The organism is Archaeoglobus fulgidus DSM 4304 (assembly GCF_000008665.1).
In the GTDB taxonomy this organism is placed as follows: domain Archaea; phylum Halobacteriota; class Archaeoglobi; order Archaeoglobales; family Archaeoglobaceae; genus Archaeoglobus; species Archaeoglobus fulgidus.
The window spans coordinates 1,376,065-1,486,403 of record NC_000917.1 but is presented as its reverse complement, the minus strand read 5'-3'; the positions used below and the strand labels follow the sequence as shown (position 1 = coordinate 1,486,403).

Annotated in this window: 131 protein-coding genes, 4 pseudogenes and 1 riboswitch (2 of these 136 only partly in view); of the genes and pseudogenes, 61 read left to right on the top strand and 74 right to left on the bottom strand. The window is 48.0% G+C overall.

Annotated features, from left to right (window positions below):
• The 3 genes from AF_RS08320 to AF_RS08310 all read left to right on the top strand — a co-directional run.
• A protein-coding gene (locus AF_RS08320; RefSeq protein WP_010879150.1) for a DUF5305 family protein crosses the window boundary here: on the top strand, positions 1-652 show its 3' portion. It extends 338 nt beyond the left edge of the window; 652 of the gene's 990 nt are visible here — the last part of the coding sequence; the start codon falls outside the window, past its left edge; it ends in the stop codon at positions 650-652.
• A gap of 151 nt (positions 653-803) precedes the next feature.
• A complete protein-coding gene (locus AF_RS08315; RefSeq protein WP_010879149.1) occupies positions 804-1,616 on the top strand; it encodes a S8 family peptidase in 813 nt (270 codons plus the stop codon).
• A complete protein-coding gene (locus tag AF_RS08310) occupies positions 1,583-4,315 on the top strand; it encodes a S8 family serine peptidase (protein WP_010879148.1) in 2,733 nt (910 codons plus the stop codon). Before AF_RS08315 ends, AF_RS08310 begins: the two co-directional genes overlap by 34 nt.
• Here AF_RS08310 and AF_RS08305 read toward each other — a convergent pair.
• Genes AF_RS08305 through AF_RS08265 form a run of 9 tightly spaced genes read right to left on the bottom strand, consistent with a single transcriptional unit; the run spans position 4,312 to position 12,664 of the window.
• Entirely contained in the window at positions 4,312-4,671 is a 360-nt protein-coding gene (locus AF_RS08305; RefSeq protein ID WP_048064435.1) for a molybdopterin dinucleotide binding domain-containing protein, read from the bottom strand. The genes AF_RS08310 and AF_RS08305 overlap by 4 nt on opposite strands.
• On the bottom strand, positions 4,671-5,864 hold the full coding sequence (locus AF_RS08300) for a formylmethanofuran dehydrogenase subunit B (RefSeq protein ID WP_231487475.1): 1,194 nt from the start codon (positions 5,862-5,864) through the stop codon (positions 4,671-4,673). Before AF_RS08300 ends, AF_RS08305 begins: the two co-directional genes overlap by 1 nt.
• Positions 5,865-5,866: 2 nt before the next feature.
• Complete coding sequence (locus tag AF_RS08295; protein WP_010879145.1) at positions 5,867-6,337, bottom strand: (Fe-S)-binding protein; 471 nt, start codon at positions 6,335-6,337, stop codon at positions 5,867-5,869.
• Positions 6,338-6,386: 49 nt separating this feature from the next.
• Entirely contained in the window at positions 6,387-7,298 is a 912-nt protein-coding gene (locus AF_RS08290) for a UbiA prenyltransferase family protein (protein WP_010879144.1), read from the bottom strand.
• A gap of 16 nt (positions 7,299-7,314) precedes the next feature.
• Positions 7,315-8,088: a carbon-nitrogen hydrolase family protein gene (locus AF_RS08285; RefSeq protein ID WP_048064434.1), complete on the bottom strand. Its 774-nt coding sequence runs from the start codon at positions 8,086-8,088 to the stop codon at positions 7,315-7,317.
• On the bottom strand, positions 8,088-8,873 hold the full coding sequence (locus AF_RS08280; RefSeq protein WP_010879142.1) for a pantoate kinase: 786 nt from the start codon (positions 8,871-8,873) through the stop codon (positions 8,088-8,090). The genes AF_RS08285 and AF_RS08280 overlap by 1 nt, the downstream gene beginning before the upstream one ends.
• The gene (coaBC, locus tag AF_RS08275; protein WP_010879141.1) at positions 8,870-10,084 is read right to left on the bottom strand and encodes a bifunctional phosphopantothenoylcysteine decarboxylase/phosphopantothenate--cysteine ligase CoaBC; all 1,215 of its coding nucleotides are present in this window, start codon (positions 10,082-10,084) and stop codon (positions 8,870-8,872) included. The genes AF_RS08280 and coaBC overlap by 4 nt, the downstream gene beginning before the upstream one ends.
• Entirely contained in the window at positions 10,032-11,348 is a 1,317-nt protein-coding gene (locus tag AF_RS08270; protein WP_010879140.1) for a 4Fe-4S binding protein, read from the bottom strand. The genes coaBC and AF_RS08270 overlap by 53 nt, the downstream gene beginning before the upstream one ends.
• 35 nt (positions 11,349-11,383) lie before the next feature.
• Positions 11,384-12,664, bottom strand: coding sequence for a UbiD family decarboxylase (locus AF_RS08265; protein WP_010879139.1), 1,281 nt, complete (start codon positions 12,662-12,664; stop codon positions 11,384-11,386).
• Between the two features lie 50 nt (positions 12,665-12,714).
• On the opposite strand from AF_RS08265, the gene hisS reads away from it, so the two are divergent.
• Positions 12,715-13,944: a histidine--tRNA ligase gene (gene hisS / locus AF_RS08260; protein WP_010879138.1), complete on the top strand. Its 1,230-nt coding sequence runs from the start codon at positions 12,715-12,717 to the stop codon at positions 13,942-13,944.
• Positions 13,945-13,975: 31 nt separating this feature from the next.
• A complete protein-coding gene (locus AF_RS08255; protein ID WP_010879137.1) occupies positions 13,976-14,740 on the top strand; it encodes an enoyl-CoA hydratase-related protein in 765 nt (254 codons plus the stop codon).
• Between the two features lie 34 nt (positions 14,741-14,774).
• On the opposite strand, the gene AF_RS08250 is transcribed toward AF_RS08255, so the two are convergent.
• Genes AF_RS08250 through AF_RS08235 form a run of 4 tightly spaced genes read right to left on the bottom strand, consistent with a single transcriptional unit; the run spans position 14,775 to position 18,817 of the window.
• On the bottom strand, positions 14,775-15,287 hold the full coding sequence (locus AF_RS08250; RefSeq protein ID WP_048064432.1) for a rubrerythrin family protein: 513 nt from the start codon (positions 15,285-15,287) through the stop codon (positions 14,775-14,777).
• Between the two features lie 31 nt (positions 15,288-15,318).
• Positions 15,319-16,290, bottom strand: coding sequence for a sensor histidine kinase (locus AF_RS08245; protein WP_010879135.1), 972 nt, complete (start codon positions 16,288-16,290; stop codon positions 15,319-15,321).
• 30 nt (positions 16,291-16,320) lie between these two features.
• On the bottom strand, positions 16,321-17,646 hold the full coding sequence (rbcL, locus tag AF_RS08240) for a type III ribulose-bisphosphate carboxylase (RefSeq protein ID WP_010879134.1): 1,326 nt from the start codon (positions 17,644-17,646) through the stop codon (positions 16,321-16,323).
• A 31-nt stretch (positions 17,647-17,677) separates the two neighbouring features.
• Positions 17,678-18,817 (bottom strand): geranylgeranyl reductase family protein, encoded by a 1,140-nt coding sequence (locus AF_RS08235; RefSeq protein WP_143274443.1) that lies wholly within the window; start codon positions 18,815-18,817, stop codon positions 17,678-17,680.
• 47 nt (positions 18,818-18,864) lie between these two features.
• Between AF_RS08235 and AF_RS08230 the strand changes: the two genes are divergently transcribed.
• The 3 genes from AF_RS08230 to AF_RS13525 are packed head-to-tail and all read left to right on the top strand — an operon-like array spanning position 18,865 to position 20,061.
• Positions 18,865-19,143 carry a hypothetical protein gene (locus AF_RS08230; RefSeq protein WP_010879132.1) on the top strand — a complete coding sequence of 93 codons (279 nt, stop codon included), beginning with the start codon at positions 18,865-18,867 and terminating at the stop codon, positions 19,141-19,143.
• On the top strand, positions 19,140-19,538 hold the full coding sequence (locus tag AF_RS13530) for a radical SAM protein (RefSeq protein WP_048064431.1): 399 nt from the start codon (positions 19,140-19,142) through the stop codon (positions 19,536-19,538). Before AF_RS08230 ends, AF_RS13530 begins: the two co-directional genes overlap by 4 nt.
• Before the next feature lie 4 nt (positions 19,539-19,542).
• The gene (locus AF_RS13525; RefSeq protein WP_244372751.1) at positions 19,543-20,061 is read left to right on the top strand and encodes a hypothetical protein; all 519 of its coding nucleotides are present in this window, start codon (positions 19,543-19,545) and stop codon (positions 20,059-20,061) included.
• Between the two features lie 13 nt (positions 20,062-20,074).
• Here the strand turns inward: AF_RS13525 and AF_RS08215 are convergent, their stop codons facing one another.
• Both AF_RS08215 and AF_RS08210 read right to left on the bottom strand, forming a co-directional pair.
• Complete coding sequence (locus AF_RS08215; protein ID WP_048064429.1) at positions 20,075-20,749, bottom strand: hypothetical protein; 675 nt, start codon at positions 20,747-20,749, stop codon at positions 20,075-20,077.
• Positions 20,750-20,762: 13 nt separating this feature from the next.
• Positions 20,763-21,695, bottom strand: coding sequence for a sulfite exporter TauE/SafE family protein (locus AF_RS08210; RefSeq protein WP_244372749.1), 933 nt, complete (start codon positions 21,693-21,695; stop codon positions 20,763-20,765).
• Between the two features lie 256 nt (positions 21,696-21,951).
• Between AF_RS08210 and AF_RS08205 the strand changes: the two genes are divergently transcribed.
• Both AF_RS08205 and AF_RS08200 read left to right on the top strand, forming a co-directional pair.
• A complete protein-coding gene (locus AF_RS08205) occupies positions 21,952-22,203 on the top strand; it encodes a hypothetical protein (protein WP_048064428.1) in 252 nt (83 codons plus the stop codon).
• Positions 22,204-22,234: 31 nt separating this feature from the next.
• Positions 22,235-22,480: pseudogene (locus tag AF_RS08200) on the top strand (pyruvoyl-dependent arginine decarboxylase); the annotation flags it as partial.
• On the opposite strand, the gene AF_RS08195 reads toward AF_RS08200, so the two are convergent.
• The 8 genes from AF_RS08195 to AF_RS08160 form a co-directional block, all read right to left on the bottom strand.
• Positions 22,443-23,186, bottom strand: a complete 744-nt coding sequence (locus AF_RS08195; protein ID WP_010879126.1) for a hypothetical protein — start codon at positions 23,184-23,186, stop codon at positions 22,443-22,445. The pseudogene AF_RS08200 and the gene AF_RS08195 sit on opposite strands and share 38 nt — an antisense overlap.
• Positions 23,187-23,232: 46 nt before the next feature.
• The gene (locus tag AF_RS08190; RefSeq protein ID WP_010879125.1) at positions 23,233-24,267 is read right to left on the bottom strand and encodes an IS5-like element ISA1218 family transposase; all 1,035 of its coding nucleotides are present in this window, start codon (positions 24,265-24,267) and stop codon (positions 23,233-23,235) included.
• Positions 24,268-24,444: 177 nt separating this feature from the next.
• Positions 24,445-24,660: a helix-turn-helix transcriptional regulator gene (locus AF_RS08185; RefSeq protein WP_010879124.1), complete on the bottom strand. Its 216-nt coding sequence runs from the start codon at positions 24,658-24,660 to the stop codon at positions 24,445-24,447.
• A gap of 13 nt (positions 24,661-24,673) precedes the next feature.
• On the bottom strand, positions 24,674-25,036 hold the full coding sequence (locus AF_RS08180; protein WP_010879123.1) for a DUF2178 domain-containing protein: 363 nt from the start codon (positions 25,034-25,036) through the stop codon (positions 24,674-24,676).
• Between the two features lie 347 nt (positions 25,037-25,383).
• A complete protein-coding gene (locus AF_RS08175; protein ID WP_010879122.1) occupies positions 25,384-27,129 on the bottom strand; it encodes an Ig-like domain-containing protein in 1,746 nt (581 codons plus the stop codon).
• 72 nt (positions 27,130-27,201) lie between these two features.
• Positions 27,202-27,462 carry a ubiquitin-like small modifier protein 1 gene (locus AF_RS08170; RefSeq protein ID WP_010879121.1) on the bottom strand — a complete coding sequence of 87 codons (261 nt, stop codon included), beginning with the start codon at positions 27,460-27,462 and terminating at the stop codon, positions 27,202-27,204.
• Positions 27,449-28,621, bottom strand: coding sequence for a pyridoxal phosphate-dependent aminotransferase (locus AF_RS08165; protein ID WP_010879120.1), 1,173 nt, complete (start codon positions 28,619-28,621; stop codon positions 27,449-27,451). Before AF_RS08165 ends, AF_RS08170 begins: the two co-directional genes overlap by 14 nt.
• On the bottom strand, positions 28,587-29,078 hold the full coding sequence (locus AF_RS08160) for an Lrp/AsnC family transcriptional regulator (protein ID WP_010879119.1): 492 nt from the start codon (positions 29,076-29,078) through the stop codon (positions 28,587-28,589). Before AF_RS08160 ends, AF_RS08165 begins: the two co-directional genes overlap by 35 nt.
• Positions 29,079-29,156: 78 nt before the next feature.
• On the opposite strand from AF_RS08160, the gene AF_RS12920 reads away from it, so the two are divergent.
• From AF_RS12920 to AF_RS08135, 5 genes and pseudogenes are all read left to right on the top strand, one after another.
• Positions 29,157-30,143: a YeiH family protein gene (locus AF_RS12920; protein ID WP_010879118.1), complete on the top strand. Its 987-nt coding sequence runs from the start codon at positions 29,157-29,159 to the stop codon at positions 30,141-30,143.
• A complete protein-coding gene (locus AF_RS08150) occupies positions 30,140-32,245 on the top strand; it encodes a PAS domain S-box protein (protein WP_048064427.1) in 2,106 nt (701 codons plus the stop codon). The genes AF_RS12920 and AF_RS08150 overlap by 4 nt, the downstream gene beginning before the upstream one ends.
• 106 nt (positions 32,246-32,351) lie before the next feature.
• Positions 32,352-33,859 (top strand): annotated as a pseudogene (locus AF_RS13900) (putative sulfate exporter family transporter).
• 10 nt (positions 33,860-33,869) lie between these two features.
• Positions 33,870-34,103 carry a hypothetical protein gene (locus tag AF_RS08140; protein WP_010879114.1) on the top strand — a complete coding sequence of 78 codons (234 nt, stop codon included), beginning with the start codon at positions 33,870-33,872 and terminating at the stop codon, positions 34,101-34,103.
• Between the two features lie 30 nt (positions 34,104-34,133).
• Entirely contained in the window at positions 34,134-34,376 is a 243-nt protein-coding gene (locus AF_RS08135; protein WP_010879113.1) for a DUF5395 domain-containing protein, read from the top strand.
• Here AF_RS08135 and AF_RS08130 read toward each other — a convergent pair.
• The gene (locus AF_RS08130) at positions 34,368-35,333 is read right to left on the bottom strand and encodes a radical SAM protein (RefSeq protein ID WP_010879112.1); all 966 of its coding nucleotides are present in this window, start codon (positions 35,331-35,333) and stop codon (positions 34,368-34,370) included. The two genes, AF_RS08135 and AF_RS08130, sit on opposite strands and share 9 nt — an antisense overlap.
• 50 nt (positions 35,334-35,383) lie before the next feature.
• On the opposite strand from AF_RS08130, the gene AF_RS08125 reads away from it, so the two are divergent.
• Entirely contained in the window at positions 35,384-35,770 is a 387-nt protein-coding gene (locus tag AF_RS08125) for a HEPN domain-containing protein (protein WP_010879111.1), read from the top strand.
• On the top strand, positions 35,767-36,108 hold the full coding sequence (locus tag AF_RS08120) for a nucleotidyltransferase domain-containing protein (protein ID WP_010879110.1): 342 nt from the start codon (positions 35,767-35,769) through the stop codon (positions 36,106-36,108). The genes AF_RS08125 and AF_RS08120 overlap by 4 nt, the downstream gene beginning before the upstream one ends.
• On the opposite strand, the gene AF_RS08115 is transcribed toward AF_RS08120, so the two are convergent.
• The 4 genes from AF_RS08115 to proS all read right to left on the bottom strand — a co-directional run bounded on the left by AF_RS08115 (position 36,105) and on the right by proS (position 41,483).
• A complete protein-coding gene (locus tag AF_RS08115) occupies positions 36,105-38,315 on the bottom strand; it encodes an amino acid transporter (RefSeq protein ID WP_010879109.1) in 2,211 nt (736 codons plus the stop codon). The genes AF_RS08120 and AF_RS08115 overlap by 4 nt on opposite strands.
• Before the next feature lie 63 nt (positions 38,316-38,378).
• Positions 38,379-39,401: a bis-aminopropyl spermidine synthase family protein gene (locus tag AF_RS08110; RefSeq protein ID WP_048064426.1), complete on the bottom strand. Its 1,023-nt coding sequence runs from the start codon at positions 39,399-39,401 to the stop codon at positions 38,379-38,381.
• 1 nt (position 39,402) lies between these two features.
• A complete protein-coding gene (gene speD / locus AF_RS08105; RefSeq protein WP_010879107.1) occupies positions 39,403-39,741 on the bottom strand; it encodes an adenosylmethionine decarboxylase in 339 nt (112 codons plus the stop codon).
• Between the two features lie 326 nt (positions 39,742-40,067).
• Positions 40,068-41,483: a proline--tRNA ligase gene (proS, locus tag AF_RS08100; RefSeq protein ID WP_048064425.1), complete on the bottom strand. Its 1,416-nt coding sequence runs from the start codon at positions 41,481-41,483 to the stop codon at positions 40,068-40,070.
• 371 nt (positions 41,484-41,854) lie between these two features.
• On the opposite strand from proS, the gene AF_RS08095 reads away from it, so the two are divergent.
• The 16 genes and pseudogenes from AF_RS08095 (at position 41,855) to AF_RS13885 (ending at position 52,627) form a co-directional block, all read left to right on the top strand.
• A complete protein-coding gene (locus tag AF_RS08095) occupies positions 41,855-42,892 on the top strand; it encodes an ABC transporter ATP-binding protein (RefSeq protein WP_010879105.1) in 1,038 nt (345 codons plus the stop codon).
• The gene (locus AF_RS08090) at positions 42,889-43,635 is read left to right on the top strand and encodes an ABC transporter permease (RefSeq protein ID WP_010879104.1); all 747 of its coding nucleotides are present in this window, start codon (positions 42,889-42,891) and stop codon (positions 43,633-43,635) included. The genes AF_RS08095 and AF_RS08090 overlap by 4 nt, the downstream gene beginning before the upstream one ends.
• Positions 43,632-44,360, top strand: coding sequence for an ABC transporter permease (locus AF_RS08085; RefSeq protein ID WP_010879103.1), 729 nt, complete (start codon positions 43,632-43,634; stop codon positions 44,358-44,360). The genes AF_RS08090 and AF_RS08085 overlap by 4 nt, the downstream gene beginning before the upstream one ends.
• A 31-nt stretch (positions 44,361-44,391) precedes the next feature.
• On the top strand, positions 44,392-44,934 hold the full coding sequence (locus AF_RS13740; RefSeq protein WP_048064424.1) for an ABC transporter substrate-binding protein: 543 nt from the start codon (positions 44,392-44,394) through the stop codon (positions 44,932-44,934).
• Positions 44,927-45,580 (top strand): extracellular solute-binding protein, encoded by a 654-nt coding sequence (locus AF_RS13735; RefSeq protein ID WP_048064423.1) that lies wholly within the window; start codon positions 44,927-44,929, stop codon positions 45,578-45,580. The genes AF_RS13740 and AF_RS13735 overlap by 8 nt, the downstream gene beginning before the upstream one ends.
• Before the next feature lie 81 nt (positions 45,581-45,661).
• A pseudogene (locus tag AF_RS13895) lies at positions 45,662-46,258 on the top strand (indole-3-glycerol-phosphate synthase); the annotation flags it as partial.
• A 78-nt stretch (positions 46,259-46,336) separates the two neighbouring features.
• Positions 46,337-47,299 carry an anthranilate phosphoribosyltransferase gene (gene trpD, locus AF_RS13890; protein WP_048064717.1) on the top strand — a complete coding sequence of 321 codons (963 nt, stop codon included), beginning with the start codon at positions 46,337-46,339 and terminating at the stop codon, positions 47,297-47,299.
• On the top strand, positions 47,278-48,513 hold the full coding sequence (locus tag AF_RS08065) for an anthranilate synthase component I (RefSeq protein WP_010879100.1): 1,236 nt from the start codon (positions 47,278-47,280) through the stop codon (positions 48,511-48,513). The genes trpD and AF_RS08065 overlap by 22 nt, the downstream gene beginning before the upstream one ends.
• The gene (locus AF_RS08060) at positions 48,510-49,046 is read left to right on the top strand and encodes an anthranilate synthase component II (protein ID WP_010879099.1); all 537 of its coding nucleotides are present in this window, start codon (positions 48,510-48,512) and stop codon (positions 49,044-49,046) included. Before AF_RS08065 ends, AF_RS08060 begins: the two co-directional genes overlap by 4 nt.
• On the top strand, positions 49,036-49,635 hold the full coding sequence (locus tag AF_RS08055; protein ID WP_010879098.1) for a phosphoribosylanthranilate isomerase: 600 nt from the start codon (positions 49,036-49,038) through the stop codon (positions 49,633-49,635). Before AF_RS08060 ends, AF_RS08055 begins: the two co-directional genes overlap by 11 nt.
• Positions 49,622-50,776 (top strand): tryptophan synthase subunit beta, encoded by a 1,155-nt coding sequence (gene trpB, locus AF_RS08050; RefSeq protein ID WP_048064422.1) that lies wholly within the window; start codon positions 49,622-49,624, stop codon positions 50,774-50,776. The genes AF_RS08055 and trpB overlap by 14 nt, the downstream gene beginning before the upstream one ends.
• Positions 50,773-51,519, top strand: coding sequence for a tryptophan synthase subunit alpha (gene trpA / locus AF_RS08045; protein ID WP_010879096.1), 747 nt, complete (start codon positions 50,773-50,775; stop codon positions 51,517-51,519). Before trpB ends, trpA begins: the two co-directional genes overlap by 4 nt.
• Positions 51,520-51,573: 54 nt before the next feature.
• Positions 51,574-51,885 carry a DUF4234 domain-containing protein gene (locus AF_RS08040; protein ID WP_010879095.1) on the top strand — a complete coding sequence of 104 codons (312 nt, stop codon included), beginning with the start codon at positions 51,574-51,576 and terminating at the stop codon, positions 51,883-51,885.
• An 80-nt stretch (positions 51,886-51,965) separates the two neighbouring features.
• Positions 51,966-52,142 (top strand): hypothetical protein, encoded by a 177-nt coding sequence (locus tag AF_RS13130; RefSeq protein ID WP_010879094.1) that lies wholly within the window; start codon positions 51,966-51,968, stop codon positions 52,140-52,142.
• A gap of 90 nt (positions 52,143-52,232) precedes the next feature.
• Positions 52,233-52,460 (top strand): hypothetical protein, encoded by a 228-nt coding sequence (locus tag AF_RS08035; RefSeq protein ID WP_143274441.1) that lies wholly within the window; start codon positions 52,233-52,235, stop codon positions 52,458-52,460.
• The gene (locus AF_RS13885; protein WP_143274440.1) at positions 52,457-52,627 is read left to right on the top strand and encodes a transcriptional regulator; all 171 of its coding nucleotides are present in this window, start codon (positions 52,457-52,459) and stop codon (positions 52,625-52,627) included. The genes AF_RS08035 and AF_RS13885 overlap by 4 nt, the downstream gene beginning before the upstream one ends.
• Before the next feature lie 50 nt (positions 52,628-52,677).
• Here the strand turns inward: AF_RS13885 and AF_RS08030 are convergent, their stop codons facing one another.
• The 5 genes from AF_RS08030 to AF_RS08015 are packed head-to-tail and all read right to left on the bottom strand — an operon-like array spanning position 52,678 to position 56,103.
• Positions 52,678-53,592: a TIGR00269 family protein gene (locus AF_RS08030; protein WP_010879092.1), complete on the bottom strand. Its 915-nt coding sequence runs from the start codon at positions 53,590-53,592 to the stop codon at positions 52,678-52,680.
• Positions 53,589-54,320 carry an Lrp/AsnC family transcriptional regulator gene (locus tag AF_RS08025; protein ID WP_244372745.1) on the bottom strand — a complete coding sequence of 244 codons (732 nt, stop codon included), beginning with the start codon at positions 54,318-54,320 and terminating at the stop codon, positions 53,589-53,591. Before AF_RS08025 ends, AF_RS08030 begins: the two co-directional genes overlap by 4 nt.
• Entirely contained in the window at positions 54,310-54,528 is a 219-nt protein-coding gene (locus AF_RS13500; protein ID WP_244372743.1) for an Lrp/AsnC family transcriptional regulator, read from the bottom strand. Before AF_RS13500 ends, AF_RS08025 begins: the two co-directional genes overlap by 11 nt.
• Complete coding sequence (locus AF_RS08020; protein WP_048064420.1) at positions 54,525-55,217, bottom strand: precorrin-2 dehydrogenase/sirohydrochlorin ferrochelatase family protein; 693 nt, start codon at positions 55,215-55,217, stop codon at positions 54,525-54,527. The genes AF_RS13500 and AF_RS08020 overlap by 4 nt, the downstream gene beginning before the upstream one ends.
• A gap of 25 nt (positions 55,218-55,242) precedes the next feature.
• Positions 55,243-56,103 carry a ribbon-helix-helix domain-containing protein gene (locus AF_RS08015; RefSeq protein WP_010879088.1) on the bottom strand — a complete coding sequence of 287 codons (861 nt, stop codon included), beginning with the start codon at positions 56,101-56,103 and terminating at the stop codon, positions 55,243-55,245.
• 715 nt (positions 56,104-56,818) lie between these two features.
• Here AF_RS08015 and AF_RS08010 point away from each other — a divergent pair.
• From AF_RS08010 to AF_RS07995, 4 genes are read left to right on the top strand one after another with little or no spacing between them, the layout of a single operon-like run.
• On the top strand, positions 56,819-57,994 hold the full coding sequence (locus AF_RS08010; protein ID WP_010879087.1) for an Nre family DNA repair protein: 1,176 nt from the start codon (positions 56,819-56,821) through the stop codon (positions 57,992-57,994).
• Complete coding sequence (locus AF_RS08005) at positions 57,979-58,746, top strand: SPL family radical SAM protein (RefSeq protein WP_010879086.1); 768 nt, start codon at positions 57,979-57,981, stop codon at positions 58,744-58,746. Before AF_RS08010 ends, AF_RS08005 begins: the two co-directional genes overlap by 16 nt.
• 51 nt (positions 58,747-58,797) lie before the next feature.
• Complete coding sequence (locus tag AF_RS08000; RefSeq protein WP_010879085.1) at positions 58,798-60,024, top strand: saccharopine dehydrogenase family protein; 1,227 nt, start codon at positions 58,798-58,800, stop codon at positions 60,022-60,024.
• A 4-nt stretch (positions 60,025-60,028) separates the two neighbouring features.
• Positions 60,029-61,342 (top strand): RuBisCO large subunit C-terminal-like domain-containing protein, encoded by a 1,314-nt coding sequence (locus tag AF_RS07995; RefSeq protein ID WP_010879084.1) that lies wholly within the window; start codon positions 60,029-60,031, stop codon positions 61,340-61,342.
• A 213-nt stretch (positions 61,343-61,555) separates the two neighbouring features.
• On the opposite strand, the gene AF_RS07990 is transcribed toward AF_RS07995, so the two are convergent.
• Positions 61,556-61,885, bottom strand: coding sequence for a nucleotidyltransferase domain-containing protein (locus tag AF_RS07990; RefSeq protein ID WP_010879083.1), 330 nt, complete (start codon positions 61,883-61,885; stop codon positions 61,556-61,558).
• Positions 61,882-62,220, bottom strand: coding sequence for a HEPN domain-containing protein (locus AF_RS07985; protein WP_010879082.1), 339 nt, complete (start codon positions 62,218-62,220; stop codon positions 61,882-61,884). Before AF_RS07985 ends, AF_RS07990 begins: the two co-directional genes overlap by 4 nt.
• 294 nt (positions 62,221-62,514) lie before the next feature.
• Between AF_RS07985 and AF_RS07980 the strand changes: the two genes are divergently transcribed.
• On the top strand, positions 62,515-62,937 hold the full coding sequence (locus tag AF_RS07980; protein WP_158296891.1) for a hypothetical protein: 423 nt from the start codon (positions 62,515-62,517) through the stop codon (positions 62,935-62,937).
• 70 nt (positions 62,938-63,007) lie between these two features.
• Positions 63,008-64,180 carry an SPL family radical SAM protein gene (locus AF_RS12425; RefSeq protein WP_010879080.1) on the top strand — a complete coding sequence of 391 codons (1,173 nt, stop codon included), beginning with the start codon at positions 63,008-63,010 and terminating at the stop codon, positions 64,178-64,180.
• 44 nt (positions 64,181-64,224) lie between these two features.
• Here the strand turns inward: AF_RS12425 and AF_RS07970 are convergent, their stop codons facing one another.
• Positions 64,225-64,419, bottom strand: coding sequence for a hypothetical protein (locus AF_RS07970; RefSeq protein WP_048064419.1), 195 nt, complete (start codon positions 64,417-64,419; stop codon positions 64,225-64,227).
• Positions 64,420-64,466: 47 nt separating this feature from the next.
• On the opposite strand from AF_RS07970, the gene AF_RS13730 reads away from it, so the two are divergent.
• The gene (locus AF_RS13730; protein ID WP_280097411.1) at positions 64,467-64,598 is read left to right on the top strand and encodes a hypothetical protein; all 132 of its coding nucleotides are present in this window, start codon (positions 64,467-64,469) and stop codon (positions 64,596-64,598) included.
• Positions 64,599-64,608: 10 nt separating this feature from the next.
• Here AF_RS13730 and AF_RS12720 read toward each other — a convergent pair.
• A pseudogene (locus tag AF_RS12720) lies at positions 64,609-65,022 on the bottom strand (transposase); the annotation flags it as partial.
• A 15-nt stretch (positions 65,023-65,037) separates the two neighbouring features.
• Positions 65,038-65,415 (bottom strand): cupin domain-containing protein, encoded by a 378-nt coding sequence (locus AF_RS07960; protein WP_048064418.1) that lies wholly within the window; start codon positions 65,413-65,415, stop codon positions 65,038-65,040.
• 43 nt (positions 65,416-65,458) lie between these two features.
• Between AF_RS07960 and scpB the strand changes: the two genes are divergently transcribed.
• Positions 65,459-65,959, top strand: coding sequence for an SMC-Scp complex subunit ScpB (scpB, locus tag AF_RS07955; RefSeq protein WP_010879077.1), 501 nt, complete (start codon positions 65,459-65,461; stop codon positions 65,957-65,959).
• Positions 65,960-66,249: 290 nt separating this feature from the next.
• Here scpB and AF_RS07950 read toward each other — a convergent pair whose 3' ends face one another.
• The 13 genes from AF_RS07950 to AF_RS07890 all read right to left on the bottom strand — a co-directional run bounded on the left by AF_RS07950 (position 66,250) and on the right by AF_RS07890 (position 76,662).
• The gene (locus AF_RS07950; protein ID WP_010879076.1) at positions 66,250-66,843 is read right to left on the bottom strand and encodes a hypothetical protein; all 594 of its coding nucleotides are present in this window, start codon (positions 66,841-66,843) and stop codon (positions 66,250-66,252) included.
• A gap of 159 nt (positions 66,844-67,002) precedes the next feature.
• The gene (locus tag AF_RS12910) at positions 67,003-67,236 is read right to left on the bottom strand and encodes a hypothetical protein (RefSeq protein WP_010879075.1); all 234 of its coding nucleotides are present in this window, start codon (positions 67,234-67,236) and stop codon (positions 67,003-67,005) included.
• 4 nt (positions 67,237-67,240) lie between these two features.
• Positions 67,241-67,438 carry a hypothetical protein gene (locus AF_RS07945; RefSeq protein ID WP_048064417.1) on the bottom strand — a complete coding sequence of 66 codons (198 nt, stop codon included), beginning with the start codon at positions 67,436-67,438 and terminating at the stop codon, positions 67,241-67,243.
• 662 nt (positions 67,439-68,100) lie between these two features.
• Complete coding sequence (locus AF_RS07940) at positions 68,101-68,724, bottom strand: hypothetical protein (protein WP_048064416.1); 624 nt, start codon at positions 68,722-68,724, stop codon at positions 68,101-68,103.
• A gap of 48 nt (positions 68,725-68,772) precedes the next feature.
• Positions 68,773-69,975, bottom strand: a complete 1,203-nt coding sequence (locus AF_RS07935; protein WP_010879071.1) for a hypothetical protein — start codon at positions 69,973-69,975, stop codon at positions 68,773-68,775.
• A gap of 77 nt (positions 69,976-70,052) precedes the next feature.
• On the bottom strand, positions 70,053-70,415 hold the full coding sequence (locus AF_RS07930) for a hypothetical protein (RefSeq protein WP_231487473.1): 363 nt from the start codon (positions 70,413-70,415) through the stop codon (positions 70,053-70,055).
• Between the two features lie 233 nt (positions 70,416-70,648).
• A complete protein-coding gene (locus tag AF_RS07925; protein ID WP_010879069.1) occupies positions 70,649-71,056 on the bottom strand; it encodes a hypothetical protein in 408 nt (135 codons plus the stop codon).
• Positions 71,057-71,276: 220 nt separating this feature from the next.
• Positions 71,277-72,299, bottom strand: coding sequence for a zinc dependent phospholipase C family protein (locus tag AF_RS07915; RefSeq protein WP_010879068.1), 1,023 nt, complete (start codon positions 72,297-72,299; stop codon positions 71,277-71,279).
• A gap of 195 nt (positions 72,300-72,494) precedes the next feature.
• Entirely contained in the window at positions 72,495-73,082 is a 588-nt protein-coding gene (locus AF_RS07910; RefSeq protein ID WP_148183473.1) for a halocin C8-like domain-containing protein, read from the bottom strand.
• Positions 73,083-73,114: 32 nt separating this feature from the next.
• Positions 73,115-73,774, bottom strand: a complete 660-nt coding sequence (locus AF_RS07905; protein WP_148183471.1) for a hypothetical protein — start codon at positions 73,772-73,774, stop codon at positions 73,115-73,117.
• Positions 73,775-73,887: 113 nt separating this feature from the next.
• Complete coding sequence (locus tag AF_RS07900; RefSeq protein ID WP_148183469.1) at positions 73,888-74,928, bottom strand: hypothetical protein; 1,041 nt, start codon at positions 74,926-74,928, stop codon at positions 73,888-73,890.
• Between the two features lie 77 nt (positions 74,929-75,005).
• Positions 75,006-75,893 (bottom strand): hypothetical protein, encoded by an 888-nt coding sequence (locus AF_RS07895; RefSeq protein ID WP_010879064.1) that lies wholly within the window; start codon positions 75,891-75,893, stop codon positions 75,006-75,008.
• A 4-nt stretch (positions 75,894-75,897) separates the two neighbouring features.
• Complete coding sequence (locus AF_RS07890) at positions 75,898-76,662, bottom strand: DUF6345 domain-containing protein (RefSeq protein ID WP_231487470.1); 765 nt, start codon at positions 76,660-76,662, stop codon at positions 75,898-75,900.
• Positions 76,663-76,796: 134 nt separating this feature from the next.
• Between AF_RS07890 and AF_RS07885 the strand changes: the two genes are divergently transcribed.
• The 3 genes from AF_RS07885 to AF_RS07875 are packed head-to-tail and all read left to right on the top strand — an operon-like array spanning position 76,797 to position 78,551.
• On the top strand, positions 76,797-77,018 hold the full coding sequence (locus AF_RS07885; protein WP_048064413.1) for a hypothetical protein: 222 nt from the start codon (positions 76,797-76,799) through the stop codon (positions 77,016-77,018).
• 29 nt (positions 77,019-77,047) lie between these two features.
• Complete coding sequence (locus AF_RS07880; protein ID WP_010879061.1) at positions 77,048-77,695, top strand: winged helix-turn-helix transcriptional regulator; 648 nt, start codon at positions 77,048-77,050, stop codon at positions 77,693-77,695.
• 22 nt (positions 77,696-77,717) lie between these two features.
• On the top strand, positions 77,718-78,551 hold the full coding sequence (locus AF_RS07875; protein WP_158296890.1) for an alpha/beta hydrolase: 834 nt from the start codon (positions 77,718-77,720) through the stop codon (positions 78,549-78,551).
• A gap of 31 nt (positions 78,552-78,582) precedes the next feature.
• Here AF_RS07875 and AF_RS07870 read toward each other — a convergent pair whose 3' ends face one another.
• The 9 genes from AF_RS07870 to AF_RS07830 all read right to left on the bottom strand — a co-directional run bounded on the left by AF_RS07870 (position 78,583) and on the right by AF_RS07830 (position 88,573).
• Complete coding sequence (locus AF_RS07870) at positions 78,583-78,996, bottom strand: hypothetical protein (protein ID WP_048064412.1); 414 nt, start codon at positions 78,994-78,996, stop codon at positions 78,583-78,585.
• Positions 78,997-79,006: 10 nt separating this feature from the next.
• Positions 79,007-79,864, bottom strand: a complete 858-nt coding sequence (locus AF_RS07865; RefSeq protein WP_010879058.1) for a sulfite exporter TauE/SafE family protein — start codon at positions 79,862-79,864, stop codon at positions 79,007-79,009.
• A 138-nt stretch (positions 79,865-80,002) separates the two neighbouring features.
• On the bottom strand, positions 80,003-80,407 hold the full coding sequence (locus AF_RS07860; RefSeq protein WP_010879057.1) for a hypothetical protein: 405 nt from the start codon (positions 80,405-80,407) through the stop codon (positions 80,003-80,005).
• A 222-nt stretch (positions 80,408-80,629) separates the two neighbouring features.
• Positions 80,630-81,304, bottom strand: a complete 675-nt coding sequence (locus AF_RS07855) for a segregation/condensation protein A (protein WP_010879056.1) — start codon at positions 81,302-81,304, stop codon at positions 80,630-80,632.
• A 32-nt stretch (positions 81,305-81,336) separates the two neighbouring features.
• A complete protein-coding gene (gene smc / locus AF_RS07850; RefSeq protein ID WP_010879055.1) occupies positions 81,337-84,807 on the bottom strand; it encodes a chromosome segregation protein SMC in 3,471 nt (1,156 codons plus the stop codon).
• A 1-nt stretch (position 84,808) separates the two neighbouring features.
• Entirely contained in the window at positions 84,809-85,312 is a 504-nt protein-coding gene (locus AF_RS07845) for a hypothetical protein (protein ID WP_010879054.1), read from the bottom strand.
• A gap of 332 nt (positions 85,313-85,644) precedes the next feature.
• Positions 85,645-86,448: an ATP-dependent sacrificial sulfur transferase LarE gene (gene larE, locus AF_RS07840; protein WP_048064410.1), complete on the bottom strand. Its 804-nt coding sequence runs from the start codon at positions 86,446-86,448 to the stop codon at positions 85,645-85,647.
• Positions 86,449-86,998: 550 nt separating this feature from the next.
• Positions 86,999-87,901, bottom strand: a complete 903-nt coding sequence (gene trxB, locus AF_RS07835) for a thioredoxin-disulfide reductase (RefSeq protein ID WP_010879051.1) — start codon at positions 87,899-87,901, stop codon at positions 86,999-87,001.
• A 21-nt stretch (positions 87,902-87,922) separates the two neighbouring features.
• Positions 87,923-88,573: an RNA 2'-phosphotransferase gene (locus AF_RS07830; RefSeq protein ID WP_010879050.1), complete on the bottom strand. Its 651-nt coding sequence runs from the start codon at positions 88,571-88,573 to the stop codon at positions 87,923-87,925.
• Between the two features lie 46 nt (positions 88,574-88,619).
• On the opposite strand from AF_RS07830, the gene AF_RS07825 reads away from it, so the two are divergent.
• Both AF_RS07825 and AF_RS07820 read left to right on the top strand, forming a co-directional pair.
• The gene (locus AF_RS07825) at positions 88,620-89,414 is read left to right on the top strand and encodes a carboxylate/amino acid/amine transporter (RefSeq protein ID WP_048064409.1); all 795 of its coding nucleotides are present in this window, start codon (positions 88,620-88,622) and stop codon (positions 89,412-89,414) included.
• A 65-nt stretch (positions 89,415-89,479) separates the two neighbouring features.
• Positions 89,480-90,358, top strand: coding sequence for a polyprenyl synthetase family protein (locus tag AF_RS07820; protein WP_010879048.1), 879 nt, complete (start codon positions 89,480-89,482; stop codon positions 90,356-90,358).
• Here AF_RS07820 and AF_RS07815 read toward each other — a convergent pair.
• The gene (locus AF_RS07815) at positions 90,348-90,989 is read right to left on the bottom strand and encodes a histidinol phosphate phosphatase domain-containing protein (RefSeq protein WP_010879047.1); all 642 of its coding nucleotides are present in this window, start codon (positions 90,987-90,989) and stop codon (positions 90,348-90,350) included. The two genes, AF_RS07820 and AF_RS07815, sit on opposite strands and share 11 nt — an antisense overlap.
• Before the next feature lie 37 nt (positions 90,990-91,026).
• Here AF_RS07815 and AF_RS07810 point away from each other — a divergent pair, with 37 nt between their 5' ends.
• Complete coding sequence (locus tag AF_RS07810; RefSeq protein ID WP_010879046.1) at positions 91,027-91,314, top strand: DUF211 domain-containing protein; 288 nt, start codon at positions 91,027-91,029, stop codon at positions 91,312-91,314.
• On the opposite strand, the gene AF_RS07805 is transcribed toward AF_RS07810, so the two are convergent.
• The 6 genes from AF_RS07805 to AF_RS07785 all read right to left on the bottom strand — a co-directional run bounded on the left by AF_RS07805 (position 91,311) and on the right by AF_RS07785 (position 94,920).
• Positions 91,311-91,874: a restriction endonuclease gene (locus AF_RS07805; protein WP_257640116.1), complete on the bottom strand. Its 564-nt coding sequence runs from the start codon at positions 91,872-91,874 to the stop codon at positions 91,311-91,313. The two genes, AF_RS07810 and AF_RS07805, sit on opposite strands and share 4 nt — an antisense overlap.
• A gap of 89 nt (positions 91,875-91,963) precedes the next feature.
• Positions 91,964-92,107 (bottom strand): ATP cone domain-containing protein, encoded by a 144-nt coding sequence (locus AF_RS12715; protein WP_010879044.1) that lies wholly within the window; start codon positions 92,105-92,107, stop codon positions 91,964-91,966.
• Positions 92,073-92,915, bottom strand: coding sequence for a mechanosensitive ion channel family protein (locus AF_RS07800; RefSeq protein ID WP_048064408.1), 843 nt, complete (start codon positions 92,913-92,915; stop codon positions 92,073-92,075). Before AF_RS07800 ends, AF_RS12715 begins: the two co-directional genes overlap by 35 nt.
• A complete protein-coding gene (locus AF_RS07795) occupies positions 92,912-93,619 on the bottom strand; it encodes a DUF432 domain-containing protein (RefSeq protein WP_010879042.1) in 708 nt (235 codons plus the stop codon). Before AF_RS07795 ends, AF_RS07800 begins: the two co-directional genes overlap by 4 nt.
• Positions 93,620-93,712: 93 nt before the next feature.
• Entirely contained in the window at positions 93,713-94,042 is a 330-nt protein-coding gene (locus AF_RS07790; protein WP_048064407.1) for a winged helix-turn-helix domain-containing protein, read from the bottom strand.
• Positions 94,043-94,104: 62 nt separating this feature from the next.
• Entirely contained in the window at positions 94,105-94,920 is an 816-nt protein-coding gene (locus tag AF_RS07785; RefSeq protein ID WP_010879040.1) for a prenyltransferase/squalene oxidase repeat-containing protein, read from the bottom strand.
• A 12-nt stretch (positions 94,921-94,932) separates the two neighbouring features.
• Positions 94,933-94,994: riboswitch (Fluoride riboswitch) on the bottom strand.
• A 61-nt stretch (positions 94,995-95,055) separates the two neighbouring features.
• Here AF_RS07785 and AF_RS07780 point away from each other — a divergent pair.
• From AF_RS07780 to AF_RS07745, 8 genes are all read left to right on the top strand, one after another.
• The gene (locus AF_RS07780) at positions 95,056-95,361 is read left to right on the top strand and encodes a PadR family transcriptional regulator (RefSeq protein WP_010879039.1); all 306 of its coding nucleotides are present in this window, start codon (positions 95,056-95,058) and stop codon (positions 95,359-95,361) included.
• Positions 95,362-96,480, top strand: a complete 1,119-nt coding sequence (locus tag AF_RS07775) for an MFS transporter (protein ID WP_010879038.1) — start codon at positions 95,362-95,364, stop codon at positions 96,478-96,480.
• Positions 96,481-96,626: 146 nt separating this feature from the next.
• Entirely contained in the window at positions 96,627-97,775 is a 1,149-nt protein-coding gene (gene sucC / locus AF_RS07770) for an ADP-forming succinate--CoA ligase subunit beta (protein WP_048064709.1), read from the top strand.
• Positions 97,776-97,780: 5 nt separating this feature from the next.
• Positions 97,781-98,647, top strand: a complete 867-nt coding sequence (gene sucD / locus AF_RS07765; protein ID WP_048064708.1) for a succinate--CoA ligase subunit alpha — start codon at positions 97,781-97,783, stop codon at positions 98,645-98,647.
• Between the two features lie 156 nt (positions 98,648-98,803).
• Positions 98,804-100,264 carry a TIGR00366 family protein gene (locus AF_RS07760; protein ID WP_010879035.1) on the top strand — a complete coding sequence of 487 codons (1,461 nt, stop codon included), beginning with the start codon at positions 98,804-98,806 and terminating at the stop codon, positions 100,262-100,264.
• Between the two features lie 33 nt (positions 100,265-100,297).
• Positions 100,298-101,053, top strand: a complete 756-nt coding sequence (locus AF_RS07755) for an alpha/beta fold hydrolase (protein ID WP_010879034.1) — start codon at positions 100,298-100,300, stop codon at positions 101,051-101,053.
• 120 nt (positions 101,054-101,173) lie between these two features.
• A complete protein-coding gene (locus tag AF_RS07750) occupies positions 101,174-101,422 on the top strand; it encodes a glutaredoxin family protein (RefSeq protein ID WP_010879033.1) in 249 nt (82 codons plus the stop codon).
• A 9-nt stretch (positions 101,423-101,431) separates the two neighbouring features.
• Positions 101,432-101,752 carry a ferredoxin-thioredoxin reductase catalytic domain-containing protein gene (locus tag AF_RS07745; protein ID WP_048064406.1) on the top strand — a complete coding sequence of 107 codons (321 nt, stop codon included), beginning with the start codon at positions 101,432-101,434 and terminating at the stop codon, positions 101,750-101,752.
• Between the two features lie 16 nt (positions 101,753-101,768).
• Here AF_RS07745 and AF_RS07740 read toward each other — a convergent pair whose 3' ends face one another.
• Positions 101,769-102,119 carry an SCP2 sterol-binding domain-containing protein gene (locus AF_RS07740; protein ID WP_010879031.1) on the bottom strand — a complete coding sequence of 117 codons (351 nt, stop codon included), beginning with the start codon at positions 102,117-102,119 and terminating at the stop codon, positions 101,769-101,771.
• A gap of 225 nt (positions 102,120-102,344) precedes the next feature.
• Here AF_RS07740 and AF_RS07735 point away from each other — a divergent pair, with 225 nt between their 5' ends.
• Entirely contained in the window at positions 102,345-103,181 is an 837-nt protein-coding gene (locus tag AF_RS07735) for a DMT family transporter (RefSeq protein ID WP_010879030.1), read from the top strand.
• Here AF_RS07735 and AF_RS07730 read toward each other — a convergent pair.
• The 4 genes from AF_RS07730 to AF_RS07715 are packed head-to-tail and all read right to left on the bottom strand — an operon-like array spanning position 103,138 to position 104,771.
• On the bottom strand, positions 103,138-103,455 hold the full coding sequence (locus AF_RS07730; RefSeq protein WP_010879029.1) for a PRC-barrel domain-containing protein: 318 nt from the start codon (positions 103,453-103,455) through the stop codon (positions 103,138-103,140). The two genes, AF_RS07735 and AF_RS07730, sit on opposite strands and share 44 nt — an antisense overlap.
• Positions 103,456-103,489: 34 nt before the next feature.
• Positions 103,490-104,077: a DUF655 domain-containing protein gene (locus tag AF_RS07725; protein ID WP_010879028.1), complete on the bottom strand. Its 588-nt coding sequence runs from the start codon at positions 104,075-104,077 to the stop codon at positions 103,490-103,492.
• Positions 104,078-104,125: 48 nt separating this feature from the next.
• A complete protein-coding gene (locus AF_RS07720) occupies positions 104,126-104,476 on the bottom strand; it encodes an RNA polymerase Rpb4 (RefSeq protein ID WP_048064405.1) in 351 nt (116 codons plus the stop codon).
• Between the two features lies 1 nt (position 104,477).
• On the bottom strand, positions 104,478-104,771 hold the full coding sequence (locus AF_RS07715; protein ID WP_010879026.1) for a 50S ribosomal protein L21e: 294 nt from the start codon (positions 104,769-104,771) through the stop codon (positions 104,478-104,480).
• A gap of 197 nt (positions 104,772-104,968) precedes the next feature.
• Between AF_RS07715 and AF_RS07710 the strand changes: the two genes are divergently transcribed.
• From AF_RS07710 to AF_RS07690, 5 genes are all read left to right on the top strand, one after another.
• Positions 104,969-105,379 (top strand): hypothetical protein, encoded by a 411-nt coding sequence (locus tag AF_RS07710; protein ID WP_010879025.1) that lies wholly within the window; start codon positions 104,969-104,971, stop codon positions 105,377-105,379.
• Positions 105,380-105,511: 132 nt separating this feature from the next.
• Positions 105,512-106,828, top strand: a complete 1,317-nt coding sequence (locus AF_RS07705) for a DUF22 domain-containing protein (RefSeq protein WP_010879024.1) — start codon at positions 105,512-105,514, stop codon at positions 106,826-106,828.
• Between the two features lie 8 nt (positions 106,829-106,836).
• Positions 106,837-107,274, top strand: a complete 438-nt coding sequence (locus AF_RS07700; RefSeq protein WP_010879023.1) for a universal stress protein — start codon at positions 106,837-106,839, stop codon at positions 107,272-107,274.
• A 1-nt stretch (position 107,275) separates the two neighbouring features.
• A complete protein-coding gene (locus AF_RS07695) occupies positions 107,276-108,133 on the top strand; it encodes a sulfite exporter TauE/SafE family protein (RefSeq protein WP_010879022.1) in 858 nt (285 codons plus the stop codon).
• Positions 108,130-108,381: a hypothetical protein gene (locus AF_RS07690; protein ID WP_010879021.1), complete on the top strand. Its 252-nt coding sequence runs from the start codon at positions 108,130-108,132 to the stop codon at positions 108,379-108,381. The genes AF_RS07695 and AF_RS07690 overlap by 4 nt, the downstream gene beginning before the upstream one ends.
• A gap of 4 nt (positions 108,382-108,385) precedes the next feature.
• On the opposite strand, the gene AF_RS07685 is transcribed toward AF_RS07690, so the two are convergent.
• Positions 108,386-108,697, bottom strand: coding sequence for an ASCH domain-containing protein (locus AF_RS07685; protein WP_010879020.1), 312 nt, complete (start codon positions 108,695-108,697; stop codon positions 108,386-108,388).
• Positions 108,684-110,339 carry the 3' portion of a tRNA(Met) cytidine acetyltransferase TmcA gene (locus AF_RS07680; RefSeq protein WP_010879019.1) on the bottom strand. The gene runs 642 nt beyond the window's last position, so 1,656 of the gene's 2,298 nt are visible here — the last part of the coding sequence; its start codon lies off the right edge, out of view — the gene reads right to left on this strand; the stop codon is at positions 108,684-108,686. The genes AF_RS07685 and AF_RS07680 overlap by 14 nt, the downstream gene beginning before the upstream one ends.

Genomic DNA, 110,339 nt, shown 5'->3' with positions numbered 1-110,339 from the left:
GGTTAGCGACGCTCCCGTCTGGGAGAAGGTATACTACGCTGCATCCAACACATCCAGAGGAGAAATCAAAACGAACTTCAAAATAAATGTCACAGACCTAAAGTCAAAAATTAACGAAGCTCAGAACTCCTTTGGTGTTTATCTTGGAAAAACAGGGGCCAGAATCGATGTCAGCGTGCATTACTACGGAAAGATTACGGGCAAAGACGTTGACGAAACATTAAGCTTTAAGATACCAATAGACGTGCAGAGCACCTACTACTCCTTCTCAACGCTTAACGAGACAAGAGATTTTGAAATGCCTTCCACCAGAGTCGTTGAAGTTCAAAAACCGCTGCATATGAAGGTAATTCCGGCAGCATTATGCACAGTTTCTATAATCTTCGCCGGCCTGTCGGTAGTTTACAGAACTAAATACAGCGATGTTTCCTCCCTTGAAAGGGAAATAGAAAGAGTTTCTTGGGAAAAGAAGCTGAAAGAAGTTTCCTTTGCCAGAATGCCTGAAACAAATCTGGAAATGGTTGAGGTGGAGAGGTTTGAGGACATTTCAAAGGCCGCTGAAGAGACGTTCGAGCATCTGTTCTATGACAGAGAGAAGGGTGTGTTTTTCTTCATACATGGCGGTGTGCTCTACTACTGCAGAGAAAAATGAGTAGCAATTTCGAAATTTTATCTTGAGTTTGGATAAATTTTTTTAATGTTGTTAATATTTTTTAACTAATTCTTAAATTTGTTATTCTAATTTTTTCGGTATTTACTATTTTGTGAGAAAAATTTATTTACGGAAGGTTTGACCGATTTTCATGATGAGTATAAGGACAATAATAATAATGAGCTTGGTGATAATAGTGAGTCTCCAAACGGCAGCAGGAGTTCCAGTGATTATAAAGGTTGCGGACGGATATCTGGATGACGTTGCTGCCACAATGCACGGAGCAAAGAAAATAGAGCTGTTCAGCGTCATTGCGGCTGATTTGAGTGAAGATGAAATCAAAAAGCTGTCGGAGAATCCCTATGTTGAAGGAGTCTATCCCGACGTCGACGTAAAGGCCGTTGACGAAATACAGATGCTATCCATGCCTGATCTCTTCTCCACCACAGCAACGTCTGTCAGTGAAGCAGACGTGTGGAACCTTGACTTCATAAACGTCTCGGGAGTATGGAAAATGGGCTACAAGGGTAGCGGGGTTAAGGTTGCCGTCATAGACACCGGCGTTGCGAGGCACCCGGATTTTGCTGATAGAATCGTAGCCTTTGCTGACTTCGTCAACGGGCAAACTGAGCCCTACGACGATAACGGACACGGAACTCACGTTGCAGGAACAATCGCTGGAGAGATAACAGGAGTCGCTCCGGAAGCGGAAATCATGGCAGCAAAGGTTCTCGACAGCAGGGGGAGCGGGAAGCTCTCAACCGTTCTCATGGGGATACAGTGGGCCTATGAAAATGGTGCGGACGTGATAAGCATGAGTCTTGGAGCATTGCCCGGATTGGGGGGAGCTACGGAAAAGTTCTCAACTCAGGAGAGAGCTACGAAATTAATCTTCCGGTTTATTCGAGCCTCGGAGAAGTTTACGATGACATGGACAACTTCGTGCCGAGTTACATTAAGCTGAGGGTTAATCCCGACACGGTGAACTACGTCTGGGCTGCGCCGCCTTACGGTGGAACAAGGACCCTTGAAATGGACGTTGACAGGCCCTTCACGCTTAAGTTCGACATTATAGGGTATGTGAGAGGGAGCTTTGTTGTTAAGCTTGAGGCGAACGGGGAAACCAAGGAGCTGCTCTCTCTGTCTTCTGCAACCTACAACAGCTGGAAGAGCATACAGTTAAGCTCCAGCACTGCGGGAAGGCTAATTTTTGAGTCGTACGGTGACAACTATGTCTGGATAGACAACATAGCAATACCCGAAATCGGCTTTTACGATGACGTTGAGACCGGCAACGCTGGCTGGACTGCAAATGGCTGGTTCATCGTAATGCACACGTTGTCCAAAGAAATTCCCGAAAGCTTCGAATTCCAGCTCATCTCACCGTCAGGGACTGCAGTAAAGCCTCAGTGCACCGTCACAAGTTCTTACTTCGACTGCCAGTATTCACCATCGACTGTCCTCGAAAAGGGCAACTGGACCATCAGGCTCACAAATTCGGGAGACAGAAAGGTTGAGGCAGACGTTACAGCCTACGTGGTTTACCCGTCCAACGGACACGACATACTGAGCGAGGCTGTGAACGACATTGTGAGAAGGGGAGTTGTGGCGGTAATCGCTGCAGGGAACTCGGGAGAGCTTGGGGAAAGGAGCATAGCCTCTCCCGGCTCGGCAGAGAACGCAATAACTGTTGGAGCTGTGGACAAAGCCGGCAAAGTTGCTTACTTCAGCAGCCGCGGGCCTGTTGGCTACAATCCAGAGTACATTAAGCCCGACGTCGTCGCTCCGGGTGTGGCGGTTGTTTCAACGTGGAAGGATGGGGGCTACGCTTCCCTTTCAGGCACGTCAATGGCAACACCGCATGTTTCGGGAATAGCTGCGCTACTGCTTCAGGCAAATACCGATTTTACGCCAGAAGACGTTAAGAGGGCAATTGAAGAATCAGCAACGGACATTGAGATTGCTGGGAAGGACGTTAAGTCGGGCAGCGGTATCGTTGACGCTTACAGGGCCTTTGCAGCAGCTATGAACATGCAGGTTTCAAAGAATCAGCCACCAGTGGTTCTCTTCGAAATTACTCCCGAAAAGCCGGTGGCAGGAGAGCCGGTATTCTTCAAATCCCTATCCTACGACCCGGATGGTAAAGTTGTCTGGGTTAAGTGGGAGTTCGGCGATGGAACTTCGTGGGTAGCTCCGGGAATCAACCACGTTTACGAGAAGAGTGGGGAGTATCAGGTCAAAATCACCGCATGCGACGACAAGGGGTTAAAGAACTCAACAACCACAATCCTGAGAGTTTATGAGCCTATGGTTACCGTTGAGGGCTACGTTCTCAACTCCCTCGGAAAGCCTGTTGATGCGGTTGTTGAAGCGGGCTCAGAAATGACAAAGACGGATGATGACGGTTATTTCACGTTGATGGTTGAAAAGGGTGCTGTTGTAACAGTTTCTGCCGAGGGCTATGCTGAGCACACCTTCATAGCGGATGGCGACATGACCGTCAATATAACACTCAGGGACATCAACACACCCGTCATTGAGCTTCCGGCCCTTCCAGAGTACATAAACTACACAGAGCTAAGCTTAGCTGTCAGCGCCTATGATGCGGAAACTGCGGTGGATGAGGTGATTTACCTGCTGGATGGTGTTGAAACAGCCCCGGAGCTCACCCTCACGGAAGGAAAACATGAGGTCAAAGTTGTCGCCATCGACCATGACGGAAACAAGGCTGAAGAAACCGTTCTGATTACAGTTGATATCACCAAGCCTGAAATAACTGTAGTTGAGGAGGGGTGGAGCGATAATGGCTACAAGGTCGTTCTCAGAACCTCGGAAGAAGTTGAGCTGAGAGTAGATGAAGGTGACTGCAGTGTAAGTGGAGACGGAATTAGCTGGGATGTTGTGGTCAAATCAACCCATGCAAAGCTCACCGCTATTGACAAGGCCGGAAATGCTAACAGCATTGAAATAAACCTACCTGAAATTCAGATAGAGCTGCTTGAGCCGAGTGGCGTAACAAACAAGGCAGAATTCAAATTTGTGCTGCCCGTTGAAGCTGCCTTTACGCTCTACGTTGACGGCAACGCCGTGTATGAGGGCTATGGTTCAGGGGAAATTACTGTAAACGCAAACATTGCTGACGGAGACCACACGTGGTGGGTTGAAGCTTTGAATGCGGCAAGTGAAAGGCTAACCTTTACTCTCGATACAAAGCCACCTGAAGTTCTCAGTGTAGAAAAGAATAGCGACACGCTCATCGTAAAACCGTCGGAAGAGTTGAAGTGGGCCAGGGCCAACGGTATTGAGATGCAGAGAGAAGGAGACGTCTGGAAGTGCAGCATCGCAGATTCAACCATTAAGATAACCATGGAAGACCTTGCGGGCAATGTTGGAAGCTACACCTACGAAGAGAAAGCGGTTGTTGCCGACTTCACCTACACGCCAGAAGAGCCAAAGGCAGGTCAAAGAATTACTTTCAAGGCCTACGTTGAAGGAATAAACTATAAACAGATCATCTGGGTGTTCAGCAACGGCCGAATGAGGATGGGGGCAACAACAACAATGTCCTTCGGCTCACCGGGGGAGTACACGGTGAAAATGGCCGTGATTGACTATAGCTACAAGGTTGTAAAAGTGGTTGTGAAAAATATTGTTGTTTCTTAACCTTTTATTTTTTCGAGAATCTCCTCAAACGATGTCGGCTCCCCCTCAGCCACCTCAATATTGGCCTTGAACCTCTTGAAACCATCAAAGCCTGTCAGGTAGCTCGCGAAGATGCCGTTGGGCATTATCCCACCATTCTCGGGAGCGTTTTCTGATAGCTTTGCTCTAAGCTTCACAGTTCTGCCGTTAGCCTCAACCTCAACCACATCCCCCTCCTTCACACCGCTCCTCTTGGCGAATTCAGGATGGAGGAATATGACGGGCTCAGCTTTGCTCTTCGTCTCGTCCATCACCAGAGCGTGCCTTGCCACGACGATGTCTGCCTCAACTTTCAGAAACTTGGAAAAGCGCATCATCACAATCCCTCCTTAATCCTCTGAAGGATGTAAACGTCGTTAACCTCTTTCTCTTCCAGAGGCTCAAGCATCACCCTCACACCGTCGCTCCTGACCATCGTTCCCCCTGCCTCTATGCCAGATATTGCTGAAGGAATGACCACATCCGCTATTCTGGCAGTAAAGCTCATCCTCGGGTCGATAACTATGGTTTTCACCTTGCCGAGCTTGGATGACACGTCGAAGGGGAGTGAGTAAACTGGATCCGTTCCCACTATTAGGGCAGCGTCAATCTTCTCGTTCTTCAGAAGCTCCGTGAAGGCAAACTCCTCTCCGCTCTTACCATCTCTGAAGCTGTATTTGTTCACATAGCCAACCTTCTCGAAGAGGGTTTCGTTGAAGCCCCTCATGTTGCCGTGGAAGCCTGCGGGAATGAAGTAAACCTTGGCCACCTCATTCAGCTTTTTAACCATCTCCTTGAACATGTTCAAGTCTTTAAGGCCGTATTTAAGACCCAGACCACCGAAAATTACGTTGAAATCTGCCTTCTTCATCTCCGTGATTATCGCACCAGCCTCCTTGGCGTATTTCGCTGCTTTCCCATCAACAACCTTCATGAAGGAGTCCACAAGCTCAGCGTCGCTTTCAACCTGAATGAACTTCGCGTTCTTCTTAGCAAGCTTTGCAGTCTCGCTTTTCCTCACATCAACAACAACTAAGTAGCGGTCCTCATCGTAACCCCTCGGCCTCCTCTTTCCCCTCGGATAGTAGGTGTACTTGGACATGTGCCTCGAAAGGCTGTGGTAGGGGTTTGTTCCCCAGTAAACCAGAACGTATGCGTTGTCCCTCACCTCATCAAGCGTTGTTGTCGGAATTTCCCCTTTAAGCACAGCCTCAACAAGCTCCCCAAGGCAGAAGGAGGAGTTGTCGTCGATGTAGCCGTTGAGCTTCTCCGCAACCTCTATCGCCAGACTCTGAGCCTCAACAACTGTCGTATCGAGGCCGTAAATTGCGGGATTCTTCGCATCCTTGAGAATTTCAATGGCCTTCTCTATGGCTGTGTCAACATCCACCTCCTTTCCATCAACCCTCGCTACAGCCCTGTTCTCGTTGTACTTCGCAAAAATCTCCTCACCTCTCCTGCAGGCGTTGAAGACCTTTCCGTCCTTGATGTAGATATCATCACACAGACAGGAACAACCTGGGCAGATCATAATCATCCCTCCAGAAATCTTATCGCATCGCTCGGACAGTTCTCCCTGCAAACCACACAGAGGACGCGGTTTTTGCCGTATCTCCTGCAGGCCTGCATGTTCACAACCTTAACAACACCATTCTCCACTCTAAGAATCGGGTCCTCAATGGTAGGGCCGTTGCCAATGGCAGCACCCTTGGGGTCTTTCTCAACGTGAACGGGGCAGACAACAACGCAGTTACCGCAACCTACGCAGAGGCTTTCATCCACTATAAGACCAGTCTCTGTTGCCTGCTCAAGCGGTTTAAGCATCTCCTCCAGCTTCTTTCTCTGCCTCTCATACTTCTTATCCTCGTAAAGCGGCTTACAATCTTCCAGCTTCTTTTCCCTGTTGAGGAGCTTAAAAGCGAAGCTCATGCATGTTGCCTCTCCGCATTTCTTGCAGTTTGTTTTCGGCAAAAGCTTGTAAATGTCCATTGGAGTGAGCGCCATGATAAATACTTGTGCAATTAAATTAAAATTCTTTTGCTGTTTCTACCTTTTAGCCCAACACCGAAATTACCGCAAAACCGTATGCGATGAATAGGGCAGATATTATGCCGAAAGGTGTCAGAATTAGGTTTGGCGAAACGTTCAGCTTCTCGCCATCCCACCTTGAGTTGATAATGAAGGTGTAAATCAGAGTGTAGGCGATTATGAGGGGTGATATTACTTTAATCTCAATTCTTTCAGCCATCAAAAAAACGTAGGCCCATAGAATGACGGTTATGGCTGAAAGCGGGTACAGGGACTTCAGAGCCCTCTCGGGGCCGAAGAAAACCGGGGTGTTTTTCAAGCCCGCCTTTTTGTCAAACTCGTAGTCCGAAACGGCGGTGGGGATGTAGAAGGTTGCCGCGAGGAAGAAGGCTGCAGGGTAAATTGCAATCGGCACCTCAGCCCCGCCAATGCTCAGCCCAGCGTAGAAGGCGAGAACGGCTGCGAGGGCGTTGCAGATAACATCCATTACAGGCCAAGCTTTGAACCGTGGAGGGGCAGAATAGACATAGCCAATTATGTTTGCCCCGAGCATTGCGAGGAAGAACTTCTCGTTGATTGCTGCGGCGGTTGCGAGGGATAGGGCGAGGAAAGCAATGCAGTAAAGCCACGCCTCCCTCACAGAGATCTCTCCGGTAACGAGCGGCTGCATGGAGAGGTTCAAATCCTTCACCCTGCCGTCGTGCAGCCTGTCAACATCTCTGTCGTATAAAGCATTTATCGTGAAGCTGAAGGCCATCCAGAAGGCAAAGGAGAGCAGGCCAAGAACAGCGTGCTGAAGGCTTGCGTTTGGAGTTATCCCGAATCCAAATCCCACGGCGTAAGGAAGCAGGAAGCAGAGCCACGCAACGGGGCGGAGGAGTCGAAGATACTTGGACGGAACATCAATTTGGTTGATGTTAGCAAGACTGCTGTCCATGAAACTTGAAAGATGATTATGATTTAAAATTTTTGTTCAGCAACTCTTCGTATGCCCTGACATTTCTGTCAACGAGGGAGTAGTTTATCGTCTTGTACTCCCTTATCCTTTTCAAATCAACATCAGCAATCACAACTTCCTCAGCATTCTCATCCCTGAACCTCGCCAGAATGCCGTCGAAGCTGGCGATGAGGCTTCTTCCCACCGCTTCACTGCCAGTGAAGGTTGTGCCAACCCCCCCAGCCTTGACTATTGCGTAGGCGTTGTCGAAGGAGCGGGTGAAGTAAAGGCAGTACCTGTACTCCTCACCCGGCAGCTCGGATTTTCTGAAGGAAACAACGGGATTAAGGACGATTTCAGCCCCCTTAAGGGCGGCAACCCTGCATATTTCTGGATACAGAATATCGGCACAAACTAAAGTGCTTATCATGGCCCCCCTGACCTCAAAAACCTGAAGCTTTGTCCCGCACTGAATTCCAAGCTCCCTCTCAACTCTCGTTGGATGAATCTTGTCCTGAACTCCGATAAGCTCTCCGCTGTCAAAAAGGAATGACCTGTTCCTGTATCCGTTTTCGTCAACCACAGCGTTTCCCGAGACAACAACACCATGCTCAGAGCTTATTCGCTTTAAAAAAGAGAGAGTTTCATCCAGTACCTCTGGAGCGAGTCTTGAATACGAGAAGTACTCCGGGAAGAGCAGGAGCTCAGCCCCACCTTCAACCGCAGCCATCGCCAGCCTTTCAGCACTTCCAAAATCTCCAATCCTGCACTGAATCGCTGCCAGCTTCATCACAACCTCCTCACGCCGCAGCAGTCCAGTCTGGCTTTGAAAGGCTCCCCAAATTCTTTCAGCGCTTCAAACCCATTTACCGCAAAAACAGTTTTGCCGAGCATTACCATAGCTGCTTTACCACCAGCGCTCTCAACAGCCTCCACCGCATCGCCAACAAGCTCCAGCAGCCCCGTTTCTCTTGCAAAGCCATTGGAGCAGTGGAAGAGGTTCTCAAGAGTGGGCTTTTTGAGAAACTCCTTCGTCCAGCGCTTTCCCGCCTCACCGATTCTCCTCCGCTTTAGCTCGTCCCCAATCACATCCTTTGTTGAAATCTCCCCCATGACGACAAAATCAAACTCGGCATTCCAGAAAAACCTCTCAAGTTCTGCTCTTGAGGGGCAGGCTGCGCTCTTTCTCACCACCACCCCACCAAAGGTTTGGGTGACAACATCACCAAGGCCCGTAAAGTTTTCCACCTCTGCAACATGGGCAATGTCGGCAGCCTCAATGTAGCCCAAATTACCCAGAACAGCAGTGGCGAGGGCTGCAGCACCACTCATCCCAAAACCGCAGCCGAAGGGGAGGGAAGCCTTTATCTCCACACCCTCCAGCCCCACCTTTTCAAGAACGTCGTCGAGAGTTGGAAAGTTCCACTCCTCCCCATTTATCGTTGTCTTTCTGGATGGGGAGGCTTGCAAGCCCCTTTCAATGGTAAATCCCACTCCGATGCTTCCCGAGTTTTTCGGATTGCTGTCAACATGAGGTGAAAAAATGCAGGTTATGCTTGCAGGTGCAAAAATCATAGGCAATCTTCAAGGTAAGCCTCAACAATTCTCTCTGCAACGTGCTGCTTAAGCCCCTCAACCCACTCCTGCCTTTTCGGAGTTAAAATGAGCACTCTAGTGTCTTCCGTCCCCATCCCCCTCTCAAGAACGTCGTTCGCAACAACCATGTTCAGGTTGTCGTCGGCCATCTTCTCTGATGCCACCTTCAAGAGCTCATCATCACTCATGCCCGTTTCGGCCTTGAAGCCGATGATGTGCCCGCTGTAAATCTTCCTTACTTCCTTAATGATTTTCGGAGACTCCTTCAGCTTTAAAACCAGCTCAGGAGCTGTCTTGATCTTCTTCGCTTCCGCGTCAACGATGAAGTCTGCCGCAGCGGCGGAGGATACAAACAGGTCGCATCCCTTTCCGATTTCGTAAAGAACCGCCTTCATCATGTCCTCTACCGACCACACCCTTATCTCCTTGTAATTCGGCAGGCTCATGCCGGAGGGCTTTGAGGTTACGTGTACAACATCCGCCCCTCTCCTCCAGAATTCAAGGGCTATCTCAAGCCCCATTCTGCCCGAGCTTTTGTTGCTGATGAACCTTATCGGGTCGATCTGCTCGTAAGTTGGACCGGAAGTTACAACAACCCTCTTCCCCTTCATTTCCTTCGGATAAAGCTCCCTCTCCACGTGCAGACAGATCGTTTCAGTGCTTGGGAACTTTGCCTTCCCCTCCTCTATCCTTGGCTGGACGAACTCGATGCCCATGTCAATTAGCCTCTGAATGTTCTCCAGAACTGCCTTGTTTCTCATCATGGCCTCGTGCATCGCAGGGACGATTATTATCGGCTTCCCTGAGCCCAAAGCTGTTGTTGCGAAGGTCGTGACGGGTGTGTCGTCAATTCCCTGAGCAATCTTGGAGATGGTGTTGGCCGTGCAGGGTGCAATCAGAAACAGGTCCGCATCCCCGTACTCCCCGAGGAGGTTGACGTGCTCTATGCTCCCCGTTATCTCCGTGACCACTCTCTTCCCCGTGGCAAACTCGAGAGCGTAGGGATGAATAATTTTCCTTGCAGCCCTGCTCATCACCGCTGTAACGTCAGCCCCTCTCCTAACAAGCTCCCTTGCAAGCTTAACCGTCTCAACTGCCGCAATGCTGCCCGTAACACCGAGTACTATCTTTTTCCTCTCAAGCTTTCTGCTTCTCCTCCCCCTTATCCTCTCCAAGTGCACGCTTAACACCTCTCACAAACACCTCTGAATCCCCGCTCTCCAGAGCCCTTCTATACCTCGCCTTTTTTAAGACATTCTCCAAAACTCCGATTCTCTCCTGGAGTGCCTTCAGCCTTAACTCATCAACTGGCTGAACAACAAGCTCCTCCTCCTCAACCTCAAGCTCCTCCTCCTCTATGAAGAACTTGAACGGCTCCTCGACTCTACTCTTCTCCACAATTCTCTCAACAGCCTCCTCCCAAGCTTCTCTCCAGGGAGCGTCTGTTGCAACCTCCTTGGTGAAGTAGCTCTTTCTTGTGACCTTTATCAGGTCATACGGGCAGGCATTCTCGCACGCACCGCAGTAAATGCAGAACTTCTCGTTGAAGTGCACCCTTCCCTTATCCTTCGAAACGTACCAAACCCTGTTGTGCTTGCAGATTATTATGCAGGCTGCACATCCTACTGGATCGCAGCGAGCCATTCTCGCCTCAAAAAGCTCGAGCTTCCCTTCCATCGGCTTTATGGTTTTCGCAGCATCGTATGGGCAAACCTCCTCGCAGTAGGAGCAGTGAGAGCATAGCTCCTGATCAATGGTTATCTCGGCAATTTTTTCGGGAAGCTGGAAGGATATTCTCTTCCCCTCAACCTTTATGGCCTCCTCAGGGCAAACCTCTTCACAGAGCTTGCAGTAGTCGCAGGCAGTTTCGTCAATCAGAATGTCTGAGTAGGGCATCACATCCTCAGGGTGCGGCTCCTTCTCAACCATCTTGAAAACTTCGCAGAATTCTGCACATATTCCGCACAAATTGCACTTATCCCTGTCAATCTCAACCTTCCCCTCAATCCCCTCGTTCTTCTCCTCAATCTGCTGGCGTGTAATCTTTACTTCCCTCTTAATGGCATTGGTGGGGCAGACCTTGTAGCAGAGTGTGCACTCTCTGCATGTCTCGTACTTGTAGGTGTACATCACGGGCGAGAGAGTTAGAGAAGATTTATCCACCCTCTCTCCATTGATGTAAAAATCAAGGGCGTTGAATGGGCAGAAGGAGTAGCAGATTCCGCAGTAGGCGCATTTGAGGTGGTCTATAATCACAGGGGGCATGTCGAGCCCTATCGCGATATCGTGAACGGGCCCAAGCTCGATTGCGTTGACAGGGCAGGCATAAACACAAATTCCACATCCATTACACCACTTGTAATCGTAATAGAGCTCTCTAAGCTCATCTTCTGCTTTCTGAAAATATCTGAACTTTCCATCCTCCAGCATTTCGAGGTCTCTTTCAACCTCCATTGGCACACCTTTATTCTTAGCCTTTTAACCCTTTGCTAAACAACTCTATCGAAGCCTTCCTTTCCCAGGGGCTTTGTGGCATCTATGCCCCACTTTGAGGTTGTTTTGTCGGCAGAGGGGTCGAGGCTGCTGCCCCTCGCTCCCTTCACCACCACCAGATCCCTATCCGGCTGAAATCTCGTTGCAATGGCGAACTCCATGTCCTCGTAGCTGAGAATGTCGATGTCGTCATCAACAACCACAACACCCTTCATGCTCGGATTCGCTGCGAGCGCAGCTATTATTGCATTTTTTCCGTCTCCTTCAGACTTCTTTTCAATCTGAACCACGCAGTGGAAGTAGTGGCAGCTTCCCGGAGTGGTTATGACGTTCTTAACCTTGCACACGTTGGAGACGAATCTGTAAATGACCGGCTCGTAAGGCACACCCATGAGCATCTGGTGCTCCTTTCCTGCGGGGGTTATTGAGTAGTAGATGTAATCCTCCTTTACGTACATCTCGTCGAAAACTATGACCGGCTCGTCTCTCACAATATCGTAGGTGCCCGTGATGTCAACAAAAGGCCCTTCCTTAGCTGTCTCAGCCGTGATTCTGCCAAAGAGGATTATCTCGGAGTCGGGAACGAGCATCTCACCTTTTCTGTAGAGAGTTAGTCTCCCCATTAAGCCTGCAGCATAGCTGAACTCCTTCCCTGAGGGAACTCTTGTGGCAGAGGCGAAGAGGAAGAGGGGGTGGGTGCCTATAACAACAGCCACCTCAAGCTCCTCTTCCCGCTCAACAGCCTCCCTCCACATAAGATAAGTGTGTCTCGGGGGTACAAGGCGGGCTGCAACTCTACTTTCATCAAGAAGGAGCATTCGGTGGATGCTGGCATTGTAAACGCCATTTCTCTGAGCTATAACGATTCCGGCCGTGATGTACCTCCCCCCATCGCGGGGGAAATACTTGATGACGGGAAGCTCCTGAAGGTTGACGTCAACCTTCTTCATCGCAAGAGATGAAAAGGGCTCAACGCGAATCTCAGCTTCTCTGTCCTCGATTTTGGACAGCTCTCTGGCGATGCTGTAAGCGTCAACACCCAGATACTTTCCAAGGGTTTCCCTCGACGAAACAAAATTCTTGGCAACCTTCTTCCCCTCAACGTTAAGAATTACGGGCTTATCAAGCAGATTTTTCGATTTGAGGAAAGATACTACCTCATCGTGTTTTATTTCCTCCTCAAGTTGAACCGGATTCGCAACGGAGATTGCATCGCGGAGGTTCATGCTGAATGTGCGCTTCAAACAAATAAAGTTTTTTTGAGTTTTTATGCCCACAAATTCGCTCAACTCTAAAACCTTTTAAACACCCTTGCCGAAGCTTGAGCGTGAAAATCGAACGACCCAGAGGCACGAGAGATTTTCTTCCTGACGAGATGGAGAGAAGGAGAGAAATAGAGAAGCGAATGAGAAAAATCGCCGAGAGCTTCGGATACAGGGAGGTTGCAACGCCAACTTTCGAGTACCTCGAGCTTTTCACGAGGAAGTCCGGGGAGGGGATTATTGAGGAGATGTACGTTTTCAAGGACAAATCTGGCAGAGACCTCGCTCTAAGGCCTGAGCTTACCGCTCCGGTAATGAGGATGTTTGTAAACGAGTGCAGCGTGATGCCAAAGCCCCTCCGCTTTTACTACTTCGCAAACTGCTTCCGCTACGAGAGGCCGCAGAAGGGAAGGTATCGAGAATTCTGGCAGTTCGGCGTTGAGCTGATTGGTTCTGAATCGTACCTCGCAGATGCTGAAGTCATAATCCTTGCAGATAAAATCCTGAAAGATGTGGGAGTGAATTTCAGCCTTGAAATAGGCCACGTCGGCATCATGAGGCACCTCCTGAAGCCCATCGGTGAGGATAGGGCTTCAAAGGTGATGAGGCTGATTGATAAGGGGGACAGGGAGGGGCTTGAAAGCTACCTTGCCGAAATCAGGGTCAATGAAGATTTGAGGGACAAAATCTTCAGCCTGCTTGAGCTAAAGGGAGACGAGTCGGTTATTGAAGAGGCCAAGGAGATTATTGACTACGACTTCGGGCATCTTGAGAGTCTTTCCGCACTTCTCAGAGATGTTGGCGTGGACTTCACGCTCAACCTCGGAATAGCGAGGGGGCTCGACTACTACACGGGCGTCGTATTTGAGTGCTACGCTGAAGGGCTCGGAGCGCAGAAGCAGGTTTGCGGTGGAGGGAGCTACGAGCTTTCCTCACTTTTCGGCGGGCCTGTAACTCCTTCGACGGGATTCGCTATAGGCTTTGACAGGGTTTGTGAGGCTTGCAGCGTTGAAGCGGGAGAAAAGAGTGTTGTTGCCGTCGTCTCCTTTAAGGGGCTGGAAAGCCAGGCCTTCAGGGTTGCAAGCATGCTGAGGGAAAGGGGCTTCACTGCTGTTGTCGATGTGATGGGGAGAAATCTGAAAAAGCAGATGAGCTTTGCCAGCGAAATGGGGGTAAAGTATGCGGTCATACTCGGCCCGGATGAGGTTAAGAGTGGGAGAGTTGCGATAAAGAACCTCGAAACGCAGGAGCAGGTTGTTGTGGCTGAGGAGGAGCTTTTCAGCATCCTTCAGTAAGTTTTTTAATTAATCATAACCTTATCCATTCATGAAAAATCTGAAGTACCAGGAAAGGGGGAAAGTCGGGATAATTTCACTAAACCGGCCCGAAACCAGAAACGCTCTGTCTCTCGAACTTCTTCAAGAGCTTGAAGACCTGATAAGGAAAATATCCGAGGAAAGGCTTGTGAGAGTCGTAGTAATTAGGGGAGAGGGAAGGGCTTTCTCCTCCGGGCACGACCTCAAAGAGATTCTCGACAGGCATCCGATAGAGGTTGAGAAACTCTTCAACCAGTGCTACAGGGCGATGCTCGCCATTAGAGATGCACCTCAGCCCTACATCGCCATGGTTCAGGGTGTTGCCACTGCCGCAGGCTGTCAACTCGTAGCAGCTTGCGATATGGCTGTAGCGGCAAAATCCGCCCTCTTTGCAACTCCCGGTGTAAAAATAGGCCTCTTCTGCTACACGCCAATAGCCTTCGTAAGCAGAGCGGTTGGACGGAAGAAAGCCTTTGAGATGGGCTTCACGGGGGAATTCATTACTGCTGATGAAGCTTTGCAGTTCGGGCTCGTAAACAGGGTTGTTGAGGATGAAAAGCTTGAGGAGGAAACCATGAAGCTTGCCGAAAGTGTTGCGAGATACAGCCTAAATGTCCTTGAATCGGGAAAGAGGTTCTTCTACAAGCAGCTATTTATGGAGGACTTTCAGGCATTGGCCTTTGCAACAGAGTCCATTTCACTGTACAGCTCCACGGAAGATGCTAAAGAGGGGATAAGGGCCTTCTTTGAGAAAAGGGAGCCGATGTGGGAATGAAAAGGAGTGGTAACGATAAAGCCAAAAAATAAAACTAAAATTCAACAAACATTTCCCTCTTTGTGCCGCAAACTGGGCAGAATTCAGGCGCCTCATCAACCGCCGTGAAACCGCAGACGGGGCAGATGAAGACCTTTTCAAGCTCCATGTCTTTTTCCTGACTCGCAAGCTCTTTAGCCTTCCTGTAAAGCTCCTCGTGGATTTTCTCTGCCGACAGGGCGTAATAGGTGGACTTTTCAGCTTCGCTCTCCCCCTGGAACTTTGCGGCGTTGTTGAAAACGGGATACATCTCCTCAACCTCGTAGCTCTCACCCTCAATCGCCTTCTGAAGATTGTCGACCGTGCTGCCGACATTGCCCAGAGCTCTGTAGTGATTCCTCGCGTGAACGAGCTCTGCAAAGGCAATAGCCCTGAAAAGCTTTGCAATTTTCGGATATCCTTCATTCTCCGCCACATCTGCGAAAATCATGTAGCGCATGTGTGCCTGGCTTTCTCCAGCAAAGGCATCCTCCAAAAACTTCCTCGTCATCTGCTTTTTCACAACCATGAACAACACAATGTTTAAAAGAATAAAAAATTTAGGTTCGATTTTCGAGTAAGGGGAAGGTCAGGACGAACCTCGCCCCCCTGTTCGAATTCTCAAGCCTGATTTCACCTCCAAAGCTCTCCACAAGCTTCTTTACGATAAAAAGCCCCATTCCCGTGCTTCCTGCCGTGGAAAACCCTTTCTCAAACACTCTGTCCACAACATTTATCGGAATTCCTGTCCCATCATCCCTGTATGCCACGTAAACCCGGTCTGACGCTTCAATCTTAACCTCTATTCTGCCTGCCCCTCCGTGCTTCACGGAGTTTCCTATTAGGTTCTCAAATACGCTGTAAATTCCGTCGTTTGCGAGAACCGAAGCGTTGCCCTCAACAATAACCTCAACATCGTATCCCTTCGCAGCCTCTTCGATGACATCCCTCAGATTAAAGGGCCTCAGACTCTCACTTGTTGAGGTTTCAAGCTCACGGATTTTCTTTATAAGCTCAACTCCTTTGGATACCGCCTCCTTTATCTTGTCCAGAAACTTCCTGTTGAACCCATCCTCCAGCAGTTCAGCGTAGGAGCTTATCGTGGTTAAAATGTTCAGAATGTCGTGCCTCAAAATGCTGTTGAGCAGCCTGACGTACTCGAGAAGGTCTTCGATCCTTTTCTGCATTTCAATCCTTTGGGTAACATCGGTGAATACAAACAAATAGTACCTCTTCCCCCCATCCTCAACAACCTTCCACCTTATCTCGTTCCACTGGTAACCGCCCTTTCTTACAACCCTTAGGAGGAGGGGGTATTCAACCTCATCTTCTTTTCCCGCTCTGATTTTTCCAAACGCTTCCATAGCCTTCGGTAGGTCTTCGGGATGCACGGTTTGCAGAGGATTTTTCACGGTTTCAGCTGTCAGGCCGGTCTTTTCAGCTATTCTGCTGTTAAGCAGTAAAACGTTGAAATTCTCATCCAGAATTGCTACCCCTGCCGGTAACTCTTCAAGGAATTTTTTCCAGTTCACGGTAAAAGTACTCAAAAAATTTAAAAAATTTTAGATTGGCGTAACCCTGCCCCACTTCTCCAGAGCGGCCTGTAGCTCCGGATGCTGCTTTGCATGCTCCTCCAGCGGGATTGCAGAGATGATGGCATCAAGAGCCTGCCTCACAGCCTTTGCCCCCGCCTTTGCTCCCATCGGGTGGCCAAGAACTCCCCCACCAACCTGAATGACTATCTCCTTGCCGAGGGCGTCGATTACCGGCTCCAGATTTCCTGGATGCAGTCCGCCAGATGAAACGGGCATCGCCGGCTTTATGTGGTGGAAGTTCTGGCTGAGATGGAATGCGTCGCCCTCATCTGGAGTGTACTCAACCTCGCTGAAAATTCTCGCGTTCTGCACGGTGTCCCACTTCTGCCCCTCAAGCTTTCCCGCTCCTGCAGTCCCTATGTGGAGCTGGTCGATGCCGATTATGCGGTAGAGCTTTGCCAGAACGAACATCGATATGCCGTGCTTAGCATTGCGGGTGAAGGCTGCATGCATAGCTCTATGGCCGTGTATGGCCAAATCGTAATCCTCCGCAAGGTCTCTGATGTACTCAAGCGCCCCCCAGCCGGTTATTACGACATCAACCATAACGTGCGGATTGCCGAGTTCAGCTACAAGCTTCAGCCTCCTCTCCATCTCCCTCACATCTGCGGTGATGTTGGCGAACCAAGACTTCTTCTCGCCCGTTTCAGCCTCAACCTTCTCGATGACCTTCATTATCCTCTCCGCCCTCTCCTCGAATCTGCAGTATGCAGGACTTGTGAGGTTCTCGTCATCCTTGATGTAGTCCATCCCGCCTGAAAGAAGCTCGTAAGCCAGCTTTTCAACCTCCTCTGCAGAGTAGCCAACCTTCGGCTTTGGCACAGTCCCGACAATGGGCCTGTCTGCAACACCAAAAATTTTCTTTACACCCTCCTTTCCCTTCGATGGCCCCTTGAAGTCCTTGAGGAAGGACTTTGGCAGCTGCAAATCCTCAAGCCTCAGCCCCTTCACCCTCTTCATGCCGAAAACGTTTCCGGCAATAGAGGCAAGCAAACCCGGCATGTTGTGGGGCTCGAAAAGCTCAGATGGGTAAGCAATTCTGACTATGCTGCTACCATCACCCAAATCCACGAAATCGTAAGCCTTTGCTGAAAGCCCCTTAACCCTTTCCTCATCATACCATGGATGAAGGGATGTCCAAGTCCCCGTGCTGCTCTCCGCCGCAACAGCGCCGGCGGCGTCCTCAATAGTGAAGCCCTCGGCGGGAGTTATCCTGAAAACTGCAACGATGTCATCCTTCTGCGGCTCGTAGCTTTTGTCAACATACTCTCTGTAAATCTCAAACTCCGCCATGCAACAAGTTGCTAAGGAGGTAAATAAAGTTTCAGATTAGCTTCTGGACTATTGGGAGAAAGGGGGATAGAAGTTTTATCTTCAACGGAATTCTGCAGCGGAGGATTTTGTTCATATCCGCATTGCTCGCAAGGCTCAAAAGCCTGCTGACTTTATCGTCGCTGTCCGAGAACCTGTCCCAGATTCTCTTAATCGTGTAAGCGTTCATTAAAGGCTTGTAGAGGTACTTTTTCCACAAGCTGTCGTAAAGCTGAAGGTCGTTCTCACCGTTGAAAAAGCCGTTGATTACTCTCGCCGCAGCATCTCCGGCAACCATTGCCGTCGGAATTCCACCCCCAACGTGGCTTATCACCATGCTCGCCGCATCTCCGGCAAAAAGCACGTTCCCTTTTACAGCACTTTCAAAGGGCCGGTCTATGGGGACTACAGCGCCTATTGAGCTGACAACCTCGGCATCCTTCAGGAAGGGAGAGGAGTAGGGATACTCCCTCACGAAGTGGTCGAGGGCTTTCACAATGGTATCGCCCCTGCTTGCGTATTCGGGCCTGAAGCCTATTCCCACGTTGGCAACTCCCTTTCCCTTTGGAATGATCCAAGCGTAAGCGCCGGGGGAGATTTTTCGGCCGATGTACATGTAAACAACGTCCTCGTTGCACTCAACCCCCTTCATCACGTACTGCTTAGCAGGGGAAAGCTCAGGCTTAGGCATTCCCAGAGATCTGGCAATCTTGGAATTTGGCCCGTCGGAGGCGACGTAAACCTCAGCCCCCACCTCACCCTCTTCAAGAACAATTTTGCCATCCCTGAAGGCCTTAATTCTTTTATTGAGCAGAAGCTTGTGACTGCTTTCTTCGGCAATTGTTTGAATCATCTCGTCACGCCTTACAACATGAAACTCGAAGTCGATCTCGAAGGTTTTTCCATTAGGCAGAACAAAGTGAACCTCCTTGGTTAGGTTGCTCTCAAACCTTTTCGGAATGTCAAAGAGGCTGTAATCGTCAAGATCAGGAAGGAGGGCCTTCATCTCACGCTTGGTTGGAATAATCTCTCCACACTCAACCGGATAGCCGAGCTTCTCCCTCTTATCAATTCCTACAACATCCAGTGATTTGTCCAGAGCCCTTAAAGCGAAGGCGCCGGCGATGCCAACGCCAGCAACCACAACATCCATGGTGAAAGAAGGCATCAAATTTTTAAAGTTTTCACCAAACTTCATTTATGGAAAAGCTCGCCGCAAAAGTGCTGGAGAACTTCGATTTCCTCAAAAAGCTGCTGAGGGACAGGGCAGAGTGTGGAGAGAGCGAGATAACCATTTACGATGACCCCGTAACAATAGTAGTTAAGAGGGACAGGATTGATTTCTTTATCAATGAAGAGTATCACGGCAGCGTTGGGGTGGGGTTCAACACTCTCAGCGATGAAATTAGAGAGGAGGCGAGGTTGTGGCTTGAGGGCCTTGCAGGAATGAAGTTCAAGAGGTATGCGGTGAGAAGATGACCTACGACTTTCCGCCCTTCCGCCCGCCGAGCGAGGCTGGAAGCTACCTGATAAGGGCGGTGAGGGGTTGCAACTGGAACAGGTGTGCCTTCTGCGCGATGTACAAGGGGATGAAGTTCGAGCTCAGGAAGAAGGAGGACGTTTTAAGGGACATCGACAGCATCCCCAAATACTTCCCGCCCTCCAGAACGGCCTTCATCGGAGACTCAAATCCCCTCATCCATCCCGACATAGCGGAGATAGTCCGCTATTTGAGAGAGAAAAGGAAGGAGGTGGAGAGAGTCACGGCTTACGCCAGAATTAAGACAATCGCAAAAATGCCGGAAAGCAGGCTGGAGGAACTCAAAGAAGCTGGACTGACGAGGCTGCACATGGGGCTTGAGAAGCGGGGATAGAGAGGTGCTTGAGCTCGTCCAGAAAGGCATTACGCCTGAGGATGCAATCACAGCGGGAAAGAAGGCGAGAAAGTACTTCGAGCTTACCTACTACGTTATGCCGGGACTTGGTGGGAGAGAGAGGAGTGAGCAGCATGCTGTGAACACTGCGAGGGTAATAAACAAAGCCCAACCAACCTTCGTCAGGCTGCGGACTCTGACGGTTATAGAGGGCACGCCAATTGAGAAGCTCGTGGGCAAAGAAATAACTCTTTTGGGGCCAGTAGAGCAGCTTGAGGAGGTGAGAAGGCTCGTAGAGGAGATAAAGGTGGAGACCCTCCTCCTCAGCGACCACGTTTCGAACTACCTCTTCACCAGAAGCGGGCCGATTTTCTTCGGCGTGAGCGGAAAGCTGCCTGACGAGAAGGAGCAGATGCTGGAGCAGGTTGATGATGCAATAAAGACGGTAAAGCTGCTGGAAGAGAGCGGAGAGAGGGTTTTCAACAGCAATGATATGTACAGGATGGGGTTGATAGGGCTCTGAACTGCAAAAAATATCAGTGGCCCATCGGGCCTCCTCCCATCATCACCCTGAAGATTGCGTAAACGAACTCGACTGCTATGACGAGGAATATAACTCTCAGTGCACCCGTTGAACGCGGTATTGTCAGCAAAATTCCGATTACCGGAGTGAGTGCCAGCAAAGTAACACTGAGCAGTATAGCATTCTCAGGATCTAAAGGATTCTGAAGGAACCACGAGTAGCCGGTTGAGTGAATGCCCTTCACATCACTCCAGAATTTCTCGGCTGGCTCCGACCACTTCTGAACCTCAAGGTTGAGGTTGTCTGCCGGGTTTATACCCGCAAAATAGAATGCAGCAAAGACCATCATCAGAACCAGACCGACATTACACATTATTTTCATAACATCCGCAAATATGTTATTCACGAAGTCTATTCGTATCTTTATCTCTCCCTCTGCCGTTTTTACCTCCGAAATTTCAAAGCCTGTGGGTTGACCCAATATCTCGTAGCTCTGCCCGTCTGTTATTTTTTCAACGCTGGACTTTGCCTTTAGGGTTGGGACATTCAGAATGTACTTTCTTTCTATCGAACGTGGATTGGGGGAGCTTGCAAAAGCTTCTCCTCTGTGCAACGGGTCAAAGACCTCTGCCAGATCTTCGAGACGTGGGAAAAATTTTAGTGTTTTTTCCAAGCCTTTTTTCAGCATATCAATCACCTCCTCACAAATTTAGCAATCCAATTCCAGAAAGACCCTGAATTATGTTTACAACTCCGGAAAGGGCTATCAGTGCTATGACGAGCCTTTTGATTACTTTGGGCTTTGTTTTGGCTGCCAGCCTTGAGCCAATCCTCGAACCTATACTTATCCCCAGCACAACCGGCACAACGACGATTGGCAGAACTGCACCATTCGCGAGGTAAACCCACAGCGACGCTGAATCGTTTATCGCCAGAATCAGCATACTCGATGCAACGGCAGCCTTTAAAGGTAATCCCATCACGAGGTTCAAAATTGGGACGTTCGCCCATCCCGCTCCCAGACCGAACATACCTGCAAGAAATCCGACTCCTGAAAAGGCCAGCATCGCAAGGGGGAGGTTGGAAGCTTCGTAGGTTACGATTCTATTGAGGGTCGGCTCGTACCATCCGCCAGTTAGGTCAATCATTTCTGACAACCGGTCTTTCTTTTCCCTTGGTGGTGGGTACTCCACGTTCTTTGACCTGCTGAGAATTAGTAGCAAAACGAGCAGAACTACGCCAAGACTCATTTTGACGTAGTATGAACCCTCTGGAAACGAGTTGGATATCCACAGTCCGATTACTCCACCGAAAACCGAGAATATTGTGGATACTGACACCAGAGGGGCAACAATCCTCAGGTTTGCCAGACCTTTTTTGGTGAAGTACGGCGCTGAGTTCAGGGAGGTTGACAGAGCAGCAACAAGCCCAGCACCTCTGATAAAGTCAACGTTGAAGGGAAGTATCGCCATTCCCAGCCCCACGAAAATCACACCACCACCGACGCCTGATAGTGGTCCGATAATGCCAATGATTAGGGCAAAAAGGAATACCAGTATGACCCACTTTTCCCACAGCGGCACTTGTAGACTCTCCACCAGTCCGCTGTTCATCACTGCTCCAACAGCAACCACCAGAATAGCTGCACTTAGCATAATTAATATTAATGATGTTCTCGACCATACATTTACAGCTTCTGATGCCATATGAGTCAAGATGTGGTAAAAAATTTAAGTTTTGTTAATTTTTGTGTCAAAAAATTTCAAAAAATTTCGTAATTTTGCTTAAAAAAGCAGAAAGAAATCGAAAAAAGTATTATACTGATAGATTATTTACAAAATGTTCACAAAAAGATAGAAAATTTCTTAAATTTGACATCGAAGGTTGAGTATGGTGGATAAGAAAATCCTAAGCCTCAGAATCGTCATGGATGATGAGATGGAAACGAAGTTTTACGAAATAAAAAAGGAGCTGGGATTGTCCTCCAACGCAGAGGTTGTAAGGTTTCTTGTAAATAGATTCTACAAGGAGCTGGTGAAGAAGGGTGGGCTGGCGGCTGTATTATTGTCCAATTTTGCGAACTTGGTGAGTACTGACTGGAATATCGTTGAGAGCCTGGGTGTTTTTCCGATTTTTGGATAAACGTTAAATTTAGCCCGCAAAACCTACCACCATGGCACTGGTTCCCAGAGAGGTCTTCTTCGTTTCCGGAATCGGAAGGCACCACGACGAGCTGGTGAGTTTCGAGCTTGCACTGCGCGATGCCGGGATAGAGAGATTCAATCTCGTTCCTGTTAGCAGCATACTCCCTCCCGGCTGTAAGGTCGTGGACAGAGAGGATGGTTTGAGAAAGCTCAGGGCAGGAGAGATTGTTTTTTGCGTTATGGCGAGGCACACGAGCGACGAGGAGGGAAAGGAGTAAAGCTGCACCAGACTTCCCCATTTGAATTCAGATATTTATTACAGCTACCACAATCAGGGTTAATGGAAACAGAGGCCAACTTAGCTTTATTTCTGATTGGATTTAGGTATTCATCAAGCACCAAAACCCCAAAGTCTTTTACACTTCCAGCAGAGAGCTGGTAAGTTGCTGAATCGTTTAAGAGGGGTTTCAGATGTTTGGGCTCAAGGTCAACATCGTATCTAACACTTCTTGATGAGGTTGCAGTGGCAATTAAGTAATTAATAGAGAGCTCAACGTCATTGAGTATTACGGTTACATTGGTTCCATCCCTGTCCACATTTCCTGCCCCGTAAATATCTCCCAGCGTCTCATTCCACCACTCGGCAGTTTGCTCGTTGTAGCACTCGAAAGTTATCGTTCCTGTAAATTTAATAGCTCCACCATAAGAGATAGGCTGGAAAATTAAATTGACGTTCTCAGTTGTTGAAAAGGGGTTGAAAGTTGCGTTAATAAGGTAAATAGATATCTTCTCACTTGAGAAGGTGCTCTGATCCGAATCGACTACAATTGCCGAGTTCTGCATTTTTAGAACAGCTGAATGCTCATAAATGAGGCTTGGCGAGGTGGAGTAAAGATAATTTGGCTTGAAGACTATAGCGTAAGTTTTGAAATTGCCAATTCCAGAAATAGCAACATTTAACTCCTTTTTATCAACCGTCATTGAGGCCTTAGCAGGAGAAATCAAAACATATAAGGTCTTCTCTATATCACCACTCCGACAATCTCTGAATTACCTTCTTTTCCCTAAAACCCAGCTTAACCGTCATCCCCACTAACAGGACAGAAAGAGCACACTTCTTTCTCACAGAATCGACCGTATAGCAGTGCAAATCCCTCAAACTGAAAGCTTCTTTCCCCAGCTTTATCACGTCTTCAATTATACTCCTCAAAGTCTTAAGATTTTGCTTCAACCCTTCAAACAATTTTCTTACAAGCTTCCTGTATCTCTTTTTCTCCTTCTCAACGTTCTTAGAGGCAAATATGCTCAGAGGATAGCTAACCATCCCTTTAAGCCTCTCTTCTCTGAAATTCTTTCTTGGGATAATTAGGGGAATGATCCCGTATCTCAGTCCAATCAGATAGTTTTTGTAGGCGTAGAAACCTCTGTCCATGATGATAGAGTCTCCAAACCTGATTAGCTTCCTCCTCTTGAGCATTTCCAGAATTACCGGATAGATTCTGCTCTCGTGAGTGTTAGCAGGGTAAATGTGGAAGAAAAGAGGCGTTAAAGTATTGTAGTCGATTAAAATCATCATCTTCATGCCGAGAAAGAATCCCTTGGTTGAATAACCCCATTTGTATGGCTTATTACTCAATTCTCTCCTCCTGAAGGGATTTAGGTCGAGTGATATATCTGTCCAATCCAATATTAAAATTGATGATTTCTTTCTACTTCTCTTTGCGTTAACGTTTAGGATGGAGAAAACTAAGCTTATAAACTGCTCAGCCTCAAATTTCGACATGAAGCTGTAGATAGATCTCAGTTTTATTTCCTCTCCTAGCCTCAAGAACTTTCTCAGTTCTGACCGCTTATTCAATTCGCTTACAGCATAGGAAATCTCCAGTTCGAAGAACATAGCCATTACTTTGAGGTACTCTACGGCTTTATTGACTGGAGATATTCCATTTCTCGCCAGCGATTTCTTTGCTTCTCTTGATTCAAGCTTGCTTACGATTTGAGATAGGAGCTCCCATTTCTCGTCTCCTCTGGCAGGAATTACTGGTAGTTTCACTTGAATCACCTGAAAAAGGATGATTCGGTTAGATTGATTAATTTTTCGAATTTTGGTGGTTTTGTTTTTGATTTAGGGTTGTGTAGTTTTGTCCTGTTGAAGGGGAAGGTGGAAGAGCTCGTTGTTCGCTTTACAGAGGTAAATGGAAGGAGATTGGGTTAGGGGTTGAAGGAACACCCTATAACTTTACCTTTTTTCCCATAGCTCCTCCTCATCAAAAATAAAGATGTCCTCAATTTTTGCATTGAAAACTCTCGCTATTTTGTAGGCCAGCTTTAGGGATGGGTTGTACTTTCCCTTCTCAAGGAAAACAATGGTCTCCCTCCTCACCCCAACTCTTTTAGCCAGCTCCTCCTGAGTCATGTTGAACTTCGCTCTGAACTCCTTTATTCTCGTTCTCATACTGGCACCTTTGTTAGTTCAACGCTCGCACGCTGTAATAGCTGTAGAAGGCAAGGTAAAGCACGAGAACCCCGCAGACGGCAAATTCGAGAGCGAAGGCTGCATCTCTGTGCAAGTCAAGGGCCAGCATTACAGCCCCCAACAAAGCTGCTCCAATGCTGAAAACTTCAATCGTTCTCCTCGAAGCCCTCTCGCTTATCTTTAAAGTTCTCTCATCCTCTATGATTTCGTCTGTCCTCCTCCTCACCACCGAAAGCAGAAGGAGTCCGGCAATTACTGCAATTACTGCAATAAACCACTTCCCGCTTTCTACTGCATATCCCACCGCAGCCCCTACAGCAATTGCCGTTAAGATTCCAGCTTTGGCGTACCGCATACTCCACCTCGTTATGTTTTTCTAACATTTTGTTAGAAATAGTTAACTTATTTAAGGTTTTTGGTTGGGGACCGTAAGAGATTGTTAGAAGTGCTATGTGAGGTAAATTTTAGAGGGAGGTTGATGGGCAATAAAGACGGTAAAGCCGCTGGAGGAGAGCTGAGAGAGGGTTTTCAACGGCAACTAATGATATAATGGAGTTTGATTGGCTTTGACAAAGTTCGTTATCCCAATTCGATTTTGCTTTAATGGTTAAGCTTAGTGATGGTTTGGGCAAATCAGTTTTATTTTCGTAAACTTTGTTCCTATTGTTTTTGAAAAAACTATATTTCCAAGACTCTGCCTTCTCAAGTCAGAATGTCAAGTTCGATGTAGTCGGTGTATATTTGCGAGTCTCTGTTGCCTTTCCAAGTTTGTGTCCAGTCATTTTGGACTATTAGCAAGTACACTTTCTTGTTTTGGATGTAGTTACCTCTCTTTTCGCATTGCAACCACACTTCGCTACTTGATGTCGTGTCACACAGGTATTCCCAACCAGTTCCATTCCAGACGTAAAGAACAACTCCATCATTGCGATTATTTTGCACATCCAACCAAGCAATACCGTTCCAGAAGACTTTCAAACTACTCATTTGTACATCTCCGACATTAAACTCAAACAACTGGGAGGCATGATTCTTTTGGCTATTTTGTTTAGACTGAGCATTATTTTGCGTTTTTTCCAAATATCCAGAGGTGGGCACATATTCGCCTGACCACCAGTCCCAGGATCCATCATTATAAGCAGCCAGTTCTTTGTCTTCCAGAGCATATGGCTCCCAGTTTGGGTCTGTGATTAAATCTCTTGGACTCTCTGCAGGCGGTTTTGTTGGATCGATAAACCCGTTTACAGGGCCATGGTATATCTCAACCAACCCTCTTGATGCAGGAGTGAAAGACAAATATCCTTGTCCTCCTAACCCTCCAGAACTAACAGGAATAACAGTTATCGAAAATTTAGTTTTGTTGAATCCTGAATTTATGCTATCTATCCGAAACTCTACATCACAGTTGCCAGAATTCACTGCTTCAACCGTAACCGTAAAAACTCCTTTCTCATCAGTTTGAGGGGATGCTGACACAATGCGACACTTATCGCCCCCGGAAACAACAGAATAGCTAACACGTGAATACCCTCTAACGGGGTTGTTGTAGATATCCAAAACCTTTACATTCAACTCTCTTTGCTCTCCTTTCAGCATTGACAGAGTATTGCTTGAAGTAGCAAAGATTCTGTAAGGTTCGATTCTCTCATTAAGTTTAGCTCTTTCACCAATCGAAGCCTGAACAATCAGATAACTCATGCTCAACGTCGTGTTGAAAAGCCTAAAGGTCATTTCCTTCCTACTCCCATCGGCTGTAACGTTGCCCGCTCCAAAAATATTCTTTAAAGTTTTATTCCACCAGTCAAAGGTTTCATCTAACACTTTTAGAGTTATTGATGCATTTTTGACAAAGGTATCTCCACCATATGAGACAGGGATAAATTGAAGATTTAGTGTATTAGGTGTAGAAATTGAACTGAAGGTGGAGTTTACGATAAACAGGTGAACTTTATTCCTCGAAAATGAGACGGGTGAGGAAACGTTGAGGGCGGAATTTCCGCTGGTTTTGATTACGGCAGAGTGCTCTACGATTATTTCAGGTTTTTGCATGTAAAAGTAGTTTGGTTGAACAATTATTGCATAGGTTGTAAACTTGTTGCTGTAACGGAATAAACTGCCATTAGGCAGCGTTTCGTTGAACTTAACATCAACGCTTAGAGGAATTGCTTTTAAGGATGTTGATGCTGTTGAAGGATTTATCAGAAACCCCCTGTTTGGGTACTCACAACCTGCATCTATGCTCGCAACCCCCTGTTTTCCAGTTGTAGCGGAAATAAACATAATTTTTGGGATTTCTGAAGCCTCAAATTCAAGCTTTGATAAATGTTCCGCCTCAACCTCTTTATTCCAAACAGGCACCCACTGGGCCTGCATGATTCCGATTAACCCCATTATGATGGCAAGCATCAAAACGAATCCTATGAGGGGCGATACGGCCTTACTATCCATCGCTTAAAATTTAACCCTGGGCAATAAATATTTATCTTTCAAAAGTGTAAGCTGTTCTACGGAAAATTTCTCCTACCCCCCGCTCACCGGCGGGAATATTGCGACCTCATCTGTGTGGCTGAGCGGGTAATTCAAATCCCCTCTAACGTTCCTCCCGTTGACCATGATGTTGACGTAGTCCCTCAGCCTTCCCTCCTCGTAAAACAGGCTTTCGAGCTTCGGAAACCTCCTTACCAGCTCCTGCAGCACCTCTCCCACAGTTCCGGCTTCAACCTCAACCTCCTTAACTCCCGCCGCCTCCCTGAAGTTTGCGAAAAGCTTAACCCTCACCATGCTCCTCAACAAACTCCTTTATTCTGTCCATTGCTTCCTTCAGCTTCTCGAACTTCACAGCGTAAGCCAATCTTACGTAGCCCTCCCCGCACTCGCCGAAGGCATTTCCCGGCACAACCGCAACGCTTTTCTCGAGCAGCAGCTTCTCTGCAAACTCCTCGCTGGACATTCCGGTTGAGGAAATCTTCGGAAAAGCGTAAAATGCTCCTTCAGGCTTCTTTATCTCAAAAATCTCGCTCAATCTTTTGACCACAAAATTCCTTCTTCTCATGTACTCTGCCCTCATCCTCTCCACTTCGTCAAGGCTCCTCAGAGCCTCAATCGCCCCTATCTGTCCCGTTATTGGAGCGCAGAGCATGCAGTACTGGTGAATTTTCAGCATCCCCGCAAAGATGTCAGGTGGGGCAATCACGTAGCCGACCCTCATTCCGGTCATTGCGAACGCTTTGGAGAAGCCGTTGAAAATAACAACTCTGTCCTCCATTCCGTTCAGCGCGGCCATGGAAACATGCCTTCCCGTGTAGGTGAGCTCAGCGTAAATCTCATCGGACAGAACGATGAGGTCGAGCTCGTTTACAGCGTCAGCAATCTCCTCAAGCTCCTTCTTCGAGTAGCTCACACCCGTGGGATTTGCGGGGTAGTTCAAAACGAGAATTTTGGCCTTCGCATCCCTGTACTGCATCAGCATCTCGTAGGTGAGCCTGAACTCCGGAGCGGTGGGAATCGTCACGGCTTCACCGCCGCATATCTCAACGAGTGGTTTGTAGCTCACGTAGCACGGCTCAGGGATGAGAGCAGCATCGCCCGGCTCTATCAGAGCTCTGATTGCAATGTCAACGCCCTCGCTAACGCCTGAGGTAACCATGACCTGCTCGGGCAGAGCCTTGACGCCGAACCTCGTATAATACTCCGCAATCCCCTCCCTCAGCTCCGGCAGGCCGAGGTTGGATGTGTAGGATGTGTATCCCTTTTCCAGCGAGTAAATCATCTCCTCCCTTATCCTCCACGGCACGGGGAAGTCTGGCTCTCCAACGCCGAGACTTATCACATCATCCCTTCCCACCACTAAGTCGAAAAATCTCCTTATTCCCGACGGCTTCAGCTCCTCAACCCTTCTCGCAAGTCTACGGGACAAAGGCAAGCCTCCTGTCTTCCTCATCTTCAAACAGATTCACACCTTCCTCCTTGTACGTTCTCAGCACGAAGTGCGTGAAGGTATCCCTCACCTCAGGAATGGTCGAAATCTTCTCAGCAACAAAGAAGGCGATGTCCTTCAAGCTCTTCCCCTTTACCACAACCTGAAAGTCGTACTCACCGCTTACAAGCCTCACCGCATGCACTTCGCTGAACTTGGCGATTCTCTTGGCAATATCATCATACCCCTTCTCCCTCGTCAAAGAGACCTTAACGTTTATCAAAGCGTAAACAAAATCCTCCTGCAGCTTTTCCCAGTCAACGATGGCTTTGTACTTCAGAATAACCCCATCATCCTCGAACTTCTTAATGATCTCCTTAACTCTGTCAACGGGCAGTGCCAGAACCTCGGCTATTTCCTCCTCGCTCATTCTTGCGTTCTCCTCAAGGAGTTTGAGAACCTCAAGCTCAACGCTCTCCACGTCTCCGCTTCGGGGAAATTGTATTTAAAATTACTCCCAAAACAAATTTTATATATGTTGGTACAGACTATTTAGCAGATGCGCGAGACGGTAAAACTGATTGAAGTTGCCAGAGAGTTGCCCGTTTCGAGAAAAAACCTTCAGATGCTATTGCTGCTTTTACTTTGCGGTGCAGCTGCTTATATCATAAACCTTGCTGATCCTGCCCTTGAACCCCTCTTTCTGGCTCTTGTTTTTGGTATAGTGGCGGGAAACCTCCAGAGGGACGAGGAAAAGAAAAGAGTGGTTGAGAGATACGTTCCCTTCCTCCTCCCCATTGGTATAACCCTTTACGGTGTGAACATCAACATCCCCTATCTGGGCGAGTTCCATCCAGAAATTGTGGCTGCAACGCTCATCTCAACCTCCCTAATCTTTCTCACCGTTTTCTGGCTCTCGTCTCGGTTAAAGCTAAGCAGGCAGATGTCCATTCTTCTTGCCTGCGGAAGTGGTATTTGCGGTGTTTCGGCAATTGCAATAATCTCTCCCCTTATAAAACCAAGGAAAGAGGAGTTTTCGGCAGCAATTATGATTATAACAGCCGTAGGGCTCACTGGAGCTATACTGTATCCAAGCATAGCCCACTACGCCAGCATCTCCCCCGATGAGTTTGCCGTTCTTGCAGGGGCTACGCTTCACCAAACGGGGATTGTGAAAATCTCCTCTCAGCTTTTTGGTGTTGAGGAAGAGGCACTGGCGATAAAAGGAATCAGAATTGCAATGATAGCCCTCGTCGTCCTCATTCTTTCAATAATCTACTCGGAGAGCAGGTTTTACGTACCGTGGTACATCGTGAGCTTCCTTGGAGTGGCGCTGTTCTCCTCAACCTATTTGCCGGGAGAGGTCGTGCAGGCATTGAGACCGCTTGCCACTGTGATGTTCGCCACGACTCTTGCGGCAATCTGCTACACGGTAAACGTAGGAAGGGTGCAGAGGGTTGGAGTGAAGCCTCTTTTTGCCTCATACGCCGGTTGGGCAGTGGGAGTTGCTTTCGTCCTTTTATTGCTGGGGAGTGGTGCGCTATGAAAGTTTTCGTCAGATTTGTTCTGATGCTAACCGTAATATCCATCCTTTCACTGCTTCTCGGAATTTCTCTGGTGGAGATGGGCGTTCCACCAGTATACTACCTCTACGTGGTGGTTATAGTCCTGATTGTCTCTCTCTTCTCTGCTGGAAGCATCCTTGAGCCGTTGGAGGAACTTAGGGATGCCTTTCAGAGTGTGGTGAGTGGAGAGATTAGAACAGTGACTCCCAAATCCACCGATGAGTTTGGAGAACTGGCAAAGGCCTTTAACTGGATGGTTGAAGAGCTTAGGAAAGAAAAAGAGTCGCTGGAAGAGAGTGAGAGGAGGTTCAGGAGTGTTGTTGAGGAGATGGATGGCTGGCTTTTTGAGCTCGACAGCCATTACTGTATCACTTTTGCGTCCCCCAATTTTAGGGACAAGTTCGGAGATGTTCAGGGAAAGCCCGTAAGAGACGTCCTCGAGCATTTTCCCGTTGAGAAGCTCGAATCTGGAAAATTTGAGTACGAAATAATTAAAGACGGAAAAATAACCCCTGTTGAAGTTATCGTAAAAAAGGACGGTGGAACTTACAGATGCCTCGCCAGAGACATCTCTACAAGAAGAAAAATCGAGAGACAGCTTGCCTTCTTCAGAGAGATTCTTGAGCACTCTGTCGATGCCATAGTCATTCTTGATGTTGACAGCAGAATTACGGTGTGGAATCGCGGTGCGGAGATGATGTTTGGCTATACTGCCGAGGAAGCTGTAGGGAAGCCTCTAAACTTCTTAATGCCCAAGGAGCGCTGGCAGCAGTGCACCGAGAACTTCAAGAGAGCAGTTGTTGAGGGACATGTCAAGGACATTGAGGCTCCGAGAATAAGGAAGGATGGAGAGATGATAATAGTTGACCAGACTCTCACCAGCATTCACGATTCCAATGGAGAAGTTATAGGCTTTGTGGCCATAATGAGAGACATAACGAGGAGGAAGAAGGCTGAAATTGAGCTTAAGAACACATGCGAAGAGCTGGAAAGAAGGACGAGAGAAATTCTCGAAGTTCAGAAAGGGCTGCAGCAGCTTGCAAGCATTGTGGAGAACTCCAATGACGCCATTTACTCCGTAAACCTAGAAGGGAAGATAACGAGCTGGAACAGGACTGCCGAAAGACTTTTTGGGTGGAGAAGAGATGAGGCACTGGGGATGCCGGCTTCCAAGCTCCTTCCTGAGGAGATTAAGGGTGAGACGGAGTTCATAATCAGGAGAATAAGGGAAGGAGAGTCTGGACTGAGGTTCGAGACGAGAAGGTTAAGGAAAGACGGAGTGGTCATTGACGTGGAGGTCACAGTTTCTCCACTGCTCAACGAGATGGGAGAGCTTTCAGGAATTTCGATAATTACGAGAGACATTTCAGAAAAGAGGCAGGCAGAGAGGGAGGCAGAGAGGAGAATGCTGAAGTATGAGGTTGAGAGGGGGAGAGTTTACTTCGCTGACAGCTTCGACACGGCGGTGGACGTTATTAACGACCTAATTAGGTGCGGTTACAATGGTAGGGTGATAAGCAGAAGATATCCAGAGGTTCTCGGAATCGAGGAGGGTAACCACCTTATGCTCTCTGCAAAGAAAAGAGACGGCACACTTGAACCTGACCCGGACAGAATATACAGGGAGATTTTGAACATGCCGGGATGGAAGAATGCTGTGCTGCTCGACATCGACTACCTTCTGATAAAGAGGAACTTCGAGGAGGTTTATGAGCTTATACAGAGGCTCAAGGATGTTTTCTTCGTTCTTAACAAGGGGATTCTGGTTGTGTGCACGGAAAGCGAGCTGCTCGGTGAGAGGGAGATGAAGCTGTTGAAGATGGAGTGCTGCGCCATAAAGAGCAAGAAAATTGAGATGCCTGCAGAAATCTACGAAATTCTTAGGTTCGTTTACGCCCAAAACAGAGTGGGGGAGAGGCCTTCAATAAAGGATGTCATGACCAACTTTGGCATAACGAGGAACACGGCCAAAAAGAGGGTGGCGTATCTCGCTGAAAGGGGACTAATCAAAATGATTAAAGATGGAAGAATGAAGGTTCTGGAGGTCACAGAAGAGGGAAGGGAGGTTATGAGGGTAGCATAACACTATTTGACGCTTTTTTTGACGATATTCTAATATTTTGTTAAAACCAAATTATGAATGTGGGATTTGTTGATTTGCGAGTAGTGGACGGTTGAGAGGTGGTGGTATGGCAGAAGAGAGGAGAATTGACTGGTCTTCACTGTGGAAGAAAGAGGACTGGTGGGCTTTCTGGCTTGGAATGCTGCTGTTCGTGCTTTGCCTTGCTACTGCGTACGGTGCGGACATCATGGGATGGGTAGTAAAGTCAAGCACCTGGGTTGATGTTTCAAAAGCCATGGGGCCGACGAGCAAGAACTTTGCCTACCTCGGACCGATTGGCTCCTTTGTTGTATCATGGCTTGTTCTGCTGATTCTCACAACCATCGGCGCTGTAGCGATGGGCTGGAAGGGTGGAAAGTTTGCCGCGGCCTTTACAGTAATATTCATCTTAACATGGATTTGCTGGGTGATTGGCCACAATGCCTACATTGCAGCAACTGACCCAGCAAAGGCTGGAGTGCCGTGGTCGCTGCGCATGACGGGCGAGGCAGGATACATCTTTGCTCTGATTCTCGGCCTGATTATAGGAAACTTCTTCAAGGGCTTTGCCAACTGGCTTAAAGAAGCTGCCAAGCCCGAGTGGTTCATCAAAACTGCCATCGTTCTGCTCGGTGCTGTTGTGGGTATCAAGGCTCCTACGATTCCACCTGAGATTCTGTACAACTACCTCTTCAGAGGTCTCTGTGCAATTGTAGAAGCCTACCTGATTTACTGGGCCCTCGTTTACTGGGTTGCAAGGAGGTACTTCGGCTTCAGCAGGGAGTGGGCTGCTCCGCTTGCGTCGGGTATCTCAATTTGCGGTGTTTCAGCGGCCATAGCAACTGGAGGAGCCATCAGGGCAAGGCCAGTGGTGCCAGTCATGGTTGCATCGCTCGTTATCGTCTTTGCTGTGGTTGAGCTGCTCTTCCTACCTTTCCTTGCCGCAACCTTCCTGCAGCACCAGCCCCTCGTGGCTGGAGCATGGATGGGACTCGCTGTCAAAACCGACGGTGCTGCCACTGCAAGTGTGAAGTGGTTGAAGCTCTGATACTGGGCTGGAATCCTGAATACGAACCACTCAAAGGCTGGATTCTCAACGCCGCTGTTACGACGAAGATATTCATTGACATATTCATTGGCGTATGGGCATTCATCCTTGCAGTTGTCTGGGTTTACTGGATCGAGAGAAGGCCGGGAGAGAAGGTGGAGAAAGTTGAAATCTGGTACAGATTCCCCAAGTTCGTCATCGGCTACTTCCTGACCTTCGTCATCGTTGCATGGCTCACATCAGCAGCAATCAACGCCTACGCAGCGAGCCTTGGAGTCAGCGTTTCCGAGCTGACCACCGAGCAGTTCAAGGCAGCTTACGCTCCATTCAGCGCTGCAGTCAACGAGATGAACAGCCTCAGGAGGATATTCTTCGCCCTGACCTTCTTCAGCATCGGAGTGATATCCGACTTCTCAGTGTTGCGCAAAGAGGGGCTCGGCAGGCTCGCTTTAGTGTACTTCGTCTGCCTCTTCGGCTTCATCATCTGGATTGGACTGGCCATAAGCTACCTGTTCTTCCACGACGTGCACCTGCTGTTCCTGAAGTGAGGTGGTGAAAATGGCGAGAGAGGAGCCCTGTCCGAACTGCGGAAAGATGGCCGAGATAGTCTCTGAGGGAGACAGAGAGATACTCAGATGTGCAGCGTGCGGAACAGAGAGAGTCATCGTGGGCATGGAGGAGATACTGCCCATAGAGAAAAAGCTGGTCATAGCGAGCCTGATTCTGGCAATAATACTGCTGGGCATTCTTTACTACATCAGCTACCAGATGATCGCCCACCTTTACACCTAATTTTTTTATTTTGAGGTTATGTGATTTTTTATGGTGAAGCTCAGTTTCACTCTAAGATTTGGGGATGTCTGGGTTGCGGAGAATGAAGAAATTGTGGCCAAAGGCCACTCTCTGGATGAGCTCGACAGAAACCTTGAGCTTGAGCTGAGGAAGGCTGGCTACAAGGGAAGGGTGGAGATTTTCATGAAGTTCGACTACTCGACGATTCCCGAATGGATGAGACAGTTCCATCCGCACTACTTCAACAGGACGGTTGTGTTCGATTTAGACTGAATAGGCCTTGTAGCAGGTTCTGCAGGGCTGTGGGAGTGGAGGGAGTTCGGTTGGCAGAGACTGGTGGAGAACCTGAAGGCGTCTCTTAAAGGTGTCTCTGAAATCGCTCTTCAACCACTCCTTAAAGCTGGAGAAGTAAACCTTCGGAACCTCCACAGTCCTTCCCCTGAACCACCTTGGAATTGTTTCGCTTGCTGTGGGCAGATTGAGGTAAGCGCAGGGAGCAATTCTGCCATCAACTGCAACAACGCAGTTCTCCACCGGGTTTTCTGCACAGACCAAAGCCTCCTCCATCAGTCTCGGCTTTGCGATAAAGCCAATTCCCAGCTCCTCCGCCCTCTTTCCAGCCTGCTCCACAGCCTTTTCCACGTCTTTATCAGCCGTTAACCCAAAAACCTCCTCTCCCACAAGCTCTTTCGAGGGAATGTAATCGAGGTTGTTGGCTATAACCTCATCCGCCCCGCATTCGGCGGCGAAATCGATGAGTTTGGGGAGAGACTCAATTGTGGATTTCAGCATCATCGTCGCAATCACGATTTTCGGCCTTTTGCCTCTGCTCTCTGAGACAAGCTTTATATTCCCTGCAAGCTTTTCAAGGCTGCATCCCCTCACCCTTTCATGCTGTCTCGCATCACCGCTTGCAACTGAGACGGCAAGAAGGTCGAGCTTCAGGATTGAGTCGATATGGTGGTCAATTAGCAGGCCGTTGGTCGTCAAACCAACTTTGCAGCTTTTTGCAGCAATATCAACCATCTCCCCAATGTTCGGGTTGAGCAGAGGCTCCCCCCAGCCCTGCAGATGGGCGTAATGGAACTTTTTGAAGGGGATGAGCCTGAAAGTTTCCATATTCATGTCCTTGGCTATCCACTCATCGCTAAAGCAGGATTTCGGGCACATCAGGCAGCTAAGCTGACACCTCGTCGAAACCTCAACCTGAACGAAGCCGAGTTTGGGCATAATGGCTGTTGATGGAAAGGTTAATTACTTTTGGTGCCAATTAAACTTCAATGGGCATTGAGGAAATGGAAATTTTAAGGGAGAGAGCTTTCAAGTTCCTTAAAAATGCTGAACAGTTGATTGAATCTGGGGTTTACGATATTGCAGCCTTCAACATCCAGCAATTTGTCGAGCTTTACCTGAAGTACGCTCTTTTCAAAAAAGTTGGCGATTATCCGAAAACGCCCTCGATAAAGCGATTACTCAGGGAGATTGGGAAGGCTTCGGGAAAAATTGATGCTGTTGAGGAGTTCATGAGGGAGAACATAGACAGAATCTCCAATGTGGAGAATGCCTACATAACCTCCCGCTACATTCCATCGGAATTTGAGAGGATAGAAGTTGAGAACATGCTAAAATTGGCGAGGAAAATCCGAGATCTGGTTGATGCCTTATGAGCTTTGATGTTTTCATTGAAACGGCCAGAGAGGAGAGGAAGTACTTCGAGAACTACCGCCACTATGCCAAGATCATAAAGAAGCTGGCCAAAAAAATGCTTGAGGATGCTGAAGTGTACGTTTTCGGCTCGGTTGTTGAGGGCAGACACACTCCAGCGAACGACATCGACATCTTAATCGTATCCAAACATGTTCCAAAAAGAAACGAGGACAGGGCGAAAATTGTTGGGCAAATTCTCAAAGATATTGACGTCTTTGCCCCCTTCGAAATACACCTCGCAACTCCTGAGCTGTTTGAAATCTACAGAAAATTTGCAAAGAAAATGGAAAAGGTTTAGCGATTCAGCAGCCCGACCCACTTCCTTGTCATAGCAACGGTCTTCGACGTTTTCATAACCACTTTCTCCGGAAACAGTCCTGTGAGAAAGTTCTTCAGGAAGGTTCTCTCCGATGCGCCTACTATTACCAAATCAAAGCTCTCCGCCTCTCTCGCCACGACGTCAGAGGGGGAGGAGCTGATGGCAAATTCCCTTTCCACGTTAAGCCCATTCAAAATCTCCATAGCCTCTTCAAACACTTTCTCCGCCTTTTCCCTCTCCTTTTCCGAGCTTCCGACGTAAAGCAGCTTAATCCTTCCGCTCTTGTCCTCAACCAAAGCCCTTGCAATCTCGTAACCAAGCTTGGCGTGCGGTCCGCCAATTGTGGAAATCAAAACGTCCCTGAATTCGGGAATCTTCTCTCCCGGTTCAAATCGTATCACCACAACATCGCATTTCGCCTTCAAAAGCACAGGGTCGATGGTGCTGCCAAGAACGACGTCCCTCCTGAAGGTTCTGCCTCTCCATCCCATGACGATCATGTTAGCCTTCCACTCTTCAGCGGTGCTGAGAATCGCTTCCGAAACGCTGTGGCTCACCTTTACCACCCCGCCCGAGGGAACGCTGAGGTTCATAAGTCCTTCAACAAGCTCCTTGGCCTTCTTCACATCTTTAGCTGGAGCAGATATTGGAGTTTGCTGAGGAAGCCTCACGGTGTTGAGAATGACAACCGCCCCCTTCTTCTTCCTCGCTATTAACTCAGCAAACCTAACGAGCTTTTTAGCAATTACCGGATTTGCAACGGGAACGAGAATCGTGTACTCCATTTTCTCCACAGGTTTTTCGGTGAAGACCGTCATTACTTCCTCTTCCTCCCTCTTCTCCAGCTCCTTTTCGGAGTAGGCAAAGTAGAAGAAGGAGCCGAGGAACATCCACGCAATTGTGATCAGGAAAACACCCTCTCCGTGTTCAACCTGCGTTATGAGGAAGTATGAGACGACTGCGAGCAGAGCCGCGGCAATGGCTGGAAGTACCGGCACGAGCGGAAGGCGGAAGGCGCTCTGAATGTCCGGCCTCCTCAGGCGGAGAATGATGAGCGTGACGTTAACAGCGAGAAAGAGGATTATGAACATCAGGCTTGCCGCAGATGCTACCGCCTCAATTGGAGCGAGAGAAGCTGCGGCGATTATAATATAGCTGAAAAAGATGGCGTAGTGTGGGGTTTTGGTTCTCTCGTTTATCGCTGAAAGAGAGCGGTGTAGGTAGCCGGAGCGGCTTAAAGCAAAGATTACCCTCGAGGAGGAGTAAATTGTGGCGTTCATTGCGCTTATGGTTGAAATCAGCCCTCCTGCCAGAATCATCCACCCGCCAAGGGGCATGATGCTGTCCGCAACCTTGACAAGGCTCAGCTCCGCCAGCTGGCCGAGATACATCCAGCTCGGCACATCAGCCCTAACAGCCCCCAGAAGAGAGAAGGCAATGAGAATGTAAATGGCAACTGCAACCCACAGCGAAACGACTATTGCTTTGGGAATGTTCTTCTCGGGGTCCTTAACCTCCTCACCGCTCTGGACGATTATCTCAAAGCCCTCGAAGGCAATGAAGGTCAGCCCCATTGCCGCAAGCACCCCTGCGAAGCCTGTGGGGAAGAAGGGTGTGAAAGAGCTTTGCCAGTCAGGATAGCTCAGCATTTTGATGATTCCAAACCCTGCAAATACGAGAAGAATGAGAACCTTCAAAACCGTCACTAGGCTGCCGAGAAATCCGCTCTCCTTAGCCCCCCTGTAGTTAACATAGGCAAGAAAGCTGACCATCGCCAGCGACGAAATCTTCGCGGTCAAAACGTGAGGTAGAGGTAAACCAACAAAGCCAACAAGCATCTCCGCAAAAAAGGCTCCGAAGGTCACCGCGTAAAGGGCACAGGCGATGGTGTGAGCGGCCCAGTCAATCCAGCCCGCCATGAAGCCAGCATAATCCCCCATCGCCTCCTTAATCCACAGATACCCTCCTCCAGCCTGAGGCATCGCTGAACCAAGTTCCGCATAGGCCAAGCCCGTGAGAGTTGCGATTATTCCGTTGAGAAAGAATGCAAGAATGATAGCGGGCCCTGCAATACCCGCTGCGATACCAGTAAGAGCGAAAACGCCAGCACCAATCATGCCGGCGATTCCAATCATTGTTATGTCGAAGAAGGAGAGGTCCCTGCTGAGCGAAACCTGAACCTGCATTAGGGCTTGTAAGGTTACGGAGATATAAGCTTGCCGATTTGAAAATCCAAAATGGAAAAGAGATCAGTAGGGGGTCGCCCAGCTCTCGTCGTCCTTGTAAACTTTCTCGTCTATTATCATCTCTCCCTCTACGATGGGCTTGGGCTCCTTCACGGCCTCAATTCTGAAAAGAGTTGAGTTGTACCAGTTGAAGTCCACCTTCGCCTGCAGATGCCTCACGATTGGCAGCTTCTCCTGAAATCTGAAGAAGTTCTTCTCATCCTCAGGATAAACGTTGAACCTCCTCCTGAGGTCAGTGATGATGAAGCCCATGTCGTGAATCATCCTCTGAATCTCGTACCATTTCCTTCTCGAAGCTTCAAGGGTTGTTATGCCGAAGTATCCAGCTCCACCAACGCCCTTAAGCGTTGAAACCCCCCTCGAAAGGAAGAGCTTCAATCCGGGGATTGTCTCTACCGGATCGGTGACGAAGACGTCAAACTTCCTTTTGAGCTCGTCCGGAAAAGCCTGCTGGACGTCATAAACAAAGGCCTCAACGTTGAGGCTATACTCCTCAGCCACCCTGTTTATGAAGTTGATTAGCCTCTCATCGATGTCCACAACAGCAACCTTCTCAGGCATCCCCGTCAGCGATGCGGCAATGCCGAATAGATCATCATCGCCGACGACAAAAATTCTGCCATTCAAATCTCCTCTGTCGTAAACGAACTCAACTCTCCTTATCACACCTTCAAGGCTGATGAATCCCTGATCATAGACTTCAATGGTTTCGGGGCGGTCCTTGGCTATTTCGGAGTACTTCTGCAAAATTTCCTTAAAATAGGGGTTGATTGAAAGCCCCGTACCCTCACAGCACTCACACTCAACATCTCCGCAGAACTTTAGCCTCTCTTTCTCGGCAACCTCCCTGCCCTTCTCGGTAATCCTCACTTTCCCGCTCTCAACTTCAATCAGCCCCTCATCCCTCAAAGAGTTGAGGAGTTCAAAGAACTCCCTCAGCGATGCATCCTGATAGTAAATTAGCTCGTAAACGCTTCTTTCTCCTCCAAGGAGCTTTACCAGTATCTGCCTGACAATCCTGTCCATTTTACCCCCTGTCAAGAACGTAGTGGCGATAGGATTCTGGCTTGAACTTCTCAAGGAACAGCTTAAAGGCCTTCTCGACCTTGCTTGTATCACCGCACGTGAAAATGTCGAGGTTAACAAGCCCGTATTCAGGCCATGTGTGTATAGAAACGTGGCTTTCAGCAATCAAAACAATCCCCGTAACGCCGTGGGGATTGAACTGTTTGTAAACGCTGCCTACTTTCGTAAGCTCTGCTTTATCCACCACCTCCTCCACAATGGAGCGTACCACCTCCTCTTTGGCGATAAGCTCCTCCTTCACCCCGTACAGTTCTGCGATAATATGCCGACCGACTATCATCGCCATCACCCTCCATTTTTTCTCACCTCCTGAAGGAAATATCCAAATTCGGAGCGTTTTCCAACTTTTATGCCAGATTCTATCAGGGTTGGTCTATTTGTAACGAAACCACACGAATCTGGCTGGAAATAATCTCATGTCCTTTGACATTTAAATTTTTCGACGATTTTAAACAGTTTTCATACGGGAAAATTCGAGCTAAAAAGCTATCAAAAGGCTGTTTTGGAAAATTTCTGTTATATTTTAATTGGTTTGGTTGAAAACTGGATTTTTAACTCCTTTTCGCGCCAGTTGGGAGAAAAATATATATTTATTGTTCAAATAATTTAATAAGTCTTGGCTAGAGCCGCCAATCTACCTTCTCTGCCACAAACAACACACTTACCCTCAGGCTCCAAATCCAACCAGTCTGGCACCTCCTCAAACCATCCGAGGAGGCTCTTTCCATGCTCTTCAACGCTGTGTCCGCAGTCCTCATCGCTGCAAAGATAGACCGCTACTACTCCGCCCCATTCTTCAATTTCGCCTGTATTTTCAACAAACTTCACTTTCTCTGCCATCCTTTCCGCTGCTGCATTCCTCAGCCTCTGCTTGAGCTCTCTTGCCCACTCCAGAACCTTGCCCTCATCTACCTCATCCAGCGGAACCTCAAACTTCCTTTTTTCATCCCTGAAAGAAACCACCGCAACCCCCTTCTCCGCATCCCTCGGCCCTATTTCAAATCTTATGGGCACGCCCTTAAGCTCCCACTTGTAGTACTTCGCCCCCGGCCTGTCCTCCCCTTCATCAAGAACGACTCTGAAGGCCTTCAGCTTCTCAGCCAGCTTTCTGCAAGCTTCCATTACCGCCTCTTCCTTGCCCTTGTAGAGAATTGGGATTATGACTATCTGCACTGGTGCAACCTCAAAGGGCAGCACAAGGCCAAGGTCGTCTCCGTGGACGCTTATCAAAGCTGCAATGCATCTCTCCGAAATTCCATAGCATGTCTGGTGGGCGTAGTAGTGCTCGCCGTTGGGCGCTTCATACTTTATGTCAAAAGTTCTGGCGAAGTTGTCGGCTAAATGGTGAACCGTGCCTATCTGCAGTGTTCTGCCGTCGGGCATTATTGTGTCGAATGCTATTGTGTACGCCGCTCCCGGAAACTTGTCCCACTCGGGACGGCGGATGACCATGTAGGGAATGGCAAGGAAATCATAAAACTCTTTATAGAAGCCTATGGCCTTCTTAACGTGCTCCGCTGCCTCTTCAAAGTCTTTGTGCACGGTGTGTGCCTCTTTGAAGGACGTGATCTCCCTCAGCCTGATGAGCGGTCTCGTGTGCTTCGTTTCGTAGCGGAAGGTGTTTACTATCTGGTAAACCTTCAAAGGCAAATCAGCGTGGTTTCTCACCCAAAGTCTGAACATTGGATACATTGCAGTCTCGCTTGTCGGCCTCAAAGCAAGCTTAACGTCAAGGGGCGTTAGTCCGCCGTGGGTAATCCAGTAAACCTCGTCCTCAAAGCCCTTTATGTGCTCTCCCTCCTTGCCAAGCTCGGTCTCAGGGATGAGGGCGGGGAAGTAAACCTCATCATGCTCCCTGTCCATAATCTCTCTCAGCTTTGAGTAAACGAGCTGCCTGATTTTGAAGCCGAAGGGGAACCATACGTAAAGCCCCTTAACCGGATACCTGACGTCCATTATCTCTGCTGTCTGAATGACCTCGTGATACCACTCTGAGAAGTTTTCCTTCGATGGAAGAGTCATCAGAATTGGGAGTGGGCTGCAATATTTATTAGTTTTTGAGTTGCTTGAGGAGTTGTTTTTTGAACTATGCCAAAAGTTGGCTAGACTCCCAAGAATGCAAAGTGCTAACGCCAACAAGCGAATCCGGTGATGTCCAAAAGAGTGGAAAATGTCCTTAAAAGCGACTTTGGTTTTTGAAAATCTAAAAACTGTCCTTTTAAAACTAAAATCATTATCCAAGGTCTGATAAATTTTTGAAATTCTGATTTTCAATTTTATGCCAATTAAAGCTCTTTTTTCTGCGTAAAAAGCATTTAGAATGTTTATCAACATTAGATAAAAAATTGGGCTGACACGAAAGTTTTTTATACAAAATGGATTGATTGTGTTCTGTGGTTGGCTACGCTGTCGAACTTGAGGGCATTTCAAAGAGCTACGACAGCACTACGGTGCTCGAAGACATAAATCTCAGGATTCAGCAGGGTGAGTTCTTCTCCCTGCTTGGCCCAAGTGGTTCCGGGAAAACCACAATCATACGGATAATTGCGGGACTTACCTTTCCCGATCAGGGTTTTGTGAGGATTAACGGGGAGGATTGCACCTCTTTACCGCCCTACAGGCGCAACGTCGGTATGGTGTTTCAGAATCTCGCCCTCTTCCCCCATCTTAACGTTTTTGAAAACGTCGCCTACGGGTTGAGGCTGAGAAAGATTCCCGAAGGTGAGATAAAGGATAGGGTTTACCGCTACCTCGAACTCGTCAACCTCGACCCTGAGATTTACGCAAAAAGGAAGGTAGAGCAGCTATCTGGAGGGCAGCAGCAGAGGGTTGCAATTGCGAGGGCTCTGGTTACCGAGCCTTCCATCCTGCTCCTCGACGAGCCGCTCGGCGCTCTGGATTTAAAGATAAGGCAGCACATGATTTCCGAACTTAAAAGAATCCAGAAGACGCTGGGAACGACCTTCATTTACGTCACCCACGACCAGAGCGAGGCTTTGCTGCTTTCCGACAGGTTGGCCGTCCTCAATGAAGGCAGAATCCACCAGATTGGGACGCCAAGGGAAATCTACGAGAGGCCAAAAACGAGGTTCGTCGCCTCATTCATAGGCGAAACCAACTTTCTGGAGGCAAGGGTCGTGAACGGAGAGGTCATCACCGAAATCGGAAAGGTGAGGGTTTTCGGCCTTGATGGGGCGAGGGAGTTCTGCATATCCATCCGCCCTGAAAAGCTTAAAATCAACCAGCAGGCTGAGAACACCTTTGAGGCTGTCGTTGAGGAAATTGGCTACCTCGGAAGCTTTTTGATGCTGAAGCTGAGGGCTGGCGATGTTGTAGTGAAGGCCTTCGCCCCGCCGCAGGAAAATGTTAGGGAAGGGGAAAGGGTGATTGTTGGTTGGGATAGTAGGGATGCGGTAATCTTGGAGGCATGAAGAAACTATCCCTCCCCTCAATCATCTTCCTTCTCGCTTTCTTCTACATTCCATTCGCCATCGTCATACTTTACGCTTTTGGCTATCCCGAATTCACGCTAAAGCACTTCAGAGACGTGCTCAATCCTCTTTACGCCAGCTACATCCTCAACTCAGCCATCATCGCCTTTCTGACCACAGCAATCTGTCTTGCAATTGCCTACCCCGTTGCGTACTACATAGCCCTTAAGGCCGGAAAGTGGAAAAATGCCCTGCTCATCGCGGTAATACTGCCCTTCTGGATTAGCTTTCTCCTCAGAACATACGCCCTGATGACGATTCTCTCGAAGCTGGGCATAATGTTCACCTTCACCGCGGTGATGGTTGGAATGGTTTACGACTACCTTCCCTTTATGATCCTGCCCCTATACACCGCAATGGAAAGGATGAACGTCTCGACAATCGAGGCTTCATACGTGCTCGGCGCAGACCCGATAAAAACCTTTTTAAAGGTGGTAATGCCTCTCTCAAGGCAGGGGATGATTGCAGGCATTTTTCTCGTTTTCGTTCCGGCCCTCGGCGAGTTCGTCGTACCAGCGATGCTTGGCGGGGTTTCAGCATCCACGCTCGGAACGCTCACGTGGGAGCTATTCATCAGATACCACAACTGGTGGAAGGGCTCTGCTCTCTCGGTCATTTACCTGGCTGTTGTGTTTGCCTTCACAGCTTACTATATAAAGAGGGCGGGGAGGCTGGAGCTATGATTCTGAGGGCTTTCACCATTGCAGTCTTCGCCTTCCTCTACATCCCCATCGTGATCATGATAGCCCTCTCCTTCTACGATGACGGCTTTACGCTGAGGAACTATCAGGCCCTTCTGGAGGACAGGGAGATTGTCAGCGCATTCTTCAACAGCATAGGCGTCGCCTTGCTGTCCACCATCATCTCTGTAATTCTCGGAACACTCGCGGCTTACGCCTTCATGCGAGATCAGATCTCATTCAGCGCCCTTTTCTACCCTCCGATAATAATACCCGAAATCACGGAGGCCGTTTCGCTTTTGCTCTTTTTCATAGTTCTCGGCTTCCCCCTCGGCTTTTACTCAGTCCTGATAGGCCACACCGCCTTCAACATAGCCTTCGTTTTCGTGATAGTTTCGGCAAGAGGCGCTAACCTCAGAAGGGAGTTCGAGGAAGCCTCGTACATACTCGGAGCCAACGAGTTTCAGACCTTCAGGAAGGTAACTCTGCCACTTCTCATGCCCGGAATAATCGCAGCTTCGCTCATAGCCTTCACTCTCTCATGGGACAACTTCATAAAGACCGTATTCACCACCGGGCCGGGATTCGAGACTCTCCCGTTAATCATATGGTCTCAGGCCGCGAGAGGTGTTGTAAGCCCTACAATAAACGCCCTCGCCTCTCTGATGATTGTAATCTCCCTTCTTCTGTCTTATATTTACGTCAGAATCACTGTGAGCGAGAGGTAAATTATTTATTCAGCTTCCATCACTTCAATCTATGCCAAGACTGACGAGAAGGCGTTTTATCGGTCTTGCTGCTGGAGTGGCGGGAATGACGCTTTTTGGAGGCCTGAGAATGCCAAAAGCCAGAGCCGCGGAGAACAGCCTTAAAATCTGGAACTGGAGCTACTACATTGATGAGGCTTTACTCGATGAATTTGCAGCCCACGCAGGAATTCCAAGGGAGAACATAGTTTACGATGAATATGACGACCCAAACGTCGTCCTTTCGAGGCTTGAGGCTGGGAAGAGCGGATACGATGTTGTCATCATCCCCGACTACATCCTTGACGTGGCGATAAAGGAGGGATTGCTCATGGAGCTTAACAAGAGCCTGATTCCCAATTACCCTCACCTTGACGAGAAGTTCAAATCAACTCCCTACGACCCGGAAGGCAGGTACAGCGCTGTTTACATGTGGGGCACGACTGGTTTCGGATACAGATCCGATTTGGCGGAGAAGGTCACAACCCTCAGGCAGATTTTTGACCCCGACTACGGCTACCTGAAGAAGTACAGCCAAGAAGATAACGATGCTTGAGGAGCCGATTGAGGTTATACTGGCGTGCAAGGCCTTTCTCGGCAAAAGCGTTGACGATTGGAGCGACGAGACGATGCAGGAGGTTAAGGAAGCTCTTATAAGACAGAAGCCCTATCTCGCAGCCTACGCCGGAGCAAACGTTTACGTTGAGGGGCTGAAGAACGGAAGCATCTACGTAGCCCACGCCTACAACGGAGACATCGTAAGGCTTCAGGATGAGGAGGGAGTTGATCAGGCGAGCTTTGCAATTCCGGAGGAGGGCGGAACGATATGGACGGACAACATGTGCATTCCGAAAGATGCCGAGAACGTGGAGCTTGCTCACGAGTTCATAAACTTCATGCTCGACCCTGAGGTCTCAGGCAGAAACTCTGACTACATAAAGTACGCCTCACCCGTAAAAGAGGCGAGAAACTACGTCAGCGAGGAGGTGCTTGAAAACCCGGCAGTTTACGTTCCCGAAGACCTGATGAAGAAGCTTTGGTTCACACCTCAGCTGGATGAAGAAGCGAGGAGGAAGATAGAAAATCTCATGATTGAGGTTAAGGCCAGCACAGTAAAGCCTGAAGGAGGCATTCCGGGATTTGAGGTCGGTGCAGCCTTAACGGCTCTCGGTGGATCATCTCTTATCAGAAAGTTTAGGTGACTTTTACCTCTTTTTTGCCATACTATAGCAAAAAGCTTAAATACACTTCGCGGGATTAATCCCACATGGTGGGAGCAGGTGATGGACTTTGGGTTTGTTGATTCGTTGAAGGGAGCAAGCAAAAGAGGTAAGAACGCAGTCATTGCCGAGGTTAAGGTTCGATCCCCCATACACGGCGATTTGCTTAGAGGGAGGAGGATTGAGGACATCTTGAGGGCCTACGAAAAAGCTGGTGCAGCGGCGATTTCGTACATAACAGCAGAGCAGTTCAGCGGAAATTTCGAGACGCTGAAGAAGATTGTTGGGCTTACCGATCTGCCCGTTCTGAGGAAGGACTTCATAAGGGGCAGAAAGGAGGTTGAAAGAACTGCTGAGGTTGAGGCTGCAGCTTTGCTGCTCATAGCGAGGCATCTGAAGGAGAGAACTGCGGAAATGGTTGATTTTTGCTTCGAGCACGGCATCGAGCCTCTGGTTGAGGTTCATCACGCTGAGGATTTGGTTTACGCCGAAAACGCAAGGGCTGTGCTGATAAACAACCGCGACATTGACCGCATGGAGAGGGATGGGGGAAGCATAGATGTCACAGCAAAAATTGCCGAAAAAATCAGGGCTTTCAAGGTTAGCGGGAGCGGAATTGGCAGCGTGGAAGATTTGCTCTTTGTTCTGCAGTATGTGGATGCAGCCCTCATAGGGACCGCCTTCATGATGGCTGAGAACACCGAAGAATTTGTCCAGACAGTTTGTGGAGGCGAGAAGATGATAGAGGATGTTTTGAGGGGGCTGGACTTCGATAAGGCCTACGAGCTCGCAAAAACGCTGCCCGAACTTGATGAAATCAAGATTGCAGCAGTTCTCGCAGCTCTGGAGGCTAAGGGCTACGGTGCAGAGGTAATCGCCGGGTTCGCGAAGGGGGTTGCAGAGAAGTCCAAAATCGAGATCGGCAAGGTTATGGACACCTGCGGGACGGGAGGAGACAAAACGAGCTCGATAAACGTAAGCACGGCTGTTGCTATTGCGCTGTCAACAGTCCATCCCGTTGCAAAGCACGGAAACAGAGCAGTCAGCTCCAAAAGCGGTTCGGCTGACGTTCTGGAAGCTCTCGGTGTGAGAATTGAGATGGATGAAGAGAGGGCGAGGAAAATGATTGCCGAAACCAACTTTGCCTTCCTCTTCGCCCCCCTTTACCACAAAAGCTTTGCAAGGGTTGCCGCTGTGAGAAGAAATCTGGGGATACGGACGATTTTCAACGTCACTGGGCCTTTAACCAACCCCGCAAGGCCTGAGGTGCAAATTGTCGGTGTGGCGAGTGAAATTCTGCTGGTTGAGGTTGCAAAGGCTATGTCGCTGCTCGGCAGAAGAGCGGTCGTGGTTTATGGCAGCGGTATGGACGAGGTCAACCCTAACAGCTCAACTGACATCGCCGTTGTTAATGGCGGAGTTGAGAGGCTTAAACTTGAGCCGGAGGATTTCGGCATCGAGAGGTGCAGAGTTTTGCCATGCAGCAGCAGCGGGGAGTCGGCTGAGAGGATAAGGGCTGTGTTCAGCGGAAAGGGGCTGAAGGAGGACAGAAGGCTCATTGCCATAAACTTTGCAACCGCACTGTTTGCCCTCGGCTATGAGGACCTGAAGGAGAACGTTGAGATTTTTGAGGAAAAGGTTCAGAGCGGGGAGCTTGCGAGAAAGCTGGAGGAAATCGCATGCAAAAGCACGAGTATGTAAACCCGGTGAAGCTCTACTCAGCCATAAGAGACGAGAAATTTCCGTTCATTCTCGAATCCGCGGAGAAGAGCGGCAGGGCGAGATACACATACATATCCTTCAACCCCCTCTACACGGTAAGGGTCGGCAGCAGAACCAGGGTTGATGGGGAGGTTATTTCAAAAATCTCGGACCCCTTCGATGCGCTGAATGAGATTCACGTTAAGGGATTGCTTGTCGGCTACGTTGCCTACGAGGCGGTGAAGAACTATATTGGCAAGAAGCCCCAAACCCCGTCGGTTTTTGGCTGCTACGATGGTTACTTCGTTTACGACCACTACCTGAGAAAGCTCTTCAGCGTAAACGTTGAGAACGCGGATAAGATTGTCGAGAGGGCGAAGAGGGTAGAGGTTGAGCAAGTGAGGGGGAATTCGGAGGTCCTGAGGGCCGGAAGCAGGGAGAAGTTTGAGAAGATGGTGGAGAGAGGGAAGGAGCAGATTTTCGAGGGCGAGGTTTACCAGATTGTGCTTTCAAGGGAGTATGTTGTTGATACGGATTTGAGCCCTTTCCAGATGTATCTGAATTTGAGGGAGACGAATCCGAGCCCCTACATGTTCCTGCTTGAGTTCGACAGGGCCCTGATCGGCTCAAGCCCGGAGACGATGGGAAGGGTTGAGGGAAACAGCTTCATAATCAACCCGATTGCCGGAACCGCCAGGAGGGAGGCGGGAAGGGAGAAAGAGATTGCTGAAAAGCTCCTCAGCGATGAGAAGGAGAGGGCTGAGCACGTCATGCTTGTTGACCTAGCCAGAAACGACGTGAGGAAGGTTTGCAGAGCAGGGAGCGTTAGAGTTTCGAGGTTCATGGAGGTTGTGGAGTATCCGAGCGTTCTGCACATCGAAAGCGAGGTTGTTGGAGAGCTGAAGGCGGGAGTGACGCACTTCGACGCTATGAAAGCCACCTTTCCCGCAGGAACCGTTACCGGAGCGCCGAAACTGAGGGCGATTGAGCTCATAGACGAAATTGAGGGGGATTGCAGAGGGGTTTACGCTGGTGCTGTTGGCTACTTCAGCGAGAATGTTTCTGATCTGGCCATTGCAATCAGGATGATTGAGTTCGACGGAAAGGCGAGGATAAGGGCAGGTGCGGGGATAGTTGCGGACTCCGTTCCTGAAAGGGAGTTTTTCGAGACGGAAAACAAGATAGCGAGGGTTTTGAGGGCGGTTGGGCTATGATAGTCGTTGTTGACTGCAAGGACTCCTTCGTTTACAATCTCGTGGAGTACATCTCTCTGTTCGACAAGGTAAGGGTTGTTGAGAAGGAGAGTGCTGGATTGCTGAGAAAAATGAGCTTTGACGGTGTGGTGATTTCCCCCGGACCGGGAAAGCCGGACAGGAGCCTTGAATTCGTCTTTAAAATGGGCGTTCCTGTGCTCGGCGTCTGCCTCGGCCATCAGATGATTGCGGAGGTTTTTGGAGGGAAAGTGGGGAGGGTTGAGCCCGTTCACGGCAAAACTTCACTTGTTGAGCATGACGGCAGAGGGATTTTTAAAGGGGTGAGAAATCCGCTCAGGGCGGGGAGATATCACTCACTCGCCGTTCTTGAACCGCCAGAAGGCTTTGAGGTGTGTGCAAAAAGTGAAGATGGAGTGGTGATGGGCTTGAGGAGGGGTAAAATACACGGCGTGCAGTTCCATCCGGAGAGCGTGCTTACAGAGGACGGTGTGAGGATGATTAGGAACTTCGTGGAGATGTGCCATGATGGTTAAGGTTTGCGGTGTTAAAAGCCTGAAGGAGCTTGATGCTGTGGAGAGGTATGCAGATTTCACCGGGGTTGTTGTTAAAAGCGATTCAAAGAGGTGCGTGGAGCTTGATGTGGCTAAAGAGCTTATCGGGAGCTCATCCATTCCGGTTTTTGCGGTGTCAACTGCAAGCAGCTACGCGGAATGGGAGGAAATTCTCGCAAAGACGGAATGCAGCTTCGCCCAGGTTCACTCCGAAATGCCGCTGGAGGATTTTGAGAGGCTGAAGGCGGAGGTTAAGGTCATGAAGGCCTTTATTGTTGAAGGCCCGGCTGAAAAGATCGCTGCCAAGATTGAACTCTACTCCCCTCACCTCATTCTCCTCGATTCGGGGTGCGGGAGCGGAAAAACTCACGACTGGAATGTTAGCAAGGCTCTGGCGGAGAGATACGGCGTTTTTCTGGCCGGAGGGCTTAATTTGGACAACGTGAGGGAGGCGATAAGGTTCGTGAGGCCCATGGGCGTTGACGTCTCGTCCGGAGTGGAGAGAGACGGGCTTAAGGATGAGATGCTGGTTAGAGAATTTGTCAGGAGGGCGAAAAATGAAGTTCGGTGAGTTTGGCGGAAGATTTGTTCCGGAGGTTCTTATTCCACCTCTGGAGGAGCTTGAAAAAGCTTATGACAGGTTTAAGGATGATGAGGAGTTCAAAGCAAGGCTGGAATACTACCTCAAAAGCTACGCGGGGAGGCCAACTCCCCTCTACTTTGCAGAGAATCTCAGCAGAGAGCTTGGAGTGAAAATTTACCTGAAGAGGGAGGATTTGCTTCACGGCGGGGCGCACAAAATCAACAACACAATCGGCCAGGCTCTGCTGGCCAAATTCATGGGGAAGAAGAGGGTTATCGCAGAAACCGGCGCTGGGCAGCATGGTGTGGCAACGGCAATGGCGGCAGCCCTTCTTGGACTGGAGGCGGAGATTTACATGGGGGCTGAGGATTACGAGAGGCAGAAGATGAACGTTTTCAGGATGGAGCTGCTTGGGGCGAAGGTTACAGCAGTAGAGAGTGGAAGCAGAACGCTGAAGGATGCGATAAATGAGGCCCTTCGGGACTGGGTTGAGAGCTTCGAGCACACCCACTACCTCATCGGCTCGGTTGTGGGGCCACATCCTTTCCCCACCATCGTGAGGGACTTTCAGGCCGTTATCGGGAAGGAGGCGAGGAGGCAGATTATTGAGGCTGAGGGAGGGATGCCGGACGCCATCATCGCCTGCGTTGGAGGGGGCAGCAACGCCATGGGAATCTTCCATCCCTTCCTGAACGATGACGTTAGGCTGATAGGTGTTGAGGCTGGCGGGGAGGGGATTGAGAGCGGCAGGCATTCAGCATCCCTTACAGCGGGAAGTAAGGGTGTGCTTCACGGCATGCTGTCCTACTTCCTGCAGGATGAGGAGGGGATGATGCTCGACACCCACAGCGTTTCTGCCGGGCTTGACTATCCCGGAGTTGGGCCTGAGCATGCCTACTTGAAGGAGACAGGGAGGTGTGAGTACGTAACGGTGAACGATGAGGAGGCTTTGAGAGCATTCAAGACGCTTTCAAAGCTTGAGGGGATAATTCCCGCCCTGGAATCTGCTCACGCCATTGCCTACGCGATGAAAATGGCTGAGGAGATGCAGAGAGACGACGTTCTGGTGGTGAACCTTTCTGGCAGAGGGGATAAGGACATGGACATCGTGAGGAGGAGGTTGGCATGATTGACAGGTCGCTGATAGTTTTCTTCACGGCCTGCTATCCAACTGCTGAGAAAACTGTTGAGTTCATGCTCACTGCCGCTGAATCCGGTGCTGACGTTATCGAGCTTGGTGTGCCCTTCAGCGACCCGGTGGCTGACGGCAAAACAATTCAGGAGTCCTACGTCAGGGCTCTGAGGAACTTCAGGGTTGAGCGGGTTTTCGAGATTGCGAAGGCCTTCAGGGCTGAGTCGGACAAACCGCTCGTGCTGATGAGCTACTACAATCCAATCTACCGCAGGGGTGTGGAGAGCTTTGTGGAGAAAGCCTACTCCTCAGGGATAGACGCCATGCTCGTTGTTGACTTGCCCTACGACGAGGCCGGAGACTTTGTGGAGGTTTGCAGCAGAACTGGGATGAAGAACGTTTTTCTGGCTGCTCCAAACACGCCTGAAGATAGGCTGAGGGCGATGGACGAGCTTTCAGCTTTCGTTTATCTGGTTTCGACCTACGGTGTTACGGGAGAGAGGGACAGAATCTCCCCGCTTGCCTTTGAAGCGCTGAAGAGGGCTAAGGGCATCTGCAGGAAGCCAGTAGCTGTCGGATTTGGGGTGTCAAAGGCCGATCATGTGAGACAGCTAATCAGCGCGGGGGCGGATGGGGTTGTTGTTGGAAGCGCCTTTGTTCGGCTGATAAATGAGAAAGGGGAGCGTGCAACTGAGGACATAAGGGCTCTGACAGAGAACCTGAGAAGCGGTTTGGTTTGACTCCTTGACAGCAAGCACCAAAAATTTTTTATTTCTAATGCTATTGCACAACGTATGGTAACAAAAAGAAGTCTTTTGAAGCTGTACCTTCTCGGAATAGTTACCCTCGGAATATACTTCATCTACTGGCTGGTTATGGTGAAGAGGGAGCTGAACAGTCTCGGAGCCAACATTCCGACATGCTGGCTTCTGATAATTCCGATAGCAAACATATACTGGCTTTACAAATTTGCGGAAGGATTCGTAAAGGTCCTGAAGCCGGGAGAGAGCGCTGTGCTGTACTTCCTACTCTTCTGGTTGGTCAGCATCATCATGCCGGCAATAGTTCAGTCCGAGCTGAACAAGCTTGCGGAGCGCGGCGGGTAATTTTACCGATGCTGCTCGACTTGCACTCTCAAATTAAGAGTTTCACCATGGTATATTAACAGATGCGCTCAAGCTGAAACATGGGTGAGGATGCAGTAAGGCTGGGAGAGCTGGCCTTAAAACTTGAAAGGTATCGATACAATGTAGCACTGGCTACAACTTGGGCAATTTTTGGGATGGTCTTTGGATCCATGATAACGCTGGCCAGCAGTTTAATGCTTCTCGGTCTTGGATATGAGGTTCACTGGCACTACTAACAATAGCCGGAATATTCAGCGGATGCATTTTTCTTAGATTCTTCCGAAGATATATACCTCTGGAAGGTGAAATTAAAAGAAGGTGGCAAATTGGAGCTGCTTTACTCTTCATATTCACTTCTTCCCTTAGCCATCAAAGCAACGGCTTTCTACTTTAGCACCGTCTGGTACCCCTCCCTTGGCTTCGGACTGTTATTTTGTGGGTTATACATCGGGAAGGTTGGAGACGTAATCAGGAGCATGCCTTACTCAGGAATTCTAATTATTCTGAGCTCCACAATTCTCATACCGCTCTCCTATTTATTTTCAGAGAAATGACTGAGGGGGAATTGTCAAAAGCTGGAGGTGTCGATTGGGGCAGCTTAAGCACGCATCTGTCGAGATTGGAGAAGAAGGGTTATGTGGAGAGGAGAAGGGTTATTACGAACAAGGGTGTGAGGACCATTGTAAAAATCACTGAAACCGATACAAAGCATACGTGTTAAAAAGCTCAAAAAACTGATTGAGAGTGCAGAAAGTGAGCCTCCAGACTTTTTTAATCTACGCCCCTGAGCTCCTCAAGCAGCTTGCACGCCTGACATATTCGCCTTGGTGTGGGCTCACCGCACCTCTCACACCTGTTGAGGTCAATCTGCGGATAAATCTCCTTGAGACAGGGAATTAGCTTTTCAAAGCTGCTCATGACCGAGAACTTCCTCCCCGGATACTTATTCTCGAAATCGTATAGGAAATCCCTGACAGCAGCCCTCACTGGGAAGTGGCTGTAGGGGCACTCGTCGAAGTCCATAGGAAGCTCATGCAAAAATCCGTAAACCACAACCTCCTTCTCGTAAACGTAGCGGAAGGGCTTGATCCTCACAACCAAACCTTCCTGAACCCTCTGCGGAACAAGCCTTGCCATCCTCTCCATGTCCGCATTGAGGAAGTTTAGCAGAATGGTCTGAGTTTCATCGTCAAGGTTGTGGCCCGTTGCAAGCTTCGTCGCTCCCATCTCCCTCGCTGTTCTGTTCAGCAGATACTTTCTGAAGACTCCGCAGTAGGTGCAGGGCTTCTTGTCCCCCCTCTTCACCATCTCATCCAACGTCATTCCAAAGTTCTCCTCAAAGGAGACCACGAGATGCTCCATGCCAAGCTGCTCGGTAACCTTCCTCGCAATCTCAACCGTCGGAGGGCGGTAGCCAGCGATGCCTTCGTCGATGGTTATGGCAAAAAACTCCAGATCACTCCTGAACCCATAGAGCTTGTTCAGAACGAAGGCGAGAGTTACGCTGTCCTTACCCCCACTGAGGGCGATGGCAATCCTGTCTCCCTTCTGTATCATGTCGTACTTCTTAACAGCAAGCTTCACCCTCCTCTCGAAGTCCTCTATGAAGTGCCTCTTGCAGAGGTGCCTATTAGCGTGCCTCTGGAAAATTACGGCCCTTCTGCTGCACTTGGAGCAGGTAATCATACCTCTCTCAGATTTGCCCTGCTGTAAATCGTCTCTGCTGCTTCAACGCCCTCGATCTCTGTAACCCTCGCCCTTATCTCCTCTATGGGCTCCCTCGTTACGGCGTGAACCATGAAGTAAATCGGATAGTTCCACTTCTCGCTAACAACCCTCTCAATGAGGTGCGTTATCTGCGGGAATCTTTCAAGCAGTTGCATCGCCACCTTCTCAGGCTTGGCTGAGAGCTTCAAGACCGTCATTCCGTTCTCCCTGAAGCCAACCTTCCTCTCCCTCAGCACTCCGCTGAAATCTCTGCCCACCCCCTTCCTCATAAGCTCTTCTATGATGTCAACAACCTCCTCTTCAGGGCGGTTGAACTTTGCAAAGGGCCTTTCAGCCACATCAAGAGATTCCAGAGCCCTAACAAAATCCTCTTCAAAGCCCAATTCCCTAAGCAAGGGGACGCTTTCGGGCTCCAAACCCCTGTTGCTCCACGAAACGCCCTTAGTCAGATCATACTTAACGTCCATCTTGTAAACCCTTTTCGTCGGCAGAACAACGTATTCTTCCACTCCACACTCCTCAGCAAGGCTAATGACGAGGGCCTCAATTTCCTCAACGTCCCTTCCCTTAACCGTAAACCAGACATTGTAGTAAGCGTCCCTCAAAAAGTTGTGCTTAACCCTGAACTCGTCATGGACGTTAATCTTCGCAGCAACTTCCCTTACATTCACAGCCTTAAAACCCACCAGCGCAGCTCGGCTTGTAATTTGAAAAGGCCCTGTAGTTCAGATTCAGCCCGTACCTCTTGACCACTCCCTGCTCAATGTACTCCCTCACCGCTCTCATCACATCTTCAGGCTTCCTGCCCAGCTTCTCCGCCAAATCTACCAGTGGTGTTGTGGAGAGAGGGAGTTCATACTGCAGGGCCATCAGAAGCTCAACGTCAAGCTTCAAAACTGAATCCCCTCCTCCTCAGCTTTTCTTCTGCCTGAAACGTAATCCTGAACTATCCTCTCAACCAGCTTCTTCGCCTCCTCAACCCTTCCCGCATTTACAAGCTCCAGAAACGTCTCGTCTTTGCTGACAATTGGATACAGCCTCATTCTCAGCTCCACGGGAACGTTGTTGGACTTCATGTAGCTTTTCAGGTAGTCCATTGCCTCCAGAAAGGTAATCAGGTCCTCCCGCCCCTCAAGGGCCTCCTGAAAGAGGTCTCTCACCTTCCTCGCCACAACCCCGCTCTTACCCTCTGTAGTAACAGCAAACCTTATCCCCTCCTTCCCGCCCTCGAAGGGCACAACTACCTCCGTTTTCACCGCATCGTTGGCAAGGTTGACCATTGCCCTGTATTTTGATGCAACTTCAATTATTTTATCGTTAAACTCCTTACTGCCTATGGCCACAACAATCAAATCAAAATTTCTGGCTATGCTCTCAAAATCAAGCTCTTCTGCTGAAGCCTCAACCAGCTTAACCTCTCCTCTCTCAAACATCATCCTGAGCTCATCGCTAAACTCCTTGCTGAAAACCGTCACGTCAGCCCCAACCTCGACAAACTTCTTCGCCCTGAGGGTGCCAACTCCCCCTCCACCAATTACAGCAACCTTTTTCCCTGAAAATTCAATGTAAAGGGGAATCCTCATTGAGTTATAAAGAGAGTTGTGTGGTTTAAAGTATTTCCCCCACCAGCTCACAGCCGTACCCACTGAGGTCTTCTGCGGATGTTAAGACAATCGCCGTTGCGGGGCAGCCTCCCCTTTTTTCAAACAGCATTGCCTTTCCTCCAGCCAAAGCAGCTGCGTAATCCGCCACCTCCTTCAATCCACCGCTCTTAACTGGAAAAATTGCCGAGGCTTTTCCCTCCTTAACCAGCCCCACCAGCCTTTCCACATCCGCCATATCAAGAAGCTCTTCTTCGCTCAACTCAGCTCCGCTGACAGCGTTTCCGAAAAAGTAAATCCTGTCCCCCCTCCTCGGAGAGTTGCGGGTGCTCATATCCCTTAGACCAACAACTGTAGCGACAAAACCGCTCTGCTTGGTCTCAAAAAACTCCTCGTAACCAGCAAGCATGGTGCGAACCTTCATTCTTTCCCTTATTGCCTCAGAAAACATCCTGAAGAAGGTGTGCGTGTAGAGGAATTCGCAGGTTGAGGTCAGCATCACCAGAAGGGGTGTAATGAACCTGCAGCAGGTCTCCACTGCAACCTGATTGGCCATAACCTCAGCCACAAATCCCAGATCCTTCCTGAAGTCCAGTTCAAGCTCCCCCACACCGCCGTAAGAGACGCTGAGCACGCTGACAGAAGTCAAATTGCCAAGGTCAACGTTAACGGCATTTCTCTCCTCGTAAACGTCAACGTTCTTCATAGGCAAAGATGGCTTGAAGTAGAAGCCTATGTTTTCAAGCAGAGACAGATAGAGGGCTATGGAGCTCCTGATAATCTCAGACCTCGACTGGAGGGTTTTCCTCGCCACCTCGTCGATTTTCTCTATTAATCCCTCCTCAAGCCTTAAAGAGACTAGCTTCACACTCTCGTATTACACATGCATTACTTAAGCCTACCCCCTTTGTTTCCTGTGGAAAATGTGGAAAAGGATACAGAAGGGCAAATTCGGGGACAGGAGCTTTATAATGGATTGTTTGTGAAGAGGAGTGCAGAAAGATGGAAAAGTTAAATTTGCAGCTGTAAGAACCAATTTTCGATTTTCGAACGTTGAGATTGTTTTGGAAGCTTCAAACTCAGGCCACCAACATTCATTTTTGAAACTGCAGAATTGCATGCCACCACCCCTTTGTTTCCTGTGGAAGTTTGGAAAAATAGGTTAGGGAGGATTTCAGAAATAAAAATTTGCGCAAAAAAGTTTATTTTGGAAATGGGTTGGAGATATGTTTTTTTGATTTAATCTGCAAGTTTCACGATTTGATTTCACTCTCCACTCAATTGGCGAGAAATAAAGCCAATCAATTTGTAGAGGCTTCAAGCAACCACTTCTTTGCTCCCGAGAACTCACAAAAAAGACGGTTTCGAGTAAAAATCTCCCTAAAATCGCATGGGTTCAGCTGCTTCCCTTCAGCATTATTGCGGAATTTGGTGAGACCTTTATTGATGCGCTATTGAATTTACATCTGGCTTACAAAGAGTTTCTTTAATTTTATCCTCCCTAAGTTTTCCCGCTCGCTTCCCCCCAAAACTAGGGTAGAGGGACCATCACTCTTTTCTACTATTGAGAGTCAAGATTAACTGTGGACTGCATAGAGTGCAGAGGCAGGATGCTTTGCTCCCGAAAGGTATGTCCATTGATGCCCTCACTCAGACCGCAGGTGAGCGTAGAAAGGGATATTCTCGGCTCGTCTCCTCCGTCTGTGTTTGTTGGGAGGTATGGCTATCCAAAGGTGAGAATTTGCCCCGCAGTTCCTCCATTTACCGGTGACACCAAAATCTATGACACTCCTGAGATGTGGCGGGAAGTGCCGGTTGAAAGAGTGCTTGAGTTCCGGTATTCGATGATTCTCGGGCAGTTCAGGGCGGATGTGAGGAGAAGCAAAGAGGTTGAAGTGGTACAGGAGATGAGCCTCTACGATAAACCCATTGACGTCGAAGTGAGCTTTGCAAAGCCCCCTTCCGTAAGGGCATTTTTCGATGACGTCCTTCCACCTTTCGGCGCCTCAGCCCCAGCAAAGGAGGTTATAATTCACTCCGCTCCCCGCCCGCCAAAGGCTGTAGAGAAGGTTTACTACGACACCGATTTGAGAGCGGTTGAGGCGATGAGCTATCTATACGAGCGGGGCGTGGCAGTTTCGCACATTCAGAAGCTGCTTTCTGCCGGAACTCTGGGAGTTAAAAGGAAGCTCGTTCCGACGAGATGGGCGATTACGGCTGTTGACGATACTCTCTCAAAGCAAATTATAGAAGAAATCAAGCAGTATGAAACCATAGACAGATACAGGGTTTTCGTGCTTAAGGAGAGTAAAAATCTGTTTGTTGCCATCCTCTGCCCCTCTCCGTGGAGCTACGAGTGGGGGGAGGCTTGGTATCCCGATACAACATGGAACAGGACTCGCAAGGTTGGAGTTCTGACCGACTCAGAGGGGTTCTTCGGAAGAACGACCTACGCAAGGCTTGGTGGATGCTACTACTCCTCAAGGCTGGCAACAGCGGAGTATCTCAGGCGAATAAGAAGGCAGGCAACGGCTATAGTTTGGAGAGAGATATATCCGGGCTTCAATGTTCCGATAGGAGTGTGGTTCGTGAGAGAGATGCTGCGGAAAATGTACGCAGGGAAATACTGCGAGTTTGACACTCTCGAAGATGCGTTGAGGTTCGTTGACAAGCACTCGAATCTCGACGTGGGGAGATGGATTGAGAAGTCAACTCTGGTCAAGAGGGGGAGGCAGAGGACGCTATGGGAGTTCATGTGATAAGGAAGAGAGTTAAAGCCGCTCTGAGCAGGAGCAACCTTCCTGGGGTGGATTTCACCATCAATCCCTACGTGGGATGCGCTCACGGCTGCATATACTGCTACGCCCGCCTTTACTGCCAGAAGGATATAGGAAAGAGATGGGGCGAAATAGTCGTCATCAAGGAAAACCTTCCTGAGGTTCTTGGTAGAGAGTTGAGAAGAAGGGTAAACGGAAGGGTGGTTTTAAGCACATTAACGGACGCCTACCAGCCTCTGGAGAGGAGGGAAGGATTGACGAGGAGAATTCTCGAAATTCTGATTGAAAACGATTTCAGAGTTGGAATTCAGACCAAGAGCGACCTCGTGCTGAGAGATTTGGATTTGTTTCTGCAGAACGTTTCGAAGGTGGATGTGGGCTTTACGATCACAACTCTGGACAGCAGCCTCGTGAAAATCATCGAGCCTCACGCCCCGTCTCCCTTGAGGAGAGTTAAGGCCATAGAAAGGCTGAGTGAGGAGGGAATAAAAACCTGGATTTTCCTGGGGCCTATAATTCCCGAAAGTGGCGATTTAAAGGAGGTTGTGGAGGTTGCGGCGGCAACTGGCAGCAGGCTTTACTACGACAGGTTCAGGGTTAAGGGTTTTATGAAGGGAGGAGTTGTCGGGGAGATTGCGGATAGGGCGAGAAAAACAGACTGGAAGAAGGTTCTTCGGGATGTAGAGGAGGCTTGCAGGGCGAAGGGTGTGGAAGCACAACCAGCCTTCAGATAGTTTATAACATTAAATCAAAATCTTTATATTTGCTGACACAACCCCAAATTTATGAAGTGCATCGTTCTTGGCTGCGGGACAGTTGGCACAACCGCAGCGATGATATTGAGCAGGTCGGGGATTTTCTCCGAGCTTTATCTTGCAGACTTGAGCAAGGAGAATGCTTTAAAAGCGGCAAACCTCTGCCAGCTCGATGAGAGTAAGGCCATGACGTGCGATGCGGGGAATGTTGATGGGGTCTCAGCGTTGATTAAGGACTTCGATGTCGTGCTTAACTGCGTGGGGCCCTTCTACGAGTACGGCCCTAAAATTCTGAAAGCAGCGATAAAAGCGGGTGTTAACTACGTAGATATCTGTGATGACTATGATGCTACGGTGGAGCAGCTGAAGATGGATGAGGAGGCGAGGAAGGCTGGAATAAAGGCGGTTATCGGAATGGGTAGCTCTCCCGGTCTTGCAAACCTGCTGGCAAAGTATGCCGCCCTCCACCTCTTCGACGAGACTGAGGCGATAGACATCTACCACGCCCACGGCGGAGAGGCTACGGAGGGGGCAGCGGTGGTGAAGCACCGCATCCACTCGATGGAGATGGAGATTCCCGTTTTCCTCGATGGAGAGTTTAAAACTGTAAAGCTCTTTGAGGAAAGTGGAAAAGCGCTTGAGGAGGAGTTCGAGTTCCCACTAATCGGGAAATACTGGGTCTACGCCTACCCTCATCCGGAAACCATAACCCTGCCGAAGTACATTAATGGTGTAAGGAGGGTGACGAACCTCGGCCTCGTTTTGCCTCCGGAGTATGCAGAACTCATAAAAACTCTCGTGAGAATCAGCATGACCTCCTCACCACCAATTAAGGTTGGGGAGCAGATAGTTGATCCGCTGGAGTTTGCAGTAGCGTTCATTCTTTTCAAGAGGGGGGAGCTGCTGAAAAAAGCTGGAATTACGGAGCCTATGGGCTGCGTTACAGTTGCCGTTAAAGGAAAGAAGGGTGGAGAGACGAAGAGATACTACTTCTCTCTCGCCTCAAGAGGAATGGGGATGGGAGAGGGTACAGGAATACCAGCAGCAATAGGGGCCATGCTGATGGGAATGGGGAAGGTTGATGGTGTGGGAGTGATGCCGCCTGAAGCCTGCATAGACCCCATTGATGCTCTGCAGCTTGCCCAAAAGATTCTGCAGGCTATGGGTGTGGAGAGAATTCCGCTAATAGTCGAGGTTGAGGATGATGGCGGGAGGAGAGAGATAGACTTCAGGGAAGTCTTCCCGCAGCTGGGGTGATGGGATGCAGCTCGGCGTGAGACTGAGATTTCAGAAGTTTGAGTATCCTGAGGCAAATCCGGAAGCACTGCCTGAGGGCATCGACCCAGAGGAGTACATCATCGGCACCTACTACATGTCCTTCCCGAAGGGGATGAATCCCTTCGAAATCACTCAAGTTCTCGCCTTGGAGCAGAGCACGGGGACTTGGCTTCCAGTGCCGGGAGAGACGCCTGAAGTAAGGAGGAAGCACGTCGCAAAGGTTGTTGGCGTTTACGAAATTCCAGACTACGAGATTATGGTTCCTCAGGAGGTGGACTGGAGGAATTTCATCGTGCAGATAGCCTTTCCGTGGAGGAACATAGGGAGCAAGCTCTCAATGCTGTTTTCCACCGTTGTGGGGAACATTTCAATGGCTCCAAAGCTTAAGCTGCTCGACCTGAGGTTCCCGAAGGAGTTCGTAAAGGGCTTCAAGGGGCCAAAGTTCGGAATTGAAGGTGTCAGGGATGTGCTTGGAGTTAAAGATCGCCCGCTGCTAAACAACATGATAAAGCCCGACGTTTACTCCCCGCCAGATTTGGGAGCAAAGCTCGCCTACGAGGTGGCGAGGGGAGGTGTGGACATCATCAAGGACGATGAGCTTCTTGCAAATCCAGAGTTCAACAGAATAGAAGAGAGAGTGCCGAAATTCATGGAGGCCATAGACAGGGCCGACGAGGAGAAGGGGGAGAAGACGCTTTACGCTGTGAATGTTACCGCTGACCTGCCTGAGGTGCTGGAGAATGCGGAGAGGGCGATTGAGCTTGGCGCCAACTGTCTGCTGGTCAACTACCTCGCCACCGGCTTTCCGGTGCTGAGAGCCTTGGCCGAGGATGAGAGCATAAAGGTGCCCATTATGGCCCATATGGATGTTGCCGGAGCCTACTACGTCTCTCCGATTTCAGGAGTGAGGAGCACGCTTATACTCGGAAAGCTTCCGAGGCTGGCTGGGGCAGATATTGTCGTTTATCCCGCCCCTTACGGAAAGGCTCCGATGATGGAGGAGAAGTACATTGAGGTAGCAAAACAGCACAGATATCCCTTCTACCACATAAAGCCCTGCTTCCCCATGCCATCAGGCGGAATAGCACCGATTATGGTTCCAAAGCTGGTTAACACGCTCGGTAAGGACTTCGTTGTTGCAGCAGGAGGAGGGATTCATGCACATCCCGATGGCCCTGCTGCTGGAGCGAGAGCATTCAGGCAGGCGATAGATGCGGCAATGCAGGGCTACACAGACCTGAGAAAGTATGCGGAGGAGAACAACCTGCAGGAGCTTTTGAAGGCTCTGCAGCTTTGATTACTTAAATTTTTGAGGTTAGTAAGATTCGGATTTCTGTTTTATATGTTGAGATTCCTGCAGGGTGTTTCTGGTTGGGTATGGATGGGAGTATTCGGCGGATATAAACGACTAACCGTCACATGTGACAGTGATTCGAAAGAACAAGCCGAAATGAGAATTTCAAAGGTGGTAAAACGCAGAGAAATAAGCCTTAAGGCACTTTGACCCCGGCTAAATCTCAATCATCGGTTCATAATACTTTCTCATCTCCCCAAATTTCTCCCTGTTGATTAGGTGAATGTTTATTCTGCTATCTTCCGTCAGAGACCTGACGATGCTGCAGTATTCTGCAAAATTGATTTTTTCCGGGACTTTTGATGAAACAATCAATATGTCAAGGTCAGAGCTAAGAGTGTGCTTTTTTCTTGCAAAACTACCAACTATAAAAACATCGCAATCATCAAAAATTCGTTTAGCTTTTTCTTTGATTTCCTTCGCTATCTCGTGGGCATTATCAAAAAATTTTTCATTCTCCTTCAGCTTTCGGTAGTATTCAATCATAGCAGGTCAATCACTTTTTTGGCGACAGATAGACTTTTCTCCGCAATTTCCTTGGAGTATTCAACGTCGAAGTATCTCGATGCTGTGTAGGCAAGTTCAATTTCCCTTAAAACGTCCAAGTTGTTCCTGTAAAATTCTTCCTGCTCTGCAATCTCAAACAGAATGCGAAGGTTGTGGGTCTTAGGTATTTCGCCAAATCTTCGGGCGATTAAATATTTTATGGCGAGTTGAACCGTCTGCTCGACGAAGAACATCGTGAAGTCGTATTCACCTTTATCGAAACTTTCAAGGGCTTTTGAGTAGAATCTAAGGGCTTTATTTTTTAAGAACTCCATAAAGGTAGATTTGAACTAAAATATAAAACACTTACGTCATTTTCTAACCTTCTATTCATCAGAGCCATTCGTGCTTCCACTCTCAAGGGGACTCTAAACAGTTTAAAATTCGTAAAGATTTACTGCGTCAAGCTCTGCAGATATTTCTGCTCCTGTCAGCATCTTTCTCAAATTCTGACCTTGCTGATCCGCCGAGTTGGTAGAAAAGGGTTTTATGGTGAAAGTGAGATTCGAGGTATGGTGAGATAGGGCAAAAATTTTTATGGTAAACTAAATATGGTGAGAAGAGGTGCAATGGTCCTACTAACCATGCTGATTCTTTACGCTGCCCCCAGCTTCGCCCTTTACGGACTTGCAGACTTTATGAGCTTTGTTTATGTTGGAGCGATTATGATAGTCGCCTTTGGCGTTTACATCATTTTAGGGCGGAGTAAGAAGCCCGGATTTAAGGAGATGCTTGCTGTAATGCTGATTTCCGCCTTAACAGCCATTTTCCTCGCCTATTTCTTTTCTGGAAGTGAAGTGATTGTTCCAAAGCTAAAAAGTCTTGGACTTTTTGCAGTTGTGGCCGCCATGCTTCTTGCTCTTGCGAGGGTTTTCAGGCTCGAAGCTGAGGCAGATTTCAGCTTAAGATTTTTCCTCAAGTGGATTCTGGTGGTGGCCATTACCTTCACGATTTTGAGTGTCTTTATGCTTTTCCTGAGGGGAGTTGTATGAGCGGTTAGCTGACGATAGCGGACCATTAGAATTATGTTCTGCGATTACATAAACATCTAAGAGTGGTAGCGTGAAGATAGTTGAAACAAGAGCTAAGTCCATAATAAGCAGGATGAGAGACGGATTCTTTTCCATGAGGTATCTGCCGTTCAGATTGACTGCAAACATTTATCGTGGCTGCTCTCATGGTTGCGTGTACTGCTATGCTGCCTGCACTCACTACTACATGCGTTCGAGTCCAAACCTTTTTTCAAAGGAGATTTATGTGAAAAAGAATGCTCCTGAGATTTTCGAGAAGGAGATAGCTAAGTATGAGCAAAGAAAAAGGAAGAGCGTTATTGTAATTGGTAACATTTCAGACACGTATCAGCCAGTTGAGACGAATTACAGATTAACCAGAAAATTGCTTGAAATATGTTACAAGCACGACTTTCCGTGTTTTATAGAAACAAAATCGCCCTTAATACTGAATGATATAGATATTATTGAGAAATTGGCTGAAAGAGAGCTTATAGGAGTTGGCATGACAGTCACCTCCTACGATAATGAGTTTACGAGACTCGTGGAGCCACTTGTTCCAAGAAGCAAGTTTGTGCGTTCCCCGATTAGGCAGAAAGAAAGAATTCTTACGTTGCAGAGGCTGTCTGAAATTGGAGTTGATACCTACCTCCACATAACTCCTTACTTTCCCTTCGTAACAGATGAAGACGTAGAGAGAATAATAAGGGACGCTGCTGAAGCAGGAGTTGGAAATGTAATAATGGCGCCCCTTGAGATATCTGGATTTATATGGAACAGACTCAAAAAGGTGTTTAAATCAAGCGAAAGGTATTCCTCTCTGATACCCCTATACGAAAAGAGGTATTTTGAAAGTGGACGAAAGCTTGGAGCAAGAATAACCACATCTGAAAAAGAGCACTATAAACTGGAGAAAAAAGTCTCTGAGCTGTGTAAAAAATATGGTATAGGTTACTGGGCATTCAACAATCCGCAGTTCAATACGGCGGTGATATCAGGTGCCTACAGGCTGCGATATCCTATTTTGCTTGACTACTGGAAACTTACACACGAAAAAGGCAGATTGAGGCTTAAAGACGCTTTGCAATTCGCCATGAACTTCCCTGTTGACAAAAAATACCTGTCAGCATTGCAGGAGTATTTTCTGAATGGAGAACTTTTCAAGGGCGTGTATGGCGTGAGAAAAATAGTTGAAAATTGTGAAGTTGTCTATGTTCCCGCTTAGTGAAAAAATGGGCTCTGGTTAGTCGTGGGGATATGGAGCTTTGTTCAAAGCATAGTTTTAATGTGTCCTGTATCAACAGCAATCATGGTTCGGAAAAGCAAGTTCCTGCCACTTCTGCTTGCTATAAAGCCTGCAATGGCCGACCCTGTGCTGAAGGTAATGCGGCAGAGTCTTGGAAGGGCCTTTCTTCCTGCTGTCTTTCTGATTACTGTCGGTGGGCTCTTTATCGACTCTTTCACTGAATCTATCTCACGTTCTGGCGCTGTTTCTTGTTTCCTTCATCCTGATGGCCCCCTACACTGCCTTCATTTTGAAGCTTGTGAAGAAATCAGACCTCAGAACCGCAACTCTGACGGGAATCGTTGCAGGCATTCTTTCAAATCCGGGGCTTTTTGCATACATGGGCCAGTGGATTTGACGTTTTATGATTTGGCGTGATGTGTTCTGAAATTATCGAGAACGATTATGTTCCCTTTATCAGGATTTTCCTCTCTTATCTTCCTGAGAAAAATATGAAGTCTTCAGCCTTATTGCTCTCGGGAAATTCTACCACGCTTTCTCCGTTTATGCTGTGAAACCCTGAAACCTTAGCTTTAGCCCTTTTAATGGGCTTTCCAAAGCTCCATAATCTTGCTGTATTTGCATTAGCTTCGACTGCCATCTCATCGATGAATTCTATTACGTCCAATTGACAAATTTCAGCCTCACTTAAGTTTCACACTGCGAAGAACAGAGCGCCGTCACGAAGTGACGTGCGTTTTAAACTCCTCTTCAGCACTCTCTGGCTTTCTGTAATCTTTTTGATAGGGTTTAGCGTACTTCATGCCAAATGTCGCAACAACCAAAAGAACACAATTTTACCGATCTAACGTTTCTAAATCACAAACATCACTGGGCTTAAACCCCTTAAACCTCTCAACAAGCCCACAACCTGACTCCTGTAGCTGAAAATAACTCAAAGGCTCACTTCCCATCACACCACCCGGTGGAGAGCATACAGTCAGGTAAATAGCCTTCTCTTTTCCAACATTCCTGACTTTATGAGGAATAGCTGAAGAATGAAGCATTGAATCTCTCCACCCCAGCTCGTAAACTAAACCCCTAACGTTGCACTCCAGCTTTCCATAAAGCACGACCGTTTTTGCCTTAACTGTGTGTCTGAACCCCTTACCTTCCACAACTTCTCCTACGCCCCCTTTGGATATGTGGTATCTCAAAACATCAGAGGCAAGCAAAAATCGAGCTAAGATTTAAAAATAAAAGAATTCCAATAGATTTATGGAACTGAAAAAAATCGTAGAGGCCATCCTCTTCTCCTCATCCGAACCTGTAGATGCTAGAGAGTTGAGAAAGATAACAGGAAAGGATAAGGTTGAGATTCTCAACGCAATTGGCGAGCTCATTAAAGATTATGAATCCCGTGACACGTCAATCGAGATAATAAAGGTTGGAGAGAAGTATTTGATGAGAGTTAAGCCTCAATATGCCGAATACGTTGAGAGGTTCACCGTCAGGGAGTTCGACAGGGGAACTCTCAGAACACTCGCAGTTATAGCGTTAAAGCAGCCCATAACTCTGGCCAAGGTGGCAAAAATCAGGGGAAACAAGTGCTACGAGCATGTGAAGAAGCTGCAGGAGAGAGGACTTGTTAAGGCGGAGAAGAAGGGGAGGTCCACGATTCTCACAACAACCGAGGAGTTTGCCACCTACTTCGGCCTGGATTCTGCAGAGCCTGAGAAGATTAAGGAGGCTTTGAAGGGCTACCTTGAGGCCGAATGATTTTGACTGGGCGCTGGTTTCTGCTTATGGCCTAAAGTATCTGAGATGAGATAGCAAAAATTAAGTTTTCAGCCAGTTTCGTTAACTCATGTCGAATTAAGGGTTCGTTGGGAGGGGACCGTTGGGGACTTGCCCGAGAGTGCCCGATGATAGCCCCCAACTGCTGCGGATACTTGTAAGTTAGGATAAGTAGGCAGAGGGGACTTAGAAGCTTCATCTATCAGGACGAGTGTGCCCAACCCACCGAAAACTTTACTGTTAAGCTCTCTAAACCTCAACTCACAGCTGTGTTAAAGTGAACTCCATGACATATCCAAGAACAACGGGAAGGGGGAGAAAAACAAGAAAGTCCTGACACGCTGGAAAACCAAGCAGAAAGCAGAGGGTATCAGAGCCAACTCAGAGTAAAGAATCGGAAACTCAACAAACCTGAACCAGCCTGCTCCACGAGGCGAAATTTCTGCACTCCCTCCTGTGGGAAGCAGGAAAAGAAAGGCCAGCCCTACTGAAATCAAGAACCAGAAGTAGAAGGCAAAAACCTCCTTCCCGCTGGCATCAATCCTTATCACCAAGGAGGTGGCAAAGACGTTCGCGGTTAGCACAAGGGTAAGCGGGAGCAGAGAGAGGAGGGACATTCCAAACTCCATGCTTTTGGTGTAAGCCAGAGCAACGCCGATGAGTGCGTTTAAAGCCAGCCCCAGAACAAAGATTCCTGCAATTACTGCTTCTCTAGAGAAAAAATCTCTAAATCTTAGCATCAAGGCTGGAACAACTGCAAGCAGCAAAATTAAGCCAGCAAAGGATATGGTGGGCGTGAATCTCAGCCCCAAGGCAATAAGGAGAGCTGCGATGAAAAATATTAGGAGGTTCAATTTATCTCTCATGCTCCACCTCCATTTCTAAGCTTTTGCATGCCGTAGAAAGTAACGTAAACCAGCGAAGAGATCGTGAAGAGCTGAGGCAGTTCAGATACGGGTCCCTTAGAATGGTAATTTTCGTTACCTGAAAGCCTTCTCCGAGCCTGTCAATTAGTGGAGCGAGTATTATCGTTGAAGCTGCAGCAGGAGTAGCAAAAACTGCGAATATGTTAGGTATCCAACAACGGGCAGCAGATCATAGCTGACCTTAAAGCCTGTCAGGGGTAGATACAATGCCGGGAGTGTTGCTGTCAGCAAAGGGGGGATGAGGTATCTCATTTTTCCCGGCGCTCTCCTTGTAAGGTTGTAAATGACGAGAGAGTAAATCCCGAAAGGAACTGAGATAATCAGGAATATCATGTAACTACCTGCTCCGAACTACGCTATATCCAACCAGAACGATGCCTGCCAGTATAACAGTCCCGAGACAGAAACCGCAGCCAATCTCAGCAGAGCTGCCTGTTATGTTGAAGTATAGAAGAAGAACCAAGCTGGCCAGCAAAGGGACAAGGATAAGCACTTTTCCTACCATCTCTATGGCCTTGACTGTTTCCTCTTTCATCCTCTCAACCGATATATGCTTTGATGTCACACTGCATATAAAAATATCGGTGTGGAAGCATTGCTCATGACTTAGGAATGGAAGCTCCTCCCATAAGATGCGCGCCAACAGTAGTGTGTAGTTCGAGATTGTAATAGCACAAGCGGGATGTCTTCGGCCAGAATCCAGACCTTCGGTCTCTCCAATCAAATTCCAAATCTGTCCCCGGGCTAAAATTCTGTTTTGGTGGTTATAGTAAGCCATGCGAATGCCCGTTTAATGCGACCCTGCCAGTCCACAATCGCTGCCGTCGAAGGTTTGTCATCGCAACAACCTTCCGATTCAGCTTTTTTAAACTGCTAATGGCGGCGAGGATTGGGAAAAGAAAAGGGAGCGATAGGCTGAGAACGGGCAGAGATTCTCCCAAGGATAGAGCGAGTATTGCCAATGGCCAGCTTCAATGACGCCACATCGCAAGCAAAGTGCATCAGGAGGATGACGAGGCCAGCAAAGACCATCTCGCCCATGTAGAGGTTCGGGAAGGCCAGAATTACGGTTAGAAAAGACAGCGTGTTCAAAAAGAGCAGGAGTTATATCCACTTCGCTCTCATCTCATCACCTCGAATTCTAAGCTTCCCTTCAGCGACTGTTGCCACCTCCTGCTAAATAAAAATCCCTAAACCTCACCCAAAAACGACCTCGCTCGCCCTGCTCAGGTCCTCCCGAATGAACCAGACCTCACAGCCATTTTTGCAAACAGCTATCTCGCACACTGGCCAGTCGGTGTGGAACACAACTTCCCTCAGCGGTTTCAGCTCACCATTTTCAAGCAGGTAAAGCGGTGTTACTGTGCTGTCAAACCCTATATCTCCCCACTCGAAGTCAACGCTGAGAGTGTAGCTACCTCCTATGCTGTAAAGGCCAAGAGCGTCGAGTTCTCTGAATACCTTTGTGGGATGCCTCGTGCTTATCGACTGCTCAACCGTTCCTGAGTTAATTCTCACCCTGCCAGTTGAGTCAACATCGACAAAATACACCCTTTTCCTTCCATCCACGCCGTTTCCGTTGAATTCAAGGTGGAGAAGGTGTATCTTGCCATCCTCAACCTTTAAGCGCAACCATTCGAGGTTGGCAGTCTCGTTTTGCACATTTGCAGCTTTAACAACAGCACTCCAGAAGTCGCTGAGCTTTGCGTTTTCCAAGTCCGTGTTTACCCTCAACTCCTCCTCAGGCCTCTTTAACAAATAAATGCCTGCAGCCACCAAGGCCAATGCTACTAAGATGACGAGGGCTTTTTTAACGTTCATTTTCAACACCTGTTTTAGATTCTACTCCATCAACACCATCATCTGCTCTCAGGAACCGTAAAACTCCACCTCGTAGGTCATTCTGTCGTTGTTCTTGTACCACCAGTAGTACCAAGGATAGCCTTTTCCGCTGATGTCCACAATGCTCAGGTAAGGAGTGGGATGCCTGTCGTCGCCCGACTGGTAGGGACTTATAGAGATGCTGAGGGAAACCTCTCCGATGTTCAAAACAGCCTGAGCTGTAAGATTCAGCTTGGTGTCGGAAGGATATGGTTTTTCAAAGTTTATCTCGCAACTTCCATTTTGCGGACCTGCAGCGTAACTGGGAGGGGTGGGGGGTGGGGTGTAGCTTCCAACGACCTGAGGTGTCGACAGGCCCCCTATCGCCCTAGGATAGAAGAACTCGTACTTCCAGTAAGCCTCGAATTCATCATCCCACACTGCATGTCTCTCATACAGGTATTCCACACCTCCCCAGACGATAGCCCTCTGTCCGTCAGAGACGTAATCACTTATCTCTCCTACATTTGAAATCGTCAGCTTTTTTCCGCCTGATCTCCACGCGGATGGTGGGCAAGCTGTATCTGGTTCGGAGGAAATGCAGGAGCTTCCCCAGCCCTCGACGTGCATGGCAGAAGGACGTACTCCTTCAAGACCGAAGGCCGTCTTAAGCCCGGGAATGCTGTTGATGTAAGCAAGCTTCACGTCAAGAACGCATGCATCTGGATTACTGGAGATTTTGCAGGTTCTGGACGTGCTTGGAGCTTCAGCCGGCCTTGCGGACTCTCCACTTTCAAACTCAGCCTTCACTTTTACCTCGGTGATGGGCTTCACGATGTCAGTCTGGATTATCCTGTTAAATCCGCCGGATTTAGATACCACCACAACCGCATACTCCGGAGAGTCGTATATCGGCATAACTTCTCCGTTCACATCTCTCGCTCCGACCTGCATTAACCTGATTGTGTCCTTAACAACCACACTCTCGCCGCACTTCACCTTCCCCCTGTAAATCACGTCGGTTTGATTCCACGCTTTTGTCGGATTAATGGGCGTGAAGAAGCGGTGGACTGCGATGAAGCAGATACCGTCTGCTTTTGGCGTTTCGACGCTTATTTTCACAATTCCGAGGGGTTTGCCTTCAAGCCAAGAGTTGAACAGGAGGAATAGTTCATAGGTTGCTGCCATCACTACAACTGCTATGCCCAACACAACCAAGAATGTCAGTGCCAGTAGCAATTTGCGACTCACCCTAACACCTCCTTAATACCAGACTCAATGACATGCTACCACCCATCAGAACTTTAAGGCTCACGCCTACACCTCCTCTAAGGCGTCCCCATGTGGGCTCCGTAGTAGGCATCACCGTATTTGAAGCAGTATGTGTAGCTACACTCACCAACTCCAGCCTGCTTTTCTGTCAGATAGCTGTGAACCTTGTTTCCGGTATCGATATCAAGCTCGTAGCTCCTGCTCTCCCCTGGAGCAAGCTTCCGCAAGTCCTCGAATATCTTCTTCAGCTCTGGAATCTCCCGAAAGTCCTCCTCGGTGATTTCGAAGTAGTTCTGGGGTGGTGAGGAAAGCCTCTTGACGTAGAAGGACATGGAGAGTCCCCATGTGGCCAGCATTATGTGCAGGAAGACCACTGGTAACAAAATCAGGATTAGAAGGATAACGTGTTTTTTCTTCATACCACACTCACCGCCATATTGCTGTGGCCGCACACATATGGCATGCTACCACCAAAAAAACAATACATCAACTGCTATATGTAATTTCTGACCATAGTTTGAGAATATAATAGCCTTAAAAATAAAAATTAAGCAGAGTGACCCAGACGTAAACAAGAATGAAAGTTGCTGGAGGGATTAGAGCAACATCCCAACACTACCAGCACCAAACAAGATTTAACACTGACAAAAGTCTAACTCTCACACGATACAGGAGCCGATATCCACTTGTTCCTTTCCACCTCAGTAACATTCACCACACTCCAACACCTTAGAGAGTCGTAATGGCCGAAATTCGTGTAAAATCTTTTCCCGAGGATGTCCACGTAATCGAATTCAAGGTAATACAGGCTGATATACAACCTGACGTAGCTGGCATTGGTGTAGTTTAGGAGGACTCTAACTGATTCATCATCTATTTTGTATTCGCTGAGATTTTCTATGCTCATCTTGGGGAACTCGACCCTGAACTCCATCCTGTACAGGGTTTCGTTCTTTCTTTCAGGCCAAAGTTTTTCGGATAGTGGCTTGTCCCCGGTTAACTTTATGTATGTTCGGTTGTTAATCTTTATAGTCTCGAAATTCTTTGGTGGGAGCTCCACAGAGCCCAGCTTTGCTGTTGGGATGATTACTGTTACGTTTTCGAACGGTTCTTCGCCTTAGGAGGAATATGTAACAGTCCTGAGGTGTATCTTTCTTTAACAGCAAAAGGGTCAAGAAGTCCAAAACCACCGTATACTATAAACATTGGTAAGAAAAAAATTCCAAAAAATATAAAAATAATAACTGCTAATGATATATACAGCGCCAAGTCGCCTTTTTTCATTTCTCGTCACCCTTTAAATTAATGAATTGGAAAATTTCTTCAGATCTCGCCATGTCCTGAAGAACTTCTTTGGCAATCCTGTCAGCCTTATATTTGTCAACCATCCTGAACTCGATTACCAGCCATCCATCTTCGAATTTTCTGTTTACCTTTATCGCTCCCGCTTTCTCTAATCTCTCAGCGTATTCCTTCATCCATTTTTTAATTTGCCCGTCACTGCTTTTAACCTTTTTAACTCCCATTATATACGTTCCCGCAGCATACGTTGACCTTGCGTTTGGGTGATTGGTCAAATAAATCGATTCCTCATAAGGATTGCAGTGAACGTCTGAAACATAATCGTCATAGTCGGAAACCGTCCCAAAAAGAAGAAGCGTTAAATAGGCTGTATTTCCTGATGGCGAGTTCCAAAATGCCAGCTCACCATAGTATTCCATTGCAAAGGTGTTGTAGGCATTGTTAAGGTCATTCTCATTGGGAGCCGAACCGTAAAGACTTCTCATTGTCTTGACAATGAGCTCCGTTGGAACTGCAAACCTCACGAAGTCCCAATCCCAGCCCTTTTCGTGAATAACTCTACCATTAACAAAAAATTCCGCCTCTATGTGGGTTAAGCCGTATTTTTTAGCAGCGTAGTTCGAGTAGCCTTCACCGTAAGCTTGGTCTTTCGGTAACCCGTCTCCATTTCCGTGAGCCACTCTGTCCTGCATTAAATGTGCAAGCCACCCTTTGGCAAATGCTTTCTCATCAGTTCCTTCCGCCAAGCTCAACATTTTATTTGCTATGTTCAGAGCATCATTTACATAATATCCATGAAACTTTGTACCCCACTCTGTCGAGATGATGTATCCAGCATCCGGAGCAATGGAACCAGACAAGTATTCCATTTTAAATCCTGTGTAAGGGTTCCCTGCCTCTGAAGACATTCTAACATGTGTTATTGTCCCCCAAGCAGATACTGGTACTATACTCTCCAACACCGCCAGCACCAAAACCAGACTTAACACTTTTTTCTGCATGCTATCCCCAAGGTTTTCTAACTTTTCTATAAAATAACGTATAGCCAATACACACACCAGCAGAGACGCTAACAGCCAGAATCCAATTGACTTCCCTTTCTACTACGTAACTTAAAATTGCCACTACAATAAAAGAAATCAGTGTATAAATAAAACAAAACAAATTAGATTTTTTAATCACTTTTCAACACCTCCTTAGCAGTAACCTATTTGAGTGCATACATATCCTGCACCGGAATCGCACCCGTATTCTCCAATTGCCCAACAGACTGCAGCCGCAATCGCAGCACAGGCAATCCCACCCACACCCGTTGTCAATCCCGCAAGTATACAAAGTGTAGCCATTCCTACACCACAACCCACTGCACACGCAACTTCAAATAGAACTTTGCAAGCTCCGCAAGCATCAATATCCATGGTTGTAGCTGCGGCATAACCCTCAACATTATACTCCCCCATCTCCCTCTCAACAACCCTGCTCAAATAGCTAAGCTCGTTCTTCGCCTTGTTCCAAACCCAGCTCGTCTCGTCACCCTTCCTTACCTCGTTCAGAACCTTGCCGAGCAACCTGTAGTGCTCCGCCAGATTCGTTTTGTTAGTGAAGAACACTATATCGGCGACGGGCTGAGCCTTGCTGTCCCTTGGACCTATATTCACCATTGTCATGAAAAGGTCGGTGCCGTTTACGGAGATAATCCTCGTCAGCACACTCACGTTGTACTGCTGCTTCTCAACTTGGTAGCTCAGCACGTAAGAGCTGTAGCTGAGTGTTCTGTTAAACATCTTCAAACCCCACAACAGCAAAATTCCACCCATCATGCTTTTTTATGAACTTTCAGTCCCAACCAGCTACCCAGCGTTAAAATACAAACAACAACGATGGTCAGCAGAAGGAAAGCTCTGAAAGTCCAGCAGACTGTTTCAATTATCGACTCTATTTCAGCAGACCTTGCCGCGATGTAGCCAGCAGTAGCCCCAACACCCATGGCGGGAGCGGAGAGGATAAAATGCTTGACTCGTCGAAAGTACCACTGGGGATTTGAAACTGACCTAACAAACTTTCCGCTTGTAACGTATTCCAGATTGAGAGCTCTTTGTGACAAAAACAGCGCAAACGTCAGAATGCCTGCTACTATACTTTTTAGCACGTCACCGAAAACGAAGCGATAAAAGCAAATGGTTGAACCAAATAACGTTATAGCAAACCTATATATCAAGAAAATTTTTGGAAAAGTTGGGAAATCGTTGAAAACTCTTTCCATTTCGGCTTCGTTGTAGAACCACTGGAGATACACCAAGAAAAAGAAACCAAACGCAAGACCATCCAGAATCTCTCCCCCCAATAAAAAAGTAATCGCTAAAGAGGTTACGAAAATACTGGCTTCTGAAACAACGTATTTTGTCACCTCAGTAGAACTCAGTTTGTATGTTACCCTTTTTTCCGCAAGTATTTCGAGGTCCCTCAGAATTTCCATCAACAGAACGTAAACGATCGAGAGAGCTAAACTCTCCAAGATCCCAAATTTTGCTACATACTGGAAAAAAATAAAGAGAGTTAACACACTCAGAATTTTCAGCAGTTTTTTCCTCAGCATACCGACTCACACGCTCCTGTGCATGCTGGAGCACATGCATACTTTTCACAGAAGTATGTCAGTGAGGTTAGTCCAAGTCTAGAAAGAAGTGCGCTACAGGCACCTGAGCACACTCCAGAGCAAAATCCGCCACATCCTGCAGAACATGGATCAAGGTTTCCAGTGCACCAGTAACTACATGCAGTCCCAGATGCTGCTCCCCAAGCAACTGAGCAAATAACACCACAAGCTAAAGCACCAACATTTGTGACGGAACAAATGATTAGACAAACTGTAGCCCCTGCCATACCTAAAATTAGGCTACATGCCGATGTACACTCATCATCGATTATCAGTGTCCATCCATATCCTTCGACATTATACTCCTCCAGCTCCATCTCAACAACCCTGCTCAGGTAGTTAAGCTCGTTCTTGGCTTTGTTCCAAACCCAGCTTGTATCGTCTCCTTTCCTTATCTCGTTAAGCACTTTGGCGAGGATTCTGTAGTGCTCTGCCAGAGTAGTTTTGGACTTGATCTCCACGATGTCGGCAAAGGGAGCAAACTTCTTATCGTCCTTGGGAGCAACGTTAATGGTTGTGACGAAGTAGTTCTCACCGTCGATTTCCATTATTCTCGTAATCAGGCTGAGGTTGTAAGTTGCGGTTTGTGCAAAGTAGCTGAGGAGCTTGAATTCGTGGCTGGTGGTTTCGTTGTAAACTTTAATCTCAAGCAACTTCAGCTCCTTGTTGTTTTTCGACAAGTTCAGTAGCTCCTTAATTTCCAGCTGGTAATCGAAAGCAAGACAGCTTCCGTCTGCGCAACTGAAGCTTCCTTCGAAGTTCTCAGCAAACCACTCGCTAAGGCTTTGATTGATTTCAGTGACGTTTAGAATCGTTTTTCCGTTTTTAGCCAGTTCCACTTCGACAACTCTCTTCAAGGTTATTTCGCATGCTCCGCAGCTGCACTTTTCTGCATCGCTCGCCGCCATCACTGGCACAACGCTGCTGCTCAGCATCACCAACACCAAAACCAGACTCAACACCTTTTTCAGCATGCTATCCACCATTAAAACAATACATCAATTGCTATATGTAGTTTCTGACCATAGTTTGAGAATATAAAAATTATAACTTAATTAGCACTAACAGCCACTATTCTCCCCTCCACAGTTCCTGAGTCTTTTATTCCTTCAAAATCAAGCTCATACTTTCCTTCAAACCAGTAGACTGGAAGAATACCGTCAGGAGTGATTGTGTACATCAGAGAAACATTCGTTAGTGTTAGTTTGGTAAAGGCGATGTTGCTTAAATACCAGTCGTCCGCTTTAAGGTCACCTTTAACCCTTTTTTCGAGCATTTCTGGAATCCTGTCAATTGGAATGAGTTCGTATTTTCCTTTAAGCTTTACACTTTTTAGCAGTATTCCTTCAATGCTTCTTATCCCCTTTTCATCGGATTTAACAAGCAAACCGACGTTAGATGATAAACCGTCAAAGTTTCTTGCGTAAAATACTCCTCCGTTCTTTTCGATTTTCTGATAGCTGTAGTTTAGAAGCCCATTTAAAATTGAAGCCTTTTCCAGACTTGAATTCTTGAAGAGAATTCTGAGATACCCAGTATTAGGGTAGTATTCAAAGCTAAGCTTTTCATCGTTGTAGAGGTACGCATGCGTAATTTCGTTGTAGTAGAGCTTATCCAAAGATGCTCCAAAAGATTTTGCGATAACCTTTATCTCCTCCGGCTTTTTATAAGTCTCGTAGGTGTAAACTTCCAATGATTTTGAAGGTGCATTTATCCCTAAACCACCACTCGCCAGTTCGATGGTAAACGGAAAGGGATTACTATCTCTGACCTCGATTACACTTCCGTTAGGCAGGTTGTAGTAGATTACTGGCCGGAGTATCGCAGTTTTTCCTGAATCGAACAATTTGAAAGTTTTCCCCGCTTCGAAGTTGCTGTTCTGGGTGAGCCACAGAGCGCAAATAGCCACAATTGCAGCGAGCGCAAGGTATTTTTTCATTTTTTCACCCCACCCACCCAGTAACGATTATCTTGCTTCCATCAACCGGCACACGTTCAAAGCTGTTTAAGTAGTCGTTATCAAGTACTTCAGAGTTTTCGGCTATAATTCTGGCCCTGTTATCATCATGCACGCCATCCGATTTAAGAAACGTACTAAAAAAGGCACTTTCGACCTTTTCTCTGGTATAACCACCTGTGCCTGTTAGTCGATATGCTAATTCTGGAAAGTCGGCATTACTGATGGTAGCAGTGCTTGCAAAGCCTAAAACCATATGAACACCTTGCAAAGTTTGAAGCCAGTCGTCTACATATTCGTCTCCCAGAACACTGCATTGGATTATGAAAGTCCACACGCTGTATCCAAATCCATCTGGGCTGGCATACCCAAGTCTAATATCATCTGGGAGTGCATATCCTCGGTCTGCAAAGCCTATTGCACTCTTTTTTGTTCCATCAGGATAGACCACAACAACTCCATGCCCTAAAACTAAGGATAGTTCTGTGTAATCGGCGTAGAAATTGTCATTACCTTTCTCCTCTTCCGTCCACATATAAGGTCCTACGTTCGGGTAGTCATTGAGGAAGTGTTGTACCCAAGTTGGTTCGCTCGATATTATCTCAACGAACTGGCTGACACTGTTGAACCAAACGTCCTCCGGGTCTTCTGAGAAGGCTACAGCTGCACCCACGTCATAAGCCAGTGTTTTCCCTGCTAAAGTGAATGCTGCTAAACAAACATATACCCACACCATTATCGAATGTTTCATGCTACCACCACCATTAAAACGATACATCAATTGCTATATGTAGTTTCTGACCATAGTTTGAGAATATTTAAGCAGAATTATATTCTAAATCTTTGGTCAGAAAAGTTATATATTAGCAAGCTGCAAATTAGGGTATGAGGTTGGTTTTGAGTCTGGGTTTGATTTTTGCACTCCTTCTCACGCACGCAGCAGCAGCGAAAGAAATTGGCATCAAAACCGTGAACGACTACATAAAGCAGGGAGAGTCGCACTGGTACACCTCCTACGTTACGTCACACACCTTTGACGTTTATCTGGTGTGGAACAACCCCTCCAACAGCCTGACTCTTACCGTTTACTCTCCCGATGGCAGCTGATGGTGTTCAGCGTTACTCCTTAGCGGTTTATGAGGGCTAAGCTTCTGCTAATTTTTCTCCTGCTAACCTATCCTGTTTCCGCCTTCAGCGACCAGCCAGTAAACATCAGCGACGAGAAACTGCAGAAGATTCTTGAGGAAGATGATGCCAACGAAATTCGCATCACATTCTGGGATTTGCCGCTTTGGATTAAGGTTCAGTACATTCTTGGCATTCTGGGCGGGTTGATAGCGGTCTGGAAGCTTTTGCCAGTTGTGATTGCAAAATTCAGGTCGTTTTTGAGCTCAAAGAGGTTGCAAATCCTCAACGCCGTGGCAGAGAATCCGGGGATGAGTATAACCGAGCTTGAGAGAGTTCTGGAGATGAACAGGAGCACCCTTCGCTACTACCTGAGGCAACTTGAAGGCGAGGGGCTCGTTAATACTGTCAGATATGGCGGAAGCAGATGCGTTTTTCCTGCGGATATGCCTTTCGAACCCTCTTATTCACTGAAGGGAAGAAAGAAAGACATTTTGGATCTGCTGAAAGAGAACGGGGGAATGACGGCAAAAGAAATTGCTGGAAGGCTCAATCTGAGTGTCAAGACGGTTCTTTACCACTTAAGCGAAATGGAGGAGCTTGGAATAATCATTAAAGACGGAAAAAAATATGGTTTACACTGCACCGACAAAATTTAAAATAAAAAACACAACAAATCTCATGAATCTCTTCTTTGAGTCTGGCGGTTTGAAAGTTGCGGCGCTACACTACGAGGGCAGAGAGAAGTGCGTAGTTATGGCGCACGGTTTTGGGGCGGTGAAGGAATCCCTCATTCCCTATGCGGAAAGATTCTCTGAGGATTTTGGAGTTCTGCTATTCGACTACCGCTTTTTCGGGGAGAGTGAAGGTTGGCCGAGACAGCTTATTGACATAAACACGCAGCTTGAAGACTGGAGGAATGCGATTGAATTCGCCAGAAGTCTCGGTTACGAAAAAATTGCTCTTTGGGGAACTTCCTTCAGCGGTGGACACGTTCTGACGATTGCCTCAGAAGTGGATGTGGATGCAGTCGTCTCTCAGGTCCCCTTCGTTGATGGTCTGGCTGTTGCAAGGGCAGCTGGGGTAAAGAACGTCTTAAGGCTGACTTTCTCAGGAATGGTGGACAAATTGCTCTCCTTCATCGGCAGAGTTAACTACGTTCCTATTTTCGCCCCTGAGGGAGGTTTTGCCTTCATGAGCTCTCGCGAGGCTGAGAAGTACCGCTACATCATTCCTGAAGGTGTGGAGTGGTTCAATGCTGTTCCCGCAAGAATCGCTCTAAGCATTGTGAGATACAGGCCAGTTGAGAGAGTGGAGCGGATTAGATGTCCCGTTCTGTATGTTGTTGCGGAGAGAGATGGGATTACTCCGGCAGAGGCTGCATTGAAGGCAGCGGAGATGACCAAAAACTCAGAAGTGCTGAGGGTTAATGGCGACCACTTCGACGTTTACCTCAGCCTTTTCGAGTTCTGCGTTGAGAGGGAGAGGGAGTTTTTGTTGAGGTCTCTTGACTGAGTGTGTTGTTGGATGCAAAACTTAAAAAAATTTAGTGCCCGGCCTGCAGGAGGCCGCTTGCTGCAAGCAGCAGTATTATTACCTCTGCGATGGCCAGAATTGTGTAAATTATGTCCTTCTTTTTCAGCAAAACCGGAATTATGGCCAGATAGCAGATTATTGTAATCATTGCAAGGAATGCGAGGGCAACGAAGTTCAGCACATCCCCGTAGGTAACGTAGTTAATCCATCCCCATCCAGTTGGAAGTCCAGTCTCTTCAAGGTAGTAGTGCGTGTCGTGAGTCCATAGCTCCGTCAGCTCCTCAGGCTTCACCAGAGACGGTAGCGTTCCTGAGACGTAGATGGCAAAGGTGATGGCCATAAATATTATTCCTATCAGCCCTCCGTAGTAGAGAATGTCTGCGTATATAATCTGCTCTTCCGGAACCTTTCTCCCTCTATCCATTTTAACCACCTCACGCCCAAATTCCAAGCCCCTTCAGCAAACTCCTGAGCCCGGCGAAAATTAGCACCGCTATAACTATCGACCTTATCATCTTTGGACTCGCCTTTGCAAGAACTCTGACACCAACGTAGGAACCGAGCATTATTCCGAGGCAGGAGGGGATCGTAATCAGCGGAATTACACTTCCGTTGTTTAGATAAACCCATGCGGCAGAGGTGTCGGTTATGGAAAGGAGAAACTTACTTGTGCCTGCTGCAATTTTAAGCGGAGTGCCCATGAAGAGGTTGAGAACTGGAACGTTGGCCCATCCCGCTCCGAGACCGAACATACCGGCAATAATACCGATGAAAGCGAATAGAATCATTGAAGGAATGGTTCTGTGCACTTTCCACTCTATCTCCTTACCCATGGACTCCTCGTAGTAGATTCCGTAGATTCCGAGCATCTGCGATATCTTATCGGCCTTTTCAACCTTTGGAAACTCCACTCTTTTGCTCGTAACCATCACGAAGGAGATGAAGAGAATCGTAATTCCCAGAAGGGTTTGGGTTATGTTTGTTGGCAACGCCAGTCCTATGAGAGCACCGATAATGGAGCACGTGGAGGCAATCAGTGCGAGTGGCATAGCAAGGCGGAGGTTTGCAAGCCCCCTTTTGAGCAATCCCGGTCCTGCAGCTAAGGCTCCAGTTAATGCTACGAATAGCCCCGCTCCCCTGACGTAATCGAGATGAAAGGGGAAAAAGCCGCTTACCAGTGGTACGAACAGCACACCTCCACCCACTCCTGCCATCACTGCCAGTATCCCCAAGAAGAAGGTAAAGACGAACAGTATTACGGGCCAGACCCACCAAGCTGCCGTTTCGAGCATATTACCAAACCTCCACTATTTATCGCGCACATCACAGCTTCCACGCTGGTTTACACCTATCTATTGAAATCTATATAACTTTTACTAAAAAATATGTAACGATATTATATGAACATAATCGAAGCGGCTAAGGTATGATTAGTTAATAGAAATTATTAAAGATTCGTTTTTCACAGTAACGTCGCTTCTGATGTTCATTGCTATAAGGAAGGCCGAAATGTAGCTCTCCAGATGTTCGGGGTTGACCTTCAAAGGCCTAGTTGAGTAGTATTTCGAACTCTGGGAATCCATTTTAACGGCGCCCCTGAGTTCAAGGGCCCACAGGAGGTCGTGAAGAGTTAGCCCCCTGTCTTTGAAGCTCTTTCCCACCACCTTACCTGCCTTTTTAAAGAGTTCGGAATCGGGCAGAGCAAAATCGCCACCCCTCAAAGTTTTTAGCAGGTAGTAAACGCTTACGGCAGTCATCAAAAGGATAACGACTAGGTAAGCTGAAAAGGCAATAAAAAAGACGTTCTCGAAGCTAAGCATCCCGACGGACATCATAAGACACCGTAGCCAATTACTTACTTAAAACTTACTAAAACTTATTAAATGATATTAAATGTTAATACGAAATCACAAAAGGAAGTTTCCTCTACGAATCCCTGATTTTAAAATATCAGCCAGAGCGCAGTCGGGAAAACACAAATTGCCTTTTTAAAGCATGCCTTTAATTCTGCGAGTTATTAAAACAATTTTGAAGCACAACAATCAACACCATAGCCATCAAAACTTCTGAATTTCGACATCCCCATAAAACTCCTCTTGCCTGATTTCCACCTTCTTTCTGAAGGCCAGGTGCAAGACGGAAACGTAATAGTCCACGAGGGTTGGCACATCCCACGATTTAACGAGAGAGAAAAGCGTTACCGTATCCTTTTTCCTCAAAGCTTCAAAAACCTCTCTCTCAACTCTCGCAATCATCTCCTCAAGGCTTTCCTCGTGTGGAACCCTTAAGGCTGCATCTATCCCAACTTCCTCCTGTCTCTCCCTCCTCCTTCTCCTCCTTCTCCTTCTCTCAACCTCCTCTGCCCTCCTGAGCTCGTCTATCAGGTCTTTAAGTGTCGTAATCTTCCTTACCCTTCTCCTCATGGAGGTGAGAGCTTCAAGGATAACCTCGTCAAGCTCCTCCTCGTCAACCTCCTCAGGAAACTCAAGGGGCTCATCCAGAAAGTAGAAAGAGTCGTAGTCGTACATTTCAAGCTCTTCCTCCTCATCTCCACCCAAAGCCTCAAGTGTTATTGCTTCGGCCTTCATCCTGACGAGGATTGCAGCGTAAAGCAAAACTCTTCCTGAAACTCTCAAATCAAGCTTTTTGGCATCCTCTATCCTTTTCAGAAATCTGTCCGTAACGTCAACTACGTCGATGTTCCAGGGGTCTATCTCACCCCTCTTGGCCATCTCAATGAGAATCTCAATGGGGTCCTCAAAGCTCAGGTTTTCAGCTTGATTCCAGTCACCTGCGATACGTTATCCCTCCCCAGTGTTATTCCAACAATCGCATCGGCCTGCTCAAGCATCGGCTTTCTGAGCGAGACCACAATGAACTGAGCATCCTTCGACCTCTTCTTTATCATCTTCGCCACTCTTCCGACGTTCACACCGTCAAGGAACATGTCAACCTCGTCGAAGGCATAGAAGGGGGCTGGCTTGTACATCTGGATGGCAAAGATTAAAGCAAGGGCAACAAGGCTCTTCTCCCCACCGCTCATGGACTCAAGTTTTTGCACGGGCTTGTTGTTGGGCTTAACTTTGATGTAAAGCCCGCTGTTGAAAGGATCATCGCTGTCGAGGTAAAGTTCTCCCTCCCCGTTGGCCAACTCCCTTATAATTTCTGCAAAGTTCCTGTTTATTGCGGTGAAGACCTCAAAAAATATTTCCCTCTTCATTCTCTCGTATTTCTCAATTCTGTCCAGAATATCAGCTCTCTCCTTCTCCAGAACCATCTTTTTCTCAACAAGCTCATCTCTCCTCGCCTTTACCTCCTCGTACTCCTGAATAGCCTTTAAGTTAACATCGCCAAATGTTGAAAGTTCTACCAACACCTCATCAAGAACCTTCTCAACTTTTTCAAGCGGTGGGAGGTTTTCGGGAACCTCGACCTCGCCAATTTCTGCAATCTCAGATTCCGCAATCTCAAGCCTCTCCTTCTGGAGCTTTATCCTCTCCTCAAGCCTGTCTATCTCAGCCTCGATTTTCCTCTTCTCTTCCTCAGCATTTCTCAACTGCTTTATTAACTCATCTCTCTCCTTTCTCAGGCCTTTAAGCTCCTTTCCAAGCTCCCTCTCCTCTTTCCTGAGCTCTTCGAGCTCGGAGTTAATCTCCTCCACTCTGGCCTTCCCCTCTTCAATCGTCCTCCGAATTTCGTCTATCCTGTCCTTTATCTCATCCAGATACACCTGCTTTTCCTGCATGCTGCTTTCAAGCTGCTCTCTCTTGAATTCAAGGCTCTCAATCTTCTTTTCGATGGAAATGAGAATTTCCCTGTTTCTCTGGTGCTCCTCCTTAATTTTATCAAGCTCTTCCACGATTTTCGGCACCTCGCTGCCCCTGAGCATCCTCTCAATTTCCTCAATTTCCGCCTCAAGTTCTCCAATCGCTTCCTCCATCTCCGCCAGCTTTGAGTTGTAATCCTTCAGGGAGCTTATGTAATTCTCCTTCTCTCTGCTTTTCTGCGAAATCTTCTCCCTCAGCTCCTCAATTCTTCCACTCTCCGTTCTTATTTTCTCGTCGAGCAGACTTATTCTGTTTCTCAGCTCGCTGATCATTCCCGTAAGCCTGTCCACCTCGTCCTTGTACTGCTTCCTCAGGCTTTCAGCCCTGTTAAGCTCCGCAAAAAGGCCCTCCTTCTCCCGCTGAAGCTCGTAAATTTTATCGGAAAGCATTCTTTCCTTCTCCAAGAGCTCTCTTGAAACGAGAATGCCCCTCTTTTCAGCGCTTCCACCGGTCATAAGACCGGACTTCTCAACAATATCCCCGTCCAGAGTCACGAACCTGAAGCCCCTGTCCATCAGCCTTTTTGCAGTCTCAATCCTGTCAACAACAACCGTGTCCCTCAAAATAAACCTGAAGACAGGCTGGAACTTCTTATCGCACCTTACGAGATTAACGGCGAAGTCTATAACTCCGTCCTCCTTCAGAATCGACTTGTCAAGGCTCAGCTTGAAGCTCTTTATCCTTCTGAGAGGTATGAAGGTAGCCCTCCCCCCTCTTACCGCCTTTAGGAAGTTTATAGCTGAAACGGCATCATCTTCAGTCTCAACAACGACGAACTGCAGAGCATTTCCAGCAGCGGCCTCAATTGCAGCTACGTACTCCTCATCCACTTCGCCAAGCTGTGCAACCGTCCCAAAGATTCCGGGGAGCTCTCTTCTGTTTCTCGCATCGAGGAGAATTTCAACCGGCTTTGAGTACGTTCTCAGCGTGGAGAGCGTCGCCTTCACCTTTGCAAGCTCAAGCTCGGCCTTTTTCAACTCATCCTCGACATCGGAAATCTTGGCCCTTATGTCAAAAAGCTTTTTGTCAGCTGAAGAGAGCATCTTTTTGGCGCTCATCAGCTCCTCTTCTTGCTTCCAGACCTCCTCCTGTTTGGCCTTCTTCTCGGTCTCAAACTCCTTTAGCTTGGACTCAATAGATGCAATCTCGTTTTTGATGTCCTCAACGTCCATGTCTATCCTTCTGAGCAGCTCGATGAGCTTGTCCCTTTCCCTTAAAATCTCACCTCTCCTCTCCTTGTACATTTCGAGCTCCTCTTTTCTGCTTACAAGCCTGTCTCTCAGCTCTCTGTGCTTTTTGTCAACCTCCTCCAGCCTTTGCCTCAGCAGCTCCATTTTAGCGGCAAGCTCATCAACGATCTCTCCGACCTGAATCCTTTTTATCGCGTATTCCTCCAGCTCTCCATCCAAGCTCTCCATTTCTTCCTTTATTTTGGATATTTCCGAAATTATCTTTACAGACTCCTCCTCAAGCCTTTTGGCCTCATCAAGGTAGAATCTTTCCGCTCTCCTGAGAGATTCAAGCTCCGAGCTTAGTTCGAGAATTCTCGATTGAATTTCGGCAGACCTCTCGTCTCCAAGCTCTGAGATTTTAGCGGCAAGCTCGTTGATTTTCTCATTGAGCTCAGCAATCCTCGCGTTGATTTCCGGTATCTTGCTTGTCAGCTCATCCTTTTGCCTTTCAAGCCTTTCAAGCTCTCTTTCGACTTTTTCTTTGCTTTTGACGGCTGTCAGGTAGTTGTGAGCCCTCAAATAGCCTTCGTACTCTTCCTTTTTGCTCAGAATCTCCTTGTATCTTATAGCCTCATTCCTGTCCCTTTCCAGAGTTTGAAGTCTGTCGTTGACTTCGGCAATAACAGCTTCAAGCTTCTCTATGCTCTCCCTAACTCTCTCAAGCTCTTCCAGCGCTTTCTCCTTCTTTTCGTCGAATTCTGAGATACCGGCAACGTCGTCTATTATCTTTCTCCTCTGGAATGGGGACATTTCGATTATTCTCGTCACGTCTCCCTGCATCACCACGTTGTAAGCGTCGCTGTATATCCCGAACTGTGATAAAAAGCTGTGAATTTCCGAGAGGCTAACACTCTTGCCGTTGAGGTAGTAGTAGCTGTAGTAGCCCTTCTCCGTAATTTTCACCTTCCTCGCTATCTCGTACTTCTTTCCATTCTCGGAGAAGAGGATTGCAACCTCCGCCTCGCTCCTTCCGTTGTGGACGAGGTCTGTTAGCCTCTCGGCTCTCAGCTGCTTTGTTGAGGTGGATAGGCCAAGGCAGAAAAGAATGGAGTCGATGATGTTTGACTTACCACTACCATTGGGCCCGGTGATAACGGTAAATCCCTTGAAAAAAGGAATTTCAGCTTTTTTGCCGAAGGATTTAAAGTTTTTCAGCCGTATTTTCTCGATGTGCATCCTAATCGCAAACTATCAACCCATCCTCCCCATCGTCTGTTCTCTCTTCTTTCTTGCCTTCGGGGATGATTACGTCGTGCTCACGTCTTTTGCTCTCCTTGGCTGGTTTTCTCTCTTCTTTCTCCTCCAAGTAAAGGGGTTCATTTTCAAAGACCATGGCTTTCTGAATTTTTTCCTCGATAATCTCCTTTCTCTCTACTTTGCTTTCGCCTTTTTCCTGAAGACCTTTTAGCTCCCCCTTAATGTAAGCAAGCTCGGTGATTATGCTCTCCATGGCCTTTCTCAGCTCAACGATTTTCGAATCGACTTCAGAAAGCCTTTGAATCTGGGAGTTCTGCAATAGCTTGTGGACCTCCCTCAAAACCTCCTCTTTGGCCTCCATCGCAATCTCTCTCTTTATTTTCTCAAGCTCCTCCCTGTTCATTCTTCTCAGCTCCACCAACTCTCTCTCCTTCTCGGCAAGCTTCCTTTCAAGCCTTTCTATCAGAATGTCTCTTTCCGACATTTTATAAAAGAAGTGGTTAAAGTCATTAATAAGCTTTTTCCTTGATTGTTACTCAGAGGTAATTTAGAACTATCCATTAGTTAAGGAGAAAAGCCAAGTTGAATTGTGAAAAACTATAGGTTATTAAAATTTTTTGAGCAAAATTGATGCTTCCCCTTTATATTCATTCAGGCTCACATGCTATTTTTTTGCGTGGATGCAGCTTAAACCTTAGAATTAAAAAGCCAGCGGAATGGTCGAAATTTCCGATTAACGCGACAGTTGCATTCAAAAAAGTCAACTTGAGACCTCCGTTGGCCTTCTGCACACGGGTGGCCAATTCAGCCAAGAACTCAAAACTTAAAAAGCCTTTTTCCACTTCTGTATCCCTCAAGGTCGATCAGAACAGCTCTGAATCCAATTTTCTTGAGCTTGTCCCTGACTTTTTCAGCGCAGTTCAGCAACTTCCTCAGCTCGTCACCAGCAACTTCTACAACTGCAACGCCATCGTAGTTTCTAACCCTCACCTGCTTAACTCCGGCAAGCTCAATAACTGCCTCTTCAGCCTCATCGACCATTTTCAGCTTTTCCTCATCTATTTCAATTCCGAAGGGGATTCTTGAAGCAAGGCAGGCCATGGAGGGCTTGTCGTGGAAGGAGTAGCCCATGCTTCGGGCAATTTCTCTGATTTCTTCTTTTGTTATTCCGAACTCCACCCATGGACTGTTAACTCCGTCAAGCTCTCTCACCGCCCTGTAGCCGGGTCTGTGGTCAGACAAATCGCTTGCATTCGTTCCCTCCAGAACGACTTCAATACCCCTCTTCTTCGCCTCTTCAACGAGAGCGCTCAGAACCCTTCTTTTGCAGTAGTAGCACCTGTTCTCGTCGTTTCTTCTGAAGTCTTCGTCCATTAAGTCAATTTTCAGAAACTCGTGTCTGACTCCTAGCTCTTCCGCTATTCGTTTTGCCTCCTCCATCTCTCTTCTCGGTGAAACGCTGGAGAGAACGGTTACAGCGAGAACCTCCACTCCAGCGTTAGAGCAGACTGCAGCGAGTGTCGAGCTGTCAACACCACCGCTAAAGGCGATTAGAACTTTTTCGAACTGTTGGATAAAGTGATTTAGATTTTCGAGCTTTTTTCCGGTCTCGGGTCTCATCAAGCCAATCAGGCTTTGCATGAATAAAAGCTATTCTGCAGTGGAAATAAGGGGCTGGGCGTTTGGTTTGCTAATTGTTTGAATTGGGCAGCCCCTCTGAAGGTTCGAGAGCAGGGCTTGTTTTTAAAAGCTGCTAAGCCCTTTGAATTCGGGTAAATGGCTAGGCTATTTTAGATTAGTTTTTTTTGAGGATTTCGCCTCTTCATGAAGCTCTTTTCGTAAATTCACGCTAAGAAAATTCACCTTACTAGGCTCTTTTGCCGCTAAACTCCGCTTCACTAATACTCTTGGCAGGAGTAAACAATTTCTTTGGTCTGGTGGAGCAAAAAACTCCAATCGGGCGAGAACATGTGGGAATTGGTGTGGGTGGTTTTGGAGAAGCGCGCAGGGGAATACAACCTCTCGGAACCTCGCTGCATCAGCTCGCATCAAGGCACAAAAAATTCTGTTCACTTCAACTCAAAAAAGAGCCAAAATACCAAGAAACCTCCGGCAAATCTTAAACAACCAATATTATTCTCAAGCTCCACATGAAATAAAGGGGTGGGGACTAGGAGGTGAGGTACTTGTATGCTGAGTAGGCTGCAACTGCCCCATCCCCGCAGGCTGTAACGACCTGCTTAAGCGGGTTGTCGCAACAATCACCAGCAGCAAAAACACCCTCAACGTTGGTTCTCTGCTCCTTGTCGACCTTAATGTAACCCATTGAGTCCCTCTCCACTCCAAGCTCAGCAACGACGTCGGTGGCGGGTCGCATGCCTATCGCGACAAAGATGCCATCAGCCTCGATTTCGAACTCCTCCTTTTTCTCCCTGTTGTATGCAACGACTTTCTCAACCTTCCCGGAGCCGATTATCTTCCTGATAGTGGTGCTGTAGTGGACCGGAATCCCCCTTTTCTCCACTTCTTCTACGAGAGCCTTTTCCGCTCTGAATGAAGGCGTTCTGGAGACGATCGTAACCTCGCAGCCTATGTCGTGCAGGTAAATTGCGTCTTCAATGGCCTCCTTCCCGCTGCCGTAGACAATCACCTTCTTGCCCCTGAAGAAGTTTCCGTCGCAGGTGGCGCAGTAGCTCACGCCCCTGCCGATAAAGGCGCTCTCCCCCTCAATTCCGGCCTCCTTGTGCTTTCCTCCAGTTGCAACTATAATCGCCTTAGCCTCGTACTCCCCTCCTTCCGCAATAACCGTGAAAGTTTCTCCGTTCCTCTCCACCCTTTCAACCTTCTCCAGCTTCCACTCCGCCCCAGCCTTTACCGCCTGCTCCTTCATTTTTTCAAGAAGCTCCATGCCGCTGCCCTCAAAGCCGGGGTAGTTCTCTATTTTTGCGGCGAGCGATAACTGTGATACCGGATCGACAGTTTCAAAGAATACAGTCTTCAGGCCGTATCTTGCTGAGTAAAGTGCAGCGGTTAATCCAGCAGGGCCCCCTCCAATTATTGCGACATCGTACATGCAACCCCTACTTCCCCATGGCTAATAACCTTTTGCCGGGTTTGGGGAGCGTGGGTCAAAACTGAGAACCCTGATGAACTTCGGAGGTACAAAGTCGACGGTGTAAACTTTGCCCTTTCTCCTCACCTCTATCCCATCTTGCATCAAGCCCTTTGCATCAATTTCAAGGAGAACAGGATTGGATGAGTGCCTTTTCCCCACCTCAATGGCCTCTTGCGGGGAGGAGCACATGTGCACCTCCCTCCTCCTCATCGGAAGAAGCCCGGTTTTGAGGATTGAGTTGAGGTTTTCCGGGGATGTAGCGTGGTAGAGCTTTTCGGGAATCTCTCCACCCTCGCTCCAGTCCGTTCTGACTTCAACGCTGTGCCCGTATTTCGCCCTTATCCTACCATTTTTCAGCTCAAACCTTCCCTTAGGGTCGAACTTAACTATCAGCTCAACGTGCTTCCTCCCAACACCGTAACGCTCACTCAGGATTTTTAACACATCCCTCAACTCAGCCCAACCATCCTCGTCCAGCCTCACTCCAAAATCTCTGCCGAAGTGCCTCAGCAAACCGCTCAAAAACTTGCTTACCTTCTTTCTATCCTCCGACTTCAAAAGAACCTCTCCCTTGCCGCATTCACAGCTACCCTCGAACTCTCCACACCTTTTGCATATTCCGAGGTCCACAGATAGATTGGGTCAAAGTTTTTTAAAAGTGGTTTGGTTTAGATGTATGCGATATGGAGAGGCGGCGATAGTTCTGTCGGCAGTTCTTATGGGAACTGTTTCGGTCTTCGTCAGGAACGTTGGGGGAGATACGCTCTCCGTAACCTTTCTCAGGCTTTTCTTCGGATTTCTCGCAGTTCTGCCTTTCTGCCTGAGAGATGTCGGCAGACCAGACCGAACGTTACTGGGACTCGCTGTTTTTAACTTCCTAACTGTTGCATCCTACATAGCGGCTATACAGAGCACAGAGGTTGCGATGGCTGCCCTCCTCCTTTACATGGCACCCGTTTATGTAATCCCCCTCTCCGTATTGATGGGCGAGAGGGTGGAGGTAAAAACTCTACTCGCCCTCCCTCTGGGACTCATTGGGCTTTACCTCATGCTCACACCGTATGCAGAGCTAACTTTCGGCATCATTTTCGGAATAGTCTCAGGTTTAAGCTATGCCATCGTCTTTGTTCTGTCGAAGGAGGCGAGAAAAAAGCACTCTCCCTGGAGAATCACCTTCTACAATTTGGGTTTAGGCTCCGCTGCACTACTCCCTTATTTTTTGATGTTTGGGAGGGTAGGCAGTTGGCTGTGGGCGATTGGGCTTGGTGTTGTGCCAACGGCAGTTCCCTTTGTCCTGTTTTCTTACGGAATGAAGTACGTTAAGGTTCAGAGGGCCCCGATTCTCGCTCTCATTGAGCCCCTTTGCGCCGGCCTCGTTGGATACTTTTATTTTGGGGAAACACTTACCTTAACCCAGCTAATTGGAGGAGCGATGATTCTGGCTGGAGTTCTGATTGCCTGGAGGGAGTGAGTGGATTTTGAGAGTGATAAAAAATCTCGAAAATGTTATAAGTTCAACACCATGAAAGAACCTGAGTGATTGATACCTGGGAAGAATACAGGATTTTTGAGGACAGCTTGAAGAAGTTTGTGGAATCGGTAGAGGCTACTCCAAAAATAAAGAAGGGTCTTGCCTACGCTATAACCGCAGGCGGGAAAAGAAGCAGGCCTGTTATAGTCCTTCTCTCCGCCAAGCTGTGTGGCGGCGATTATGCTGATGTAATGAACCTTGCGCTCTCAGTTGAGCTAATTCACACCGCAAGCTTGGTTCATGACGATGTTATCGATAAGGCTGAAAAGCGAAGAAAGAGGGAAGCCTTGCACAAAAAGTACGACATCTCTCTGGCAATAGTCCTCGGGGACTGGCTGATTTCCAAGTCGGTGGAGCTGACTTCAAAATACGGGGAGGAGATTATCAGGGACTTCTCGAACGTTGGAATGATGATGTCTGAGGGCGAGGTTCTTGACATCTACAGCATCAAGGAAAATTTTACCGAAAAGGACTACTTTGAGTGCATAGAAAAGAAGACCGCTGCTTTGTTTGCCTACTCCGCAAAGAGCGCTTGTAAAATCGTTTGCGAAGACCGCATTGCCGCGGATAAACTCTTCGACTACGGCCTGAATCTCGGAATTGCTTACCAAATCGTGGATGACCTGCTCGAGTATCTCAGACTTCTGGATGACAAGCACTCGGTGTTTGAATCGAGAACGCTTCCGCAGATTTACGAGGAAAAGTACGGGAAGGAGGAGGGTGTTAACAAGGTCATGGAGAAGATAAGTACCTTCGTTGAGAGGAGCTTAAGCTCTCTGGAATATTTTGATGAAAGTCCGGAGAAGGAGAAGCTTAGAAAAATCGTCGATTTCATGACCTACGATATGATAAGAAATAAAGCCGAAAAGAAGGCTATTTTCTGAGCTTTCTGAACAGCTTCTCGTTATTTTCCAGCACCGACTTCCACTCCTTTACTCCGGCACCCTTTAAAATCCTCTCAGCGGTGGAGTCATTGATTATGTCCGAGGGGGAGTGCATGTCCGTGTTTATGACAAGCTCAAAGCCGTACTTCTCTGCAAGCCTCGCAACTCTCCCGTTGCCGAGGCAGTGCCCCCTTCTGGCTGAAATCTCAACGTAAATTCCGTTTTCTCTGGCCAGCTCAGCCTCCTCTTCGCTCATTATGCCCGGATGGGCCAAGATTGTTATTTCCTCACTCAGTGCAGCGAGATTGGTGCCCTCCTTTACCGGCTCGGCTACGGTTTCGCCATGAACGACAACAATTTCCGCTCCTTCCTTCCAAGCAAGCTCCACGGCTTTGCCGATGAGACTGGGAGGAACGTGAGTGATTTCAACGCCAACAAGAAACTTGGCCTCGTAGCTTTCCATGTGCTCCTTTATTCTGGTCAGCTTTGCCAGAATATCCTGAATGTTGGTGAAGTCCGCGTGGTCGGTAATGGCAAAGCCTTTGTTGCCCGCAGCGTACATCCTCCTTGCAATTTCTGAGGGGATCAGTTCTCCGTCGCTGAAAACGGAGTGGACGTGCAAATCGAACATGCAAAAATGTTAAATAAGGAGCTATTAAGCTTTTACTGTGAAGGGCTTGAGAAGACTCGTGCTCGACGTGTTAAAGCCCCACGAGCCGAAAACCATAGTTTTTGCTTTAAAGCTAAGCGAGCTTGAGAATGTCGATGGTGTGAACATCCACCTTTCAGAAATTGATCAGGCCACGGAGAACATAAAAATCACTATTCTCGGCAACAACCTCGACTACGAGCAGATTAAGGGTGTGATTGAGGACCTTGGTGGTGTTATTCACAGCGTGGATGAGGTTGTTGCTGGTAAGATTATAGTTGAGTCCGTTAAGACGGAGCAGGATTAACCTATAACCTTTTTAGCCTCTGCAATCACTTCTCTTGCTTTTTTAGCGCTCAACCCAATCTCCCTCAGCTTCTCCTCTCCCGCACTGACAACATCCCTGCAGAAAACCAGTCCCGCCCTTACAAGCTCATCTAAAACCTCCTTGTCGATTCTCAGAATTGTAATGGGATACAGCCCCTTGGACTCCAGCAGAACCTCAATTCCCTCCTTCTCAGGATAGCTCCAGCCAGTCAGCTTTATCCCCACGCAGCCTGCATACTTCTTTGCCTCCTCCGAGAACTTTGTGTTGGTGAAAATCCATGGCTGGGTGAAGCCATGCTTCTCGACATCAAGAAATCGGGCGTAGGTGTACATGGCCTCCTTTAAGCCAGTGTAAACGGGAATGTTGTGGAACTTGCACTCAATCATATACCTCTCTCCATCTCTCTCAGCAACAACGTCAATCTCCTGCTCAACGCAGTTGCCCTGAACTATGACGTTTGTTTTCGTCTCAAAGCCATGCTCTTCCAGCAACCTCGCCACGAACTTCTCAAAGCCGAAGCCAGATGGACCGAGGCGGATGAGGGAGCGCTTTAGGTCGTACCTCTGTGCCTTGGAATACTTGTGCTTGAAAAGAAGCTCGATGACGAGCTCAAGAACTTCGTCAGTAGTTATCCCATCGTATATCCTCTTTTCAACTCCTCTGCAACCTTTTCAGCGATTTTTTTGCTCGCTCCCGCCCTCAAGCACGTTCTGACTATCTTCGCCCTGCTGAACTCCTCAAGCCTGCCGTCTCTCTTCCTTACCCTCAACATTGGCTCTCAACTCGTTGGCAAACCACACCACACGCTGCGGGAAAGGTATCTCGATTCCGTTCTTCTCAAGCTCAGTCTTTATCTTCCAGAGAAGCTCCATCTTCACGTTGTACCACTCCGTCGAGGGAGCCCAGATTCTCACGACGATGTTCACACTGCTATCCCCAAGATTGTCAACGAAAACCACGGGCTCGGGATTTTTCAGGGCGAAGGGGTGCTCCTCAATAATTCTTTTTATTATCTCGATGGCTTTCTCAGCATCATCGCTGTACCTAATGCCCACAACGTACTCAAACCTCCTTGCGATGTGGGCGACGTAGTTGGTTATGTTGGACGTGAAGACCTTCTCGTTTGGGATTCTGACGTACAAACCATCGTAGGTTCTTATAATGGTTGATAGGATGTTAACATCCTCGACGAAGCCCGCCACACCGTCAATGTTAACCTGATCTCCAATTTTTATCGGTTTCTCCGAGATCAGGAAGATTCCCGAAACGAGGTTTGCAACGACGCTCTGGCTGGCAAAACCTAGAACAATTCCGGTAATTCCACCGGCAACCAGTAAACCTGAAAGGTCAAGGCCCAGAGCCGGCAAAACTGCGATGAAGGCAACGATGATTATTCCGAAGTAGATAACCTTGAGCATCAGCTCAAGCTGGTCCCTCTTCATTTTGTCAATCAGAGCCCTCCTTAGGTTGGTTGTTATGAGCTTTGCAATTATTGTGGCAAGGGCCATGACGACAATAACGACGATAATGTCGTAAACCGTGACGTCTCCATACAGCTTGTAATTCAGCACGTCAATCATAATCCCCACTCCATAACGAATTTTAAAGAAGTTACAGCGATTCTTCTGGCAGTGTAAAGCTCAAGAGCCTTCTTCATTTTCTCCCTCAGGGGCTGCTCGATGAACCTCGTTTCAGCAACCTTGGGTGAGACTATGTTGACGGAGGCTGAGGAGCAAACCATCTCTTCGTTGTAGTATATCTTCATCCCGTAAACGTCGAAGACTGCATTGCTGACCTCAACCCACTCATCGTCGCTGTTGACGATTCTGAGCTTTATAACTCCCTCTCTGTATTTGTCAACCTGCGGGATTTCGGAGTAAAGCTCACTCTCCCAGTACCTGCAAATGATTCCAGCCCTTGGATTTCCGTAGAGGGTGTATTTCGGCTTCTGAAGCGAGAAGACGTCAACAAGCCCTACATTCTTCTTTGCTGCAATGAAGACCGCAATTTCAACCGGAAAGGTGGCGTAAACCTCCACAGCGGATTTAGGCTCTGCGAGAAAGGGTTTGCTGAACTTGATTTGGAGAAAGTTGGTAATTTCCTTCGGCAGGTTAACGGGCTCGACGGGATTGACGATTATTCTTCCAGTCTCAACCGATAGATTCTTTTCTTTCCTTTCACCATTTTCCCTAACATAGCTGTAAAAAGGGCCAATTCTTTCCGTTTTTATTTTGTATTCGCCTATCTCCGCCTGAAAGTCCTCAACATCGTGATACCCAAACACATCTTTTTTCTGCTTCTTTGGGATAAAAGCTTTTGTATCTTTTAGAATAGAGCTAAGCCGAGTAAAGGTTTAGGATGAAACTATAACGAGGGATTACCTCCACTCTACGTTTTCGAGGTAAGCCTCTCCGCGTGGAGTAAGGTAATAGTACTTTTTCCCGTTCTCCACCCTCGACTCGACGAACAGGGCTTCTTCAAGCAGGTCCAAGTGCATTCTGGCCTGCGCCTCGGATAAGTTGAACTTCTCTGCGATTTCCTCAAAGCTCCTTTTCCCGTAACCGATGAACTTGATTATCTCCCTTCGCACTCTGTGCTGCAAAGCTCTGAGTCCGATTCTGTGGTCTTCTGTGGGGTCTCGAAGCTTTCCATCCCTCTTGAGCTTTTCAAGCCACTCCTTCTTCCTCTTCTGCAGGTCACTGGCCATGATAATACTATTTTCTGAAGAAATATTAATTTTTTCGTGCAAATTCCAAGTAGTGTAACGCATCACCTGAACTCAAGCCTCCTCAGCACCTCTACAGCATAATAGCTGTCTTCAAGTGTGGAGATTCCACCATGAATGCTCCTCCGGAACCCTCCATTGGCGTTTTGCAGTGAGGCAATGAATTCAGCAGTTCTGGGATTTGAATATCGCTGACTTAGGAGCGAGAGTGTTGAGGTGGCGTAGTAAGTGTCCTCCAAGTAGGGTGGGTAGCCTCCCGGTTGTTTGGCAAACCCCCCGTTGGATTCAAAGCTTTTTACGAAGCTGATGACTGCCTTATCTCTTAGAATGTATGAGGCGTAGAAAGTTTCCTCCAGATTTGGTTTTTTAACGCCGTATCCCACACCAAACTCAGTCTCCCGCCTGTATCGTCTGACAAGCATCTTTGTTTCCTCTGGTACATCCCTGTTGTAGAGGTGGAGAAGGGTTGAAATCATGTAGGCATCCCTCAGTGCATTCGGCTGCAGGAAGGTGTAGGTTGCAGTCACTCCTCCATCGGATAGAAGGTACTTCCTCTCCGCTTTCAAGCCCTCAAGCCTTTTCAGGAGAAAGCTAGAGTAGTCTGGAAGGTCCTCTCCAAGTAGATTTAGCGAGTGCAGCGTGTAAAAAAGGGAGTTAATCTCTGTCTGAATCCTTGATTTCAGAAATTCTACTACTTTCTCTCTTCTTGGAACATCCTCCCCGATGGATGTGAGTATGCTGACAGCGTAGAAGGTCTCCGCAAGGGTTGATGGGAGGGGTTTGCAGAAGGCAAAGCCACCATCCTCGTTCTGCCTATGCCTCACGAAGTCTGAGAGCCTCTTAAGGTCGATTGCGTCCACACTCTCACCTCTCTGAGAACAGGCGTCATCAGCCTTAGCGGCGGTTGAAGGTGGACGCCATCACCCATACCGATTCAATTAGCCCGGTATTTAAACGGAATCCTTATAAATCGAGAACCGATATCGAAAATCGATATGATAACGAGGAAGCTCATTCTTGGCTTTGCGAGGGTGCACATTCTTTACCATGCCTCAAAGGAGGAAATTTACGGCAGCTGGATGATTGAAGAGCTTGGCAGGCACGGATACTCCATCAGCCCCGGCACACTTTATCCAATTCTCCATGAGATGGAGAGGGAAGGGTTGCTGAGGTCGAGGAAGGTTGTGGTTGATGGTAGAGTTAGAAAGATGTACAGAATAACGGAAAAGGGGTGGAAATTGCTTGATGATGCAAGAGAGAAGGTTAAGGAGCTGTTTGAAGAAATTATGGAGGAGAGGTGAATGAACAGGGCGATGAAGTTCATTCTCCTGATGGGGTTGGTTAGCCTTTTCGGAGATATAACCTACGAGGGGGCGAGGAGCATAGTTGGGCCCTATCTCGCCACCTTTGGCTTGACTGCTGCAGCTATAGGCCTCATTACAGGCTTTGGGGAATTTGCAGGCTACGGGTTGAGATTGCTTTCAGGCTACATCGCAGACAGGACGGGGAATTACTGGCTTCTGACATTTCTTGGATACTCTCTCATTCTCGCCATTCCTTTGCTGGCCTTTGCAAACTACTGGTGGATTGCTGCATTGCTGATAGTTGCAGAGAGGCTGGGAAAGGCAATAAGAACGCCTGCGAGGGATGCGATGCTTTCCTTCGCCACAAAGCAGGTTGGAAGGGGGACAGGATTTGGCATCCATGAGGCGATGGATCAGGTTGGAGCGGTGATTGGGCCGCTGATAGTTTTCTCAGCTCTGGCTGGCTACACCTTTAAGGAGGCTTTCATTGCCCTTTTTTTACCAGCATTGCTCGTGATACTGTTCCTTTTCGCAACATGGAAGCTTTACCCCACACCACAGAGATTTGAGATTGAAGAGCAGGAGAGCAGAGTTGAGGGGAGCTTCTGGCTCTACTCCCTATTCGTTTTCCTGAGTGTAGCGGGATTTCTCAGCTTTCCTCTCCTTTCCTACCATCTGGCAGGATATGTTGATTTAAAACTCATCCCTCTCCTCTACGCCCTTGCCATGGGGATTGATGCCATCTCTGCCCTAATCTCAGGCAGATGCTACGACAGAATTGGCCTGAAAACGCTGATGCTGGTTCCTTTGCTTACACCTCTGATTCTTCTCGCCCTCCATCCCTCGATTATTGGGGTTCTGGTGGGAGTTGCTGCATGGGGAGCTGTTATGGGAATGCATGAAGCGATAACGAGGGCTGCTGTGGCTGATTTAACGGGTGTCAAAAAGAGGAGCACAGCCTACGGCGTCTTCAACACCGTCTTTGGAGTGGCAATGCTTGCTGGAGGGGCAGTGCTGGGCTATCTTTACGATATCTCTGCAGCTTTGCTTGTTGGATTCGTTCTGGTGGTAGAGGTTGCCGCTTTTGCAACACTCTTAATGTTGGGGAGAACATAAGTTACTATTTAAATTTTTTGGAAAAGAAATTCCGAAAATTTTTTATATTGAAAAATTGAGAATGTTAAATCGAACTTAAAAGGTGGTTGGATGTGCAGGCAGAATGGCGGAAGTCCTTTTGGTTTCGTTGAAAATGGGGTGGTATGATGCGCCTTCACGAGCATCAGGCAAAGCAGATATTTGCAAAGCACGGAATTAGGGTTCCGCGGGGCGAGGTTGCTACATCACCTGAAGAGGCGGAGAAAATTGCGGAAAAACTTGGAGGCAGGGTTGTGGTTAAGGCCCAGATTTTGGTTGGTGGAAGGGGCAAGGCGGGGGGTGTTAAGAAGGCAAACAGCCCGGAAGAGGCAAAGGAAGTGGCAAAGAAGATTCTCGGCATGACCATCAAAGGGCACAGGGTTGAGAAAGTGCTTGTGGAGGAGCAGCTCAATATGAGAAAGGAGTACTACGTGGGCTACGTCGTTGACAAGTCGAGCAGGCTCCCCACAGTGATTTTCAGTCGGATGGGAGGTATGGATGTGGAGGAAATAGCTGCGAAGCACCCCGATGCAATACACAGGATTTACTTCGACCCCCTTTGGGGGCTGAAGGATTACGAGGTTCGCAAGGCTCTGTTCAGAGCCGGCTTTGAAGGAGAGGAGTTCAAGCAGATGTTTGACATAATCAAAAAACTTGTCGATATCGCATTTGCCTACGAAGCTGAGCTGACGGAGATAAACCCCCTTGCGGTGACGGATGAGGGATTTTTGGCTGCCGACGCCCGATTGAACACCGATGACAACGCCCTCTACCGCCATCCGGAGCTTGCAGAACTGAGGGAGGCAACGGAGGAGGACCCGCTTGAGAGGGAGGCGAGGCTGAAAGGAATCAACTACGTCCACCTTGGCGGGAATGTGGGGGTAATTGCAAACGGTGCGGGCCTTGCAATGGCCACAATGGACATAATCAACCTGATGGGAGGAAAGCCGGCGAACTTCCTTGATACCGGAGGAGGCCTGGCTGACCCGGTTAAAATGAAAAATTGCCTCCTTCACGTTCTCAAGGACCCGAATGTGAGGGTTGTTTTCATAAACATCTACGCAGAGATAACGAGGTGTGAAAAGGTTGCTGAAGGAATCATTCTGGCACTGGACGAAGCTCCGAGAAAGGTTCCGCTTGTCGTAAAGCTTGCGGGCACAAATGAGGAAATCGGGAGGGAAATGCTTGAGAGGTACAGTTCGGAGAAGGGGGCGGAAATCCACTTCGTGGAGTCTATTGAAGAGGGAGCCAGAAAGGCTGTTGAGCTTGCGGGGTGATGGATGTGGCGATTCTTGTTGATGAAAACACCCGTGTTATTGTGCAGGGAATAACCGGATTTCAGGGAAGTTTCCAGGCAAAGAGAATGCTCGATTACGGAACCAAAGTTGTAGGAGGGGTGACACCCGGAAAGGGCGGTAGTGAAGTGCACGGAATACCCGTTTACAATACTGTGGAGGAGGCAGTAGCAGAAACAAATGCAGACACATCGATAATTTACGTTCCCGCACGCTTTGCAACCGACGCCATTTTTGAGGCCTTCGACGCAGGGCTGAGGCTTGTTGTGTGCGTTACTGAGGGCATACCTCTCTACGACGAGATGCTCATTCACAGGAAGCTCAGGGAAGTGAAATCCATGCTCCTTGGCCCTAACTGCCCCGGTGTTATAAGTCCGGGGAGGTCCAAGGTAGGTCTTCTGCCCGACAGAAGCTTTACACAGGGCAATCTCGGTGTAGTTTCGAGAAGCGGAACTCTTACCTATCAAATCTGCGAGAATCTTACAAAGGCAGGGATTGGCCAGTCCACAGTTGTGGGGATTGGGGGCGACCCGATGCCTGGATTGACCTTTGTTGACGTTCTCAAAATGTTTGAGGAGGACGAAGAGACCAAAGCTGTTCTGCTGGTTGGTGAAATAGGTGGAACAGCCGAGGAAAAGGCTGCGGAGTTCATAAAGCAAATGTCAAAGCCTGTCGTGGCATTCATTGCCGGAAGGACGGCACCACCGGGGAAGAGAATGGGGCATGCCGGCGCAATAATCGAGGGGAGTACGGGGACTGCAGAGGCGAAAATGGCTGCACTACGCGATGCAGGGGCGAGGGTTGCGGAAACTTTGCTGGATGTGGTGAAGGAGGTCAGAAGAGTGCTGGAGTGAGCTGTTTTAAGCTTTGTTCTCTTTTATTTATTTGATTGTTGAGATTATGGGGTAGCTGAAATTTTGGTTTGTTTTGTTTGATTGCAGATTTGCACTTTAGAAACTTTTTTAAATTATAATTCTAAAAATTAATACGGCAAAAATGGGGGTGGAATTATGGAGGATGGGCGGTACAGCGCCCTGGAGAGAATGGGAGCAAGACTGTGCGCAAGCGTGGAGAAATGGATGCCGGACCCATTAATCTTTGCTCTGCTTCTGACTTTGGTGACTTATCTGTTGGTAATAGTGGTGATGAAGCCGTACACAGTGATGGATGCGGGAACGATGGTTAAGTGGCTCCTCGTGGATGTTTGGTACAAAGGCTTCTGGGGTCTCCTGTCCTTCGCCATGCAAATGTGTTTGATTCTTGTTACCGGTTATGCAATAGCCTATCATCCAATCGTTTACAGGATTTTGAAAAAGATAGCGACACTCCCTTCAGATACTAAATCGGCTGCAGCTCTTACGGCACTTATTGCAATGATTGCAGCTTGGATAAACTGGGGACTTGGACTTATAGTTGGGGCCATTTTGGCCAGAACAATTGGAATTGAATTCTACAGAACAGGAAAGCCATTGCACTATCCGGCTGTAGTAGCAGCCGGTTATGCCGGTTTAGGACTTACTTGGCATTGGGGTTTATCGGCTTCTGCACCATTATTGATTAACACGCCAAATCACTTTCTAAAGGATGTTTTCGTGGAGTTGTTCGGCAGGGAGACAGTTCCGCTGAACGAGACCATCTTTCATCCATATACTCTTATAAATCTGGCAATAATCATTTCTTTCGGGGTACTGGCTTATTACGCGCTTGCGCCTAACAGGGGTGAATTGAAAGGAATAGACAAAGTTGCACCACACATAATTGAGCTGGTGAAGAAAGAAAAGGAAGAGGAGCTGAAAGAAAAAAGTAAAGAGCGCGTAACGATTGCTGACAAGCTTGAGAACAGTAAAGTTCTCGCCCTACTAATAAGCATATTGGGGATTATCACGATGGGCTACTGGTTCTACGAGAAAGGCTTTTTCGGTGGACTAAACCTAAATTCGCTGAATTTTACGTTTATAATGGTTGGCCTTCTTCTCTACATGAATCCCATAGCTTACATGAGGGCTATCACCAGAGCGGCAGGAGCAGTAGCAGGAATACTGGTTCAGTTTCCGTTCTATGCGGGTATTATGGGAATGATGAGGTACAGTGCAGTTGTTGCAGGGGGACCAAATCTTGCAACTGTTATAGCCAACAGTATAGCGAGCGTTGCAACGCCGTTTACGTGGCCGGCAATATGTTTATACATTGCAGGGCTGATAAACATATTCATACCTTCTGGAGGTGGAGAATGGGCAGCAGTTGGAGAGATTTTAGCAAGAACGTCAGCTGCCCTGGGTGTGCCTATTGGAAAAACCGTAATTGCTTATGGTGTAGGGGACGCTTGGACAAACCTCTTCCAGCCATTCTGGGCGATTCCTCTCCTCGGACTTACGGGAACAAGGGCCAGAGATGTTTTTGGATACACGATCTCCGTGATGATATTGGCAACCATTCCGCTCTCGCTCGGTTTAGTTCTCGTTCCATATTGATCTAATTTTTTTTATATTGAGGAGGGAAAAGCTATGCTGGAGAGAGTATTCATCGACGTGGATGGAGTAAAGGTCTCTCTCCTCAAAGGGAGGGAGAGGAAAGTTTTTTACATACACAGCTCCGGGAGCGACGCCACTCAGTGGGTAAATCAGTTGACGGCAATCGGGGGTTACGCAATAGACCTCCCCAATCACGGCCAGAGCGACACCGTGGAGGTTAATTCGGTTGACGAATACGCTTATTATGCCAGTGAGAGCTTGAAGAAAACCGTTGGGAAAGCCGTCGTAGTGGGTCATAGCTTAGGTGGGGCTGTAGCTCAAAAATTATATCTTAGAAATCCTGAAATCTGCTTGGCTCTCGTTCTGGTAGGGACTGGAGCGAGGCTGAGGGTTCTTCCTGAGATCTTGGAAGGCCTAAAAAAGGAACCTGAAAAGGCGGTTGACTTAATGTTAAGTATGGCGTTTGCCAGCAAAGGAGAGGAATACGAGAAGAAAAGACGAGAGTTCTTGGATAGAGTTGATGTGCTACACCTCGATCTCAGTTTGTGTGATAGATTTGATTTGCTTGAAGACTACAGGAACGGGAAGTTGAAAATAGGTGTCCCAACTCTCGTAATTGTCGGCGAGGAGGACAAGCTAACGCCGCTGAAGTATCACGAATTTTTTCACAAGCACATTCCAAATTCAGAACTAGTCGTAATACCTGGCGCCAGCCACATGGTAATGCTTGAAAAGCACGTGGAATTCAACGAGGCGCTTGAAAAGTTTCTCAAAAAAGTTGGGGTTTAATTTAGACTAAGCTTTTCCCCACAACTTAACCACAGCAAAATAGCGAAGAGCCTAAACAGCGTCTTTGAATTAAAATCAAATTCACCAAAGTTATTAAAAATAGACTGCCCTCCTATAACCATGGCTGAGGTTTTGATGTACGGGCTATCGACATGTCCGCACTGCAAGAGGACGCTCGAATTTCTGAAAAGAGAGGGTGTTGACTTCGAAGTAATCTGGATTGATAAGCTTGAGGGTGAGGAGAGGAAGAAGGTGATTGAGAAGGTTCACAGCATTTCCGGGAGCTATTCTGTGCCAGTTGTGGTAAAAGGGGATAAGCACGTTCTCGGATATAATGAAGAGAAGCTCAAAGAGCTAATCAGGGGCTGAGGTGGGAGTTTGACGCCAGAAGATTATCTGAAGGTTTTTGAAAGAGTGGCTGAGAAGCGTGGTTGGAGGGTAAACCCGGATAGGGAGCTTTTGCTCGATTTCGCCAAGGCTTTAATTCAGAATAAAGAGCAGTACGGCATCGCAACCTGCCCCTGCAGGCTTGTAACAGGCAAGAAGGAGGTTGACCGTCTCATAATATGCCCCTGCGTTTACGCAGAAGACGACATAAGGGAGTACGGACGTTGCTACTGCGGCCTTTACCTAAGCAGGGAAAAGGAGCCCGCAGACAGCGTTCCCGACAGGCACGCGAAGTACTATCTTGAAGTGTAAAAACAAAAAAGAAAAATTAGAGCTCGAATTTGCCCTGGAACTTCTTGATTACTCCGGCAAGCCTCTGGGCTTCCATTATGTTTCCTTCGATTCTGTACTTGCCCATCATGAAGCCGCTAACCGGGTCTTCCTGTCCCTTGAGCACGGCGAGCCAGAAGTCTGGAGGAGCGACAACCGTAAAGGTCGGGGAGCTGTGAACACCCTCCTTAAATTCGCAGGTTCCGTCTGACTTATACTCAACATAGAACTCCTCGCCATCGAGCTTGTACTGAACGACACCGCTCCAACCGGCCATTTCCTTTTGAATCTCCTCGTTGCTGTTCTGGAGGTCGCACATCTTCTTAATCAATTCCTTTGCCTCACTCATTTACATCACCTCTTTTTGCAACTCATCATGAGGGTCTTTCATATATAAATCTTTTGATTTTTGCCCTAAAAGCTCTTCAACCTTTTTGCAGGAATTTTATGCGTTTTTTAGCGTTTTGAACGTAGAAATAAAAAAATTTAAGTTCTCGTTGAAAAAGCAACGATTATTAATTTTAAATTTTAGATAACTGGTAAAGGCTATAAGCAACAGTGGAGCCTAAACCTTGTGCTTGAAATTCTGATGTCTCTAACGGCTGCCATTTGCTGGGCCTTTAACGGGATAGCTTACAGGAAGGGTGTGAAGGACGTCAGCGCCTTCACGGCAAACTTCCACCGAACGCTCTTCGCCACAGTTTACTTCCTTCCTCTCGCATTGCGCGACTTTCCGGGAGTAGTTATAGACCTTCAAACCGCTCTCGTTCTCGTTATTTCAGCGATGCTCTCGTTCTATATAGGTGATTTGAGCTACTTCGCATCTCTGAAAAGGTCGCCGGTGAGCATAGCCCTTCCGGCCTCCTCGACTTATCCCGTTTACGTTGTTTTGCTATCAACTGTTATTTACGGTGCTGAACTGAGCTTAAATGCTTTGATTTCCGCAATCTTAGTGTTTGTGGCTGTGTACATCATTTACGGATCAGGGGAGAAAGGGGAAACATCAGGGTTGTTTTACGCCCTCCTCGCAGCTTTTTCGTGGGCTCTGGCCATTCTGACTCTCGACTTTCTCACGGACAGACTGCCCGTCTCGATTGTTGCGTTCGTTAGGCTGCTCCTATGCTTGATTCTTCTTAGCTTTACGGCAAAAAAGGATGAGCTTTCAACAGAGATTCGGTTATTTTTCAGGAGTGTTAGGGGGATTTTTCTCCTTTTGGGGATTATGCTTTTCATTACGGCAATAAAAGTGTCGAGCTCTTGGAACGTTGTTCAGCCCTCCTCCACTTCACCGGTTTTTGCGGCAATTTTTGGGGCGATATTTCTGAAAGAAAGGATAAGTTTCAGGCTGGTTGCCGGAATTTTCGTGATTATTCTTGCCATTCTTCTCCTTCTTCTCCCTCCTCTTCAATGAGCTCCCTGGACTCGTAGTCAAGCACTCTCGACTTTCTCTTAAAGAGGTCTTTGATTATTATGATGTCCCCCACTGCCTTAACGACCCTGTACGGGATGATAACCCCCTTTGCATGGGAGTCTATAAGGGCCTTGTTGTAGTCCGATATTGCCAGCCCCCTGATCGATTTTGTGTTCTGGTCGAGAATAACATCTTCAACTCTGCCAACGTACCTTCCCTCATCTGTGAATACCCTCATCCCAAAGAATGTTGTTATTTCGCCGATCATCCCCATGAGAATAGCAGAACGAAAAAATATATTAATTTTTTCAAGCAGTAAAGAGCTTGTACTTGGTTTGAGGATTCTTGATTTCGTATATAATTCTGCTGACGATTAGCTTTTCGGGCCTCTGAATGCCCTTGACTCTCTGGGCTATGTCTTCAAAACTCTCAAAGGGCCTCTTTTTCCTCTCCTCGATTATTGCCCACATCATCTTCTTTCCAACGCCGGGAAGAAGCTCGAGCTGGTGCATTCTCGTTGTTATGGAATCGGCCTTGTTGAAGAAATCCACGTACTTCTTCTCATCCTGCTTTATTATGTGCTCGATAACGTAAGGCAGCTCAGTCTTTGCGGCAGGAGTTAAATCCTCGTATCTCAGCCTTCTCTTGATCTTGTACACTACATCTCTCTCCCCCTTGCCGATGTAAACTCTGTCCATTACCAGGGGCTGCTTACCCTTTCTTATGCTAACCTCGAGAAGTGTAAAGTTTCTCTCCCCAACGACTTGTGCGAGCGGCTCCCTCCTGTGTATTGGCCTTTTATCGTCAGGATGACCGTATGGCATGAAATCAAGTACATAAGCGTAATCCTCAAGTTTTTCCTTACCTTCAGACCTTTCTACTTTTGGCTTCTCCATAGCATCAGCTCCTTTTTCAAAATAGTGCTGTAACTATTTATGTTTTTCTTAAATACGATACTTGTCGATGACGTCCAGAATTTCCTGAATTTGCTCGGGTGTCAGAGTAACTCTTTCCTTAGCGTAAATAATCCTCACTTCGTCAGGTATTCGCGGCATTATATCCGCAAGCTTTACGGCTATCTCCTTGCTGCCCACCTGGGGCAGTTTGACAAGCTCATCAACAAGCTCCTTTGCCTTATCTGCCGGAAGTTTGGCGAAAAGGCGGAGGTGCTTTAAAGCCCTCCTGGTTTCAAACAAAAGCTCGGCCTCCTCCTGCCTTTTTTTGGCTATTTCTTCCATTATTTCTTTCGCTTCAGAAATTGTGATGTATTCAAAATCCCTAACCTCTTTAAACATTTCAACCACTCTGTGGTTTGAGGTGCTCGGGCCTTACAATCAGGGTCTTCATTTTTCCCCCGTCCCTAACCTGCACGAGGTAGGCTCTGCCCCTCTGTCCTATCACGACACCAGTTCTCCCCTGAAATCTTGGATGCGGCATCCCTTTCTGAGATGCGGGCTCGATGTCTATGTGAACTCTCTGGCCAACGTCAAAGGTCTGAAGGAACTTCCTGATTCTCACTCCCTTTTCCCTGACCTTCTTTCTGAGCTTTCTTCCCGATTTGAACCTGAAACCGTGTGACTTCCATCCCATTGTCGATCCCCTTCTCACTGACACCGGAAGTATATTTAAGGCTTTTTGCAAATGGATTAAAGGGTTGGTTACAGTTGAGTTTGGTAGAAGCTTAATACCTTTAGTATAGACGCGGTTAGGGGTAATTTTCCATCGTCAAAGAACTGTGAGTTCGGCAGGAGTTCAAAGCTTAATAAACCCCAAGGCGATTGGGGAGGGTGGACGTGAACTACGCCCTGCTGCAAACACTAACGCTAATGTCAAAGGTAGTTCCGATAATGCTTGTCAGCCTAATACTATCAAACGCCCCCTTTTCCCTCCCCCAGTTCAGCAGGGTTGGTGAGTTCATAAACAACCTCATAAGGTTCTCAAAGCTGAAAAGCGGATTTGCCATAGCGTCATTCTTAATTCACCCGATAGTTGGGATTTCGTCACTATCTGCGATGTACAGGGCAGGAAAACTGAGCTTTAGGGAAACGGCTTGCTCAGCGGCACTTTCTATGCTTCCAAGAGGTTTCAGGGCAGCCCTACTTTTCCTTGCCCCAGTAGCCGTGTCTGTTTTCGGCGTAGAGATAGGACTGCTTTTCGTTTCACTCGACCTCATTTCGAGGCTCGTAGTTTTTCTTTGATAAAGTGTTAAAAAGTGAGATAAAAACTTTGCGAAATTATGTGAACGCACTTGCCCGTTAGTACCGCTCCGTTGAGGAAATATTTATATATAACAAAAAATTAACATAATCTATTGTTGAAAAGGTGGTTGTATGGCCGTAAAGATGAAGTACTGGACAGACGAGGTTGGGGGTGAGAGGGGTAGCCTCAAGGTTGAGCTTAAGCCTTTTGGCTACAGAATCATTCCTTTGACTCAGTGGAAGACGCTGATCGCGATGGATGACGTCGAGGTGAAAAAAGGGGAGCCCGAGATTATTGAGGTAAGACCCTTCACAATTCCCGGGGGGACTATGGTCGGCCCCCTGCACATTATGAGACACGCTCTTGGCACCGTGCTGGATGTCGTCGAATGCGGAATACCGACGAGGGTTGAGGACGAAAAGTGCATCCAGAGAGTGGTTTTTCTCCCTGTTGATGATGGTGTGGTAAGGGAGGGTGATATAGTCGGTGTTCTGAAGGTGTTTTTCATAAAAACGGGCCTAATTTCGAGGCTCTTTAACCTCAAACCGACCAAGGTTGAGCTGAGGGAAGAGATTGTTGAGGCAAACATTACGTGGAGGGACGACGGAAACATTTACAGGGAGAAAATTTCTACGAAAGTTTTTGGGTACACAAGAACACATGTGGGAGTTTGGGAGCCCCTGGTTGCGGACGAAGATGTTGGGGTGAGGGCTGGGGATGTTTTGAGAGTGAAAATCAGAAACGTTGAGTTACCCCCAAACACTGTGGTCGTTCCGCTTTCCATATCCAGAAATCCCTACGGAGTTGTAGTTGACGTTGTGCAGCTTGGAAAACCGAGAAGAGTTGAGGAGCCAAAGAATATTGAGCAGGCTGTATTTCTTGCTGTTGATGATGGGGAAATAAAGAGGGGGGATTTACTGGGTGTTATCAATGTTTACTACGTTGGTTTAAAGAAACTCGAGCCGCTGATTGCAACCAAAGAGCCTCAGGATTTTACCCTGGTTTACAGGAAGGAAGAAAAAATCATTAGAAAGAAGGTGCATCTCCCTCCTTTTGGCTACCATAGGAGCCCTGTAGCGAGGTGGGAAGTTGTCGTCGCAGCAGAGGACAAGGAGCTTACTAAAAACAAGCCAGTTAGAGTTAAAATAAAGAAAATAAAAATTCCAGCAAACACGATCGTCTATCCAATGGAGATCATGCGCCACTCTGATGGAGTGCTCATCGACCTTGTATCTGATTTGCCCTGGAGAGTTGAAGAGGGGGGGAAGGTCGATGAGGCAATCTTTTTACCGCTTTTTGATGGAAAGATAGAAAAAGATGACCTCCTTGGAGTAATCAACCTCTATCAGGTTGAGCTAAGCCCAGTTGAGAAGATAAGGGAGATGTACAACCGCTTTGTTAAGTTATCGGAAGAAGAGCTTATGAAATACGTAGAGGGATTGCAGTAGGGGGGAACATGGAGCGAATCCTTCTCGTTCTCGACGACACCGGTAGGGGAGAGATTGCTTTCCAGAAGCTGAAAAAGCTGGCAGAGGACGGATTGAGGGGGGAGGTTTACATTCTCTATATCAGGGAAATGGAGGTCCCGCCTTTTGTTCCCGAGGAGAAGGAGCTTGCAGCGTATCACCGCTTGATGACACAATCGATGAAGAAGCTGGAGGGGTTCAAGAACCAACTTGAAAAAGCCGGACTGAAAGTTTCTGACGTCAGCGTTGTTTTCGGAAAGTACGCGGACAGATTGCTGCTTGTGGAGAAGCAGATAAAGCCCGATTTGATCGTTGTGGGGTTTAAGGGTGGATTGCTGAAGAGGGTAATCGGGGGGTTTTTCGGCAAAGACCCGTGCGAGGTTCTGCTTAAAAAGTCAAAGGCAAGCTTGCTGATTTGCAGGGGATAGCATGTACTCGGCAGTCTTTATCTTCCTGTTTTCCCTCTTAATAGGAATCCTCGCCCCCCTTTCAGGTGTGGGTGGAGGGGTGATGTTCGTACCTCTGCTCACAGCCTTCTCGGAGTTCGATGTTGACTACATAAGGGGAGGGGGTGTAATAGTTGCCCTGACCAGCGCCCTCGTCTCCTCTCCAGCAGTAATGATGAGGGGTTTCACCAACCTCAGAATGGTTCTTCCACTCGTTTTAGTTTCCAATCTAACGGCCTTTGCTGGTGGTTATCTGGGACTTTACATCTCAAGGGAGTTCCCTGAGGGGAAACACTACATTACACTGCTCCTCGGAATTCTTCTCGGTGTAATACTGATGATAATGCTTACAACCGAGAGGCTGGAGTTTCCCGAAAGTAAGGAGGAGGACAGAATTGGCAGGTTTTTTGAAATGAGGGGTGCTTGCTTTGAGCCGAGTTTAGGGGAGGAAATAAGCTACCACGCCTCCAATACCCCTGTTGCCTTGCTTATGTTCGCCTTCGTCGGTTTAATCGCGGGAATGTTCGGTCTCGGGGCGGGGTGGGCAAACGTTCCGGTTTTGAATCTCGTCATGCTGCTGCCAATAAGGGTGGCAGTTGCCACAAGCATGCTGATAATTCTCCTCAACACCTCAATCGCAGGATGGGTTTACATTGCAAAGGGGGCTGTTTTGCCGGATATTGCAGTTCCCGCAACGGTTGGAATGGCGTTAGGCTCGAAACTTGGCGCATCACTGGCTCTCAAAGTTAGACCCGCGGTTATAAGGCAGGTTGTGCTAATCATCCTCCTCATAGCGGCATCAACCAACATCTATAAGGGGCTGACGGGGGTGTTTGGTTGAGGGAAGACAGACTGTTTGCCAGATTTGTCGAATACAGCTTTTTCGCGGTGTTTGCAGCTTTGATTGTCTCGTATGCCTTGGATAAGCTTTTTGGAACATCTCTTTCGCCTTTGCTGGTCTTCCTCCTTACACTCATTCCCGCCATCGGTTTGATTCTAATTCTCCCGTTCTCTTCCAGAAAAACGGCAATTTTGACAGTAGCTGTGCTCATCGAGATGGCCGTTGCCCTTTACCTTGCTTTCAGATGAGTGTTTATTTCACGACCTCGAAATGAACGACGGTTACGAACTCATCATCCCTTATGTCCCCATATATTCTTTTTAACGCAGAAATCAGCTCTTCTCGGCTTTTGAAACCGTCCCTTATGGCATCCTCATCAGTTAGTTCCCTCACCCTCTTCACTACCACCTTTTTCACCTTCGCCAGAGCGAACCTCTCCCCGTTTGCTGTGAGTTCGACAATTCTTCCGACCGGATAGCTCTTTATCCCCCTCCTTACGGTGGTAATCTTCTCTCCGTTGATTATTCTTTCAACAAACTCCGAATCAAAGTTAATCCTCTCCATAGTACCATCTCCAGACTTTTTTCACGGCATTCAGGAGTGTTCTGTACTTCTTATACCCCTCCCCCGGCAGCTCGGACCAGTGCTTTAGCTGCAGACACTTTCCAATCAAAACCTCTTCCTCAACCTCCTCAAGCTCGTCTCTGTCAGTTCTGGAGTAGTAATATCTTACGAGCGGCCTTATTATGTCCGAAACGTACTCGTAAAGGCTCATGCCCTGGAAGTACTTGCTCATTCTCCTCCTTTCCACCTTTCCGAATCTGGGGGAAGGAATTTCAAAGCTCCTTCTAAGAGACCTGAGCAGAAGAACCGCCGTCTCGGTCTCCAAATCTGAAAGCTCGTCCGCCAGGTATTCAATCAGCCTTCTCGTGAACTCCGAATTGAGCTTCTCAACAACATCCTCTACATCGTACTTCAAAGCCCTTAGAACGATTAAGGTGTGCTCTCCGCTAACCTCGTTCCTCTGAGGTGTTATGTGCACGGGTGTAAAGTGGTTCTTAGCCCAGAAGCGGAGAAGCTCCGGTGAAACTCCGAATCCCGAACCAACCCAGTCCATGTCTCTGCCGTAGGCCCACTCAACTATCTTCGCCAGGGCAAAGCTCCCGATCCCCATATCCATAACAGACGGGTGGGTTGCTATCCTCACCACCCTCGCGCCTACAAGTTTCGGAAACTCGAAGTCCCAGTAGTGCTTCAGCATCAGGTCGGGGATTATCTGTCCTTTCGGCTTGTAGCCTTCTTTTATTTTCTCGATTGTTTCATCGTCGAGGTTCCCTTCAACTGCGATGTGAAGGGAGCAAACGGGTTTGCCGTTCACCGTAACAATGAATGGAAGGTGGTTCGGCATGTCGAGGAGTATTGCCAAATCTGAAGGACGGTTTCGGTAGTGAGCGAGCACGTAGATTCCGAAAAACTCTCTCAGGAGCTTCTCATCGTTCACCAGCGCATCCTTGTCCACCTCCCTGAACTCAAGCTTCCCCTGCTTTATAGCTTCGACATCCTCATCATCGAGCTCTGCCGGCTGAGCGTCAAGTAGTAGCACATCGTAAAGCCACTTCTCTATCGGATCTCCCTTACCGTACCTGATTGGCTCCTCCATGTGGATTCTTTCGATTTCAACCGTCTCGTCACTCTCAAGCCTTTTCAAAAACCTGATGGCAAATCCCCTTCCCGTGCCCTCGTAACCGTGAATTGTCGTGGAGAAAATCATGTACCTGACCCCTTCAGTGATTTTAAGCAACACAGGCACGTCAATCCCTGCAGCCTCATCGACTATGATTACATCCGCAGTGTCTTTCTCCAGCATCGCCCTTCTCGGCACAACGTACTCAACCCTTGCGTACTTGCTGTTGACAACCGTTATCAGGCCGTTTGTCTCCTTTGCGAAGTACTTCGTCATCCCCTGCCTTACCATCGCCTTGAGGAGAAATCTGAAGTAGGTCTGTACCGCCTGAGGGGTTGGAGCCACAACCATAATCCTCACAGGCCTCTTGAGCAGCCTCTCCATCCTTGAAATTATGTAGGGTGTGGCGATGCCCAAAATGGCCGTCTTTCCCCTCCCTCTGTCGGCCGTAATCACAACAGCTTTCCTCTCCCTCTTTCTGTCAAAAAATCGCTCGAAGACCTGCAGAACTCTGACCTGGTC

Coding starts and splice junctions, on each gene's coding strand:
- AF_RS08315 (WP_010879149.1), top strand. CDS start 804: ATGATGAGTATAAGGACAATAATAATAATGAGCTTGGTGATAATAGTG.
- AF_RS08310 (WP_010879148.1), top strand. CDS start 1,583: ATGGACAACTTCGTGCCGAGTTACATTAAGCTGAGGGTTAATCCCGAC.
- AF_RS08305 (WP_048064435.1), bottom strand. CDS start 4,671: ATGATGCGCTTTTCCAAGTTTCTGAAAGTTGAGGCAGACATCGTCGTG.
- AF_RS08300 (WP_231487475.1), bottom strand. CDS start 5,864: ATGATCTGCCCAGGTTGTTCCTGTCTGTGTGATGATATCTACATCAAG.
- AF_RS08295 (WP_010879145.1), bottom strand. CDS start 6,337: ATGGCGCTCACTCCAATGGACATTTACAAGCTTTTGCCGAAAACAAAC.
- AF_RS08290 (WP_010879144.1), bottom strand. CDS start 7,298: ATGGACAGCAGTCTTGCTAACATCAACCAAATTGATGTTCCGTCCAAG.
- AF_RS08285 (WP_048064434.1), bottom strand. CDS start 8,088: ATGAAGCTGGCAGCGATTCAGTGCAGGATTGGAGATTTTGGAAGTGCT.
- AF_RS08280 (WP_010879142.1), bottom strand. CDS start 8,873: ATGATTTTTGCACCTGCAAGCATAACCTGCATTTTTTCACCTCATGTT.
- AF_RS08270 (WP_010879140.1), bottom strand. CDS start 11,348: ATGGAGGTTGAAAGAGACCTCGAAATGCTGGAGGATGGAAAGTTCAGA.
- AF_RS08255 (WP_010879137.1), top strand. CDS start 13,976: ATGAAAAATCTGAAGTACCAGGAAAGGGGGAAAGTCGGGATAATTTCA.
- AF_RS08250 (WP_048064432.1), bottom strand. CDS start 15,287: ATGGTTGTGAAAAAGCAGATGACGAGGAAGTTTTTGGAGGATGCCTTT.
- rbcL (WP_010879134.1), bottom strand. CDS start 17,646: ATGGCGGAGTTTGAGATTTACAGAGAGTATGTTGACAAAAGCTACGAG.
- AF_RS08235 (WP_143274443.1), bottom strand. CDS start 18,817: ATGGATGTTGTGGTTGCTGGCGTTGGCATCGCCGGCGCCTTCGCTTTA.
- AF_RS08230 (WP_010879132.1), top strand. CDS start 18,865: ATGGAAAAGCTCGCCGCAAAAGTGCTGGAGAACTTCGATTTCCTCAAA.
- AF_RS13530 (WP_048064431.1), top strand. CDS start 19,140: ATGACCTACGACTTTCCGCCCTTCCGCCCGCCGAGCGAGGCTGGAAGC.
- AF_RS08215 (WP_048064429.1), bottom strand. CDS start 20,749: ATGCTGAAAAAAGGCTTGGAAAAAACACTAAAATTTTTCCCACGTCTC.
- AF_RS08205 (WP_048064428.1), top strand. CDS start 21,952: ATGGTGGATAAGAAAATCCTAAGCCTCAGAATCGTCATGGATGATGAG.
- AF_RS08195 (WP_010879126.1), bottom strand. CDS start 23,186: ATGACGGTTGATAAAAAGGAGTTAAATGTTGCTATTTCTGGAATTGGC.
- AF_RS08185 (WP_010879124.1), bottom strand. CDS start 24,660: ATGAGAACGAGAATAAAGGAGTTCAGAGCGAAGTTCAACATGACTCAG.
- AF_RS08180 (WP_010879123.1), bottom strand. CDS start 25,036: ATGCGGTACGCCAAAGCTGGAATCTTAACGGCAATTGCTGTAGGGGCT.
- AF_RS08175 (WP_010879122.1), bottom strand. CDS start 27,129: ATGGATAGTAAGGCCGTATCGCCCCTCATAGGATTCGTTTTGATGCTT.
- AF_RS08170 (WP_010879121.1), bottom strand. CDS start 27,462: ATGGTGAGGGTTAAGCTTTTCGCAAACTTCAGGGAGGCGGCGGGAGTT.
- AF_RS08165 (WP_010879120.1), bottom strand. CDS start 28,621: ATGAGGAAGACAGGAGGCTTGCCTTTGTCCCGTAGACTTGCGAGAAGG.
- AF_RS12920 (WP_010879118.1), top strand. CDS start 29,157: ATGCGCGAGACGGTAAAACTGATTGAAGTTGCCAGAGAGTTGCCCGTT.
- AF_RS08150 (WP_048064427.1), top strand. CDS start 30,140: ATGAAAGTTTTCGTCAGATTTGTTCTGATGCTAACCGTAATATCCATC.
- AF_RS08140 (WP_010879114.1), top strand. CDS start 33,870: ATGGCGAGAGAGGAGCCCTGTCCGAACTGCGGAAAGATGGCCGAGATA.
- AF_RS08135 (WP_010879113.1), top strand. CDS start 34,134: ATGGTGAAGCTCAGTTTCACTCTAAGATTTGGGGATGTCTGGGTTGCG.
- AF_RS08130 (WP_010879112.1), bottom strand. CDS start 35,333: ATGCCCAAACTCGGCTTCGTTCAGGTTGAGGTTTCGACGAGGTGTCAG.
- AF_RS08125 (WP_010879111.1), top strand. CDS start 35,384: ATGGGCATTGAGGAAATGGAAATTTTAAGGGAGAGAGCTTTCAAGTTC.
- AF_RS08120 (WP_010879110.1), top strand. CDS start 35,767: ATGAGCTTTGATGTTTTCATTGAAACGGCCAGAGAGGAGAGGAAGTAC.
- AF_RS08115 (WP_010879109.1), bottom strand. CDS start 38,315: ATGCAGGTTCAGGTTTCGCTCAGCAGGGACCTCTCCTTCTTCGACATA.
- AF_RS08110 (WP_048064426.1), bottom strand. CDS start 39,401: ATGGACAGGATTGTCAGGCAGATACTGGTAAAGCTCCTTGGAGGAGAA.
- speD (WP_010879107.1), bottom strand. CDS start 39,741: ATGATAGTCGGTCGGCATATTATCGCAGAACTGTACGGGGTGAAGGAG.
- proS (WP_048064425.1), bottom strand. CDS start 41,483: ATGACTCTTCCATCGAAGGAAAACTTCTCAGAGTGGTATCACGAGGTC.
- AF_RS08090 (WP_010879104.1), top strand. CDS start 42,889: ATGAAGAAACTATCCCTCCCCTCAATCATCTTCCTTCTCGCTTTCTTC.
- AF_RS08085 (WP_010879103.1), top strand. CDS start 43,632: ATGATTCTGAGGGCTTTCACCATTGCAGTCTTCGCCTTCCTCTACATC.
- AF_RS13740 (WP_048064424.1), top strand. CDS start 44,392: ATGCCAAGACTGACGAGAAGGCGTTTTATCGGTCTTGCTGCTGGAGTG.
- AF_RS13735 (WP_048064423.1), top strand. CDS start 44,927: ATGCTTGAGGAGCCGATTGAGGTTATACTGGCGTGCAAGGCCTTTCTC.
- trpD (WP_048064717.1), top strand. CDS start 46,337: ATGATAGAGGATGTTTTGAGGGGGCTGGACTTCGATAAGGCCTACGAG.
- AF_RS08065 (WP_010879100.1), top strand. CDS start 47,278: ATGCAAAAGCACGAGTATGTAAACCCGGTGAAGCTCTACTCAGCCATA.
- AF_RS08060 (WP_010879099.1), top strand. CDS start 48,510: ATGATAGTCGTTGTTGACTGCAAGGACTCCTTCGTTTACAATCTCGTG.
- AF_RS08055 (WP_010879098.1), top strand. CDS start 49,036: ATGATGGTTAAGGTTTGCGGTGTTAAAAGCCTGAAGGAGCTTGATGCT.
- trpB (WP_048064422.1), top strand. CDS start 49,622: ATGAAGTTCGGTGAGTTTGGCGGAAGATTTGTTCCGGAGGTTCTTATT.
- trpA (WP_010879096.1), top strand. CDS start 50,773: ATGATTGACAGGTCGCTGATAGTTTTCTTCACGGCCTGCTATCCAACT.
- AF_RS08040 (WP_010879095.1), top strand. CDS start 51,574: ATGGTAACAAAAAGAAGTCTTTTGAAGCTGTACCTTCTCGGAATAGTT.
- AF_RS13130 (WP_010879094.1), top strand. CDS start 51,966: ATGGGTGAGGATGCAGTAAGGCTGGGAGAGCTGGCCTTAAAACTTGAA.
- AF_RS13885 (WP_143274440.1), top strand. CDS start 52,457: ATGACTGAGGGGGAATTGTCAAAAGCTGGAGGTGTCGATTGGGGCAGC.
- AF_RS08030 (WP_010879092.1), bottom strand. CDS start 53,592: ATGATTACCTGCTCCAAGTGCAGCAGAAGGGCCGTAATTTTCCAGAGG.
- AF_RS08020 (WP_048064420.1), bottom strand. CDS start 55,217: ATGAGGATTCCCCTTTACATTGAATTTTCAGGGAAAAAGGTTGCTGTA.
- AF_RS08005 (WP_010879086.1), top strand. CDS start 57,979: ATGGGAGTTCATGTGATAAGGAAGAGAGTTAAAGCCGCTCTGAGCAGG.
- AF_RS08000 (WP_010879085.1), top strand. CDS start 58,798: ATGAAGTGCATCGTTCTTGGCTGCGGGACAGTTGGCACAACCGCAGCG.
- AF_RS07995 (WP_010879084.1), top strand. CDS start 60,029: ATGCAGCTCGGCGTGAGACTGAGATTTCAGAAGTTTGAGTATCCTGAG.
- AF_RS07990 (WP_010879083.1), bottom strand. CDS start 61,885: ATGATTGAATACTACCGAAAGCTGAAGGAGAATGAAAAATTTTTTGAT.
- AF_RS07985 (WP_010879082.1), bottom strand. CDS start 62,220: ATGGAGTTCTTAAAAAATAAAGCCCTTAGATTCTACTCAAAAGCCCTT.
- AF_RS07980 (WP_158296891.1), top strand. CDS start 62,515: ATGGTCCTACTAACCATGCTGATTCTTTACGCTGCCCCCAGCTTCGCC.
- AF_RS13730 (WP_280097411.1), top strand. CDS start 64,467: ATGGCCCCCTACACTGCCTTCATTTTGAAGCTTGTGAAGAAATCAGAC.
- scpB (WP_010879077.1), top strand. CDS start 65,459: ATGGAACTGAAAAAAATCGTAGAGGCCATCCTCTTCTCCTCATCCGAA.
- AF_RS07950 (WP_010879076.1), bottom strand. CDS start 66,843: ATGAGAGATAAATTGAACCTCCTAATATTTTTCATCGCAGCTCTCCTT.
- AF_RS12910 (WP_010879075.1), bottom strand. CDS start 67,236: ATGATATTCCTGATTATCTCAGTTCCTTTCGGGATTTACTCTCTCGTC.
- AF_RS07945 (WP_048064417.1), bottom strand. CDS start 67,438: ATGAAAGAGGAAACAGTCAAGGCCATAGAGATGGTAGGAAAAGTGCTT.
- AF_RS07940 (WP_048064416.1), bottom strand. CDS start 68,724: ATGAACGTTAAAAAAGCCCTCGTCATCTTAGTAGCATTGGCCTTGGTG.
- AF_RS07930 (WP_231487473.1), bottom strand. CDS start 70,415: ATGAAGAAAAAACACGTTATCCTTCTAATCCTGATTTTGTTACCAGTG.
- AF_RS07915 (WP_010879068.1), bottom strand. CDS start 72,299: ATGCAGAAAAAAGTGTTAAGTCTGGTTTTGGTGCTGGCGGTGTTGGAG.
- AF_RS07910 (WP_148183473.1), bottom strand. CDS start 73,082: ATGTTTAACAGAACACTCAGCTACAGCTCTTACGTGCTGAGCTACCAA.
- AF_RS07905 (WP_148183471.1), bottom strand. CDS start 73,774: ATGGAAATTCTGAGGGACCTCGAAATACTTGCGGAAAAAAGGGTAACA.
- AF_RS07900 (WP_148183469.1), bottom strand. CDS start 74,928: ATGCTGAAAAAGGTGTTGAGTCTGGTTTTGGTGTTGGTGATGCTGAGC.
- AF_RS07895 (WP_010879064.1), bottom strand. CDS start 75,893: ATGAAAAAATACCTTGCGCTCGCTGCAATTGTGGCTATTTGCGCTCTG.
- AF_RS07890 (WP_231487470.1), bottom strand. CDS start 76,662: ATGAAACATTCGATAATGGTGTGGGTATATGTTTGTTTAGCAGCATTC.
- AF_RS07885 (WP_048064413.1), top strand. CDS start 76,797: ATGAGGTTGGTTTTGAGTCTGGGTTTGATTTTTGCACTCCTTCTCACG.
- AF_RS07880 (WP_010879061.1), top strand. CDS start 77,048: ATGAGGGCTAAGCTTCTGCTAATTTTTCTCCTGCTAACCTATCCTGTT.
- AF_RS07875 (WP_158296890.1), top strand. CDS start 77,718: ATGAATCTCTTCTTTGAGTCTGGCGGTTTGAAAGTTGCGGCGCTACAC.
- AF_RS07870 (WP_048064412.1), bottom strand. CDS start 78,996: ATGGATAGAGGGAGAAAGGTTCCGGAAGAGCAGATTATATACGCAGAC.
- AF_RS07865 (WP_010879058.1), bottom strand. CDS start 79,864: ATGCTCGAAACGGCAGCTTGGTGGGTCTGGCCCGTAATACTGTTCGTC.
- AF_RS07860 (WP_010879057.1), bottom strand. CDS start 80,407: ATGATGTCCGTCGGGATGCTTAGCTTCGAGAACGTCTTTTTTATTGCC.
- AF_RS07855 (WP_010879056.1), bottom strand. CDS start 81,304: ATGGCCAAGAGGGGTGAGATAGACCCCTGGAACATCGACGTAGTTGAC.
- smc (WP_010879055.1), bottom strand. CDS start 84,807: ATGCACATCGAGAAAATACGGCTGAAAAACTTTAAATCCTTCGGCAAA.
- AF_RS07845 (WP_010879054.1), bottom strand. CDS start 85,312: ATGTCGGAAAGAGACATTCTGATAGAAAGGCTTGAAAGGAAGCTTGCC.
- larE (WP_048064410.1), bottom strand. CDS start 86,448: ATGAGACCCGAGACCGGAAAAAAGCTCGAAAATCTAAATCACTTTATC.
- trxB (WP_010879051.1), bottom strand. CDS start 87,901: ATGTACGATGTCGCAATAATTGGAGGGGGCCCTGCTGGATTAACCGCT.
- AF_RS07825 (WP_048064409.1), top strand. CDS start 88,620: ATGCGATATGGAGAGGCGGCGATAGTTCTGTCGGCAGTTCTTATGGGA.
- AF_RS07815 (WP_010879047.1), bottom strand. CDS start 90,989: ATGTTCGATTTGCACGTCCACTCCGTTTTCAGCGACGGAGAACTGATC.
- AF_RS12715 (WP_010879044.1), bottom strand. CDS start 92,107: ATGTTGAGGGTAAGGAAGAGAGACGGCAGGCTTGAGGAGTTCAGCAGG.
- AF_RS07800 (WP_048064408.1), bottom strand. CDS start 92,915: ATGATTGACGTGCTGAATTACAAGCTGTATGGAGACGTCACGGTTTAC.
- AF_RS07790 (WP_048064407.1), bottom strand. CDS start 94,042: ATGGCCAGTGACCTGCAGAAGAGGAAGAAGGAGTGGCTTGAAAAGCTC.
- AF_RS07780 (WP_010879039.1), top strand. CDS start 95,056: ATGATAACGAGGAAGCTCATTCTTGGCTTTGCGAGGGTGCACATTCTT.
- AF_RS07775 (WP_010879038.1), top strand. CDS start 95,362: ATGAACAGGGCGATGAAGTTCATTCTCCTGATGGGGTTGGTTAGCCTT.
- sucC (WP_048064709.1), top strand. CDS start 96,627: ATGCGCCTTCACGAGCATCAGGCAAAGCAGATATTTGCAAAGCACGGA.
- AF_RS07760 (WP_010879035.1), top strand. CDS start 98,804: ATGGAGGATGGGCGGTACAGCGCCCTGGAGAGAATGGGAGCAAGACTG.
- AF_RS07755 (WP_010879034.1), top strand. CDS start 100,298: ATGCTGGAGAGAGTATTCATCGACGTGGATGGAGTAAAGGTCTCTCTC.
- AF_RS07750 (WP_010879033.1), top strand. CDS start 101,174: ATGGCTGAGGTTTTGATGTACGGGCTATCGACATGTCCGCACTGCAAG.
- AF_RS07740 (WP_010879031.1), bottom strand. CDS start 102,119: ATGAGTGAGGCAAAGGAATTGATTAAGAAGATGTGCGACCTCCAGAAC.
- AF_RS07730 (WP_010879029.1), bottom strand. CDS start 103,455: ATGGGGATGATCGGCGAAATAACAACATTCTTTGGGATGAGGGTATTC.
- AF_RS07725 (WP_010879028.1), bottom strand. CDS start 104,077: ATGGAGAAGCCAAAAGTAGAAAGGTCTGAAGGTAAGGAAAAACTTGAG.
- AF_RS07720 (WP_048064405.1), bottom strand. CDS start 104,476: ATGTTTAAAGAGGTTAGGGATTTTGAATACATCACAATTTCTGAAGCG.
- AF_RS07715 (WP_010879026.1), bottom strand. CDS start 104,771: ATGGGATGGAAGTCACACGGTTTCAGGTTCAAATCGGGAAGAAAGCTC.
- AF_RS07705 (WP_010879024.1), top strand. CDS start 105,512: ATGGCCGTAAAGATGAAGTACTGGACAGACGAGGTTGGGGGTGAGAGG.
- AF_RS07700 (WP_010879023.1), top strand. CDS start 106,837: ATGGAGCGAATCCTTCTCGTTCTCGACGACACCGGTAGGGGAGAGATT.
- AF_RS07695 (WP_010879022.1), top strand. CDS start 107,276: ATGTACTCGGCAGTCTTTATCTTCCTGTTTTCCCTCTTAATAGGAATC.
- AF_RS07685 (WP_010879020.1), bottom strand. CDS start 108,697: ATGGAGAGGATTAACTTTGATTCGGAGTTTGTTGAAAGAATAATCAAC.